Origin of the sequence: Vibrio sinensis (genome assembly GCF_003605645.1) — a bacterium.
Taxonomy (GTDB): Bacteria; Pseudomonadota; Gammaproteobacteria; order Enterobacterales; family Vibrionaceae; genus Vibrio; species Vibrio sinensis.
The window spans coordinates 57,672-170,405 of the sequence record NZ_QVMU01000009.1; the positions used below are offsets into that span (position 1 = coordinate 57,672).

At 42.0% G+C, this 112,734-nt stretch carries 96 protein-coding genes (1 of these 96 cut by a window edge); 37 read left to right on the forward strand and 59 right to left on the reverse strand.

Annotated elements, in window-relative coordinates; genetic code table 11:
• The 3 genes from DZ860_RS11500 to DZ860_RS11510 form a co-directional block, all read left to right on the forward strand.
• Nucleotides 1-372: the 3' portion of a VOC family protein gene (locus DZ860_RS11500; RefSeq protein ID WP_120031387.1), read on the forward strand. It extends 33 nt beyond the left edge of the window; the window shows 372 of its 405 coding nt (coding positions 34-405); its start codon lies off the left edge, out of view; it ends in the stop codon at nt 370-372.
• Nucleotides 373-546: 174 nt separating this feature from the next.
• The gene (locus DZ860_RS11505) at nt 547-858 is read left to right on the forward strand and encodes a cupin domain-containing protein (RefSeq protein WP_207890630.1); all 312 of its coding nucleotides are present in this window, start codon (nt 547-549) and stop codon (nt 856-858) included.
• A gap of 38 nt (nt 859-896) precedes the next feature.
• On the forward strand, nt 897-1,151 hold the full coding sequence (locus tag DZ860_RS11510; RefSeq protein WP_120031391.1) for a Rho-binding antiterminator: 255 nt from the start codon (nt 897-899) through the stop codon (nt 1,149-1,151).
• Nucleotides 1,152-1,316: 165 nt separating this feature from the next.
• On the opposite strand, the gene DZ860_RS11515 is transcribed toward DZ860_RS11510, so the two are convergent.
• Nucleotides 1,317-1,886, reverse strand: a complete 570-nt coding sequence (locus tag DZ860_RS11515; protein WP_120031393.1) for an aldolase/citrate lyase/malate synthase family protein — start codon at nt 1,884-1,886, stop codon at nt 1,317-1,319.
• A 188-nt stretch (nt 1,887-2,074) separates the two neighbouring features.
• Here DZ860_RS11515 and DZ860_RS11520 point away from each other — a divergent pair, with 188 nt between their 5' ends.
• The 7 genes from DZ860_RS11520 (at nt 2,075) to DZ860_RS11550 (ending at nt 8,368) form a co-directional block, all read left to right on the forward strand.
• Nucleotides 2,075-3,592, forward strand: a complete 1,518-nt coding sequence (locus DZ860_RS11520) for a DUF3612 domain-containing protein (protein ID WP_120031395.1) — start codon at nt 2,075-2,077, stop codon at nt 3,590-3,592.
• A 523-nt stretch (nt 3,593-4,115) separates the two neighbouring features.
• Nucleotides 4,116-4,691 (forward strand): alpha-ketoglutarate-dependent dioxygenase AlkB family protein, encoded by a 576-nt coding sequence (locus DZ860_RS11525; protein ID WP_120031564.1) that lies wholly within the window; start codon nt 4,116-4,118, stop codon nt 4,689-4,691.
• Nucleotides 4,692-4,840: 149 nt separating this feature from the next.
• The gene (locus DZ860_RS11530; RefSeq protein WP_120031397.1) at nt 4,841-5,929 is read left to right on the forward strand and encodes a DUF3541 domain-containing protein; all 1,089 of its coding nucleotides are present in this window, start codon (nt 4,841-4,843) and stop codon (nt 5,927-5,929) included.
• Between the two features lie 91 nt (nt 5,930-6,020).
• A complete protein-coding gene (locus DZ860_RS11535; RefSeq protein ID WP_120031399.1) occupies nt 6,021-6,236 on the forward strand; it encodes a DUF4177 domain-containing protein in 216 nt (71 codons plus the stop codon).
• Between the two features lie 2 nt (nt 6,237-6,238).
• Complete coding sequence (yidD, locus tag DZ860_RS11540; RefSeq protein WP_120031401.1) at nt 6,239-6,460, forward strand: membrane protein insertion efficiency factor YidD; 222 nt, start codon at nt 6,239-6,241, stop codon at nt 6,458-6,460.
• A complete protein-coding gene (locus DZ860_RS11545; RefSeq protein WP_120031403.1) occupies nt 6,460-6,858 on the forward strand; it encodes a hypothetical protein in 399 nt (132 codons plus the stop codon). Before yidD ends, DZ860_RS11545 begins: the two co-directional genes overlap by 1 nt.
• 364 nt (nt 6,859-7,222) lie before the next feature.
• On the forward strand, nt 7,223-8,368 hold the full coding sequence (locus DZ860_RS11550; RefSeq protein WP_120031405.1) for a GGDEF domain-containing protein: 1,146 nt from the start codon (nt 7,223-7,225) through the stop codon (nt 8,366-8,368).
• 1 nt (nt 8,369) lies between these two features.
• Here the strand turns inward: DZ860_RS11550 and DZ860_RS11555 are convergent, their stop codons facing one another.
• Nucleotides 8,370-8,645, reverse strand: coding sequence for a hypothetical protein (locus DZ860_RS11555; protein ID WP_120031407.1), 276 nt, complete (start codon nt 8,643-8,645; stop codon nt 8,370-8,372).
• Between the two features lie 176 nt (nt 8,646-8,821).
• Nucleotides 8,822-9,103 (reverse strand): pyrimidine/purine nucleoside phosphorylase, encoded by a 282-nt coding sequence (ppnP, locus tag DZ860_RS11560; RefSeq protein WP_120031409.1) that lies wholly within the window; start codon nt 9,101-9,103, stop codon nt 8,822-8,824.
• A gap of 348 nt (nt 9,104-9,451) precedes the next feature.
• On the opposite strand from ppnP, the gene DZ860_RS11565 reads away from it, so the two are divergent.
• The 3 genes from DZ860_RS11565 (at nt 9,452) to DZ860_RS11575 (ending at nt 12,121) form a co-directional block, all read left to right on the forward strand.
• A complete protein-coding gene (locus DZ860_RS11565) occupies nt 9,452-9,940 on the forward strand; it encodes a DUF2850 domain-containing protein (RefSeq protein WP_243641849.1) in 489 nt (162 codons plus the stop codon).
• A gap of 186 nt (nt 9,941-10,126) precedes the next feature.
• Nucleotides 10,127-11,233 (forward strand): mechanosensitive ion channel family protein, encoded by a 1,107-nt coding sequence (locus DZ860_RS11570; protein ID WP_120031411.1) that lies wholly within the window; start codon nt 10,127-10,129, stop codon nt 11,231-11,233.
• Nucleotides 11,234-11,509: 276 nt separating this feature from the next.
• On the forward strand, nt 11,510-12,121 hold the full coding sequence (locus DZ860_RS11575; RefSeq protein ID WP_120031413.1) for a TetR/AcrR family transcriptional regulator: 612 nt from the start codon (nt 11,510-11,512) through the stop codon (nt 12,119-12,121).
• Between the two features lie 89 nt (nt 12,122-12,210).
• Here the strand turns inward: DZ860_RS11575 and DZ860_RS11580 are convergent, their stop codons facing one another.
• Nucleotides 12,211-25,776: a retention module-containing protein gene (locus DZ860_RS11580; protein ID WP_120031415.1), complete on the reverse strand. Its 13,566-nt coding sequence runs from the start codon at nt 25,774-25,776 to the stop codon at nt 12,211-12,213.
• A 363-nt stretch (nt 25,777-26,139) separates the two neighbouring features.
• Here DZ860_RS11580 and DZ860_RS11585 point away from each other — a divergent pair, with 363 nt between their 5' ends.
• Nucleotides 26,140-27,750: an EAL domain-containing protein gene (locus DZ860_RS11585; RefSeq protein WP_120031417.1), complete on the forward strand. Its 1,611-nt coding sequence runs from the start codon at nt 26,140-26,142 to the stop codon at nt 27,748-27,750.
• 75 nt (nt 27,751-27,825) lie between these two features.
• Here DZ860_RS11585 and DZ860_RS11590 read toward each other — a convergent pair whose 3' ends face one another.
• The 7 genes from DZ860_RS11590 to DZ860_RS11620 all read right to left on the reverse strand — a co-directional run bounded on the left by DZ860_RS11590 (nt 27,826) and on the right by DZ860_RS11620 (nt 34,251).
• Nucleotides 27,826-28,734: an aldo/keto reductase gene (locus DZ860_RS11590; RefSeq protein ID WP_120031419.1), complete on the reverse strand. Its 909-nt coding sequence runs from the start codon at nt 28,732-28,734 to the stop codon at nt 27,826-27,828.
• Nucleotides 28,735-28,979: 245 nt separating this feature from the next.
• Nucleotides 28,980-30,032 carry a 3-deoxy-7-phosphoheptulonate synthase AroG gene (gene aroG / locus DZ860_RS11595; protein WP_120031421.1) on the reverse strand — a complete coding sequence of 351 codons (1,053 nt, stop codon included), beginning with the start codon at nt 30,030-30,032 and terminating at the stop codon, nt 28,980-28,982.
• A 457-nt stretch (nt 30,033-30,489) separates the two neighbouring features.
• The gene (locus DZ860_RS11600; protein ID WP_341537393.1) at nt 30,490-30,813 is read right to left on the reverse strand and encodes a VanZ family protein; all 324 of its coding nucleotides are present in this window, start codon (nt 30,811-30,813) and stop codon (nt 30,490-30,492) included.
• 223 nt (nt 30,814-31,036) lie between these two features.
• On the reverse strand, nt 31,037-31,936 hold the full coding sequence (gene cyoE, locus DZ860_RS11605) for a heme o synthase (RefSeq protein ID WP_120031425.1): 900 nt from the start codon (nt 31,934-31,936) through the stop codon (nt 31,037-31,039).
• Entirely contained in the window at nt 31,933-32,991 is a 1,059-nt protein-coding gene (locus tag DZ860_RS11610; RefSeq protein WP_120031427.1) for a COX15/CtaA family protein, read from the reverse strand. The genes cyoE and DZ860_RS11610 overlap by 4 nt, the downstream gene beginning before the upstream one ends.
• Before the next feature lie 10 nt (nt 32,992-33,001).
• On the reverse strand, nt 33,002-33,547 hold the full coding sequence (locus DZ860_RS11615) for a redox-active disulfide-containing membrane protein (protein ID WP_120031429.1): 546 nt from the start codon (nt 33,545-33,547) through the stop codon (nt 33,002-33,004).
• A complete protein-coding gene (locus DZ860_RS11620) occupies nt 33,544-34,251 on the reverse strand; it encodes an SURF1 family protein (RefSeq protein ID WP_243641850.1) in 708 nt (235 codons plus the stop codon). Before DZ860_RS11620 ends, DZ860_RS11615 begins: the two co-directional genes overlap by 4 nt.
• Before the next feature lie 25 nt (nt 34,252-34,276).
• Between DZ860_RS11620 and DZ860_RS11625 the strand changes: the two genes are divergently transcribed.
• On the forward strand, nt 34,277-34,513 hold the full coding sequence (locus DZ860_RS11625; protein ID WP_120031433.1) for a DUF2909 domain-containing protein: 237 nt from the start codon (nt 34,277-34,279) through the stop codon (nt 34,511-34,513).
• A 122-nt stretch (nt 34,514-34,635) separates the two neighbouring features.
• Here the strand turns inward: DZ860_RS11625 and DZ860_RS11630 are convergent, their stop codons facing one another.
• Genes DZ860_RS11630 through coxB form a run of 4 tightly spaced genes read right to left on the reverse strand, consistent with a single transcriptional unit; the run spans nt 34,636 to nt 38,994 of the window.
• Nucleotides 34,636-35,520: a cytochrome c oxidase subunit 3 gene (locus DZ860_RS11630; RefSeq protein ID WP_120031435.1), complete on the reverse strand. Its 885-nt coding sequence runs from the start codon at nt 35,518-35,520 to the stop codon at nt 34,636-34,638.
• Entirely contained in the window at nt 35,520-36,146 is a 627-nt protein-coding gene (locus DZ860_RS11635; RefSeq protein ID WP_120031437.1) for a cytochrome c oxidase assembly protein, read from the reverse strand. Before DZ860_RS11635 ends, DZ860_RS11630 begins: the two co-directional genes overlap by 1 nt.
• A gap of 26 nt (nt 36,147-36,172) precedes the next feature.
• The gene (ctaD, locus tag DZ860_RS11640; RefSeq protein WP_120031439.1) at nt 36,173-37,858 is read right to left on the reverse strand and encodes a cytochrome c oxidase subunit I; all 1,686 of its coding nucleotides are present in this window, start codon (nt 37,856-37,858) and stop codon (nt 36,173-36,175) included.
• A complete protein-coding gene (coxB, locus tag DZ860_RS11645; RefSeq protein ID WP_279386833.1) occupies nt 37,855-38,994 on the reverse strand; it encodes a cytochrome c oxidase subunit II in 1,140 nt (379 codons plus the stop codon). Before coxB ends, ctaD begins: the two co-directional genes overlap by 4 nt.
• A gap of 450 nt (nt 38,995-39,444) precedes the next feature.
• On the opposite strand from coxB, the gene DZ860_RS11650 reads away from it, so the two are divergent.
• On the forward strand, nt 39,445-41,151 hold the full coding sequence (locus tag DZ860_RS11650; protein ID WP_120031441.1) for a phospho-sugar mutase: 1,707 nt from the start codon (nt 39,445-39,447) through the stop codon (nt 41,149-41,151).
• Nucleotides 41,152-41,304: 153 nt separating this feature from the next.
• Here the strand turns inward: DZ860_RS11650 and DZ860_RS11655 are convergent, their stop codons facing one another.
• Nucleotides 41,305-41,721: a GNAT family N-acetyltransferase gene (locus DZ860_RS11655; RefSeq protein ID WP_120031443.1), complete on the reverse strand. Its 417-nt coding sequence runs from the start codon at nt 41,719-41,721 to the stop codon at nt 41,305-41,307.
• Nucleotides 41,722-41,847: 126 nt separating this feature from the next.
• On the reverse strand, nt 41,848-42,480 hold the full coding sequence (locus DZ860_RS11660; protein ID WP_120031445.1) for a LysE family translocator: 633 nt from the start codon (nt 42,478-42,480) through the stop codon (nt 41,848-41,850).
• Between the two features lie 211 nt (nt 42,481-42,691).
• Here DZ860_RS11660 and DZ860_RS11665 point away from each other — a divergent pair, with 211 nt between their 5' ends.
• Nucleotides 42,692-43,402: an AzlC family ABC transporter permease gene (locus DZ860_RS11665; RefSeq protein WP_120031447.1), complete on the forward strand. Its 711-nt coding sequence runs from the start codon at nt 42,692-42,694 to the stop codon at nt 43,400-43,402.
• Entirely contained in the window at nt 43,399-43,716 is a 318-nt protein-coding gene (locus DZ860_RS11670) for an AzlD domain-containing protein (RefSeq protein ID WP_120031449.1), read from the forward strand. Before DZ860_RS11665 ends, DZ860_RS11670 begins: the two co-directional genes overlap by 4 nt.
• Nucleotides 43,717-43,745: 29 nt before the next feature.
• Here the strand turns inward: DZ860_RS11670 and DZ860_RS11675 are convergent, their stop codons facing one another.
• The 4 genes from DZ860_RS11675 to DZ860_RS11690 all read right to left on the reverse strand — a co-directional run bounded on the left by DZ860_RS11675 (nt 43,746) and on the right by DZ860_RS11690 (nt 47,493).
• Nucleotides 43,746-44,291 carry a hypothetical protein gene (locus DZ860_RS11675; protein ID WP_120031451.1) on the reverse strand — a complete coding sequence of 182 codons (546 nt, stop codon included), beginning with the start codon at nt 44,289-44,291 and terminating at the stop codon, nt 43,746-43,748.
• A gap of 183 nt (nt 44,292-44,474) precedes the next feature.
• Entirely contained in the window at nt 44,475-45,092 is a 618-nt protein-coding gene (locus DZ860_RS11680; protein WP_120031453.1) for a fumarylacetoacetate hydrolase family protein, read from the reverse strand.
• 269 nt (nt 45,093-45,361) lie between these two features.
• Entirely contained in the window at nt 45,362-46,360 is a 999-nt protein-coding gene (locus DZ860_RS11685; RefSeq protein ID WP_120031455.1) for a porin, read from the reverse strand.
• A gap of 479 nt (nt 46,361-46,839) precedes the next feature.
• Complete coding sequence (locus tag DZ860_RS11690) at nt 46,840-47,493, reverse strand: GntR family transcriptional regulator (protein ID WP_120031570.1); 654 nt, start codon at nt 47,491-47,493, stop codon at nt 46,840-46,842.
• A gap of 146 nt (nt 47,494-47,639) precedes the next feature.
• Between DZ860_RS11690 and DZ860_RS11695 the strand changes: the two genes are divergently transcribed.
• From DZ860_RS11695 to DZ860_RS11720, 6 genes are all read left to right on the forward strand, one after another.
• Entirely contained in the window at nt 47,640-48,995 is a 1,356-nt protein-coding gene (locus DZ860_RS11695) for an FAD-dependent oxidoreductase (protein ID WP_120031457.1), read from the forward strand.
• 10 nt (nt 48,996-49,005) lie between these two features.
• Entirely contained in the window at nt 49,006-50,130 is a 1,125-nt protein-coding gene (locus tag DZ860_RS11700; RefSeq protein ID WP_120031459.1) for a mandelate racemase/muconate lactonizing enzyme family protein, read from the forward strand.
• 185 nt (nt 50,131-50,315) lie between these two features.
• Nucleotides 50,316-51,923 carry a BCCT family transporter gene (locus DZ860_RS11705; protein WP_243641851.1) on the forward strand — a complete coding sequence of 536 codons (1,608 nt, stop codon included), beginning with the start codon at nt 50,316-50,318 and terminating at the stop codon, nt 51,921-51,923.
• A 578-nt stretch (nt 51,924-52,501) separates the two neighbouring features.
• Complete coding sequence (locus DZ860_RS11710) at nt 52,502-54,154, forward strand: phosphoethanolamine transferase (RefSeq protein ID WP_120031461.1); 1,653 nt, start codon at nt 52,502-52,504, stop codon at nt 54,152-54,154.
• Between the two features lie 183 nt (nt 54,155-54,337).
• A complete protein-coding gene (locus tag DZ860_RS11715) occupies nt 54,338-54,517 on the forward strand; it encodes a hypothetical protein (protein WP_120031463.1) in 180 nt (59 codons plus the stop codon).
• A gap of 12 nt (nt 54,518-54,529) precedes the next feature.
• Nucleotides 54,530-55,744 carry an MFS transporter gene (locus DZ860_RS11720; protein ID WP_120031465.1) on the forward strand — a complete coding sequence of 405 codons (1,215 nt, stop codon included), beginning with the start codon at nt 54,530-54,532 and terminating at the stop codon, nt 55,742-55,744.
• A gap of 119 nt (nt 55,745-55,863) precedes the next feature.
• Here the strand turns inward: DZ860_RS11720 and uxuA (DZ860_RS11725) are convergent, their stop codons facing one another.
• From uxuA (DZ860_RS11725) to uxuA (DZ860_RS11780), 12 genes are all read right to left on the reverse strand, one after another.
• Entirely contained in the window at nt 55,864-57,045 is a 1,182-nt protein-coding gene (uxuA, locus tag DZ860_RS11725; protein WP_120031467.1) for a mannonate dehydratase, read from the reverse strand.
• A 101-nt stretch (nt 57,046-57,146) separates the two neighbouring features.
• Entirely contained in the window at nt 57,147-57,893 is a 747-nt protein-coding gene (locus tag DZ860_RS11730; RefSeq protein ID WP_120031469.1) for an FCD domain-containing protein, read from the reverse strand.
• 274 nt (nt 57,894-58,167) lie between these two features.
• Nucleotides 58,168-58,935: an FCD domain-containing protein gene (locus DZ860_RS11735; protein ID WP_120031471.1), complete on the reverse strand. Its 768-nt coding sequence runs from the start codon at nt 58,933-58,935 to the stop codon at nt 58,168-58,170.
• 335 nt (nt 58,936-59,270) lie between these two features.
• Nucleotides 59,271-60,626 (reverse strand): MATE family efflux transporter, encoded by a 1,356-nt coding sequence (locus DZ860_RS11740; RefSeq protein ID WP_120031472.1) that lies wholly within the window; start codon nt 60,624-60,626, stop codon nt 59,271-59,273.
• 194 nt (nt 60,627-60,820) lie between these two features.
• Nucleotides 60,821-61,636 carry an outer membrane protein OmpK gene (locus tag DZ860_RS11745; RefSeq protein WP_120031474.1) on the reverse strand — a complete coding sequence of 272 codons (816 nt, stop codon included), beginning with the start codon at nt 61,634-61,636 and terminating at the stop codon, nt 60,821-60,823.
• A 277-nt stretch (nt 61,637-61,913) separates the two neighbouring features.
• Nucleotides 61,914-62,789, reverse strand: a complete 876-nt coding sequence (locus tag DZ860_RS11750; RefSeq protein ID WP_120031476.1) for a sugar phosphate isomerase/epimerase family protein — start codon at nt 62,787-62,789, stop codon at nt 61,914-61,916.
• Nucleotides 62,790-62,791: 2 nt separating this feature from the next.
• A complete protein-coding gene (locus tag DZ860_RS11755) occupies nt 62,792-63,781 on the reverse strand; it encodes a Gfo/Idh/MocA family protein (RefSeq protein ID WP_120031478.1) in 990 nt (329 codons plus the stop codon).
• A 97-nt stretch (nt 63,782-63,878) separates the two neighbouring features.
• Complete coding sequence (locus tag DZ860_RS11760; RefSeq protein ID WP_120031480.1) at nt 63,879-64,745, reverse strand: sugar phosphate isomerase/epimerase family protein; 867 nt, start codon at nt 64,743-64,745, stop codon at nt 63,879-63,881.
• A 2-nt stretch (nt 64,746-64,747) separates the two neighbouring features.
• Nucleotides 64,748-65,926: a Gfo/Idh/MocA family protein gene (locus DZ860_RS11765; protein WP_120031482.1), complete on the reverse strand. Its 1,179-nt coding sequence runs from the start codon at nt 65,924-65,926 to the stop codon at nt 64,748-64,750.
• 318 nt (nt 65,927-66,244) lie between these two features.
• On the reverse strand, nt 66,245-67,573 hold the full coding sequence (locus DZ860_RS11770; protein ID WP_120031484.1) for an OprD family porin: 1,329 nt from the start codon (nt 67,571-67,573) through the stop codon (nt 66,245-66,247).
• Between the two features lie 154 nt (nt 67,574-67,727).
• Nucleotides 67,728-69,179, reverse strand: a complete 1,452-nt coding sequence (locus DZ860_RS11775; protein WP_120031486.1) for an MFS transporter — start codon at nt 69,177-69,179, stop codon at nt 67,728-67,730.
• A gap of 54 nt (nt 69,180-69,233) precedes the next feature.
• Nucleotides 69,234-70,418, reverse strand: coding sequence for a mannonate dehydratase (gene uxuA, locus DZ860_RS11780; protein WP_120031488.1), 1,185 nt, complete (start codon nt 70,416-70,418; stop codon nt 69,234-69,236).
• A gap of 821 nt (nt 70,419-71,239) precedes the next feature.
• Between uxuA (DZ860_RS11780) and DZ860_RS11785 the strand changes: the two genes are divergently transcribed.
• The 6 genes from DZ860_RS11785 (at nt 71,240) to DZ860_RS11810 (ending at nt 77,092) form a co-directional block, all read left to right on the forward strand.
• On the forward strand, nt 71,240-72,703 hold the full coding sequence (locus DZ860_RS11785; RefSeq protein ID WP_120031490.1) for a fructuronate reductase: 1,464 nt from the start codon (nt 71,240-71,242) through the stop codon (nt 72,701-72,703).
• 110 nt (nt 72,704-72,813) lie between these two features.
• Nucleotides 72,814-74,226: a glucuronate isomerase gene (gene uxaC / locus DZ860_RS11790; RefSeq protein WP_120031492.1), complete on the forward strand. Its 1,413-nt coding sequence runs from the start codon at nt 72,814-72,816 to the stop codon at nt 74,224-74,226.
• A gap of 2 nt (nt 74,227-74,228) precedes the next feature.
• Nucleotides 74,229-75,215 (forward strand): sugar kinase, encoded by a 987-nt coding sequence (locus tag DZ860_RS11795; protein ID WP_120031494.1) that lies wholly within the window; start codon nt 74,229-74,231, stop codon nt 75,213-75,215.
• Nucleotides 75,202-75,831 carry a bifunctional 4-hydroxy-2-oxoglutarate aldolase/2-dehydro-3-deoxy-phosphogluconate aldolase gene (locus tag DZ860_RS11800; protein ID WP_120031496.1) on the forward strand — a complete coding sequence of 210 codons (630 nt, stop codon included), beginning with the start codon at nt 75,202-75,204 and terminating at the stop codon, nt 75,829-75,831. The genes DZ860_RS11795 and DZ860_RS11800 overlap by 14 nt, the downstream gene beginning before the upstream one ends.
• A 76-nt stretch (nt 75,832-75,907) precedes the next feature.
• Complete coding sequence (locus tag DZ860_RS11805) at nt 75,908-76,579, forward strand: hypothetical protein (RefSeq protein ID WP_120031498.1); 672 nt, start codon at nt 75,908-75,910, stop codon at nt 76,577-76,579.
• On the forward strand, nt 76,580-77,092 hold the full coding sequence (locus DZ860_RS11810; protein WP_120031500.1) for a YgjV family protein: 513 nt from the start codon (nt 76,580-76,582) through the stop codon (nt 77,090-77,092).
• 81 nt (nt 77,093-77,173) lie between these two features.
• On the opposite strand, the gene DZ860_RS11815 is transcribed toward DZ860_RS11810, so the two are convergent.
• Nucleotides 77,174-78,076, reverse strand: a complete 903-nt coding sequence (locus DZ860_RS11815) for a sensor domain-containing protein (protein WP_120031502.1) — start codon at nt 78,074-78,076, stop codon at nt 77,174-77,176.
• Nucleotides 78,077-78,358: 282 nt separating this feature from the next.
• Between DZ860_RS11815 and DZ860_RS11820 the strand changes: the two genes are divergently transcribed.
• On the forward strand, nt 78,359-78,868 hold the full coding sequence (locus tag DZ860_RS11820; RefSeq protein WP_120031504.1) for a MerR family transcriptional regulator: 510 nt from the start codon (nt 78,359-78,361) through the stop codon (nt 78,866-78,868).
• A gap of 59 nt (nt 78,869-78,927) precedes the next feature.
• Here the strand turns inward: DZ860_RS11820 and DZ860_RS11825 are convergent, their stop codons facing one another.
• From DZ860_RS11825 to DZ860_RS11835, 3 genes are all read right to left on the reverse strand, one after another.
• A complete protein-coding gene (locus DZ860_RS11825) occupies nt 78,928-80,559 on the reverse strand; it encodes a BCCT family transporter (protein WP_120031506.1) in 1,632 nt (543 codons plus the stop codon).
• A gap of 22 nt (nt 80,560-80,581) precedes the next feature.
• Nucleotides 80,582-80,917, reverse strand: coding sequence for a EutQ-related cupin domain-containing protein (locus DZ860_RS11830; RefSeq protein WP_165862895.1), 336 nt, complete (start codon nt 80,915-80,917; stop codon nt 80,582-80,584).
• Between the two features lie 110 nt (nt 80,918-81,027).
• Nucleotides 81,028-82,197, reverse strand: a complete 1,170-nt coding sequence (locus DZ860_RS11835) for a mandelate racemase/muconate lactonizing enzyme family protein (protein ID WP_120031510.1) — start codon at nt 82,195-82,197, stop codon at nt 81,028-81,030.
• 304 nt (nt 82,198-82,501) lie between these two features.
• On the opposite strand from DZ860_RS11835, the gene DZ860_RS11840 reads away from it, so the two are divergent.
• Entirely contained in the window at nt 82,502-83,419 is a 918-nt protein-coding gene (locus DZ860_RS11840; protein ID WP_120031512.1) for a LysR substrate-binding domain-containing protein, read from the forward strand.
• A gap of 1 nt (nt 83,420) precedes the next feature.
• On the opposite strand, the gene DZ860_RS11845 is transcribed toward DZ860_RS11840, so the two are convergent.
• The 4 genes from DZ860_RS11845 to DZ860_RS11855 are packed head-to-tail and all read right to left on the reverse strand — an operon-like array spanning nt 83,421 to nt 87,280.
• On the reverse strand, nt 83,421-84,431 hold the full coding sequence (locus tag DZ860_RS11845; protein ID WP_120031514.1) for a LacI family DNA-binding transcriptional regulator: 1,011 nt from the start codon (nt 84,429-84,431) through the stop codon (nt 83,421-83,423).
• Nucleotides 84,432-84,454: 23 nt separating this feature from the next.
• Nucleotides 84,455-85,897 (reverse strand): glycoside hydrolase family 32 protein, encoded by a 1,443-nt coding sequence (locus DZ860_RS11850; protein ID WP_120031516.1) that lies wholly within the window; start codon nt 85,895-85,897, stop codon nt 84,455-84,457.
• Between the two features lie 38 nt (nt 85,898-85,935).
• The gene (locus tag DZ860_RS24625; RefSeq protein WP_207890624.1) at nt 85,936-86,256 is read right to left on the reverse strand and encodes a hypothetical protein; all 321 of its coding nucleotides are present in this window, start codon (nt 86,254-86,256) and stop codon (nt 85,936-85,938) included.
• A complete protein-coding gene (locus DZ860_RS11855; protein WP_207890625.1) occupies nt 86,240-87,280 on the reverse strand; it encodes a PTS transporter subunit EIIC in 1,041 nt (346 codons plus the stop codon). Before DZ860_RS11855 ends, DZ860_RS24625 begins: the two co-directional genes overlap by 17 nt.
• Before the next feature lie 267 nt (nt 87,281-87,547).
• Here DZ860_RS11855 and DZ860_RS11860 point away from each other — a divergent pair, with 267 nt between their 5' ends.
• Together DZ860_RS11860 and DZ860_RS11865 are read left to right on the forward strand one after the other, a co-directional pair.
• Nucleotides 87,548-88,540 carry a cytochrome-c peroxidase gene (locus tag DZ860_RS11860; protein ID WP_120031518.1) on the forward strand — a complete coding sequence of 331 codons (993 nt, stop codon included), beginning with the start codon at nt 87,548-87,550 and terminating at the stop codon, nt 88,538-88,540.
• Nucleotides 88,533-90,935: an ATP-binding protein gene (locus tag DZ860_RS11865; protein ID WP_120031520.1), complete on the forward strand. Its 2,403-nt coding sequence runs from the start codon at nt 88,533-88,535 to the stop codon at nt 90,933-90,935. The genes DZ860_RS11860 and DZ860_RS11865 overlap by 8 nt, the downstream gene beginning before the upstream one ends.
• Nucleotides 90,936-91,088: 153 nt before the next feature.
• On the opposite strand, the gene DZ860_RS11870 is transcribed toward DZ860_RS11865, so the two are convergent.
• The 5 genes from DZ860_RS11870 to DZ860_RS11895 all read right to left on the reverse strand — a co-directional run bounded on the left by DZ860_RS11870 (nt 91,089) and on the right by DZ860_RS11895 (nt 97,018).
• Nucleotides 91,089-92,246: an amino acid permease gene (locus DZ860_RS11870; protein ID WP_120031522.1), complete on the reverse strand. Its 1,158-nt coding sequence runs from the start codon at nt 92,244-92,246 to the stop codon at nt 91,089-91,091.
• Nucleotides 92,247-93,185: 939 nt separating this feature from the next.
• Nucleotides 93,186-93,824, reverse strand: coding sequence for a bifunctional 4-hydroxy-2-oxoglutarate aldolase/2-dehydro-3-deoxy-phosphogluconate aldolase (locus tag DZ860_RS11880; protein WP_120031525.1), 639 nt, complete (start codon nt 93,822-93,824; stop codon nt 93,186-93,188).
• 216 nt (nt 93,825-94,040) lie between these two features.
• Complete coding sequence (locus tag DZ860_RS11885; protein WP_207890626.1) at nt 94,041-94,979, reverse strand: sugar kinase; 939 nt, start codon at nt 94,977-94,979, stop codon at nt 94,041-94,043.
• 361 nt (nt 94,980-95,340) lie between these two features.
• Nucleotides 95,341-96,360, reverse strand: coding sequence for a LacI family DNA-binding transcriptional regulator (locus DZ860_RS11890; RefSeq protein ID WP_207890627.1), 1,020 nt, complete (start codon nt 96,358-96,360; stop codon nt 95,341-95,343).
• Between the two features lie 70 nt (nt 96,361-96,430).
• Complete coding sequence (locus tag DZ860_RS11895) at nt 96,431-97,018, reverse strand: TetR/AcrR family transcriptional regulator (protein ID WP_120031529.1); 588 nt, start codon at nt 97,016-97,018, stop codon at nt 96,431-96,433.
• 106 nt (nt 97,019-97,124) lie between these two features.
• On the opposite strand from DZ860_RS11895, the gene DZ860_RS11900 reads away from it, so the two are divergent.
• On the forward strand, nt 97,125-97,658 hold the full coding sequence (locus DZ860_RS11900; RefSeq protein ID WP_120031531.1) for a dihydrofolate reductase family protein: 534 nt from the start codon (nt 97,125-97,127) through the stop codon (nt 97,656-97,658).
• A 91-nt stretch (nt 97,659-97,749) separates the two neighbouring features.
• Entirely contained in the window at nt 97,750-97,998 is a 249-nt protein-coding gene (locus DZ860_RS11905) for a hypothetical protein (protein WP_120031533.1), read from the forward strand.
• A gap of 143 nt (nt 97,999-98,141) precedes the next feature.
• Here the strand turns inward: DZ860_RS11905 and DZ860_RS11910 are convergent, their stop codons facing one another.
• The 10 genes from DZ860_RS11910 to DZ860_RS11955 all read right to left on the reverse strand — a co-directional run bounded on the left by DZ860_RS11910 (nt 98,142) and on the right by DZ860_RS11955 (nt 109,214).
• The gene (locus DZ860_RS11910) at nt 98,142-98,723 is read right to left on the reverse strand and encodes a YbhB/YbcL family Raf kinase inhibitor-like protein (RefSeq protein ID WP_120031535.1); all 582 of its coding nucleotides are present in this window, start codon (nt 98,721-98,723) and stop codon (nt 98,142-98,144) included.
• 134 nt (nt 98,724-98,857) lie between these two features.
• Complete coding sequence (choV, locus tag DZ860_RS11915) at nt 98,858-100,045, reverse strand: choline ABC transporter ATP-binding protein (RefSeq protein WP_120031537.1); 1,188 nt, start codon at nt 100,043-100,045, stop codon at nt 98,858-98,860.
• Between the two features lie 2 nt (nt 100,046-100,047).
• On the reverse strand, nt 100,048-100,890 hold the full coding sequence (gene choW, locus DZ860_RS11920; RefSeq protein ID WP_120031539.1) for a choline ABC transporter permease subunit: 843 nt from the start codon (nt 100,888-100,890) through the stop codon (nt 100,048-100,050).
• 69 nt (nt 100,891-100,959) lie between these two features.
• A complete protein-coding gene (locus tag DZ860_RS11925) occupies nt 100,960-101,898 on the reverse strand; it encodes a choline ABC transporter substrate-binding protein (protein ID WP_120031541.1) in 939 nt (312 codons plus the stop codon).
• A gap of 17 nt (nt 101,899-101,915) precedes the next feature.
• The gene (gene betA, locus DZ860_RS11930) at nt 101,916-103,625 is read right to left on the reverse strand and encodes a choline dehydrogenase (protein ID WP_120031543.1); all 1,710 of its coding nucleotides are present in this window, start codon (nt 103,623-103,625) and stop codon (nt 101,916-101,918) included.
• A gap of 106 nt (nt 103,626-103,731) precedes the next feature.
• Nucleotides 103,732-105,192, reverse strand: a complete 1,461-nt coding sequence (gene betB / locus DZ860_RS11935) for a betaine-aldehyde dehydrogenase (protein WP_120031545.1) — start codon at nt 105,190-105,192, stop codon at nt 103,732-103,734.
• Between the two features lie 82 nt (nt 105,193-105,274).
• A complete protein-coding gene (gene betI / locus DZ860_RS11940) occupies nt 105,275-105,889 on the reverse strand; it encodes a transcriptional regulator BetI (RefSeq protein WP_120031547.1) in 615 nt (204 codons plus the stop codon).
• A gap of 497 nt (nt 105,890-106,386) precedes the next feature.
• Nucleotides 106,387-107,229 carry a hypothetical protein gene (locus DZ860_RS11945; RefSeq protein WP_120031549.1) on the reverse strand — a complete coding sequence of 281 codons (843 nt, stop codon included), beginning with the start codon at nt 107,227-107,229 and terminating at the stop codon, nt 106,387-106,389.
• Between the two features lie 134 nt (nt 107,230-107,363).
• Nucleotides 107,364-108,131, reverse strand: a complete 768-nt coding sequence (locus DZ860_RS11950; protein WP_120031550.1) for a DUF2076 domain-containing protein — start codon at nt 108,129-108,131, stop codon at nt 107,364-107,366.
• Between the two features lie 210 nt (nt 108,132-108,341).
• A complete protein-coding gene (locus DZ860_RS11955; protein WP_120031552.1) occupies nt 108,342-109,214 on the reverse strand; it encodes a LysR family transcriptional regulator in 873 nt (290 codons plus the stop codon).
• 125 nt (nt 109,215-109,339) lie between these two features.
• Here DZ860_RS11955 and DZ860_RS11960 point away from each other — a divergent pair, with 125 nt between their 5' ends.
• Complete coding sequence (locus tag DZ860_RS11960; protein ID WP_120031554.1) at nt 109,340-110,713, forward strand: MATE family efflux transporter; 1,374 nt, start codon at nt 109,340-109,342, stop codon at nt 110,711-110,713.
• Between the two features lie 215 nt (nt 110,714-110,928).
• Here DZ860_RS11960 and DZ860_RS11965 read toward each other — a convergent pair whose 3' ends face one another.
• The 3 genes from DZ860_RS11965 to DZ860_RS11975 all read right to left on the reverse strand — a co-directional run bounded on the left by DZ860_RS11965 (nt 110,929) and on the right by DZ860_RS11975 (nt 112,370).
• On the reverse strand, nt 110,929-111,153 hold the full coding sequence (locus DZ860_RS11965; protein ID WP_120031556.1) for a DUF3820 family protein: 225 nt from the start codon (nt 111,151-111,153) through the stop codon (nt 110,929-110,931).
• Between the two features lie 12 nt (nt 111,154-111,165).
• A complete protein-coding gene (locus DZ860_RS11970; protein ID WP_120031558.1) occupies nt 111,166-111,837 on the reverse strand; it encodes a DUF3313 domain-containing protein in 672 nt (223 codons plus the stop codon).
• Nucleotides 111,838-112,013: 176 nt separating this feature from the next.
• A complete protein-coding gene (locus tag DZ860_RS11975; RefSeq protein ID WP_120031574.1) occupies nt 112,014-112,370 on the reverse strand; it encodes a helix-turn-helix domain-containing protein in 357 nt (118 codons plus the stop codon).
• Between the last annotated feature and the right edge of the window lie 364 nt (nt 112,371-112,734).

Here is a 112,734-nt window from a genome sequence, read left to right on the forward strand (position 1 = left end):
CTGCGTACCAACAAATTAGAAGCGATGTTAGTGTTTTATCGTGATGTCCTCCATTGTCCGATAGAGCGCTCGCTCCCCTTACCGATTGGCCTAATTCAACTTCGAGCCGGCAATGCTCTTATTGATATCGTCACGCTGGATGGGGATCTTGGTCGTGACGGAGGAAACCCTCCCCAGCAAAATGGACGCAACGTCGACCATTTTTGCCTTCAAATCGCATCGTTTGATGAGAAAGAATTGCTTCAGTATCTTCAAAGCCACCATATAAAGGTTCAGCCCTTTGCAGAGCGTTATGGAGCCCAAGGCTATGGTCGTTCGATTTATATTCACGACCCTGAGGGGAATATCGTTGAGCTGAAACCGGTCCGTTAAGTTGTGTGCTCGACAATATTTCACAGAACAATATTTCACTCAACAGTGTTTTACTCAGCAGTATTTCACTTAACAATATTTTCAACCGTATGAGTCATTCCACATCTAATTTGCTAACGCTATTAATACTATCACTGCTGCATAATCAAATCGGCTTGAGGATAAAGCACCATGCTGAACTTATTTAATGATCTACCTGCTAACTTCAATGAAGAGCAATTTGACGATCTCCTCGTCCATAAGAATTTGCGTATTGAACGGATTGTTTCTCATGGGCAATCTTCGCCTGATGGATTTTGGTACGATCAACAAGAACACGAATGGGTCACGGTATTGAAAGGGTTTGCACAAATTGAATTTGATGATGGGAAAATCGTTGATCTCAATGTTGGTGACCATTTGAATATTGCCGCACATCAAAAACATCGAGTAAGAAGTACTCAAGCGGAAACAGAAACCATCTGGTTAGCGGTGTTCTATCAATAAATAATCGCGATTTTAAAAGAATAAGAGGGGAGGAAATCATGATTTCATGCCAACTATATGACTACATAGAAATTGCTTGCCTATTTAAATTGCCAGTGACACTCACGTTACTGAATGGTCAGCAACTCAGTGGGCAAGCAGTTGATACCCGTTACAACGCCCAACATCAAGAGTGTATCGTGCTAGTGACTTCAATGGGCGAGCAGTTGATTGCGACAAGCCAGCTGCGATCAATGAAAGCACAGTTTCAAAATCCTCACTTTGACATTATCGAATTTGTTCAATCGAGCTAACCCTATATGAATGGTTAAATGTGGATAGTTAAATATGAATAGTTAAGCTTTGACCAAACGTCTACTGAAAAACATCTGCTACAAAAGGTCAGATTATGCCATTCAAAAACAAAACGGCGCTTCAGTCGGCGCCGCTTTGTTCAAATTATATTTATTCTGATTGAGTTACAGTTTGTAGCTGTAATCTAAGCGGTAATCATCACCATTTTTTGCCGTGTACTCTTTATCTTCGCTGCAAGCACGTGGTTTACCTCGCTCATCACCTTTCACTAGGCTAATCCAATGGCGAATCGCAGCCATATCGGTATCTTGATGTGGGAAAGTGGTGCAAGTTTCCAATTGAATATCATCGATATCAATAAGCTCAACACTGCCTGTTCCTTTATGCTGACCGAACAGCACTTCTACATGGCTGCCATTCCCATCACGTAGCAAGATTGAATGCGGGTCTGCTTTCTCTCCAGTAAACGCAACAAAATGTTTAGGGTGCTTTAGGCCACTGTGGCGACCGCCTTTGAAGTATGCCATCACGTGGCGATAATCGATAACGTATGCCGTAACCTCTTCATGAGAGCCTGACTCTAATGGAAATAGACGGTCCAGTAGTTGTTTAGCTTGCGCTTGCTTTTCCGACGCTTGGCTTGCGTCAATTGTCTCCACGGCAAAGACTGCTTGAGCGATAAATGGCTGTGGTTGATTTTGGATATCGTTCTTGTCGAATGTTAGCATATTCATAGTCTTTCCCTCGCGGATAACTCACATCTAATTTTATGTCCCAGTGCAAAATCACTTTGGTGTTACATCTAAGCACTTCGAAGTTGCTTTCGATTTCGTTTCAATTTTGTGACCTTGCTTACTATCTAGACTAGCGAATTATTAGCTACAATTTCACAACAAAAATTTTACAGTGTGAATTTTACAAAATGTCTCTGTCAAAAAGTCTGATTCGACAATCCCATTTTTTGGGCACAAAAATACGTAACTTACGGAAACGTAACCATTTAACGATGGAAGATCTCTCAGCCCGATGCATTCGGGTTAATCCGGAATATGCTCCATCTGTTTCATACCTATCAATGATTGAACGCGGGAAAAGAGTCCCGAGCATCGACATGCTAGAGGTTATCGCTGAAGTTTTTCAAAAAGATCCTGCTTGGTTTTTAGATGATGAGCCAGCAGATGCCAATATCACACCCGACAAAGGCAATCGCGGTGGGATTAGCGGTATGGCCCTTGAGCCGAGCTTTCTTTTTTCCAATGAAATCTTGCAGATAGCGATCCCGGAAATGCTCTCACAGACAGGGATTACTGGACGTCAATTTGCTCATTTATTGATTCGGGCTCATCAGGAAAAACACCAGAATCACTTCCCTGATCTTGAACGCGCCGCTGAAGAAATTGGCTTGAAACGTCTAAATCTATCAACTCAAGATTTAATGGATATCGCCAGAAGCATGGGGCTAACAATACGTTGGGTGAATCAAGCACCACAAGATGTTGTCGATGAATTAGGCGTCAGTGCAAAACAAGTCGTCACTTCATTTTTTGAACCTCCTGGTAGTATTTATCTTAATGAGGTACTGCGAGATTATCCTACTCGTTTAAAATATGATCTCGCGGTTTATATCGGCCATTGTGCGCTACACAGTAAAGATGGATTGAAAAGCGTCTTGTCCATCGGTCACGCTAATAGTTGGGAAAGTGCCGGACAAGCCCCAGCAACTTCCGTGCTTAATTCACAAGATATTCTCCAAGCATGGCGAGACTTTGAGTCCAGTTTTTTCGCCGGAGCCTTGTTATGCCCCAAAGTCCCTTTTCGCCAATTATTGGATCGCAATGGTTACGAGATTGATGTTCACCAGAAAGCGGGGGTCTCTCCCTCTGTCGCCATGCGCCGCATGACGGTCGTTTCTCCTTACCCACATTGGCACTACTTTGATGCTTATGGACAAAACAAACTCAAAGCTGTTTATCGGGGTAATGGTATTCCACTGCCTTGGGGCAATATGCGAAAAGTGAATGACCCATGCCAGCACTGGGCGGTATTCAGACGTCTTTCTGAACCTAAGACAGGAAGTTCCGCTCAAATATCCATTCTTCACGTCGGTGATGAACCACGCATCTATTGCTGCGAATCCGTCAATATGACCGATCCCGCAGGCAATAATCGAGTGCTGTGTGCTGGTATTGATTTAAATCCAGCTATTGATGCTCAAGGCGGGAATGCTCGTGATATTGCAGAAGAACTCAAAACACTGTGTGTTGGCAACGGCGGAAGTGCCCAGATCCCTCGCTCAATGCAAAAAGAGTTCACAACCATTGCAAAAATTCTCAATATCAATTGGATTGAACGAGGGCTGCAATCGGATGCTAGAGTCATTTGTTCTCGAGGAGCAGTCTGCCCAAGACAACCAAGTTGTTATAATGCTTGTGGTGAGTAATAGTGAGTAATGATGAAGAAAGTAGTGTAAAAGTGAAACGACAGACAAGAAAAAGGCCAATCAAAATAATGCTGATTGGCCATATATGATTGTGAACAAATTTGGGTTCACTAACAACGTCAGTTGGCTAGGTGACCCTCGGCTTAATTAAGGGTCATAACTTATAATGCACTTTGCGTGCCAAGTTTTGATTTTCGAAATATTGCCCAAAAACGAGCAAGAAACCATCAGTTTCATGAAAACTCCATGCATAATACATTTGCAAAATGCAAATGCAGACAAATTGCGAACACTTAATTTGCAAAATGCAAATTAAAGTTCTTTGTGCGTAATACAATGTCGTGCATTTTAGTGGCTATATTCTCGAAGAAATCGTCGTAATATACGCACGATCAATCACGTTTCAGCTATGATTGAACCAAACAAACTCTCATTTACAACCGAGGACTTCTAAAATTAACCTCAACCAAGAGGCCTATTTTTGAAAGAAAGTCTGCAATTACATCTTGAGGTCGGCTCAAAAATGTTACTGAATAGATTGGATTTACCTCAGGCAACTATCTGGTCATCTCATCAATTTATCCCCAGCAGAGATGCCAACAACCTATATCACCAACTCTTGGATTCTACTCCTTGGAAGCAGGAGTCGATTAAGATATTTGGCAAACAAGTCCCACAGCCGAGATTACAAGCATGGTATGGAGAACGTGACTATCAATATTCCGGATTAAAACTGACGCCAATCCCTTTGCCTGATTTTCTGCTCCCTTTAAAACAGCAGTGTGAACTTGCCGTTAATCAAAAATTCAACTCTGTTTTGATTAATTTATACCGTGATGGAGAAGATTCAATGGGGTGGCATCAAGACAATGAGCCGGAACTTGGAGAGCAACCCGTTATTGCATCAATCAGTCTCGGAGCTGAACGTAAATTTTCGATAAAGCATCTTACTACTAACGAAAAACATCACTTTCAACTCTCCCACGGTAGTTTGCTTATCATGGGTGGTAAGATGCAGCATCATTGGAAACATTGTTTACCCAAAACTCGCCGAGCCATCTCTTCACGCATCAATCTCACCTTTAGATATATTTATTAAAAACAATAATTTACTACACAACAAAAGTGTTTAAGATATCGTTTAAATCACAAATAGAGAGCCTTTGACGTCAATATGACAAAGTACATACATTGAAAGGATCAATGTTTGTTAGCTTGCCCTTACCACACATAATATTGGGATAGATTATGCGCGCTTTTATTGCTGCTCTATGTTTGAGTTTAGCTCTCACTCATTCTGCTTTTGCTGATACTTCTTCAACTCAACACTCCCCTACACCGACTTTCCAACAGTCTGCTGACGTACTGCGTCAAACATACGAATCACAACTCTATACACTACCGGCCTTTAAAGAAGGCCATTATGGTTTAAGGATGTATCGTCAAACGCTCGACAAAAAATATGCGTCAGCAATCTGGAGTGATATGGCACGAGTCACCAGCAAGTTAAACCGTTTTAGTGCCGAAGTTCATACGCCAGAGCAAATTCATGAATATGCTCAAAAACGCCTAAAAAGCTATATCGGTGATACCGATGAGCGCAGTCTAAGACGCTATCAAGTGACGCAAAAAATGCCTGAGTATCTTTATCTTGGTGTGGGTTTATTAGGTTCAATGGCTCGTGCGAATGAATATGGACTTAAACACCGTGAAGATCGAAAGTTACGTGAAATCATTCGACGCTACGATTTTGAAACTTATGTCACAGACGAAGAGATGATCAAAGCGTGGGCCGCTCAGTTAGCTAATCAAGTATTCTGGTTGCGACAGTTAGGCGAACGCGACCTTGTTGATACGTTTATTACTCACTTTCAGCAAGCTTACCCCGATAAGCAAGATGCTCAGCTCACTAAGCAGCAATTCGGTAATAAAATTTACGGCATGACCCATATTATTTTTGCCGACTCACAGTACTATCAAACCTTAGTCAATGAGCAAGAACATCAGTGGATCTACGATTACTTTCGAGCCAACATTGATACAATTCTTACCCGAGCAAAAGAAGATGTAATCGCCGAGGTCGGCCTGTCATTTTTACTCGCTGGGTTAGACAATGACCCCGTGGTTCAACAAACACGAAAAGCGATCCAAGCTTCCATCGATCAAACTCAAGGCATGATTCCATCAGTGCGAGGCGATTTTGATCTCACTCATGGTGAACATCGAAATGTGTTAGCAATTATGCTGCTAGATTGGCAAGGTGTTCACCAAGCACCAACGGTAACGGGTGACCCTGCAATATTCAAAAGCATTCCCTATGGCCTTATTATTAAGTAAAAATACTTTTTACTTCGATTATCAAACACGAGATTGATGATACATGGATGATTCGTTAACATCGTGTTTTTAAAATAAAGCATTGAAACCTATGTCTAAATTTAATGAATATAAAGTCGTCCATATTGTTGAGGGTGGTTGCGGAACCATCCTATTTGGAGCCAGTGGTCTTCCTGTACAAAAAATGGAAGCAGAATTAAACCAATATGTGCAAGATGGTTGGCAAGTAGTATTCCAAATCGTAGAGCAGAAACGCTTTATGTTATTTTGGAAACGCGAAGCGATTATTATCACGCTTGGGCGCTAAATTTGAAAACTCTGTCACTTAAATTGATCCACCTATACCAACGTAATGGTGGATCAAAAAAACTACTCAATATCGAATGCAACTATGAACCGACTTGTTCTGAATACACCAAGCAATGCATTATCAAATATGGAGCAATAAAAGGGTGGCGCATGGGATTATCAAGAATTAAGCGCTGTAATCAACCTAATTTGATTGAAAAAATTCACGATGAGGTGCCTTGATGAGCCTATTTGAACCACTTGAAGAACTTGAATGTAGAGAAAATAGTCTGAGAAATAAGGTAAACCAACTTTCGTCAGAGCAAAAGAGACGCTATTACCAAGCCCAGATGAAACAGCTCAAAGATCCTGATACTTATGCCTCGCTCAATTGGTTTTGTTTAGGTGGTTTTCATCATCTCTACCTTGAAAAGAAAATGCTGTTCTTCATCGAAATTAAATTGTTCCTCATTGCAATTACCGCCCTTTATATCGGTCATATTGAAGCTTTATTCATACTGGTTGTGTTAGTGCTCTATGAACTCCCTCATCTTTTTTTCTCACAAAAAATTGTAAGGCAATACAACCAAAAAATATCTAATGACATTTTTCAAGAGATTACAGGAGCCATTATTAAATAACTGGTTTAATCTCTTTCCAAGAGATGTCTTTCGATGTCATTTGTAGCAAAATAGCTATTTATTTAGAGTAATAACTGTTTATTAATTTTTCGATGCGAAGCTAAAATAACCCAATATCCTCTCCATTATTCTCAACGCGCTTATTTATACTGAGCTTTATATAGACTCAATAACCATAAAACGTGATCGATGTAACATAATTATCCTAGCCTCATTTGTTCATGCACGAATGAAATACACTACAAAACAAGTTTCATATAAATAATAGACTTTGCTCACGTCATTTTTCCCAATGTTTATTTTTTAGTACGGTATTTCTTCTAAGCTTTACTGCACAACGTCAAACAAAATAGGGAAACGCTAAATGGGCAACTTTGTAGGCCGACACCTCGAGGAAATGGCGGATATCCGCGCTACTCGTAAGTGTAAAATAGTGTTGTTATGTTCATTATTATCACTGTTCGTGCTTGCTGGTTATAGTTTGGTTCATTTTTCTAATCATGAGTATATATTTGGTTCACTCAATCTTTTCTGTGCAGCAGTCTTAATTTTCAACTTATGGCATTTAAGAGATAACCAATCTCTGAGTTATGCCGATCTCGTCTTAACCGGGGTACTCATGTTTCAAGGGTTAATGTTGATGCTCTACAGTGAGCATGTCTCTGACCGCTTAATGTGGGTTTTTCCTATTGTTGTTGCAGTAATATTCATTAATGAATTTCGTATCGGCTTATTATTTAGCTGTGTATTTTGTGTATTAGCTCTGAGCGCCGCGATCTTTACCGACACCATCTTTGGTACGGACCGATTTCAAGACCGTTTCTTTTTAAGTTTGTTTGTTATCTGCGCAATCTGTAATACCGCATCTTACTACTATTCAAAAATGCTATGTTATGTTCAGTCTCTCTATCGAGAAGGTATTGAAGATCTAGCCTATCTTGATCAATTAACAGGACTAGCCAACCGCTGGAGTTTCGAAAACTGGGCACAGGGCAAATTAAAAGAAGTACACCACCTTTCTTCTACCACTGCTCTTATCTTCCTTGATATTGATAATTTCAAAACAATAAATGACACCTACGGGCACGATGTTGGTGACCGTGTTTTACAGCACTTTTCGCAGCGGCTTAAAAATAATATTCGTAACAAAGACCGCAAAACTAACACACATGATTATTCTATCGCACGATTCGCAGGAGATGAGTTTGTCGTCTTGCTTTACGATGTTCGTAGTAAAAAAGATTTAGACCGAATCTTAGAACGAATCAGTAATTTATTTGAAGATAGCTACAAAAGTACCAAGCACATTAATAACTTAACGATAAGTGTAGGTGTAGCATTGTATCCTGAAGATGCCGAAACATTGCCAGAACTCACTCGATGTGCAGACAAAGCGATGTATGCGGCTAAACATGGAGGGAAGAATCAATACCGCTATTATCATGAAGGTAACTTAAAGCTATCTCCAAAAAACGATACCGCTGAAAACAATATTACATCGATTTATTAAGCTAATTAAACATATACATCATCCACAACAATACCGCTAACAGTACTATAAGCCAAATTGCATTACGAACTGACTTATCGTTGTGTTTACTCGAGGTCAAAACAGATTTCATTGCCGTCTTTTTTGCTTTATGTATCAATGTCTGTTTCACCTGGTCTTCTCGACGTTTATTTGCCTCATTCGCAACTTCACCAAACCGATGTAACTGATCTGCTGTAAAGTCTTGTTTAGGATTATAACGAGAACGGTCGTCTGAACTTGGCCGTGATATTGCCATAAAACCTCCTGATAACTCTATCCCTAATCTCTTAAGTATAGTCAAACGCTGCCAAGGGATTTTTGGTTATTCCTGATCGAACTATCGTTTTTCTCGAAAGACTCAAACGTCAATCACAAAAAAGCCACACAGTTCTGTATGGCTTTCTGGTCGGTGATTCTACGATTCCTGAAGAATTATAGGTATTCACACAAATAAGCGGTCGCTTCTGTCACTTTAAGATCAAATGAAGAGTTTTCTACTACATCAAATGCTTCACCGGCTTGGTAAGTCGTCCAATCAGAATCACCTACTCGTTTGATGGTTAATGCGCCTTTCACAACTGTCATTTTTTCTGCTGCAGCTGTACCGAATGTATACTCACCCGCAGCCATAACACCCACACTCAAATCAGCACCGTTTTGCGCGAAACCCAACGACTTAACGTTACCTTCAAAATACACATTTTCTTTAATCATTTTCTTTCCTTGATATACACGCTCGTATCAACCATTCGGTTAATTCGCAATTCAGGCGTTTGTTGTATCGCAATTCACATATCTCAACAAGTCTGCATTGACTATTCCCCGCCATTTTTTCTATTTCAAATAGTTAACCGATCTTATTCTGTTTCATTTCACTGTTACTTTTGATGTTGGTTCAAACTTTTATGTAAGTATGTTGCGAAATTGTTTAAACTTTAAGAAGCTATGCTTAAGGTTGATTTTTTTAAATCAAGATTATTGACATAGTTGTAAACCCGATCCCCTTGAGCGCTCGAGTATGCCTACCAGTAAAATAGCTACGACCACAATGGAGTTGGACGTTTGAAAAAACCTAAGCGTACAACAAGGAAAGTATTACTACAGCTCAATATCAGACGCTGGACTTGGTTACATTCCTTGTCTATTCTGATATTCATTTCTCTTGCGAGCGGGTTTGCCAGCTTACTCTATTTCAGCTATCAAGATTACGTCCATCCAAGGAACATTTATGGCGATTGGATTGAAATTGGCTCGCCACCATACAAAACTGACACCCTTACCCTCAATGGACAGGGTGTGCTTAAAAATGGACGTTTAGTCGCCACGCAGTTTAAATTCGATGGTAAACGCGTTTTGATCGAAACAGGACGAGGAACGACTATTTATCAGATTAGTGGGACGATATCGTCACCACAACTTAAACGGATACAACCCCTTACTCCTAGTCAGCGCCTAATTAAGAAAGGATTCGAACATACAATTAAGACGGAGACTGTCGGTTTCTCTCAACAACGTCGCTCTGCTCTTTCTGATCATTTCAGCAATAAATAGATCTTAACGATTAGTATTCTCTCTATCTGTTCTTATTAGGTATTCCCCTGGATGCACGTGCTCTCCAAAGTGACTGTTATTCAACTTCTTTAGTTAACTTTCCACTTATTCCTATTTCTAGCGCTAGTTTCATTCGTGGCAAGCTTTTATAATCACGGCTGAAAAATCAATACATAAGACGTCATCATGCTTGAATTAACGAATTACCTCCCTCCAGAGCTATTAATGGCCTTAAAAACCTGGGATACCAATGTCCTCTTCATCACTATCGCGAGCTTTTTTGCTTGGATAATCTGGAAAATTGTTTATCACCGTCTTGAAGTGTTGGTCAGTAAAACACGATTTCATTGGGATGACTTGACGCTTCAAGCCGTAAAAACACCAATTAGTACTTTGATCTGGTGCTGGCCTGCAACGATTTCCTTAGGTTTCGTACTGCAAAATCACATTACTTCCAAGCTAGACTGGCTAAGCACATTAAAGCTCCTATTGATTATCGCGATCTTTATCTGGATCGTTTTGCGGATGATTAATAATGTTGAAGAGTATGTGTTATCACAAAAAACCCGTGATGAAACCACGGTTCAAGCTATTGCAAAAGTCGCTCGCTTATTCTTCTTTGTTATTGCCGCATTATCTGTAATGCAAGCGTTTGGGCTGAGTCTTTCAGGCTTACTGACCTTTGGTGGTGTCGGTGGTCTTGTTGTCGGTTTGGCCGCAAAAGATTTACTGTCTAACTTCTTTGGCGGCATGATGATCTACTTCGACCGCCCATTTAAAGTTGGCGATTGGATCCGCTCTCCAGACCGCCAAATTGAGGGAACGGTTGAACGTATCGGTTGGCGTATGACCATTATTAGAACGTTTGATAAACGTCCTTTATACGTTCCAAACTCTGTGTTTAGCAATATCGTGGTGGAGAACCCATCACGAATGTTAAACCGCCGCATTAAAGAAAATATTGGCATTCGTTATAATGATGCAGCGAAAGTCGCCATCATTGTTGAAGAAATTAAATCCATGCTGGAAAACCACGTTGATATCGATAGCAATCAGACATTGATCGTCAACTTTAATGCTTTTGGTCCGTCATCGTTAGACTTACTCGTCTATACCTTTACCAAAACCGTTAACTGGATTCGTTATCATGAGGTAAAGCAAGATGTGCTTTTGAAAATCATGGCGATTATTCACTCACATGATGCTGATATCGCATTCCCAACTCGCACCTTAGTTTTCGATGCGCCAAATCCCGAGGAGACGGCTCAAACAGCAATCTCTTTAGCACAGTAATTAGGTAGACTACCGACACACCGCACCAATAAAAGCGCCCTCTTTCGAGGGCGTTTTTACTGCAACCCAATGATATTTAAGGCTTACAATAGAAAGGAGCGTTGAATCAACCGCAAGAAAAGGCAGTTCAAACTGCGGCTTCAACGATCCACGCTCAAAGAAAAACTTTTCATGACTGATAGATTACCCAGAAAAGTAAACGTTAGTGTATACTTTAGGTGTTCATCATTAAGAAGTAAACACTGACGTTTACTTTTTTAGTATTGAGATCATGCTATGATTAAGAGAAGCGATATAAAGCAAGAAGATATCATTCGGTCTGCCATCGAAGTTTTTTCACAAAAAGGCTTTGATCAAGCAAGTATGGAGGGCATTTCAAAACACGCTGGTGTGTCCAAACGAACATTGTACAAGTATTACCCAAATAAAGAGGCGTTATTCGATGTCATCGTGGGGAATCTGATGTGTCGTTTCCATGATCAGTGCGATCAACAGTTTGACCCCTCTGTCGATATGGAACAACAACTCACAACTCTCACTCTTCAGCGTATGTGTTACATCACTAAAGATGACTTTCAGATAACTGCGCGTTTGGTAATGACGGAGTGCCTTCGAAGTGAACAAACATCCAAATTACTTATGGAACGATTCTCTGCAATTGATGACTCTTACGGCTTACACCGCTGGGTAAAACAAGGTATTGAAGCTAAGCGATTGAATATTGAAAATATTTCCCTCGCTGTCGAACAGTATATTGGTGGGATTAAGGCTATTATATTCTGGCCTCAGTTGCTCGCGCACTTACCACCAGCGAGTTGTAAAGAGGTCGATACTGCCATCAGAGCTGCCGCAAAATCATTTGTAGCAACGTACGCGATAGCGAATTAAGACCTCCTCATACGAGTGGAAATGAATAAAAAGAGCCCGCTTTTACACGGACTCTTTTTAGTTTCTAGCAACACTGTTCATACTAACGACTAGTTACCGTTGTGAACAAAAGCGTGCTCATCAAACAAAGTCGTAACTATTTGTGATGAATCCAAGTTATCCAATGTGACTTGCTGACCAATATTTTCCAACAAGATATTTTGTTCCATACCAGTCCCCGTTCCAGCAGGACTGATAGTCAGTGTCACATCATCACCACTGACTGCTGCAGTGATATGGCTTAGTAAGTCATCCATATTGACGGTGCTCGAATTCAACTCAGGAAGCAAATCTCGCAAATCTAATTTATCGCCATCAGAGAAGCTAAAGTCAGTGATCGTATCGGTCGCACCTTGAGAGATTTCACGCCACACGAACGTATCCTCTCCCGTACCGCCAGTTAAGATATCTGAACCTAACCCGCCCTCTAAAGTGTCATTACCTGCACCACCATTAAGAACATCATCTGAATCACCACCAACCAATAAATCATTGCCACTACCCGCTGTCAGTTCGATACCAGTGTCGCCACCCAGCAACTCAACATCCTCAGTCGAACTCGATAAGTCAATATCATTACTATCATTGGTGACAGCCACATTAAGTGAAATGGATGCTGATGAAGCGGTGCTGTTGTCATCTTCCTCAGAGACAGCGGTCAAAGTAATGTTATTGCTTCCCTCAGGTAAATTTTTCACCACTAAGGAATCAATCTCAGCCGCTGGAATCGTCCAGACACCATTGTCCGGTGTGATGACTCCATTTGCTGTTTCAACAACAGTACCCGCAGGCAAGTTGGTCAAATCTAAGGTTAATAGTTCATTCACATCCGTTAATGCTGCCATGATCCCCACTAGCGCAATCCCACTATTACTAGCACTTTGGCTCGCTGTGACGTTGCGAATGTAATTAAATTGAGGGTCGATGCTCAGCGTCGGAGCATTCGCAACAGGTGTAACCGTAATATTGGCGGTTTTTTCCGTCGGTAATACAATACCAGATGGATTACCTGAGTCTGTCGCTAAAATGGTGAGTTCAATATCACTATCAGGGGCAAAGCTCGCATCAACAAAGACGCCTGAACCTGCTGATGGTGAATCTAATAAAGCATTCAGTTCACCAATAGTGCCAATAAGGGTGATGCTTGAATCTGTATTTTGCGTCACACTCACCGTTGATCCCGCTGGCAACTGTACGCTTAGAATCCCGTAATCAACACTCAAAGTCATCGACATCGGATCATTCGCGTATTGGTCAACGTAATCAACATCGCTAACTTGGATACCACTGATTAATTGGTTTGCTGCTTCATCAATAGTTGACACTAATCCATCAATATCCAAATCAGGTGCATCATTTTTCCCAACGACATCTAAGCTAATGGTGCCAGTATCTTGCTTAAAGTCATTAGTACCATTGGTCGTTCCGTTATCTTCAATCACATAACTAATTGTCACTTCACCATTGAAGTCCAATTTAGGCTGGAATATCCACGAGCCAGCACCATTAGGAACAATCGTTCCTTGTTCAGCAGGAACGGTAACACTCATAACCGTTAAATCATGACCTTCAATATCACTGCTAGCATTGATCAATTGCGATGCGCTTATGATGACAGAGGTATCTTCCTCTATTGAACCAAAATCGAGATCGGCGGCAACTGGGGCATCATTCACTTCAGTGACATTAATGACAAACTCAGCACTATTGGTGTTGTCTGTATTTGGATTAGCTGGATCAACCGCACCATTATTACCATTATCATTGACAGTCGCAGAGACTTTCACACCATCGGTATCAATCAGATTATTGCTATTCAATGGTGGCGTATACTGCACCAAGTTTTGCTCAAGTGCTTGATTGATATTGGTTACCGTTCCTTGAATCACAATTTGCTGGGTCGATGGGTCAAGACTAACAGTCAGGTTGAACGCGGTTGCAACACTATCAATAAACGTCATTGAACCGCTGTCAACTGACAAGGTCAGCGTGTACGATGCCGCCGGGTTATCGAGACTAGAATCAATATCACTGATGGTAAAACCTTTAATCGCCACCACGGTATCTTCTGAAGTCTCTAGATTTGCAATGTTATTAAATTCCGGACGATCATTAATCGCTTCAACATCTACAGCAACGTCGAAAATTTGGTTTACCGTTGGCCCGAGGTATTCATTACCGTCGCTATCTTTGTCTACCGATTGAACAGTGATCTTAAGGCTATCTTGGCTCCAAGTATCTTTATTCTGCTCACCAGAATTAAAGACAATTTTGTCCAACTCTTGACCATCGACACGTAATTGCCAGACACCACCACCTAAGTTAGTACCCGCTGTTGTTCCATCAGGGAAGAAGATGCTTGCGCCATCAGGCACGTTTTCAACCGTGATCAACAAGGTTTCCGGCTGGTCTTGAGTATTGTCGGCAGGCAACAGATCGACTTTATCGACAATATTGGCATCGATTTTAATATCGATGTTCTCACCCTCTTTACCCGTCACCGCATCCGTCGGATCAACGTCGACGATATCACCGACCGGTTTAACTTCTACGGTAAAGCTACCTTTAAACTCGTCAGGCTGACCCAGTAGTTTTTCTTGAGTGAATACCGTTACACCAATATCGACTTTGCCACTAAAATGTTCTGGTGGACGAATCGTCACATTCGAAAGATCTATGGATGTCACGTTCGGATTAACCAGTTGAATCACCCACTCACCGCCGCCACTGTTTTTAATAACGTAATCATCAGAAGTACTGTTGATTAAGAAATTATCTGGAACACCGGTGAGTTTTGCAGATAAGAACTGCTCAGAACCATCGTTATCAATCAGCGAAATTTTCAGACCAGTTCCATTTTCTTGCAAGGCAATATCGGTATCTTCTTGGCCGACAACCATACCAACCATCGGAATATTTGCATCGTTTGGTGGCACTATTTGATCGCCAATTTGGATAGAGTCCAATACAGGTGTAATCTCAAACGATACTGTTTGAGTTACGGTCTTCTCTACGCCCTCATTGGTTATCTGTGTTGTTCCTGTGGTGTCAAAGTCCGTTTTATCAACGATGGTAGTCGAAACTTCTAATTCAACCTTATTGATATCATTACCCGTTGGATAATTCTCTTTAGGCATAAAGAAAATTTGGTCTAATGCAGCAGCGATAACAGCAGGGTCACTCGATGCAATGGTAAATTCGCTCGAATCTGGAGTAATCGGATTACCGTTAATATCGACAAACTCTCCAAGTGTCGAATCGGCTAACTTAATCACGACTGCCGTAATGGTTTCCTGACCTTGAGTTGGCGTATTGCGAGAGTCAGCAAATGCGACATCCAAATTAATCTTAATTAGGTTGTCTTCTAGTGCCTTATCATCTTCAACTGCACCAGAACCGACAGCAACAGAATCAACACTGACATTAATCTCTGGTGTGACATTGTTATCTTCAGGTTGCGCGACACCGCCATCGCTAGTTGGCACATCCACTAAAGGTGAAACGGCTATTGGCACTTGCATTTCCAATACATTTTCGTCCCCTGACGCGGAGTCAGTAGTGACAAATGTAATCGGTAGAATAAAGTCACCGGCGTAATCTTTCGGCAATATAAACTCTAAGCCATCTGGGATGACAATATTGCCATCACTATCAATGGTGCCTTTGAAAATATACAGATTATTCGCAAAGTCATATTCCGCGCCATTGATGACAAGTCCATTGGCTTCGGCAGGGATTTTAGTTGGGTCAATCACAATCGTCAGTTGATCAGAAACCCCATCAGCACTGCTGCCTGTCCCTGTATCTGGTAGCGCAGATACAGCTATCAATTTGCTGATCTGGCTGCTCACGTCAACGGCATTATCTTCCGTTCCGATCACGATGGCTTCTGGTGTGGTAATTTCTTCTAACTTAGCCGCCACACTGTCGTTGCCAGAAATTGACGATGGGAATTGTAGAGTCAAGTCGGTTGTGACTTTAGTCAGTGGACTGCCCTCATTCTCATCGCCCAAATCTTCCACTTCCGCGACAATTTCAATCTGAATCTGGCTATTCGGACCTGTTTGATTGTCGTATTGAAGTCCGTTAGGCGCCGAAATACTAAAGTTCTGCTCGTCCAAAATTGTCCAAGAACCATCACCATTGTTGACAGCCCCACTAACAAACAGTTGATCGAGCACGGTCTGCGCATCTTCTCCATCTGGAATGATGAAACGAATAACAATTTCTTTCACCTGTTCGACAGAGCTTGGATCAAGATCATCAAATATAATGACGTTCGCATCGCTTTTGCCACCAGTTGCACTATTAATAGAGAAGTTAATAAAGCCATCTGGGTCTTTATTTATATCGCCATCAGTGACTAGAGTAACCGGTTGACCATTGTCTCCAATCACACTCAAGGTGCCATCAGGTTCTACTGTTGGAATAATTTCAACGTTAATCTCACCTGCTACTTTCGCTGTAACAATCAAAGATGGATCATTGTCATCAACTTCTTCGATGGTTAATTCTGATTTAATTGTAAAATCGGTACTCGAGTCTTCTGGCGGTCTAAAGTCCACCACTGGCGTTGGCGTATTAGCCGTCAGGCCATCAATTTCCAGTTTCCCGCCATCAAATTTAACGGTTAAACCATCAATGTCGACTTCACTTGGATCAGCAAGAATTTGACCATTAACTCGCACTGTCGAACCTGTCGGGAACCCTGTCAGCTCAACATTAGTTACGTATTCGAAATCGCGCCCATTGATACTTGGGGTGCTATCTGGCGACTCCGCATTTGGCAAGGTCCAAGGGAGCGTAATATAAACATCATCCCCTTGTGCATTGACTGGGTCTTCGCTGCCCGTGACCGTGCGCTGATAAGCTTTATCATCAAGACCTGCGTCAATAACAGGGACAACATTAACTTTTAGCACGCCCTCAACTTGACGCACGTGGCCATCATTTTCTGTTACGACGACCGTTGCCCCAATTTCCAGATCTTCAGTTGAGTATGCTGGTGGCTTAATGGTGATACCCGCGGGGTATTCAGATTGGGCAATATTGGCTTGGTATATTGGACCAGAGCCATCACTTGCTTCCCCGACATACACTAAGTCGATAGTGCCGCCGTTGGCATCAAATAATTCAACCCCATCTGGGATGTTCGACAACAAAACAGAAACCGTTTCCGAGTTATCGGCTACGCCATCTGATAATTCTCCAGAAAATACTACAAATGAAATATTCGCTTCAGTACTCTCATTAATGGTAATTTGTGCACCAACACGCCCAGTTCCATCATCATACTGATACCAAGTATCCAGTGCTGCACCAGTATCCGGCACATCCGGAACATCTGGGATATAAGGGATGTCAGCAACACCTTTCACTGTCACATTAACTGTTTTTTCGCCTAACGAGACCACATCAGAAATTTCACTACCGCCTTCTATAACGGTTTCGCCTCCCACAATCGCTTTATCTTCAACGAAGCCTTCGACGCTGAAGCTAAAATTGTCATTGCTGTGCAGTGGTGGCTGAATTTCAACAAATTCCAGTGCCTCTTCTGGCACTCGATAAATGGTGTTACCCCCTTCGGTAATCACCTCAATTTGGCTATCTCCAGGTCCAACCCAACGCACTTCAACCCCAGTTGCGGTAAAGTTAGATAGCTCAACATATAGGGACTCTGAGCCATCTAAATCTGGAGACGGTGACATGCTGATCACTTCATTCAGAGTAAACGGATCATGCTCAAGATCTGGGTTCACCGTATCTTGATTCAGTGCGTTGTCTTCAAAGATCGTAATTCGATTGACGCTGAAACGACCCAAATCGCCTTGAGGTTCAACATCAATAATGATCTCTTTTGGCTCAGAACGAGCAACCTCTTTACCTACGAGAGCGTTGTCTTGTTCAGTCGTAATCGCGGTGGCGATAAATTTAATATGGCCAGAGAAATGCTCAATCGGATCAACTTGAATGGTATTAATCTGATCAGCAGAAATGATGTAGATACCTGGAGACGTTTCTGCAATCTCATTTCCATCGGCATCACGCAGCACAAACTGTCCCTCGCCAGACTCAATGGCAAGTTCATAGGTGATCACTTCTGGTGTTGAACCATCTTGCGTAACAGCATCCAAGGTTAAGGTTGCATTATCTGCATCTTCAACAATGGTGTACTGGTAAGTACTTGCATCATCATTCCATGTGGCAATATCTGCGACACTCTCGATTTCAATGCTGAGTGTTCCATCCACGGTATGATCCGCGCTCCCCCCATTGAGAATTTGCACCTCGATATCAGCAGTAATTCCCGCATCGGATGTCGCGGTATTTCTATCAGGCACAAAGAACAAGTTATTAATCGTCGAGATACCACTATCTTCTGGCCCCCCCGCTTCACTTGCATATTTGGCGATGATTTGCTTAACCTGAGCTGCTGATAAAACAAAATTGCCATTGCTGTCCGTAGCCAGAGCGACGTACTCACCGGCATTATTTAAATAATAGAATGTGCCTTGATGATCGCCCGCCTTGATGGTGATATCACCGACCATTTCATCGTTATCTAAATCATAAAGATCAATCTGTAAGTTTACTTGCGTCGGCGTTACTGGCAGTGACGATTGGTTATCTTGAGCATTATTTCTATCAATAGGATCAGCAAACGGAACACTCGGATCACGCCCGGCATCTTCAAATGACGTGACGGTAGACACCTTAATGTCCGCATTTCTATCATGGATTGTAATGGTTAGCTGTTCGGTTGAGGTATCGTCATCTTTATCTTTACCAGTAAAGTTCACCACAAAAGTAAAGCCATCTGACTCTTGTTTAAGATCATCGACTGGGGTGAATCGAACCCGGCCACTACTTTGCACCTGCATGGTACCAAGTTCAATGTAAGCAGTTACTCCGGCGGTAGTTACTGCTTCATAAACCGTAAAGTTAGGCGTGTTACCGCTCATGGCATAAGTATCGGAAAAACTTCCATCAGGCAATTCAAATACAATCTGCCCATTCGCTGTATCGCTACCCTCAAGTTCAACAATACTTGCACCATCAGCACCTTGACGACGGAACATCCCCGTTTGAACTCGGTCTCCATCTTCAGTCACAGTAAAACTACGATCGCGCAATAACGGGATATCATCGACGATATTAATCGGCAAATTAATCGTGGTAGTTTGATCAGAATCGGCATCAACCGCCTTGATGCTAAACGTTAATGTGTCGGTGTTTTCACCTTGAATTGGCAGGTGATCGATCGCTTTTTGTAACTCAAAACGATAAGTGTTGCTGGTTGCATCAAGCGTTAAAGTAAAAACAGAAACCTGATTTGGCCCTGGATTGATGACAGCGGTGTAAATGATTTGTTCACCGTTGACGATAGGATCGGCCCATTCAACGTTTTGTCCACCTGAAGTTAGTCCATCAATCACGGTTAAGGTATTGTCCAGTTCGAACTTAACAATACCATCCGCCCCCTCAACCACATCAAAACTGCCGTTTACGGATGGGAAGACATCTTGATTGGCTCGGATATCATCTTCGTCAACCGTGGTACTTCCAGTGAAACCAGTCAATTTAGGGATATCATCAACAATGGTGAACGGTAGGCGAACTGACGAGGTTTCATCCAAATCGACATCGGTTCCTTTGATATCAAAGTTCAGCGTTTTACTGTTTTCGCCATCCGCTGGCGCATGATCAATAGGACGAACTAAGTCAAAACGATAACTATTGTCTGACGCATTTAACGTCAGTGTAAATACGGTTTCTTGGCCATTACTCGTCACTGCGGTATACACCAATTGTTCACCGTTAACGACTGGACTATCGGTTGTCCAAACCACATCTTGACCCGCAGATGTAAGATTATCTAATGCTGTATCTTGATTAGTTAGCTCAAACTTAACGATGCCATCCGCGCCCTCTACGACGGTAAAGGTGCCAGAGACAAAAGGAACTTGTGTACCATCAGAGCCCTGTGTATCGCCAATCGTAACGATGTCATCTTCGTCGACCTGAGTATTCCCCTGATAACCGCTAAGCACGGGTTTATCATCTGAGATGGTCACAGGTAGATTAATCTTACTGATATCACCGTCTGCATCGGTGGCAACAATGGAGAAAATGAGCTGCTCACTATCACTATTGGATTCGTGATCAATCGGGCCTTTCAATTCAAATGTGTAACTGCCATCAGGACGAACGATTAAAACAAAGACTTCACCAAGAGAGGTCGACGCAGTGTAAGTGTATTCACCGGTATTTGGCCCTTGCGTTTCAACCAATGTGATTGCTTGGCCTTGTGATGTTAAACCATCAATAGGATCGGTACCGCCTTCTAAGCGATAACTCACTACACCATCAGCACCTTGAATGGTGCCAAAGTTGCCATCTTTACTTAATTCTCCCGCTTGAGGAGAAGAACCTAAAGTCAGATCATCTTCATTGAAAGACAAAGGATCTACGGTATTGATCTGCGGAATGTCATCAATCACAGTGATCGGTAAATCAATCGGAGCACTGACATCATTATCCGAATCTGTTGCGGTTACAGTGAAATTAATGAGTTTAGTATTGTCACCTTGAACATCGGCATGATCGATAGGGCGAATTAAATCGAATCGGTAGCTGTTGTCCGTTGCATCAAGTGTTAGCGTAAATACCGTTAGGCCTCCCGGCTGGGTAATAGCGGTATAAACTCGTTGCTCGCCATTGCTCACTGGGCTTTCGTTGGTCCAAACCAGTTGCTGACCACCAGAGGTTAACCCCGTCAATGCGGTTGCCTGATTACCTAGTTCAAAACTAACGATACGGTCTGCGCCCTCTGTCACGGTAAAGTTACCGTTGGCAAAAGGTGATTGCGTCCCATCTGAACCGACAACACCATCAATTAAAACAATGTCATCTTCGTTGACGCTTTGCTGTCCGGTTAAACCGGAAATTAGTGGAACATCGTCAACAATAGAGATTGGTAGATCAATCGTTGGTGTCTCATCCCCATCACCATCTACCGCTTTCACTTCAAAATTGAGGACTTGATTATTCTCACTTTGTGCATCGTCATGGGTAACAGGGCTGACTAATTCAAAGCGATAGCTGTTATCACTGGCATCAAATGTTAGGGTAAAGACAACATCAGCGCTGTTTTCAGTCACCGCTGTGTAAACATACTGCTCCCCAGTAATCACAGGACTCTCTGCGGTCCAAATTACAGATTGCTGATTGGAAACTAAACCATCGAGCACCGAGTCTTGGTTTGCAAGCTCAAAGCGAACAATACCATCTGCGCCTTCAGTGACATTAAAGTTGCCAGTAACAAACGGGTCTTGATTGCCATCTGAACCATCTTGGACAAGATCATCTTCATCAACCACGGTATTGCCACTAAAGCCAGCCAATACCGAGATATCATCGACTACCGTAATAGGTAAGGTAATCACGGAGGTAAGGTCACCATCAGCATCACTGGCTTGTACTTTAAAATCAATCGTAATGCTGTTTTGGTCATTACCTTGTTCGTGATCTAATGGACGAATTAAATCAAAGCGGTAACTGTTGTTGCTCGCATCTAGGGTAATGGTAAAGACACTGTCTTGACCATTACTTGTCACCGCGGTATAGACTAGCTGCTCACCCGTTATGACCGGACTATTACTGCTCCACTCCAACGTTTCATTGGCTGATGTTAATCCCACCAAGGCACTATTCGGATCAACCAAATCAAATTTCACAATACCGTCAGCACCTTCTGTAACCGTAAAGTTACCCTCAGCGAAAGGATCTTGGGTACCGTCCGAGCCAACCGTGTTACCAATTTGAGCAATATCATCTTCATCAACTTGCGTTGCGCCGCTAAAACCAGATAAAACAGGTACATCATCTACAATAGTGATCGGTAAAGTAATGGCTGAAGATTTGTCACCATCCGCATCAGTGGCAACAATACTCATATCAAGAACAATCGTGTTTTGCCCATCGGCTGTTGGGTGATCGACAGGACGAATCAAATCAAATTGATAACTGTTGTCTGTGGCATCTAAGGTGAAAGTAAATACGGTTTCTTGAGTGGTCGCATTAATAGCGGTATACACCAATTGTTCACCATTGATGACGGGGCTGTCTGTTGACCAAACCACATCAGCGCCAGCAGAGGTGAGCCCATCTAGAACTTCCGCTTGATTCTCAAGCTGGTATTCCACAATTCCATCAGCCCCTTCTACGACAGTAAAATTGCCGCCGATCGTTGCTGATTGAGTACCATCAGAACCCTCAGTGCTATTATTACCCTGAGCACTATTAACCTGAGCGATATCATCTTCATCAACTTGATTCTGGCCAGTAAACCCGGAAAGTGTCGGTACGTCATCAACCACCGTGATTGACACTTCTATGGAATTGGAAACATCCTGATCTTTATCTGTCGCTTCGACACTAAATGGAATGGTAATCTCATTTTCGCCATCCGCTTGACCATGATCTAACGGACGAATAAGGTCAAAGCGATAACTGTTATCACTGGCATCCAACGTCAAGGTAAAGACCGTTTCATTACCCGATGTGGTAACAGCGGTATAAACCAATTGCTCACCCGTTTCGACAGGACTATTGGTTGTCCAAATCAAGGCTTCTTTACCTGAACTTAGCCCATCAAGTACAGAATCTTGATTAGATAACGCTAACTTGATGACGCCATCTGCACCCTCTGTCACGACGAAATTACCGCTAGCAAATGATGCCTGGGTTCCATCAGAGCCTACGGTGTTACCTATCTGGGCAATATCATCTTCATCAACCCTTGTTACACCACTGATCCCAGTCAGGGTTGCAACATCATCGACAATGGTAATGGGCAGGCGAATAGAGGAGGTTTGATCTTGATCTTGATCTGTCGCTTTTATTTCAAAATCAATCACCGCTTGGTTTTCATCTTGTCCATCTAGATGGTCAATCGGGCGGATCAGCTCAAAGCGGTAGCTATTGTCATTCGCATCAAGCGTTAACGTAAATACATTTAGCCCGTTAGCAGAGACGGCGGTATAAACCAGTTGCTCACCATTGATCACAGGGCTATCTGATGTCCATGTTACCGCTTGGCCATTGGATGTGATCCCATTCAGCACTGAACTTTCATTCACCACTTCATATTTGACTATCCCATCAGCCCCTTCGGCTACTTCAAACAAGCCTGAAATGACCGCTGGTTGACTACCATCAGAGCCTTGAGTATCCCCAATCTCGACAATATCATCTTCATCAACCACTAGAGTTCCTGATGAGCCCGTCAAGGTGGGTACATCGTCAACAATGCTTAATGGCAGAACTTTTGAAGAGGTATCTCCATCGAAATCGGTCGCAATAATTGTGAAATCAAAAGAGCGACTATCACTGTTTAGCGCGTGATCGATTGGACCTTGTAGGGTAAAGGTATAGCTGCCATCCGGTCGAACTAATAGGTTAAAAATAGCCTCTGAATCAGTTGAAGCCTGATAGCTGTAACTACCGTCTGCTAACTTGGTTTCTATTAAGCTCACCGAGTCCCCTTGAGAGGTCAGAGAGCCTAATGGATTAGTGCTGGTATCTAGTCGGTAACTCACCACACCATCAGCCCCTTGCGTCGTCGCAAAGCTACCACTGATCTGTGTTACACCACTTTGATCCGAACCGATTGGGGCTAAATCATTTTCTTCAAGTGATAACCCCGTTGCAGTATCAATAACGGGCACATCATCTTTGACATCGATAACAATATACGCAGCTTCCGCTTCTCCGGTTCCACCAGCAACCGCTGAGCGATCTCCATCGGTATCTACCGCATAAATAGGTAGTTTGATGGATGCACTTTCAGCTTGGGCACCGAAGTTATCGAGTTGCTCATATAAGTTGAACTGGTATTCACCCTGATTCGGTGTATCCAATGTAATGTCAAAAATAGTTACGCGACTACCGTTGAGTTCAATCACACCCTCATAAAAACGAGAGCCATTGGTGGTGCTGACTAATTCAAGTTGAACAATCTGTCCTTGCGACTGTATAGCCCCATCGGTGTTAAATTCATTAGGTTCTAATTCATAGTGATTGATTGCATCACTACCAACTTGGGTGGTCACCGAACCAGCACCTGATGTTAATGCGATGCCTTGATCGCTACCATCTTGAACGCCGGACTCATCGAGCGACAACCCAGTCACATCGGTAATAACAGGAATGTCTCCGTCACCGACTCGGATATTAATCACATTGGTGATGGTATCTTGGTCAAAATCAGTAATCGTAATCGGTAAAGCCAGCGTAACCGTATCATCACCAGAAGATTGCTCTAGAGGCAATTTCTGCTCAAATTGATAGTTCCCTTCTGTATCTAGGGTGATCCGCATTACTTCTTCGCCAGTTCCCTCAATGGAAACCAATAGCTCTGTGCCATCATTAGATAAAGTGACCGTAATCGGGTTGTTGTTACTTAATAGATTATCGAATTGCGCCAATGCAGCCTGATCAAAGCCGACCGATTGAAGAGCATCACTGCCTATTGTGACAAATGTTCCGTCGATCGTTGCTGTATCCGACTCGACATTAGTAATGGTGACTGGCTGAGCTTCTGGATTAACACCATCTTGCACGATGACATCAACATTAATGGGTAACTGAATTTCATTACCACCTAAATCAAATCCAGTCAGCTCAATATTAATTACAACTTGATCGTTATTTAATGAAACTAATCCGCCATTGATAGCAGCAAGATGATCAACCGGTTCAAACACGGTACTGGTGACTGTCATTTCGACGTCTTTACCGACTAATACGGTATCAATATCGATTCGGATAACTTCGCTACCATCGGCAAGTACACCAATAATGGTATTTTCAGCGCTATCGTAACTAAACGTCACCGTTTGACCACTAGAAGTAATGTCTGTATTTAATTCAGCAAGTAATGCAGTAATACCCGACTCTGTAGGAACAAAAGAGTCAGCATCAAGAGGAAGATCTCCCGCTAAGATAAGTGTGGAGTTTGATACAGTTTGAGGATAGGTATTTTGTGAAAGCGAACCTTCGGTTACGATTTCGCTAAGTGACTCACCACCATCGGCAAATCGGGTATAGCGTTGTTGATTAATAATGGATTGTTCATCGTTATTTTGCAGGCCTTTAGTCTCAAAAAAAGTACTCGCCAATGTTTGAGTATCATTGTATTCAATAGTAACAAAACCAGCATTTGCGGAACCTAAGTTTCCACCCGCTGCGGCCGCTTCTAGAGTTGCCGTAGGGTCGACACCATCTAAAATCGCTTGCTGAATAGCGTCAATGTCTGCTGCATCAAACGCTGCATTTTCAATCGCACTCGGGTCAACGGAAACCTGCCCTGAAAGCTCAGTCACCACGATGGTGTCATCGCCCGATACACAGGCGACACAATTTTCCACGACTTCAGTCACTTTCCCATGCTGCAATATGACAACATACGATTCATTACTGGAAAGCAGTATGTCCCCTTTCTGCAACGTATCTCCCGCAGCAAGCTTACGCGCTACGCCTGCAGGATTAACGGCAATGACATCACCGAAAACGTCCTCAACTTTCGTGGAATAACGTACAACTTCAACTTCCATCTATTCCCACCTTTACTATCAAATACCACAACACAAGCCAATTTTTACTTTTTGATACAAATTATTGTTATTAGAGTGAAAAAGTACCAGATTCCCTAACTTACAACAAAGAATTTACATTTTAAAGTGACAAAAGAATTAGTAATCTAAGTATAGACGTAAATTTGCCTGAACAATAAAACAAGTTTCATATGGTTTTCATACATATTCCACCAACTTTGTCACACTTTCCCCTCTCAAATTAGAGACACTATTTTGCATAGAAATGGCATTTTAGAGACTGAGTTTGAATATCGTGATGAAAGGTAAATATTTTTTCTATTTCGATTTATAGTGTAAAAAAACACCAAAGATCTCGATGTTATGAAATCACTGGAACCAAAAATCAATCGCCTTAATTCAACAACTAAGGAAATGTTTACACATCTACCTAACCTAGTCCCTGTTGTGATTATCTTCTTATTGGTGTTTTGTCTTTCTGCTTTACTGAATTTTTACCACACCCAAATCGCCGTCAAAAAAGATGGCAATGCGTCGATTGCAGAACTAGAAAACTATATAGAGAGTATCGCCTATGAATTGCACGAGTTGAGTCCTTATATCAGCTATCATTGCAATGACAGTGATAAACTCGGATTACGTAGCTATGTTTTTAATTCAGATATGCTTAAGGAAGCGGGGGTTTATTATCAAGGTGTTGTAACTTGTACCAGTAATGAAGGAAAAGCAAATATACCTCTATATCCCCCTCTTCTATCTCGTTTAGCAAACACGTCGAATAAAGTGACGATTTCCTTATCTCAATCGAAAAGCGGCTTTACAGCATTTTTCATATACGCTTCAACTGGTGAACGTTCAGGGTTAAACGCTTTGTTGCCTCCCTCTGATTTTTTAGAAACCGTTATCCCTAAGCTTCAAGAAAGGCGTTATGGCTATAGTTTCAAGGTACTGAGTGAACACATATACAGCGACAATATATACAATGGCAATAATCGTTTAAAAGAGCCAAAGTCAATATTGTATTTTTCATCACAACGCTATCCACTTTCTCTGACTCTTTATATTAACAATGAATCTTACCTGTTCTATTTTGTACAACATATTTGGCAAACGATCTTAATCGCATGTGTACTTTCTGTTTTTTACCTACTCATTCGTTATCAAATGCTCGCCAAACGTTCTATTGAATTTTCTCTGATCAACGCAATTAAACACGATCGAATTGAAATGTATTTACAACCCATTGTGGATATCACCACAGAACGTGTTGTAGGAAGTGAAGCTCTGCTTCGTTGGAATCACCCGAGTCAAGGACAGATTTCTCCAGACATTTTTATTCCATTGGCAGAGAAGCTCGGCGTCATAGGGGATGTCACGAAACAAACATTTTCAACATTGACGCAGTTCCTACATGCTAACCCAACCTACACCGAAAATCATTATATTAGTGTAAACCTAAGCCGCAATTCTATTATTGATGCTAGCTTTATCCGTTATTTATACGACTACGCAGATTCCCACCCAGACATTGTGGGCAGCATATTGTTGGAAGTGACAGAGAATATCGATTTTAGTCAGGTCGAATTAGATTCCGCTTTAGATAACTTAAAACTACTCAAACAACTCGGTTTTCAAATTGCTATCGACGATTTTGGCACTGGGTATTCGGGTCTCAACTTTATTCGCCTTCACTCTTTCCATGTCATGAAGATTGATCGTGTGTTTATTAAAAGCCTTCACTCGGAATCCACCATCACCCCAGTACTCGTTTCAATGATCCACTTGGCTAATGAGTTAAAGATGAAAGTCATTGCCGAGGGCGTTGAAACTCCCCAACAAATCGCGCAACTGCGAAAGCTAGGTGTACGTTATATCCAAGGCTTCTATTATTCACATCCTATCAAGCCAGACGCATTCCTAGCTTATAGTGGGCAAACAAAAAAAGAAAAATCGTCCAAATGCTTATCTACTTAAACTAAAAACAGTTTAAAAAAAGCCAGCAAAGCTGACTTTCTCTCGTTAAATAGGGTTAATTAAATATACCCGTAATTACGCTACGCCATGGCCTTTAGATGCAACCCAAACTCGATACCACTGCTCTCGAGTAAGTTCCAAGCTTAATGCATTAACCGCAGTTTCAACACGTTTAATCTGACCAGAACCGATAATTGGCAGAGGGTTAGATGGGAGACGACGAACCCAAGCATAAATCACTTCATCGATGGTTTTAGCACCAATTTCTTTACGAATTAAATCCAGTTCTGCACGTACACGCTTCGCTTGCTCTGTTGCACCGGAGAAGATACTACCTCCCCCAAGACAAGACCATGCCATTGGGCGAACTCGTTGCATTTGCAATTGATCAAGAGTGCCATCATCCACCACATCAAAGTTCAATGGATTAATTTCGACTTGATTCGTGACTAGTGGTTTAGAGACTCGTGATTGAAGCAAATCAAACTGCCTAGGCGTGAAGTTTGAAACACCAAAGTGCTTCACTTTTCCTACTTTATGCAATTCTGAAAATGCTTCTGCCACTTCATCGGCGTTCATTAGTGCGTCAGGTCGATGAATCAGCAGTACATCAATTTGTTCAACACCTAATCGAGACAAGGAATTGTTCACCGATTCATAGATGTGTGCTGAACTCGTATCGTAATAATTAACTTTGCGTTTCGGGAACTTGTCAGTGCACAAATTGATATCACACTTGGTAACAATCTCAATTTGGCTGCGAATCGACGGATCGAGTTTTAATCCCTCACCAAATAGAGTTTCACACTCATAATTCCCGTATATATCCGCGTGATCGACCGTGGTAATGCCAAGGTCAATATGCTGTTTTAGAAATGTCAGACGTTGCTGTGGCGTCATATTCCATTCAGCCAAACGCCAATACCCTTGAACCAATTCCGACAAGTCCGGTCCTTGCTGGGCTATAGTCACTTTCGACACCATATCCGTCTACCTCTTAAGTTAACTGTCATTAGGCTAATCTTGTTCTTATGATTACTCAATGGAAATTTCATTCCGCATTAAGGAGTGTTACCAAACTCAAATCCTTACAACATGACACCCAAAATTGTGCTTAAAGTAGTGGTAAAAATAGTAATAGGCTGAACGTCATCAATAAAATAACTCGCAATAAAAAAGGCCCCGAGGGACCTTTAGTATGTGTAAATGATGAGCATTAGGATGATTAATTATCGCTGGCGACGAATTTTAACCGCATCGGCTAACTGACGTAAAACTCGCTCAGTATCTTCCCAACCAATACATGCATCTGTAATAGATTGCCCGTAAGTTAGCTCTTCACCCTCAATAAGATCTTGTCGACCTTCCACTAAGTGGGATTCAATCATTACACCAAAAATAGCGTCTTCGCCAGCCGCCATTTGAGCTGAAATATCCTCAGCCACGGTCATTTGACGCTGGTATTGTTTTGAACTGTTCGCATGACTAAAATCAACCATCACCTTTTGAGGTAACTTCGATGCTTCAAGCTGTTGTTTTATATCTGCAACATGGGCTGCACTATAATTTGGCTCTTTGCCACCACGTAAAATAAGGTGACAGTCTGGGTTGCCGCTCGTTTCAATAATAGCCGAATGACCAAACTTGGTTACCGATAAGAAATGGTGAGAAGCACTTGCAGAACGAATAGCATCTGTCGCAATTTTGATATTACCGTCAGTACCATTTTTAAAGCCTACCGGAGATGATAGGCCTGATGCTAATTCACGGTGAACTTGTGATTCTGTGGTACGCGCACCAATGGCTCCCCAACTGATCAAATCAGCGACGTATTGCGGCGTGATCATATCTAAGAATTCACTGGCCGTCGGAACCCCCATATCTGTCAGATCAAGCAATAGCTTACGAGCCATACGTAAACCATCGTTAATTTTAAAGGTGTCATTTAAATAAGGGTCATTAATCAGACCTTTCCAACCGACAGTAGTACGGGGCTTTTCAAAATAGACTCGCATGACAACTTCAAGATCTTCACCGAGTTCATCTCGCAAAACTTTCAATCGTTTTCCATACTCAATCGCCGCTTCAGGATCATGAATAGAGCACGGGCCAATGATGACTAATAGACGATCATCTTTCCCATTCAAAATATTAGAAATCGCTTCTCTTGAACGAAAAGTAGTTGAAGACGCCGTTTCAGTTGCAGGGAACTTCTCCAACACCGCTACAGGTGGGAGCAACTCTTTTACTTTACTAATTCTTACATCATCTGTCTGAAACATCGCTACATCTTCCTATCATTGTATTTGTTATGGATAAGGCTCATCTTCGTGAACTGCTATCCAATTTTTATGTCCTTTCCATGTAACTTATCTATCAACAGGATAACTTGCAAGCACTTATTTTGAGTAAAGGCAATAAACAACACCAAGTTTAAGTAATACCAAGCTGTAAATATTAATTTACATCGTTGCGAATTAGTTACACTCGACACGACATCATTAGTGATGAACACTAATAAATAATTAGTGCGCTTTTTGAACAGTAACATTGCAAAATACAAATCTCAGCGATAAAACCTAGATAAGCACTCAAAAACACAAGCAAAATAATAGCGGAGTGGTGAATTTAACAACAAAAATGATATTTACCCAAGTGACTTCAAGATGCTGGATTCAGAGGTCGAATATAACCCTCTACATGGTATTCAATAATGCACCCGCGATCATCCTACCCACCTTACAAACCTCGTACTTTTAGATATACGTTATAAATTAGAACACCAAGCAAAACACCAATTACATTAATACTTAAATCAACCAAGGAAAACGTACGAGAGGGGCTTATCGCTTGGCAAAACTCATCAGCACAAACGGCAAATAATACGAGCAGCGAAAAAGTGGGGATGAAAAAAGATCTATTGCGAAAGCAGTACTTAGGTGTCGACCAACACGTTGAAAAACCGAGCAATAATGAAATAAGACTATGTAGTACCCAATCTCCCCCCAAGAACAACTCAACATCCCGAATCATACTTGCATGTATAGAAAAGGTTTTCGCCATCGAAGCTAATCCTGCCAATACAATAATAGTAAGTGGTATTAGACTGCGTAGATTTAAAAATAGGGGACGACGTTTCACTACCAGCACTCAAGATCTGACTAAAAAATAGACACAAAAGGATACGTGAGCAGTTCTCTCAATGAAAGAGCAACAAAGTGAATATGTGTAACGAATTTGATACCTAGTCTTCGTTACACACCTTAATTCGTAATTTAACCTCGGATTAAAAAGCGAGATAATGATCGACCAACAACAAGAGGAACAACAGCATCAAATGGTAGATAGAAAACTTAAAGGTTTCCATCGCCGAATTCGGTTGAGGGTGGTATTTCAATTTCCATGCATGAGCAATAAAACCTAAACTCAATAACGAAACGCCTATCGCATAAATAACCCCACTCATCCCTACCAACACGGGCATTAGACACACTAGCGCTAATAAAATGGTATATAACAATACCGAGGTTTTTGTGTACTCGATACCATGCGTCACCGGTAGCATTGGAATATCCGCTTTCGCATAATCATCTTTTCGGTGGATAGCTAACGCCCAAAAATGGGGAGGAGTCCAGATGAAGATAATCATCACCAATAACCATGCATTAGCATGAAGCTCTCCAGTGACCGCTGTCCACCCCAGCAAAGGTGGCATCGCTCCAGCTATTCCCGCGATAACAATATTTTGAGGCGTTGCGCGTTTCAAATATAAAGTATAGATGACGGCATAGCCCAACAGGCTGGCAAACGTTAGCCATGCGGTCAATGGATTCACCCATGCGTAGAGAACAACAAAACCCCCTACTCCCATTGATGCAGCAAACGCCATAACTCGCCACGGTTGAATATCGCCAGAGGGTAATGGACGCTTATAGGTTCTCGCCATAAGGGCATCAATTCGACGGTCAATAAGATGATTAAATGCTGCTGCTGACCCCGCCATCAAACCGATACCAAGTAGTCCCAAAACTGCCGGAATCAGAGGGAGACGACCAGAAACGGCTAAACACATCCCTACCAATGCCGTCAGCAGCATTAAAGCAACGACCTTAGGTTTGGTTAACGTTAAATAAACTTGCCATGTCGGCTTTTCAGTTGGCGCGGAATAACTGATCGATTTACTCATCGTGTGCTCTCCTTGCTCAAGATGTGAGTCGAATCGGTTGGAGATGGCACTGAGCGCCAAATCAACACATTGATATATAAGATCGTGATAAGTAGTAACGCAGCTCCCAGATTATGGGCAACGGCCACCAATAGCGGTAGGCTCAATAGGATATTACTCAACCCAAGCAGAACCTGTGCGCTAAGTAGCCAAGCTAGACGTCTGGCCATTGTTTTATAAACAGAACTTGGATGTCGGTAGAGTTGAACAATCAAGGCTCCAACAACCAACACGGTTAACAAAGCGCCAAGGCGATGAGTCACATGGATTGTCATTCGTGCGCCATAATCCAAGGTACCGAATTCATATGTCGATTTTTCCGGTTGGATCATATCAAACGCTTGACGGAAATCGAGATAACTCATCCAATCCCCTTGGCAAATAGGTAAACTAGTGCACATCAATGCGGCATAATTGGAAGATGTCCATCCACCTAAAGCTATCTGAATAATCACCACAATGAGGCTCAGTAATGCCAGTGACTTCAAGCTGGTGGATATGGATGTCTGTTGAGAGTGGTTTACGTCAAGCTCGTAGGCATCTTTTCCTTTTTGGCTATGCGTGAGCTGCCAATAAACTAAACACAGTGAGCAAAAGAGCGTAAAACCACCTAATAAATGCCCCATAACAATAATAGGCATGAGCATTAACGTCACCGTCCACATTCCAAGTAGAGCTTGAAAAATGACAACGACACTAATTGCAACTGACAAGCTTTTACTGACTTTCTGTGTGCGCCACCCTACGACACTGATACAAAAGACGACTAAACCCAATGAACCGGCAAAATAACGATGGATCATTTCCAACCATGCTTTTTCAGCCTCCACTGTCAGTTGTGGAAAGTGTTCATTAGCTTGCTGTATATCGGCCAGTGTTGAGGGGACACTCAATTGCCCATAGCACCCAGGCCAATCAGGGCACCCCAAACCTGCATCAGCTAAACGAGTATATGCTCCCAGAGCGATCACACAGACGGTCAATAACAGACTAAAACGGACAAGATGTGTCAGCATATGCCTCTCCTTAGCCTACACGAGACAGTTTCAGCAACTTACGAAGATCAGCCAGTACATCTTTACTTTGAGAAACCAGCTCATCTTGGCTGAGAACTTTCGGATAACGCATCACTAACTGGCCAATTGGATCGACAATGATGTAATCAAATTCTTGCGCAACCTGAGTGAATTGATCATTCACTTCAACGACATTCCATCCCTCAACTAACTGAGAGCGATCACTATCAGGGGTAGTAAACACGACTGGCGCGACACGACCTTGATATTTGCCGAGTGCAATATGGCTTTGCCCAAGAAGAAATAGCTGCCTCTGACAAAAATCATCGCAATGTTTAGGAATCACGTAGCCTAACTGCCACTGGTTCTGTTGAAATGGATTAACGATTCCCAATCCACTAAAGCTTACTGCGGGCTCGATTAATGTCCCTTTATTGGTTACCCCGCTTTGATACCAATTTTGAGATAAAAATGTTTTAGCAATAATGGCTGGCAATGCAAACATGACGACCAATCCAACTAATATTATGCGACCTCTTAATTTAGGGTTCATCACTGTGGCCTCCTTGCGCAAAGTGTTTTCTTCAACATCCAACTGCTCAATATGAGTAAAGCGATGGATAAGCCAAACCATTGAACGGCATAACCAATATGTTTTGTTGATGTCATTGGCACTGGTGACCACGGTTGCGGGTAAGGCCAAGGCACCATTGTCGGTTGTACAACATAGGGCTCGATTGAGAGTTGCCATTGCTGGGAGAGTGCATCGATATTGATATTCTGAATCCGAGCAACATCACCTGATTCGAAAAATAGATCGCTACTCATTGGATTGGAACTGCGCTGATATAAACGTCCTTCTACATTCAGATCACTCGATAACCACTCTACCTTAGGCAACTTAGTTCGTTCTAAGGGAGCTTCAACAAAACCGCGTTCAAGCAACACATATTGACCCTGCTGCGTCACCATCAACTGTAAGGCTAAATAACCCACTTTGCCTAAATAGGTTTGATTATCCAGCAGCAAATATTTATCCATTATCGCGGTAAGGTGACCACTCACAAGTAACCCGTTGTAGTTTGTCTCGCCCTGTTTCAGGCTATCAATATCAACCAATGGCTTAATTGCTCGTTGCTGTAATAACTGCTCTATTTGTTGCTTCTCGTCGGCTCTAGATAACTGCCAAAAACCCAATTTGACCAATATGGAAAAGGCAACCACAGTTAATGTGAACACCAACCAAAATGATCGATTCATGATCAATTCATACAAGGACGACGCTATGGTATTTCTCTTCAAACTACTTCTTGTGCTATTGCTGTTATTCATTCTTTTTAACCTCGCAAGAGCTTTGTTTGAAATGGTTCGGGGGGCAGATCCCGATCAACCAACATCAGATAACGATAAACCAATGAGCCACTATTTAACTCGACGGGTAGTCCTTTCTGCTTTAGCCGTCATCTTACTCGTTATGGCCCTATTGACCGGGTTCATTGAACCCAATATCCGACCTTACTAGTGGAATAGCTTGGCGTTAAATTATCGGTATTCTCGCCAAGCCGCTTACACTGACTCCCACCAATTACTACTCAAGCAAGCACACTCACTCACTCACTCACTCACTCACTCACTCACGAAAACTCACAATACGTATACAAAAACAAATAGACACAGCCAAACAACATCAACAAAGTGCCAGTACCAACTTCCTGCTTGGAAAGCAAAATGGTCTTTTGGAGTAAAGTGATCCTTAGCCACCCTGAATAATAAAATGATCAAAAAGATCGTTCCTAAGCAGACATGCAATCCGTGAAAACCTGTCAGCATAAAGAAAGTATTACCGTAAACGCCTGACTGTAAGGTTAATCCTAACTCCTCATACGCATGTCCATATTCCGCCACCTGGAAATATAAGAAAAAGCCCGCGAGAATAATGGTAATTTCAAGCCAAACAATGAGTGCTGTTCGCTTATTTTTCTCCAAACTTATATGTGCCATGTGTAACGTAACGGAAGAAAGCAATAAGATGATCGTGTTCTTTAATGGAATACCTTGCCACCCCATCGCTTGAGTCGTGGTCCCGTCCGGAGTGGTAGTCAGCGGCCATAATGCATCAAATGCGGGCCAAAGAATTTCATTAGTCATCAAGTTATTGCTAGCGCCACCAAGCCAAGGCACTGAAATCATTCGGGCATAAAATAGTGCTCCAAAAAATGCGCCAAAGAACATCACTTCTGAAAAGATAAACCAGCTCATCCCTTGACGAAATGAACGAGACAGCTGATTTGAGTAGAGCCCTCCCATTGACTCAGTGATCACGTTACTAAACCACCCAGCTAGCATATAAAGAAGTACGATGAAGCCGATAAGTAAAATGATTTTACCGAACAGGCCACTTTCATCATTATCCGTTACACTCTGTACCGTTAAACCGGCTCCAACGGCAACCAAAAATAGAGCAATAGCGCCAACAATAGGCCAACTACTCTGAGCGGGAACATAGTATGACGTCGGTTTATCACTCATTATCTTGCTCCTTGCATCGCGACTCTCCAGAAAAAAGTGCCACTATCTAGTTTTGCGACATCCACGACGGGTTCCGGTTGCTCCGGCGTCGTGATGTCATAAAGGGTATAAGAAAGCGTTAAGGTATGAATTGATTCTGGAATATCGGGCTCAATGTAGAAAATGAGCGGCATTTCCGTTTGCTCATTGCTTTCCAAAGGTTGTTGGTTAAAACAAAAACACTCAATCTTATTAAAGAAAGTGGCTCCTTGCCCAGGAGAGACAGATGGCACTGCCTGACCAATGATCGCCCCTGCTGATTGGTTAACGGCAACGTAAGCCGTTTGTATCACTTGTCCTGGATGCACATCCATATATCGTTGCTTAGGAGCAAATGACCAAGGTATTCCCTGATTTAGATGTGCCATAAACTCAACGCGAACAACGCGCGAGGTGTCTGGGATCATGCCTTGTGGCTGTACCGCTGACTCCGTGTTGGTTTTGCCATTGATCCCCAAGGCATCACACATCACATCGTATAAAGGTACAAGGGCAAACCCGAAACCAAACATTAATATTACTGCTCCTAACAACTTCGTCGTAAGTTTTCGGTTCGCTTGATTAGGTCCATTTTTCTGACGTGTCATACTTCTTCCCTCGACTCGTATTTTTTTTAATCTATTTTCGGTGGCTGAGAAAACGTGTGGTGTGGTGCTGGGCTAGGCACTGTCCACTCCAATCCTTCTGCTCGTTCCCATGGTTTCGCAGGCGCTTTCTCCCCACCACGAATACACTTAATCACTACCCACAAGAAAATTAACTGAGACAAACCGAAAGCGAATCCTCCAATTGATACAATTTGATTAATATCCGCAAACTGAATGGCATAATCTGGAATTCTGCGCGGCATCCCCGCCAACCCTAAGAAATGCATCGGGAAAAACAACACGTTCACGGAAATCACCGAGCACCAGAAATGCCACAAGCTCAACTTATGGTCGTACATATGTCCGGTCCATTTCGGCAACCAATAGTAAGCGGCTGCCATAATCGAAAATACGGCACCTGAAACCAGTACGTAATGAAAGTGAGCCACAACAAAGTAGGTGTCATGGTATTGGAAGTCAGCAGGGACAATAGCCAACATCAAGCCTGAAAATCCACCGATGGTAAACAGGATGATAAAGGCAATAGCAAAAAGCATTGGCGTTTCAAATGTGAGGGCACCACGCCACATAGTTGCGACCCAGTTGAAGACTTTTACCCCTGTAGGAACCGCTATTAACATGGTGCAGTACATGAAAAACAACTCCGCAAACACGGGCATCCCTGTGGTGAACATATGGTGTGCCCAAACAAGAAATGACAACAATGCGATACTACACGTGGCATAAACCATTGAGTGGTAGCCAAAGAGTTTTTTGCCGCTGAATGCTGGAATAATGGCAGAAACAATACCGAATGATGGCAAAATCATAATGTAAACTTCAGGGTGCCCAAAGAACCAGAATATATGCTGGAACATCACAGGGTCCCCGCCGCCAGCGGCATCAAAGAATGATGTTCCGAAATACTTGTCGGTCAGTACCATTGTCACGGCGCCCGCTAAAACCGGCATCACCGCAATCAGCAAAAACGCAGTGATCAACCAAGTCCAAACGAACAATGGCATTTTGAACCATGTCATCCCAGGAGCACGCATATTCACGATCGTCACGATGACATTAATAGCCCCCATGATGGAACTAATACCCATAATATGCACAGAAAAGACAAATAACGCCGTACTATCTGGGCCATAAGTGGTCGAAAGTGGCGCGTAAAATGTCCAGCCAAAATCAGGACCGCCCCCCTCAGTAAACAGGGAACCTAACAAAATGAGAAAAGCGAACGGTAGTATCCAGAAACTGAGGTTATTCATACGTGGCAAAGCCATGTCTGGAGCACCGATCATCAGAGGGATCATCCAGTTAGCTAGGCCGGTAAAAGCGGGCATTACTGCGCCAAACACCATAATCAGACCATGAACTGTGGTCATTTGATTGAAAAATTGTGGATTAACTAACTGCAATCCTGGCTGGAATAGCTCGGCGCGAATGACCATTGCCATCGCCCCACCCACTAAAAACATCGTAAAGCTAAACCACAGGTAAAGCGTACCAATATCCTTATGGTTAGTTGAATATACCCACCTAGCCCAACCAGAGGGAGCATGATGATCATCGTCATCAGCGGTTAAAGTACTACCGCCATTCGAAGTGCTTTCATAGGAGCTATTGTCATAAGAACGATTCGCACGAGAAATATCCGCATCCGTCACTGGGGCTGACTTCTCGTTCATTGATTTAGATGGCTTCATTCTCCCTCCTTGGAAGCTTGTTCCTGCACTTTGAACGCATTCACATCCGAGGCTTGCACCAAATCTCCAGTATCATTGCCAAACCCGTTACGTTGATAAGTCGTAACCGCTGCAATTTCTTGATCCGTCAGTTGATTGGCAAAAGCCTGCATTGCCGTGCCCGGTCGACCATTAACGATAATGTTGATGTGTTCGTCCAAATCCCCTGTTACCACTTTACTGCCTTTAATGGCTGGGAATGCCCCCGGGATACCTGCACCATTGGCTTGGTGACAGACAGAACAACGATCTAGGTAAACTTTTTCACCAGAAGCCATCAATTCATCCATGCTGAGAGAAACCGTTAATGATGCAGCTGCGTCCTCTTGTGCCTGTGCCAACTCCACTTTTTTCTCTTCCAACCAAGCGTCATAATCGTCTTCACTCATCGCATGCACGACTATCGGCATAAAGCCATGGGCCTTACCACATAACTCAGCACACTGACCTCGATAAACTCCAGGTTCGTCAATGCGAGTCCACGCTTCATTAATAAAACCAGGAATAGTGTCTTTCTTAACCGCGAAATCAGGCACCCACCATGAGTGAATCACATCATCTGATGTCATCAAAAATCGAACTTTTCTGTTAATAGGCAAAACCAGTGGGTTATCAACTTCTAATAAATAGTGCGCGCCTTTAGGAGCCTCGCCATCAATCTCCTTTTGGCTAGTCGCCAATAAACTGTAGAACTCAACACCTTGGTCGAAATAGCTGTAATGCCACTTCCATTGCGAGCCTGTAATCTTCACTGTTAGATCCGATTGAGTCGTATCTTCCATCGCAATCAAGGTTTTTGTCGCAGGTATCGCCATCAACACCAGAATCACGATAGGGATGATGGTCCATATGATTTCAACCTTGGTGCTTTCATGGAAATGAGCGGCAACAGCGCCTTTTGATTTTCGGTGATTGATGATGGAATAAAACATGGCGCCAAAAACAACCAAAGCAATTGCACAGCAAATGTAGAAAATAAGCATATGTAATTCATACACTTTTCCGCTTATTTCCGTCACGCCCTGCGTCATATTCAGCGCGCTTTCTTCAGCATGTCCCACCGTCGAATACGCTGCGCACAATAACCCCGTCGACAGCCACTGCTTGACCAGTTTTATCTTCAAAAGACCTCTCCTCTGCCTAACGCACCTACCTTGGTGCTCTAACCAGATATCAACTCACTTACTAATAAAACTACCCTCGTAAGCATCTGGTATTGAGAAATTCCTTATATCCGTGTTAACGGCAAATCTGACGTAAAATGTTATAGTTATGTTAATAAAACCTAGTTGGCGTTCTTAGAATGTGCAAGAAAGTGCAGACACAAAAGTGGAACAATTCACACCTTTAACCCCCTAGCACAAAACCTTGGCTTGTCATTTACTATAAAAGGCGTAACTTCAAATAATTAGCTAAAAAATGGGCCTATGCAGAGCAGATTGAGTGGTTGAGGCCATAATAAAAGAAATGATTTTAGCGATTGCGTTATCGCAAATGATAATCACTATCAAATAATATAGGGCGACTGATTGAAAAAGGTAATTGCCATGATGGAACAAGTTTCTCGTTGGTTGGAGCAAGACCCTGACCCACGAACACGTGAAGAACTACTGCAACTCATTGATTCAAATAACTTAGATGAAATAAACGACCGATTCAGCCAGCGACTGGAATTTGGTACGGCGGGTCTGCGCGGCAAAGTGGGCTGTGGTCCGAATAGAATGAATCGCTTTGTTATTCAGCAAACTGCCACCGGCTTAGGTCGTTATCTACTACAACATATTAGTAACGCAGCTCAACGTGGCGTTGTTATCGGCTATGATGGCCGATTAGATTCTCAACAATTTGCTTACGATACCGCAGGCGTACTGACCGCTCTGGGCATCAAAGTTCACCTTACTCATGATGTAGCTGCAACCCCTATCGTTGCGTTTGGCATTAAGTACTTTAACGCTGCGGCAGCCGTTGTCGTGACAGCAAGCCATAATCCACCTGAGTACAATGGCTTCAAAGTTTATTGGGAGAATGGCGCACAAATCATTCCGCCTCATGACTCGGGTATTGCGGCTCAAATTGATATTGCGGCAGGTCAACCCATCACAATGATGGGATTGGAAGAAGCAGAAAGTCTTCAACGCCTAGAATGGTTGCGAGACGATTACTATCAAGCTTATCGCTCCACGATGAACAATAGCCCTCTATTACATAATAACCTTGCAACCGACAACATTGGTATTGCTTATACTGCGATGCATGGCGTAGGGGCTAACATGGCAGAAACTTTACTGAATGATGCCGGTTTTAGCCAAGTTTACAGTGTAAAAGAGCAACGGGAACCCGATGGAACTTTCCCGACCGTTAACTTCCCTAACCCAGAAGAAGCTGGCGCGATGGATATGGTCATTGCACTAGCAAAACAGCACGATGCAGAGATCGCTTGTGCCAATGACCCAGATGCCGACAGATTTGCCGTTGCGGTAAAATGTAACGACGGTTCGTATAAAATGCTAACTGGCGATCAAGTCGGCTGCCTATTTGGTCATTATTTGTTATCTAAAACACAAGCAAACAAGCAATTGGTGGGTAACACGATTGTTTCTTCGTCACTATTGAAAAAAATAGCCCTATCAACAGGGGCTGAATATTTTCAAACACTCACAGGATTCAAATGGCTAACTAATGTCGCGATGACAAAAGAGACCGCAGAGCGTGAATTCCTTTTTGCATATGAAGAAGCACTTGGGTATACCGTTGGTAAGGCCGTTTGGGATAAAGATGGCTTGTCCGCACTGGTTGCATTTTCTCAGCTCACCGCTGAATTAAAGCAGCAAGGAAAAACCATTTGGGATCAACTTGAAACGCTCTATCGAGAACACGGTGTTTACGTCAATGCGCAGCGGAGCATTGCACTTGCACCAAACTCGCCTCCGATTGGTGAACTTCTCAGGGCGAATCCTCCTAGCGAAATAGCCGGAAAGCGCATTGAAGTCATCGAAGACTTAAAGTCACTTGAACGAATCACAACAGGTGGTAATACAGAGAAAATCGACTTACCCGCAAGTGACGTATTAATTTACCATCTTGATGGTGGCGCGCGAGTCATTGTCCGGCCATCAGGTACGGAACCAAAATTAAAATGCTATTATGAAGTCATCGAACCTTTCCCAAGCGATGGCGAGTATAAGCAAGTACAGGCCAACGCCATCTCTGCAATGGATAAACTCGTGATCGAACATCAAGCCTCACTACCATAACTCGCTATTCGCTATCCGGAACAGTAGAAAGGGTATGTTAATTCATACCCTTTATTCATCAACGGTACTGCGATACGAATAACAATTGTCTGAAAGGCTTGAACCTTACTGTTTAAGAGACGAACGGTTTAAGAGACTTGCTGATTAAAGCGTTTAAAGATGCTTTTGCAAAAATATCTTATCGACACCCGCCATAGGGTACCCAGTAAAGCGCCCGACCTCTTCAAACCCCATCTTTAAATAAAACTCTCGAGCTTGAAAAGTGAACGTATCTAAATAGATATCTGTCACACCTCTCTGTTGCACCATTTGTTCTACTTTTTGAATAAGTTGTGTACCCATGCCGCTACCACGTAGCGAATCATCAAGCCAAAAATAATGAATAAATAGAGTATTCATGTAAATCTCACCCGTCAAGCCACCTTTGATCTCACCATCATCATTTTTGGTTACACAAGCGATATCTTCGCTATTGTCATGAGGAAAATGATTGGCATTAAACCCACGTAGACCTTTTAAAACCGTGTCTTTGATTTCAGTGGCTGGATTAAAAATAAACTCGATATTCATGTTCTCTCCTGAACAACTTTTTGGAAAATGACCCCTTAATCTCCTATTGGATATCAAAGTCATAAAAAAGGCCAGCAAATAGCTGACCTTAATCTTGGTATAACACAAATTAAGTGGACACCCAGTTTAACTAAAAAATGAACTCAGCATCCAAATAGCCAATACCACAAAGATAACACCCATAAATTTATGCTGGTATGTCCGGAATGTCGCATTTTCTAATAAAGGTTTACCAAGACTGCCGACCAACGCCACCAGCAACAAATTAAAAATGAGCCCAAGTACATTAAGAAGCAAACCCAAAGCCAACATCTGCTCTCCAGAACTTGCTGGAATATTGCTTGAAACGAACTGAGGTAAAAACATCACAAAGAAAACTAAAGCCTTGGGATTTAGCAGGTTACTCACTAATGCACGTTGATAGAACGTGGTCGCCATTTTGCTTTGACCATCGAGCACTGGAGCATCATCAGCATTAGCGCGAATACAGTCGATACCCATTTTAAGCAAATACGCACCACCTAATAAGTGTAACGCTTTTAGTGCTAACGGGCTCATCGCAATCAACGCAGACACGCCTAACGCTGCAAGTAATGTAAGAATAATACCTGATGTTGCATTGCCTAAACTGGCAAAAATACCAACTCGACGACCGTAACTCATGCTTGAGCTTGCAATCAGCAGCATGTCAGGTCCAGGGAGGAGCAACAACGCGATAACCGCCGTTAAGTAAACAGGGAGGATAGATAAGTCGATCATTATTTATATTCAGGCATTAAAAAAGACGCGGGATTTTATACCACACAACCACAAGATTCCAGCGCCTGACATCAACAGCTAACTAAATATCAATACAATAAATTGTTATAACTTTGTGCAACACAACACCAAAATAGCTGGTAATTTGTACAAAACGTTTAAGCGCGTTAGGCTAGCCAAAACAAAATCCAAACGGAACTTCTATTAAAACATGAATTTAGAATCAACATCCTCTCATCCCTCTCGCAAACTATTCTGGCAAGGCACTGTCGCTATGATGCCGTTAAGCATCGCTGTTATTCCATGGGGAATACTCGCTGGCTCGTACGCAATTGAGTCTGGCTTGACTGTTTTTGAGAGCCAAGCGCTTTCCGCGATTCTTTTTGCTGGTTCTGCACAGTTGGTCGCAACAGGTATGATCAAAGCGGGAGTCGGCATTATGACAATGTTGCTCACGACCTTGTTCATAACTTCGCGCCATTTTCTTTACAGTATTTCAATGCGAGACAAAATCAGCACTATGCCATTGCGTTGGCGTGTGGCATTAGGCTTCTTACTGACTGACGAATTGTTTGCTATTTGTGGACATCAATCCAAAAAGCAGTTTAATCAGTGGTATGCATTAGGTGCAGGGTTGAGTTTCTATCTTATTTGGAATACCGCTACGTTAATCGGTATTGTCGCCGGAACGTACATACCAGCAATAGGAGATCTTGGATTAGAATTTGCCGTTGCGGCGACATTTATTGCTATTGTCATTCCAACAATTAAAACGCGCCCTATCCTACTTGCTGTTTTAGTTTCCCTTGTTAGTTCGGTTTATCTCAATTACGCAGGCATTGACGGTGCATTAATACTTGCCAGCATTAGTGGAATGTTGTCAGGTTATATCGCTGAACGGGTATTAGGAGCAAGACAATGATCTTTCTATCTATCTTAGCCATGACACTATTGGTGTTTATAAGCCGCTATCTATTTCTTGAACCACGATTACCGTTACGCTTGAAGCCTATGTTGCAAAGAATACTGAGCTACTCTTCACCTGCTGTACTAACGGCTATTTGGGCGCCAATTGTATTTATACCGGAGGGGGAATTAGGGCTGTCTTACAACAACCCTTATTTATTGTGCGCGGCACTTGCGGTAGGGTTAATCCTCTGGACCAAAAATGTGTTACTTACCACGGTAGTCAGTATGGGCGTGTTTTTAATTCTGCATAACTTAATTATCTATTAGCAATTAAGTAGCATCTATTTGAGTAGCATTTATTCGAGTGAAAGATCAACATAGTTCGTCATATAAGGCTTAACGGTCAAGGTTCCTGTTACCCATACACCTTTACCAGACCCTTCACTTTCAAGTTTTACGTAATAAGAGCCAGCGGGAATGACAATTTCATTGTTAAAGCGAGTACCGAAATTGATATGATCTTCCTGTAACCATCCTTCAGGCGTAATAGAATAAAGGTACCCTTTACAATTTACATTCCCCACTCCTGGGTGAGAACATGAATTTAAAGCAAGACGGGTTTGCTTTTTTGGGTTAGCGGAGAGACGATTAATGGTGATTGTGCCATAGTCTCGCTTGGTTTTTTTTGGTTGAACTGGATGAAACTGCTCACGCTTCGTTGAATAGCTATCTCGCGCTGGCGTTGTCACACTAGTCCCGCCAGTTTTTACCACACCACCAACACCGCCTAATACACCATCAATTGCACCATTGACACCACCATCAATCACTCGTGAAACATCTTGACTGGTACAGCCTGCGATTAAAAAAAGTGTCGAGGCAATAAGAGTAACTTTCTTCATTTCAAATATCCCTATGATGTATTGGCGTTATATTTCCAGCTCGTTAATACTAGCCACCCATTATTTGTTATAGATATTTAAAAGTCGAGGCACTCTTATTATTGTTATTACATTTGCGTAACCAATCAATATATGCCGATCAGTTCAAGAATTTATTACTTTATTTGCAATACAGCAACCTGATTAATTGGCAAGCCACTCTATCTCAATTAATGTTTGTCCTGCATGTTTTAAACGCGATAAAAACACATCACCAGTGTGTATTTCGCCTACACCTTGCGGGGTACCGGTCATAATAATATCGCCATCACATAAGGTCGTGTATGTTGTCAGTTCTTTTAATATATCATTCGGGGAATACATCATCTGTTTAACGTTTCCGCATTGAACTCTGACACAATTGATGAACAACTCAATTTCTAATTCATCAATCACAATATTATTCAGCGGTAAAAAACGGCTAAACACTGCTGAACCATCAAAGCTTTTTGCTCGCTCCCAAGGTAAACCTTGTTGTTTCAGTTGGCTTTGTAACCCACGCTTAGTTAAATCTAACCCTAGCCCAACAGCACTCAGTTTTCCTTTTGAAACGATAAAGCAAATCTCTCCCTCGTAATGCAACGACTCACCGCCATGTGTCGATGCTAAAGAAGAAGTCACGGATGTGGAGGGTTTATTAAACACCACCATAGACTCAGGTACAGCATTATTCAGCTCTTTAATATGCTCCAAATAATTACGGCCAATACAGACGACTTTCGTTGGGTGAACGAGCTTATCGTCAACTTTTACTGAGTACATGAGTTCATCCTTGAGTTCATCAAAAAGAGAGTAGCAATAGGGCGGCGATTTTAAACTAAGATGATGAGCTGAAAACCAATTTGTTTAATTGCCCCTTCAAAAACAAGAGCTAGTCCCCATTTCATTCACTTTGGTCTCAATCCAAGTAACCTCGCTTAGCAATCGTTATCGATATATCCAATATGGCTACCACAGAAAACAGAAAAACGCCTATTCAAATTGAATAGGCGCTAACACAAGATTGTGTTTAGGCAGTAGATACTAAAAAATTATAGGTAGTATCGAGCACCGATCGTCCATTTATCATCTTCTGGATCGCCGATATCATTCCCTAAGTCAAATTGGAAAGCAGCAAAACCGGTCAGTTTTGGTGCTAACTGGTACTCAGCTTGGATTGCACTCTGGCTATATTGCGTTTTATCGGTGTTATCATCTTCAACCGCTTCATAGTTCACGCTCAGTGTCAGACCATTTCCCAATCCATAAGCCAATAACCCCTCATACTGAGAAGAATCTTTCAATGCACTTAGGCCGGCTCCATAAAAATATTCGTTGCTCGCGTATACCACAGCCGCATACACCCCCTCACCATAGGTACCATAGTTGGCGGAAACCAAATGCGATTGGGAATTCTCTTCAACACCACCAATACCGACATCACCATCACTATAAACGTAGCCTAGCCCAAAACCCATAAACTCGCCGCTAATAGCAATTTGGCCACGAGTATCGTATATATCATGTTTACCTTGCCAACCAAGACCAAGGTTAAGCGCTACGTCATTACTAATGTTCAAAGTGTTGCGGTAGCTCAGCATCTTATCGGCACGAGCAGAGCCGATATTGCCTTGGTTTGAATATAGAAAATCATTAGCGAACGCAATAGGAATATCCGCAACGCCACCCACATCATAATAAGGAGCCCACTGCGTACCCGCAACAAGTCGGCCGGCTTGTTCATGCGTCGCACCGATATAACCTAGGCGAGTTGTAAATGTTTCTTTTCCACCATCTAGAAAATTGATTGCCCACTCGCCTTTTGCATCAACCGTGACACCGTTTCCGGCCTGTTGCGTACCTGATATATTCAAACGGGGTGATACATCATGCACTTCGACTTCTGTACTGTCTCCATATTCGCCAACTCCAACATCGACGTAGCCGCCAATAGAAAGCGTTGAACCTTGGCTGTTATACACTTCTGCTGCTAAAACGTTAGTACCAAATCCTGTTGCTGCCACTGCAATGGCCAGTAGTTTCATTTTCATATTTTAATGTCCGTATAGAGAGTTTTATTCACGTCCGCATGAGTACAAATTACTCAAAACATCACGGTCACTAAAAACTTAGTACGAGATCATTGATTATTAAATGCAACCAAAGGCTTATGAGCACAAGAAAATAGATTTTTTTATAAATTGAACTAATCACAGAAAGGATAAGCATCTGTTTTAATTATGGTTATTGACGTGCTACATAACAAAAAATAACCATGTGACATAGATCAAATTTACGATAAAAACCATAAATCACTCGCAAAAAAAACGACAACAAAGCAAAAATAGTGGCTTATAACCAGAAAAACCTCGCCAAATGAACGCAAGTCAGCGAATCAAAAGGTCGTTTTTGGAGGGGACATAATAAGGAGGGATGATTGAGCTAGGCTTAAAACCAAACTTTCGCTTTCAATTAATTTATGTCACATGCCGCCTTAAAAAATTGCATGTGACACAAGTGAAGCTAACGTTTATTTACGCAAAGAAATAGAACGGTAAGCAACATCAGTAAGATAGTCGTTCAAACGATGGGAAGCGGCAACAGCTTCTTCAGCATCCGTATGACTCACCGCTCTTAGTACCGCGGCATGCAAAGAGGATGCTTCAATCAAATCGGAATCGATATTTTTATAAGCAAACCAAAATCGACGAGAAAGACCTTGCAGTGGAGCCATTGCCAACTGAAGGTATTCATTGCTCGCCGCTTTAACCAATACATTATGAATGTCTTTTAATAAAGAGGCATAAAGTAGATCGTCTTTATTCTCTGCGCACATTTCTAACTGTTCAGCCAGATAGAGCATTTGTTGCTTCTCATCAACACTTGCACGAGATGCTGCATAATTTACACAAAGTGCTTCGATATCTCGACGTACTTCCAAAATTTTCAACTGACTTTCAACCGAAATAACAGGAATCTGAATGCCTCGACGTGGATGGATCTCCACCATACATTCATAAGCTAGCCTTTGAAGCGCTTCGCGAACAGGCGTTCGCCCTAAATCTAACTCTTCTGCTAATTGTTTCTCACTCACCATACTCCCTGGCTCTAGTTCGCGGAATATGATCATTTTCTCGAGCTTGCTGTATGCAACCTCGGTCTTATTGATAGCGGTAGCGCTCATGTACATCCATTTCCTTTTTCAATTTTTTAGTGAGCAATATCACGTTCAGAACTCATGCCATTGTACCAGAAAAGAAATTACGAATATATTAAAAACATACAACTGATATATCAGATGAACATCAGTCATCTATTAGTGAGGTAACAATGAAATCTTGGAACATTATCCGTCGTTATGAATCTCTACCTGAGCTGCCAATCTTGGCAGAAACTGAGGTATTGGTTATTGGCGGTGGCCCTGCTGGCGTAGCCGCAGCGGAAACTGCTGGTCGTATGGGTAAGGACACATGGCTGATTGAAAAATATGGATTTTGCGGTGGTGCTGCAGTAGCAGGCCTATCAGGCACCATTTGTGGCATGTACATGGCAACAGACGAAGAGAACCCTGAACCGGAGCAAGTTGTATTCGGTTTTACAGAGCGTTTCCGTCAAGCATTAGAAAACAAAGGTGGCGTCACTGCTCCACAACTTTACGGAAAAACGTTTACCGTAACGCACGATCCACTAATGTGGCGTGAAGTTGCTGACGATTTTCTAGAACAAGCTGGCGTCACCACTCTATTCCACACGGCTGTTACTGGCGTGATCATGGATGGCGATGCATTTAAAGGTGTTGTGATCGAATCTAACGCTGGCCAAAGCATCATCCTAAGTAAGCAAATCATTGATGCATCAGGTGATGCTGCCGTGGTTGCTCGCGCAGGAATGGATTACTACTTCGGTGATAATGGTCGTATTCAAAACCCAACTATGTTCTTCCGCTACGCAGGCGTGGACATGGAAAAGTACCTAGCGTACTACGGTGAAGATACGATTTGTCCACCAAAAGTGACTGAGAACATTCTCGCGGCTAATGCTACTGGTGAATACGATCTTCCACGTCACAAGATTTGGATCTTCCCAACCACTCGTCCAAGCGAGCTAATGGTTAACGCAACACGTTTGGCTGGCCAAGATGGTCGTATGCTCAATGTTATCGACCCGAAAGACTTCACAGAAGCTGAAGTGTTTGGTCGTCGTCAAGTTCGTGACTACGCACGTTTCTTAAACAAATACGTTCCTGGCTGTGAAAATGCTTACGTTGTTGATACTGGCGTTGAAGTGGGCATTCGTCAAACACGCTCTATCGTTGGCGTTGAAACGCTAACCAATGAAGACGTAGTGAACTGCCGTAAACGTGAAGATGGTATCTGCCGTACACCTTGGCCTATCGAACTGCACTCTGGTGACAAACCAAAACTGCATTGGCTACTAAACGACTACTACGACATCCCGTTCCACACACTTGTGCCAATCGTGGGTGAAAATATCATCGTTGCGGGTCGTTGCCTAAGCGCAGAACACGAAGCCCTAGCATCAGCACGCGTTACTGCGCAGTGTTTTGAACTAGGCCACGCAGCAGGTGTTGCTGCAGTACAAGCAATTAATACAAATACGGCGATTCGCGACCTAAATGTTGCGGATATTCGCGCCACCATGATTGAAAACGGCTCTCGCCTGTAAGGATTATAAAATGTCAGATCTAAAAATTGAACGCGTTGAACTTTACGCAGTTGCTGATCGCCTAGCGGCTCCGGTTCCATGGGCTGATAACCAAGAACCATTGCTTTACACCAACAATATCGTTCGTTTGATTTGTAATGACGGTACTGAAGGTGCTGGCGCGACGATTAGCTACACAGAGAACGACTTTGACCGTTGCATCATTGAATCACAACGTACTATCGTTCCTGGTTTAATTGGTAAAAACCCACTAGCAACGCAAGAACTGTACAACTGGCTACAATCTCGCTGCACATGGGGTGGTCTACCTGCAAAATCGCCAATCGACATCGCAGCTTGGGATATCAAAGGTAAAAAAGCTGGCATGCCTCTATATATGCTTTTGGGTGGCGCTCGCTCAAAAATGCTTTCTTACGCTTCAACGCCAATGTTTGACACCGTAGAAGAATACTTCCCGTACCTAGACGACTGTATCGAGCACGGCTTCACTGCTATCAAACTACACTGCTACTGTGTGTATGCAAAAGACGTTGCTCTTGTTGATGCAGTGCAAGCACGTTATGGCAAAACTGGCATTCGTTTCATGCTAGATACCGCAACGTTCTACACACCAGAACAAGCGATGGCTATGGCAAAACGCCTAGAGAGCTACAACTGGGAATGGTTTGAAGCTCCTGTTTCTGACTACGACTACAACACATACAAGCGTTTGGTTGATCAAACTAACCTAGAAATTTCTAGCCACGGTAACTGCTTACTGACACTTCAAGAAGTAACGTACGCACTATCACAAAATATGTGGTCTGATATTCGTCAAGACGCAACCGTATGTGGTGGTATTACTCCACTGAACAAATGTTTCCACATCGCGGAAGGTTTCTCTAAGAACCTAGAAATTCAATCTATGGGTTACACGCTAACTCAAGCTGCGAACCTACACGTAGCACTAGCGCATAACAACTGTAAGTACTTCGAGCAGTTCTACCCATACGATGACTTCGAACTAGCATCAATTAACACAATCCGTACTGACAAAGAGGGCTTTGTTCACGCACCAGCTGGCAACGGTCTAGGTATCGAAATGGATTGGGATAAAGTGAAAGAGATGTCTGTAGCATCTTACGTGTTCGAATAATTGCTTGTTAATAATGAAAAACAACTAATACAAAGACAGCAATAACTGACACGCCTCTACCTACATTGTTTGCCCTTCAAGTCACACGTTTTGGGAACGGTTGAAGGGCAAACATACCTGATGTCAGTCATGATGAACTCGCCGTCCGAGTATTCTCAAATTTAGACAATATTGGAAAGTCACAAATGAAATTGAATACTTCAGAAATCGACTGGAAACTTACCTTTGGCAGCTTTGGATTTGTTCTGCTACTAGGTATTCTCGCTGTGGTTTACCCTGAGGCTGTAAAAAGCTCAATGGGCAGCATGCTAGACTTTACCGTAATTAACTTCGGTTCAGGTTTCCTTTGGTACACAATCTTTGCAACAGGCGCACTTTTATTCCTAGCTTTCTCTAAATACGGTGATATCCGTATGGGTGATAGCAAACCGAAATTTACTAAATTCCAACTATTCGCAATGGCACTGTCAGCGGGTATGGGTGCAAGTACTATGTACTGGGGCTTTATTGAAGCAGTTTACTACTTCATGGACCCTCAATTTGGCATAACTGACAAAGCAATGGCAATGGAATACGCTACGGCGTACAACATGTTCCACTGGGGTGCTGCAGGCTGGTTTATTTACCTAATCGTTGCAATTCCATTTGCTGTCGTGTTCTACCTAAAAGGCAGCCGTCGCATGAGCTTAAGTGGTGTTATCAACGCACTATTTAATGATCGTCTACCTGGTTGGGCACAAAAGTTCATCGATCTACTGTTCATTATCACGACACTAGCAGCAACTGCGCTTACTCTAGGTCTTGGTATTCCAATGATTTCTTCAAACCTAGCAAGCTTAACTGGTATTCCAGATAACTTGATGTTGGGTATTGGCGTCATCCTAGGTCTTTCAGTTATCTTCTCGATGAGTTCATACATCGGTATCGAAAAAGGTATGGCTCGCCTATCAAGTGCAACTATCTACATCTGTGCGGCGTTTGTAGGCATCATCTTCATCATCGGTCCATCAGCGCTGATCATGAATAACCTAACTAACGGTATTGGTGTGATGCTTTCGGAATACATCCGTATGAGCACTAACACTGACCCATACGGTACAACACTGTTCCCACAATACTGGACTGTGTTCTTCCTAGCGAACTGGATCTCTTACTCTCCTGGTGTAGGCGTATTCATCACTAAGATTATCCAAGGTCAAAAACTACGTGACGTTATCCTTATCCTAGTAATCGGCGGCACAATGGGTTCTGCGGTTATCTTTGGTGTATGTGGTACGTTCTCTATGGACTTGATCAACACTGGCGTTATCGATGGCGTTAAACTGATTGGTGAGGGTCAACCGACTGAGCTTGTAAAACAGATCTTTAACTCAACATCGATTCCAATGATTCTAACGGCGCTTTACCTTGTAACAATGATTCTGTTCACGGTAACAACTCTAGATGGTACGTCTTACTCTCTAGCGGGTATCGCAACGAAGAAACTTGATGATGAAGCAAACGTAAACCCAATGTTCCGTTTGTTCTGGTGTCTACTACTGACTGCTCTGCCAATCATCTTCCTATTGATTAATGCAGACCTGAACATCCTGAAAGCGTTCCCTGTACTTATCATTGTACTGATTGTGCCTGTGTTCTTTGTTGCAGCGGTTAAAACGCTTCAATACTTGAAAGACAACTACAGCACAATCATGGCTCACCAAGCTGAACAAGATATCATCTTAGGTATCACTTCAGACGAGCAAGGCGCTGAAAAAGAAACACCAGCACAAGTTGCAACACAACTTAGCTAAGTTTAATGTTTAACGTTTCATGTTTAACTTAGATTCGATCTAAATTGAGATACGATTTAAGTGAGCTGAATTCCCCCTAATCCAAAGCCCTACGATTTACATCGTGGGGCTTTTTCTATTTCTGTGTCGCAAAGCTGAGCGTCTCGAAACTAATCACCTAAACCAAACATCAAAAACTCGACTTCTAAAAACTAAACCTTTAAGAACTAGACCTTTAAGAACTAGGCATCGAAAAATCATAATGTCCCAAACCTCAATCGACTGACGAAAAATGAAATCTTATCTTCACAGACACCTATCACATATAAGCGTAATATTACGCTCAAAATAAGTGTGCTATATCTTATAGATAGGTTTATAGATACCCAATTTATAAAAGCAAAGTTAATAGACGCACGACGAAACAAAGAGGAACACAACATCCTGTTTGTTGATGCATAAGAAGCCGAACTTTTTCACTGATTTATTTCTTATGTATTACGCTTTAATGGTTATGTGTTGAGAAAGATCTTTCGTTATCTTTTTAAAATACATTTTGATTTTTGCTCTTTTTGAGCCTTGTCGCTACCGTGGTTATTATGATTCATTCTAGAACTAGAACTCATCGTACGATTTCATACGTAACATTTACGTTTTTACTGGCGCTGTACTTTGCGCTAATCGTCAACATCCCAATTTACAAAGAACTCTATTCGATATTTAACCAACTTGATGGTGTTAAGATCGGTTTTGTCCTATCCATCCCTATTTTTTTCTTGGCTGCACTCAATTTTCTCTTCAACTTATTTAGTTGGCCTGGGATCAGTAAACCGTTTTTTATCATTTTATTGTTCATGTCGAGTGTGGTGAGTTATGCGGCTTATAACTATGGCACATTTTTCGACTATGGCATGATCACCAATATCGTTGAAACCGATACGAGTGAAGCAAGCTCTTACCTAAGTGCTTACTCACTAACTTGGATACTCTTAATGGGGGGCTTACCTGCTTTATGGGTGTTTTTTATGCGCCTCTCCAACCAAGGTAGTTGGTTAAAATTCACCTTAATGAAATTAGCATCGATGATCGTTTCAGTACTCATCGTTATTGCCATTGCCGCTCTCTATTATCAAGATTACGCTTCTGTCGGTCGAAACCACAGCTACTTAAAAAAAATGATCATACCTACTGAGTTTGTTAGTAGCGCTGTCAAGTATGTCAATAAGAACTACCTCACGACACCAGAGCCCTACCGCACCGTAGGATCAGACGCGAAGCAATCACAACAGGCCTTGCAGGCAGCTAAAACAAAACCAACATTATTATTCGTGGTAGTCGGTGAAACTGCTCGTACACAAAACTACCAACTCAATAACTATTCGCGAGCAACCAATCAATACACGATTGCGCAGAATGTTATTTCATTCCAAGACGTCAGCTCTTGTGGTACCGCCACCGCAGTGTCGCTCCCGTGTATGTTTTCAGAACTGACCCATAATACCTACGATCATGCGCATGCTATGAACCAAGATAATGTTCTCGATATATTAAGACATGCTGGTATTAATATTATGTGGAAAGATAACGATGGTGGTGACAAAGGCGTTGCTCGAAATGTACTTTATAAAGCGGTCGACCGAACTCAAAAAAACACCCTGTGTGATGGCTCAACCTGTTACGATATGTCACTGTTAGAAGGACTTGACCAAGACATCTCTAACTTAAAGGGAAATCGCATTATTGCCCTTCACTTAATGGGAAGTCACGGCCCAACCTATTACAAACGCTATCCTAAAAACCACGCTAAGTTTCTACCCGATTGTGAGCGAGCCGATATTGAGAACTGTAGTATCGAGCAAATCGTGAATACTTATGACAATACTATTCTCTATACCGATTACGTTTTAAATCAGCTTATCAACAAACTGAAAGCTCTCGAAACGCAGTACAACACTGCGCTGATCTATGTTTCTGATCACGGAGAATCTTTAGGTGAAAATGGCCTATTTTTACACGGCATGCCTTATAGCCTAGCCCCGGACTTTCAGAAAAAAGTACCGTTTATCTTGTGGATGTCACCAGGCTTTGAAAAAGAGAAGCAAATCGATACCGCTTGCCTGAAACAAGAAGCTCAGCAAAAAGGGAAGTTTTCTCATGACAACTTATTCCATTCATTACTGGGCATTATGGACGTAAAAACAACAGCTTATCAACCAGCCTTGGACCTATTCCAAACCTGTCGTCAACCATAACCGCAGACCTAGTCGTTACCAAAGCTAATCGATATGGGCCTCACTATTTTTTTGTGAGGCCCATCAAATTTTTTTAGCCTCCATGTTATGCATAGTATGCATACTCGACTTCACAAATTTTCATTTGTGTCATTTCATATAAATCACTACACTTCGCGCTCTTTTTTCAACAGAGCGCAATACATGCTTTTTTCACAAACCATTTTCGCTCAAGTGTTGAGAATGACTCTGCTATTAGTCGTAACATTAACCGTGGTTCATCACTCTCCCCGATTGCTAGAACTATTGGCACAACAAGCAATCAATAGCGGTTGTCATCAACAATCTGAAGAGATCTCCTCTCAGCACCACCATCATCATTAAAATGAGCACATTATGAGTATTTTCCGTTTTCCTATTCTTGTTTGGTTAGGAATAGGGATTTTGATTATTAGTCTAGGGATAAGACAATCTTTTGGTATTTTTATGATGCCAATTTCCGACCACTTCCAGACTGGTCGTGAATTTTTTAGCTTTGCTATCGCACTACAAAACTTATTATTTGGTGTATTTCAGCCTTTCGTAGGGATGGCATCGGATCGATGGGGATCAAAACGCATTTTGATCATCGGTTCGATCTCTTATGCATTGGGCTTATACCTAACTTCAATCGCCGTTGAGCCTAGCTTACTTTATCTTTCTCTTGGTGCCCTTGTTGGTCTTGGTTTGAGCGCAACTAGCTACGTCATTATTCTTGGTGTTGTCGCAAAGGTTGTCCCTGCACAGCACGCAGCAAAAGCATTTGGCTTAACTACGGCGGCCGGTTCTTTTGGTATGTTCGCGATGATCCCTGGCGCTCAAACGCTACTCAGCGACTTTGGTTGGCAACAAGCTTTACAAGTATTTGCTATGCTATGTAGCCTGATTGTTGTGTTTGCATTGTTTATGCGAACCGCGAATAAAAACTCAAGTACCGCGGCAGCAACCAACGCAGCAACTGAAAATCAAACACTGAAAGAAGCACTAAAAGAAGCATTTTCTAATAAAAGTTATTGGTTGATTCATGCTGGATTTTTTGTCTGTGGCTTCCACGTTATGTTTATTGCTACCCACTTACCCAGCTATTTGGCAGACAAACATTTACCCGCATCAAGTGCAGCAATGGCCCTCGCCTATGTGGGTATTTTCAACATCTTCGGTTCTTATTTTTGGGGTGTGATGGCTGACAAATACAGTAAACGTCACGTGATGTCGGCATTGTATCTGATGAGAACTGTCGTTATTGCCGGATTCGTTTCGTTACCTGTCACTGAACACACTGCAGCAATATTTGGTGGTGCTATTGGTTTCTGCTGGTTAGGTACGGTTCCACTCACATCGGGTTTAGTGCGCCAAATGTTTGGTGCCCGTTACCTATCCACCTTATATGGATTGGTATTTTTTACACACCAAGTGGGCAGCTTCCTTGGCGCATGGGCAGGTGGTCGCATCTATGACTACTACGGTTCATACGAGCCAATTTGGTGGTCAACGGTTGTAATGGCTTTCATTGCGGCGTTAATTCACCTACCAATCAACGATAAACCGGTGCCTCGATTGGCGATGGCATAAATAACCGGAACTCAGATTAAATAAATATAAAAAACCCTTAGCGGATGCTAAGGGTTTTTGCTTTTACCTATTAACAGAATGACTGAATCAAAGACGCTCTGATTAATCTTTTATGGTTCTTACTGATAGAACGCTCGCTTAAGTGCTAATTCTACGCCGCGGATTTCCGCTAAACCTTTCAAACGACCAATACAAGAGTAACCTGGGTTGGTTTTCTTTTTCAGGTCATCAATCATTTGGTGACCGTGGTCTGGACGCATTGGGATCATGCGAGTTTCACCCGCATCACTACGACGTTTCTCTTCTTTCAACAACGCATTAACCACGTTGTACATGTCCACATCACCCTCAAGGTGCGCAGCTTCATGGAAACTCATTGGGTTTTCTTCACGTTGCGTTGAACGTAAATGAGTAAAGTAAACGCGATCGCCGTACGTTTCGATCATTTTAACAAGATCGTTGTCACCACGAACACCGTAAGAACCGGTACACATGGTAATTCCGTTCATCATGCTAGGTACTGCTGTGGTTAGCGCTTCAATATCTTCAATCGTTGATACGATACGAGGCAAACCTAGAATTGGACGCGGTGGATCGTCCGGGTGAACCGCCATCTTCAAACCATGGCCCTCACAAATTGGCATCAGCTCTTCTAAGAATAGAACCATGTGTTCACGCAGTTTCGCTTTATCAATACCATTGTAAGTATCTAGACGCGCTTGGAACTCTTCTAGAGTATAACCCTCTTCTGAGCCCGGTAAGCCAGCGATGATGTTTGCTGTCAGTTTGGCAATTTCCGCTTCGCTCATTTCTTCGAAACGTGCTTGCGCTTGAGCTTGCTCAGCTTCAGTGTAATCCGCATTTGCCCCTGGACGTTTTAGGATACAAAGTTCAAAAGCTGCAAATTCAATTTGGTCAAAACGAAGTGCTTTCGAACCGTCTGCCAATTCATATTCTAAATCGGTACGAGTCCAGTCCAAGACAGGCATGAAGTTATAACAAACCGTATCGATTCCGCATTCAGCTAAATTAGTTAAAGACTGCTTGTAGTTATCAATCCATAATTGATAGTTACCAGTACGAGTTTTAATTTCCTCGTGTACTGGAACACTTTCAACTACAGACCAAGTAAATCCTTTTTCTTCAATAATCGCTTTACGCTTTAATATTTCTTCTTTAGTCCAAACCTCACCGTTTGGAATATGATGAAGAGCATTAACAATACCCGTTGCGCCTGCTTGTTTAATATCATCGAGAGAAACTAGGTCATTAGGACCGTACCAACGCCACGTCTGTTCCATATTATCTTACCTTTATTTAGACAATACTAGTGAGTGGAGAGTTGTTACCAACTCACCAGTATTTTATATATTTAATTGTTTTTTATAACGAGTAATTAAAACTATCTAAATAAGAACCCGTCAAACCGTGGGTCATCTACATCAGATAATTCAAATAGTGTTTGCTTTACATTTTCGATATGGTGCCACATCGCTTCTCGCGCCCCATCTGGATCACGGCGTTGCAGCGCCTTTAAAATTTGTTCATGATCATCAAGCCACGCAATGCGATAGCCAGTATCAGTAAATCGGGCATGGAGTTGTCGCCACATGCAACTCGCATCTCGGCGGAACCAAAGATCTTTTACAATATCCGCAAGTACGCTGTTTTGTGATGCTTCAGCAATCGTCAGATGAAACATTTCATCTCCATCGTAATCACCGTGACCAGTTTCTAGCTGTTGACGTTCTGTATCTAGAGCTTCACGTAGCTTTGATATGTCATTTTTTGTCACATGTTTTGCTGCAAAGCCTGCGATTTGACTTTCCAGTACTTGCCGAGCTTGCAGCAATTCAAATGGACCAATGTCAGAATTAGAGCGAGAAGAAACTGGTGCTTGCTGAGAATCATTGCTAGGAACATTTGATACGTAAACACCGGAACCTTTGCGCACTTCAACTAAGCCCTGAAGCTCTAGCATAATAATAGCTTCACGGACAACCGAACGACTTACTTGCATCTCTTCCGCGATATCACGCTCTGGCGGTAAGCGATCACCGACCTTAAACTCATCTAAGCGGATTCGCTCTTGCAGAGTAAGGCCAATTTCTTGATACAAACGTTTTGGTTCTGTAATTGCGATGTTCATAGGAAAATCATATCTAATATTTTGACTATTATGATATCACCCAAAACAAATTGGTCAACCAATTGGTCGACCAATTTTGTCTACTGCTCCACAGATCCAGATTGAAACCGAGCGAGTTCGCTTTTCTAGCCACTTATGCAGCATTATGGCCATCAGAAATACACATACCAAAAAGATAAAATGAACAAAAAAGTCGATGTTCAACATCGACTTATATACTCTTAAGATAAAATTCACGATAGGTAATTACGAAGCATTACCAAGAGGGAACAGGCTAAACATCGACTTTATAAGAGTCAAAAAGATAACCATCGAAATCATCAGAATTGGTGTCTGATAGCGATAGAAGTGCCTCTTTTACATTTTCCATGTGTTGCCACATCGCTTCTTTTGCTTGAGCAGGATTTTTCTTCTGCAGTGCGGAAAGAATCTTGGCATGGTCTTCAATAAATTGGGTTCGATATTCCGTATCATCAATGTGAGTATGTAATTGAGCCCACATTTTACTACTGGTACGACGATCCCATGCCGCTTGAGCAACTTCTATCAAATAGTTGTTCTGCGTTGCTTCTGCAATGAGAATATGAAAATCTTTGTCATGATTATATTCTTGAGTCCCGAGCTCTACCGCTATTCGCTCGGCATCGAGTATCTGTTTCATGCGGTTGACTTGAACACCAGTCACGTTAGTCGCTGCGAATTCAGCGATATTACTTTCAAGCAATTGACGAGCTTGCAGCATCTCAAACGTACCAATATCGTTGTTGTCATAATTTGAATGTTCATCATGACGAGATAGGTGCGGGTAACTTATATCATCGGGTAGCGAAATGACGTATACGCCAGAGCCTTTACGAACTTCCACTAACCCCTGTAACTCAAGCATGATAATTGCATCTCGAATTGTAGTGCGACTGACACCAAATTGCTCCGCAATATCCCTTTCGGTAGGTAATCTGTCCCCTACTTGATATCGGCTTGTTTTCAATTGCTCAATCAGCTCTCTGCCTATTGATACATATCGTCTAGTTATATTTTCCATAAGTACCTTATTTTTGATGACTTATCGTTATGTACAGTCTACCAAAAAATGTGCTCTAATTATAATTAAGTTGCTCTACCTATCACGCTTTATTAAAACGTAACCCTTGGATAATCCACGACAAAACGCTATCTACATACTAATAAAAATGTCTACAGCTTAATGGCATATACTTCACTTTTTTGCGATCAGAAGTCGCCAAAAACTCTTTTTTGATCATTCTGAAAACGGTCATGATGCCAAGAATCAACAGTAGGGACTCGATAGCAATACCACCAATATATTTATATTTAAGACATACGTTCGCCTAATTTCCTATAGAGACGTAGTCGGTATCATGATTCAAATTGCAATTGACTATCGTATCCTGCGAGTTTATGTCGTAATTTTAGTACCATCATTGATGAAGCAACCAATGGGATAGAAAGTAAGCCAACCCATAGGCCATAAATTCCCATTGCATCAACAATCAAATTTGTATTTGCAAGTACATAACCTAGCGGTAAGCCGACCAACCAACTACTTAAAATAGAAGTTTTCATAATAACTTTGGTTTCACCAAATCCTTGCAATGCCCCACGTAACGCGTGATTAAGCGCCGAAAATAATTGATACAATGCCCCCAATATCAATAGAAAAGATGATGTTTTTAGAACTGTTGAATCGTTACTGTAAATCAGGCCAATATGCTCTCTGAATATTACCGTTAGGCCAGATGTCACAATGATTAATAGCAGAGTGGTCACTAAACCGACTTTAATCGACTCCTTAGCTCCAGCAAAGTCATCCACACCCACGCAGCCCCCAACCAGAATGCTTGTTGCATTGCCTAACGCCATTGGCACCATACATATTAGCATTGCAGAGTTCAAAGCGACCTGGTGGGCGGCAAGTGATACTGCACCATAACCCGCGGCCAATATAGAAATAACACCAAATGCTAGTAAGTCTAGAAATAACGCGATTGATATTGGCATACCTAGATTGAAGGCAAACTTCATTCCTTCTATATTTGGCGGCGTTACTTTAAATACGTTAATGTCTTTAAATTTTTTTGAGGTCATTATGTACAAAGCGATAATCATAGAAATAGCCCAGTACAAAATAGCGGTCGCTAAGCCACAGCCCGCTCCACCCATCGCAGGTAGGCCAAACTCTCCATTCACGAATGCATAATTCAACGGCACATTGATGATTACGCCAATATAACCCACTATCATGCCAATTTTCGTTAATGATAGGGAGTCACATAATATTTTCAGTATGCCCCAACATAGATAAGCTGGAATAGCAAAAATCATATAAAACAAATATTCAGCGGTTTTTGAGGCCACTTCTCGTTCCACATTTGCTGCAATTAGAATCGATTCAATATTGAGATATAAAATCACAATCGGGATGGCATTTAATATCGAAACATAAATGCTATTATGAATTTTAGGGGCAATTTGATTCCGTTGATTCGATTTATTTAACCCTGAAATGACTGGTGACAATGGAATAAAAACCCCATAGCACAGCATCATTATTGAAAACCAAAGACTCCCAGCTAACGAAACGGCGGCAAGATCAACCGCACTGACATTGCCTGCCATAGTTGCATCAATAAATCCCATACTATTGGCGGCCAAAGAACCTAAAGCAAGAGGAATAGCCAATCCTTGTAATTCATAAAATTTATTTTTAGACATATTTTTTACCTAATGACTATCTAGACATGCAAAGGAGTGACGACTAAATACAACACTGATATCTACCAAATTACACGATTTGGTGATTCTGATTCTTGCGCAAACGCTTATCCGTAGATAACCGATCAGCGTTGTGTAATAAGCCCCTAGTGATATGAATTTACGGGACTTAATACACTGGCATGGTTTTATCGTTAAAAGCTATACCCGACCCCAACGGCCAAACCACCTGCATTGCCATTCATTGCAACTGAGTAATTGTTCATGTATCGATATTCAATAAACGCATTGAGGTTTTGAGAAATGCTCCAATCTAAGTTGATAATGGCTGCATAACCTGCATCGCGATCTACCATGACAAACTCTTTGTAATCATCAGGGCGGGCAAATTGATAGTCCAAACCAGCATTAAATAAAACCGCTTGGTCAAAGACAGTAAAAGGATATTGAGCAGTAATAACAGCCGTCATCCCAGCTAAACCAGAATGATCGGTATGCATCGCTAATTCCATTCCTGGATTTGGCTGAGTAGGTAAAGGAATACTCGCCATGCCAAAGTTATGATGAAGACCAATCGCTGGTTTTAATTGCAGTGAACCTATATTCCAATCGTAACTAATACCGACATACAAATCATTTGCTGTCATAACGGTACTGGTTGCCAACGTGTTTTGCGCCCAGGCATTAAAGTTAGTGTCACCTAAGTTTTTATGCGTCATGGTACGAACGGTAATAGATTCCATATCGTCATAGTCATTTTTCGACAATTTGGAAAAGTTTGAGGCATCAATAATGGCAACCCATTCCCCCCAATTTTTGATAGCAGCATGGCTGTATTGAATAACACCGGTATCGAAAGCAAAACCTTGCGATTGTTCGGTCGCACCTTCTGACCAGTCCATATAATAAACAGATACACGATCGAGGGTTTTTGCATCATTGGGTAGAATAAGTGCGTTTGCTGATGCTGAACAAAATAAAGCTAGAGCGGAAATATGTTTTAATTTCATTTTAAATCTATAGTACAGGTGAGTATGTGCAGATTAATATATATTAACTGCTGTTTTAATTTGAATAACTTAACGTTATTTTATGTGTTTAATAAATTTGCAAAATTTATAATTGTAACTGGTAGGTATTTAACGCCTAAATATTACGTGTGGTTTTATAACAAGTAATAAATAAGCGGCCGTAAGACCGCTTATTTACTTAAAATAATCTCAGATTATTTTTTATTGAAGTCTTTCACTTCATCCCAACGTTTACGCTTGTTGGGTGATACGCATCTTATGCGTGAGCAATATTCTGGCTAGCAAGAATAGTCTTTAATGCATCAACAGCGATACCAAACTTACCTGCATCACTTTGTTCTAATTCTTCCACTTCACCTTCTTCAATGTTTTCAAGCGCAGCGAAGCCAGCAAAGTTACCTAGATGAGGTTCTAGAGATAAGAATCCGTGGTAGTCTCGCTCAGTCGTCAGTTCTTTGATGATTTGACTAATCTGCCCATCACCTTCACCAGCAGGTACGACAACGCTATCGGACGAACGCGCATCTTTGATGTGGTAGTAAGCCACATGGTCCTTTAGTAGTGAGTAAGTAACGAAAGGATTTTCACCACACTGCACAAAGTTAGCAGGGTCAAAAACAAGCTTAAAGTTGTCGCAATTCACTTTTTCAGCAAGATTCAGACAACGTGCAGATGTATCACCGTAAATGTCTTTTTCATTTTCATGAAGTAGAGTGATATCGTATGACGATGCGATTGCTGATAGCTCTTTCAAACGACTGATTACATCATCAGCATAATCGTCATGATTCGTCTCTTTTTCCATAAAGAAACTAAAAATACGCATGTACTTAGATTCAAGGATTTTCGCTACTTCTAATAGCTGAACGAACATCGTTTTGTGAGCTTCAAAATCATCTTTCAGATAAATCTTACCAACAGGCGATCCGAGAGATGAAATTTTAAATCCACGTGCATCAAGCTGTTTTTTTATTTCAACAGCTTCTTCCACAGTGACTTCACTAATGTTTTTGCCATTAACACCACGCATTTCGATATGCTTGATACCATGTGTGTCAAGAACATCCATTTGTGTGGTTAAATCCATATCAATTTCATCTGCAAAAGCAGATAGCAATACGTGCTTGCTCATTATTAATCCTTGTTTCTCAATTGGTCAAGAATAGCGATTGTTTTAAGTCCTTCATCGAGATTGATGTAGTCACTTGTATTATCAATGATTGCTTTGTAGAAAGCGTTAATGGTCTTTTGATGACTCGCGCCCCAATAACTCATGCCTCGTTGACCAGGTGCGAAGTCTTCTTCTAAAAATACAAAGTCTTTATTTTCATCTTCGATGTAAAGTTTGCCATTCATGTATTTTAGTAAGCCATTCTGGAACATAAGTTCCATCTCAACAGGGGTATTAGTTGAGTAAGCATTAGTGCCGTAGAATAATCCCTTAGCGCCATTCTTAAACTCAATATATATTTCTGCTGTATCTTCAACTTCGATATATTGTTGGAATGCCTTTGTGGAATAACTTCCGTTTAAAGTACTGATCTCTCCACCTAGCCATTGAATAAGGTCAAGTGTATGAATGCCTTGATTGATAAGGAAACCACCACCTTCAGTTGCGTACTGACCACGCCAATCACTTTCGGCGTAGTATTGAATCGGCTCACGACACCAAGTAACAAAACCTTTAATACCGATCAAGTCACCTAAGAGACCTTCGTCAACATAGCGGCGCATAACCAAAGACGTTGGATTTAATCGGTTCTGGAATGTCACTGCTAGCTTAGCTTTTGATTGCGAAAGGGCAGCTTTGACAGCTTTCGACTCTTCGATGTTCATGACGACAGGCTTTTCAGTAACAACATGAATGTTGAGTGACAAAGCTTTTACAATCATTTCTTTGTGGAGATAGTGAGGTGTACAAATATGAACGACGTCTAAATCTTCATGTTCCAACATCTCAGCATAATCTGTGTATGCCTTACAGTTCATTTCGTTGGATACTTTAGAAACAATATCGCTCTTTATGTCACATACACTTACCAAAAGTGCATCTTCGTTTTTATTAATCGCTTCCAGGTGGATAACTGAGATGTTACCACATCCAATAAGACCTACTTTTAACATGGCTGATATCTCTGATAGGAAAAAGGGGTAAAAAAAGGAACAGAGAGTGATTTAGTAGTGGTGCTAGTTCTAACACCACTACTACTTAGATTAGGACTTAAAAGTACTCAGAGAAACCAAGTGCTTTTAGGTTGTCCATACTGATTTGTAGCGATTCGAATGGGTCACGACCATAAGTATCATCTTGTTCGATTGGCAGGTATTTAACACCAGTGCGCTCACAAGCTTCAATGATTGCTTTAAAGTCAAGGTTACCCTCACCAATTTCAGCAAACTGGATAGCATTAAAGAACACTGACATATCACCCTTTGCAAGAGCGCCCATCATTGCTTCTGGATCCGGAGTTGCGATACGGAAGTCTTTAAGGTGAACTAATTCAGCTCGTCCTTGCAGATTCTCAATCACAGTAACAGGATTTAAACCTGAACGTTGGATCCAGTGAACATCAATTTCAAAACCGATGTTTTCAGGGTTCGTATTTTCAAGCAGCATATCAAAGTATGATTTACCATCTACTTTATCGAACTCTAAATGGTGATTGTGGTAGAAAAGCTTAATGCCTTCAGCGCTTAGCTTCTCGCCCCACTTGTCCATTTCTTTAGCAAACTGAACAACTTTATCTGCATCACCAAACATTGAGAATGGAAGCATACCGATACGTAGGTATTCAACGTTCAAACGTTTCGCATCAGAGACAATCTTGTCGTAGTGCAGGTCAAAAGAGTCAACAGGGAAGCTTGGATGAATCTGTTGCGTGTAAGCACTTAAAGAACAGATATTGATATCGAAGTCTTGAATCGCTTTTTCCATTGCAACTACGTTTTCTTCGGTCATATCAAGCTGTGAAATCTCAACGGCTTTAAATCCCATACCAGACAAAGTTTTTAGAGTTTCGTAGATACCATTCTCTGCAACTTTGTCTTTTAGCATCATCATCTGAACAGCAATTTGTGGCTGAGTCATAATTAGTTCGCCTTCTTAGCTGCTTCTTCGTCAATCTTCTCTTGAAGTTTTGCGAAGTATAGGTCTTCATCGATTGGTAGTGAAACTTCTTCACCCAACCAGCTAGATAGGTGCATAGCATTTGTGATGCTCAATGCATTGATACCTTCAGAGCCATGAGCAACTAGTTCAGCACCATTGGTGATAGCATCTGCAAAGTTACGCATTACATCTTTGTGTTGGATGCCCCATTGATCAGCAAATTCAAATGTCGTCTCAGTAACACGGTCACCAATGCCACCGCCCATGAACAACTGCTTCATGTCATCAAATGATAGGTTTTTGCTGATTTCTTTCTCAGATTCGTTAAGCACTTTAAGCGTAATTTTCTTGCTGCCATCAACAACAATCTTGCCCTTGTCACCAAGAATTTCAAAGCGGTCAGTACCCATAAGGTCGTGAACACAAGTGATGAATGAACCTGTTGCGCCGTTCGCGTATTCAACAAGTGCAGTTACATCATCTTCTACCGCGATGTTACGTTGACTTCCGTAAGATGCTTTCGCTAGTACTTTGGTAGGCATACCACATAGCCACTGCCACAAATCGATTTGGTGTGGTGCTTGGTTAATAAGAACGCCGCCGCCCTCGCCACCCCAAGTTGCACGCCATTCGCTCATTTGGTAGTAACCTTCTGGACGCCACCAAGTCGTGATCATCCAGTTAGTGCGACGGATTTCACCGATAACACCTGAATCCATGATCTCTTTAAGTTTGATGTAAAGAGGGTTCATACGTTGGTTGAACATCATTGCAAACTTAAGCTCAGGCTTAGTAGCAGCAAATTCATTCATTTCTTTAACTTGTTTGGTGTAAACACCTGCTGGTTTGTCGCAAAGAACGTGAAGATCGCGCTTCATTGCTTCGATTGACATTTCAGGGTGCAGGTAGTGAGGTACGACTACAAGAACAGCATCAACTAGACCACTGTCCATCATTTCGATGTAATCAGTGAAAAAAGGAACATTAGGAATATTTTCTTCAGCCCATGTTTTACGCTCAAGGCTAATATCACATACCGCGCCTAATTCCATGCCCTCAACAGTGCCGATGTCATTACCCATTAGCTTACCGTGAGCGACAACAGAAGAATACATCGAACCTTGTTGCCCAATTCCAATAATACCTATGCGAACAGTCATATATACCTCAGTAATTTATTTTGATATTTTATAATTAAATTTATAAAACAGATGGTAATTCAATTATTATTATTAAACAGTGAAGTTAATCACTATTTTATCAATTATGAGACGTTGTTTTAAAATATAAATACAACATCTCATAATTGGGGTTTTAAATTGTCCGTTGAATGCATTAATGCAGACAATTTTTATTTTATCGATTTTTTATCTTTAAATAAAATGGATATTTTAAGTTTAAAAAGTGTTTTTGGTTACTGCTTTGTAAAAAAATGGAAACTAATTACATTAAGTTAAACTAATGCCCATTTTATGTTATTACATCAGGTTAAATGTGTACTTAATATCCAAGTTAATATCGTAGTAATCAAGATCTTCATTAACAACGCCTGTGCGTTTTTCCATAGCTTTGTTAACAATTAACTGAGTAGATACGCCTTTCAGGCTACCTTGTGTAAACTTGTGCTGGATAACTAAGTTTGCACCAACACCATCAACTTCAGTTGTTTCGTGATAATTTAGGTCGCCGTCGGTCTTAACTAGAGATAGCATAGCCATCCAGTTTTCATTGAAGCTGTAACCTGCGCCAGTCGAGAACGATGTGGTATTTTGGTAGTTGCGAGAGATTGACATATCGAACGGGAAACCGATATCAGTGTCGATACCGCCTGCATCTATACGAGAACCAACTTGACCAAAACCAGCATTAGCAAACATTTTTCCTTTTGCGTAGGTAATTTGACCAGAAACTACATAAGTAGAATCGTCCTTACCTGTCGGTTGAGCGTCTTTGGTATATCCTAATAGACTACCGTAGAACGCACGACCATCGAGCTTAATAAAGGATTTGTCATCATTTACCCACGCGTAATCGGTATTCATTTGTGCCTGAACAGAAACATCACCTTGATAGCTCATACCAAGACCAAAGTGTTTCATCGGATCGTCATACACGTATGCAGAAAAGTATCTCTCGCTTTTATCACCGTTAGCAACACTTTCATCAACCATTTCAGTGTAGTAACCACCACCGAACTTGTTAGTAATCGCACCATAGAAGTGTGAATTCTCAGTTGGTGAATAACGAAGCATCGCACCTTCACGCATGTAAGGCATGGTACGAATTGAACTGTACTCTAATAGTGGCACTGCATGATCGATAGTACCGTGTCCCATATCAACACCAAAGCGACCCAATTTCAACTCAACGTTATCTGTTGGTTTGAAGTTCAAAGAACCTCCAAACAATGCGAACGATTCAGCACTGCCGCTACTTTCATCTAAGTAAAAACGACTAGTTGCGCTAGATGGTGACCATAGTTTCTGCACTGTATATCCGAATGCTTGTACATCTAACCATGAAAGTAAATTATCAGTTTCGTAGTCAAGCATCGCGCCTTGCACCCATGCTTTAACATTTCCAGATTTGCAGTCGCGATCAATTGGCGTGGTATTTGGGTTGCCATTTTTGTCATAATCACCATCACCACAAGCACTAGGGCGATCCGCTATACGTAATTCGTTATGTAGTTTTAGTTTCAAAGATTGATCAAATTCATTGACAGATTCAGAAGCAATAGCGCTATTTGATAACGCAAGGGCAATAGCTGTTGCTAATATTCCTTTAGTAGTAATGATGCTTTTCAATTTTATTAACCTTTTGTTTATTTCTAATTAATAGGGGGTTGGTTTTAATTAGTGTTTAGCAGCCAAACTCGACCGCTAAACAGGTCACGATTATTGTTTTATAATTATTTTGATTATTTTTATTGTTGAGCTTTTATTATTCAGATTATTTAAATTAGCCTTTGTCACCTAATTTCATCATTGCTTGGTTATGTTTAACCATTTCTTCACGTTTTTCAGGAGTTAGGTTCCAAATGAACTTGAAGATTAACCACATCAAACCTGCTGCAACTGCTGGCATCAAGAACACGATAGCGTGTAAACCTTGTTGCGTTTCAAGCGTTTGCGTCGCTAGAGTAGCGTTGTAACCTACTAGAGTCACACCAACACCACCAACTAGGCCAGCTAGAGCACCTGCTAGTTTACGAGACAGAGAGTAAGCAGAGTAGATAACACCAGCTTCACGCTTACCTGTTTTGTAATGGTTGTATTCGATACAGTCAGCAACTAATGCCCACATAACACCGACACTGAACATGCTGAACACTTTTTCTATACAGTAGAACGTTAGATATTGCATTGGTGTAGATACTAAGAAGTAACCAGCTGTACAGAAAACTAGAGAACCAGCACAACACCATAGAATAAGCAGACGGTTACCGAACTTATCAACGAGCTTAGGGCTGAATTTCATAATCAATGCCATTACTGTTAAGTCAATAAAACCAGTGTAAGCAAGGATTTCCATCGCGTTATCTAGGTTACTACGGATGTAGAACAGTAGAACACCACCAATACCGTAAAGTGCAGTAAGAGAAACAAGACCAGCCATCGCCGCTGCAATTAAAAGACGATTAGTAAAGATAGAGCGAATCTGCTCTTTAAACGGGGTCATTGGTTGTGGTTCTGGCTTGATATTCTCTTTAGTGTTCAAGAATGCGAGCGTGTGAGATGTAATACCTAGAATACTACAAGCAACCGCACCAACTAGGTATGCTGTTTTCATGTCGTCAGCAAAGATAACGAAAGCAATAGGTAATGCAGTTTTGATGATCGTACCCGCTAGAATCGCACCAAATACACGGAAGTTAGAAAGTGCTAGACCCTCCGCCGCATCTTGTGTCATTGAAGAGGCAAGTGAACCATAAGGAATGTTAACAAAGGTGTAACACATACCCCAGATGATGTATGTAGCTGACATCCAAGCAATCTTAGCGTTCATTGATTCTAGTGAATCTGGAACCAAGAACATTAATACTGCTGCTGCTGCAAGCATGAACGTACCTTTTAATAGGTAAGGTCGATACTTATCTGCTTTTGGATCGTTTTTCTTGATGTATGCGCGCTCTGAGATTGTACCCATGATTGGATCATTACAACCATCCCAGATACGAGCAACAAGGAATAAAACACCCACTGCGGCTGCGGATACGCCGATAACATCTACATAAAACGCCATGAAAAATGTAGAAGATAAAGCAAATGACATGTTATTGCCGATGTCACCGAACATATATCCAATTTTATTTCTTAAACATAATTTCTTATTCGGGTTACTCGTATCAACCTTATTAAAAAAGTTCCAGAGCCATGACCTTTGTTGCGGTGTAGCTGTTATTGTACTCATAATTAAACTTCCAAATTTAGGTGGTCAGACCAATTCCGACCACCTTTAATCTATTTAACTAAATTCAGTGCGTTTGAGTGCGAACTCGACGCCTCGAACTTCCGCTAGACCTTTCAAGCGTCCGATAGCCGAGTAGCCGTTCATGTTTTTCTTTTTCAGGTCATCTAACATTTGATGACCGTGGTCTGGACGCATTGGGATTAAACGGATGTCGCCTTTCTCCGAGCGTCTTTTTTCTTCGCTAAGTAGGGCATGGACAACATTAAACATGTCCACATCACCTTCTAAGTGAGCTGCTTCATGGAATGAAAGTGGGTTAGCTTCATCACGTTGCGTTGAACGTAAGTGAGCAAAATAAATTCGAGAAGAGTGCTTGTTGATCATGCAAACAAGGTCGTTGTCAGCTCGCACACCGTAAGAACCAGTACACATAGTGAAACCGTTCATCTTGCTTGGTACGTTTTCAACTAACCAATCCATATCTTCGATCGTTGAAACAATGCGAGGTAGACCAAATAGAGGACGCGGTGGATCGTCAGGGTGTACTGCTAGTCTTAAACCATGTAATTCACAAACAGGGATAAGTTCGCCCAAGAAAAGTGCCATATGTTCACGCAGCTTATCTTTGTTGATCTCTGCATAACGGGCAAGTTGATCTTTAAAGTTGTCAAGTGTGTAAGACTCTTCTGAACCTGCTAAACCTGCGATAATATTGCTTGTTAGCTTATCAATTTCAGCAGCCGTCATTGACTCGAAGCAAGAACGTGCTTCTTCTTGTTCTGCCTGTGAATATTCTTCTTTTGCTTCTTCACGACAAAGAATAAATAGATCGAATGCAGCAAATTGAACTTGATCAAAACGTAGAGCACGAGAACCATCTGGTAATTCAAACGCTAAATCAGTACGAGTCCAATCCAAAACTGGCATAAAGTTGTAGCAAACCGTATCAATGCCACATTCAGCAAGATTTATGATGCTTTGCTTGTAGTTTTCAATCCATTGCGCGTAATTACCAGTACGAGTTTTGATCTCTTCATGAACTGGAATACTCTCAACGACAGACCAATTCATACCCATCATTTCGATGGTTTCTTTGCGCTTCAAAATTTCAGCAACGGGCCATACCTGACCATTAGGAATATGATGAAGAGCAGTAACTATGCCAGTTGCACCTGCTTGTTTAATATCTGATAGAGAGACTGCATCTGAGTCACCGTACCATCTCCACGTTTGTTCCATAAATTCCTCGGTTTATATCTTTTTCGTTTATGGGCCTATTTTTATTCAATCAACCAATAAGAAGCAATTGAAAGAGTTCAATTGGTTGACCTATGTGGCAATAAAACTTAATTTTGGTACACCAGAAGCAGAATTGTGACCAACATCTTAGACTAAGGGGGGACTTTCCATTACGACACATCCCCTTTGCAAGTTAGTTATGAACCAATTCTTCTTATTAAAGCACTAGGAGCAACATAGAGAACCAAAATAATTAACTTGCTGTTTTTAAATGAAATTAAATTAACAAATCACATAAAAAACTGACTGTAGGCAGAGAAAACTTTAGCTATGATTGATAAGTTCACACCAATTATTAGGATACGAAGCAGTCGCTATTTCTATTGATTTAGACCCACTTTTATTGATATTAGCTAAAGAATAGCCAGCATAATCACCACGCATCTCCTATCACTCAAAGCCAAATAAGTGAGGGTAATGGTAATTGGTTGATCAAAGACACACTTGCGAGCAATTAATTGGTCAACCAATTCAACTGTGAAGTGAATCACAGACTAGAGGTGGTAACTGCATATAATGCGCTTCAGAGAAGAAATATTGTTGAACAAGGCATAAACAGATCGTTTTATGTGGTCGACCAATTAAAAGATATTTCCATCAAAGCGACCTTTTTGCGGTATTAACGACAACCTCGTTTATTCCACAAATCAATCAGCTGATATTGGGTCACGAATTCTCGCTACATGTAATTTGATTCTCAGATTTGGGTCCATAAATTCGCTTCGTTGTATCTAGTGAGTAACGAAGCCAAGGAAAAAATAATGAAAACAATCGCAAATACCAACTTGAATGAACAAGTCATTCGTCCAACTTTCGCTCGCTCAAACCTGAATACTCGTATTGTTCACCTTGGTTTCGGTGCTTTCCACCGTGCTCACCAAGCGCTATTCACCAATGAAATGCTAGAGAAGACCAACAGTGATTGGGGCATTTGCGAAGTAAACCTATTTGGCGGCGAAGACCTGATTGAGCAGCTGCGCGCACAAGACCACCTATACACAGTGGCAGAAAAGGGCGCAGAATCGACCGACGTTAAGTTGATTGCATCAGTAACGGAATCGCTACACCCAACATTAGATGGTAAAGCGGCTGTATTAGCTAAGATGACCGAAGAGCAAGTGGCTATCGTTTCGATGACCATTACTGAAAAAGGTTACTGCGCAGATCCAGCGACAGGTCGCCTAGACAAAAACAACGGCTTAATCATTGCTGATTTGGCTAATCCGCAAGACCCTAGCTCTGCGATCGGTTATATCGTTGAAGCACTTCGTCAACGTCGTGAGAAAGGTATTCAACCATTTACCGTTATGTCTTGCGATAACGTACAAGAGAACGGTCACGTAGCACGCGCTGCTGTACTGGATTTTGCTAACCTAGTTGATACCGATTTAGCCGCTTGGATTGAAGCGAATGTGACGTTCCCATGCACCATGGTTGACCGCATCGTACCAGCAGCAACTGAAGAAACATTAACTGAAATCGCAACACTTGTAGGCGTAGAAGACCTATGCGGTATTGCGTGTGAACCATTCCGCCAATGGGTTATTGAAGATAACTTTGTTGCAGGCCGCCCAGATTGGAATGTTGCAGGCGCTGAATTCGTTAGCGACGTTGTACCATTTGAAGAAATGAAACTGCGTATGCTAAACGGCAGTCACTCATTCCTAGCTTACTTAGGTTACCTAGGTGGCTACGCACACATTTCAGACACAATGACGAATGATGATTATCGCAAAGCGGCATTCGACATGATGATGAAAGCACAAGCTCCAACACTAAACATGCCTGAGGGTACAAATTTAGAAGCGTACGCAACACTACTGATTGAACGCTTCACGAACCCAAGTCTAAAACACCAAACATGGCAAATTGCGATGGATGGTAGCCAGAAGATCCCTCAACGTATGGGCGGTTCACTACGTCACCACCTTGCACAAGGTAGTGATTTCAAATGGTTAGCTTTAGGTATCGCTGGTTGGATGCGTTACGTTGCTGGTGTTAACGAGAGTGGTGAAGCAATTGATGTTCGCGACCCTATGGTTGAACAATTCCAGGCAATTTACGCAGAACATGGTCTAAATGTGTCTGCAGTAAAAGCATTGCTATCGATTGAAGCAATTTTCGGTACTGACCTTATCGCAAACGACACGTTTGTTTCTGCGGTCACTGACGCTTATCAGCTTATCCTTGACCAAGGTGCTCGCGCAGCTGTCGCTTCGCTATAACATTCTATTCAATGCTCTCCACCTTTTACTATGTGTGAGAGCATTGTCGTTAATACGAATTTTGGTGTTGGCTATGAATATTTCTATCGCGAGCACCGTTGGAGTAAAAAATGAAAAATTTCTTGTGTGATGATTTCCTACTGAGCAACGAAACCGCTCGTCGTCTTTACCATGAGCATGCTGCTGGTCAACCAATTTATGACTACCACTGTCACCTCAATTCCGCTGAAGTCGCGCAAGACCGTCGCTTTGACAACCTAGCTCAAATCTGGCTAGCGGGTGATCACTACAAATGGCGTGGTATGCGCTCTGCTGGTATCAATGAACAACTAATTACTGGCGATGCTTCTGACTACGACAAATTCCAAGCATGGGCAAAAACCGTTCCTCAGACATTAGGCAACCCGCTTTACCACTGGACACACCTAGAATTACGCCGTCCATTTGGCATCACTGGTAAACTGCTTAGCCCAACCACAGCCGACAGCATTTGGCACGAGTGTAATGAATTGCTACAAACGCCTGAGTTCTCAGCACGTGGCATCATGAAGCAAATGAACGTGGTTATGGCTGGCACTACTGATGACCCTATTGATTCCCTTGAGCACCATCAAACCATCGCGAACGATAACCAATTTGATGTTGAAGTACTACCAAGCTGGCGTCCTGACCGTGCATTCAAAATTGAACTTGCTGGCTTTGCAGAATATATGCAGCTTCTCGGACAAGCAGCAGATATCGAGATCACCAACTTTGCAACACTACTTGATGCACTAGACAAGCGCTTAGCGCACTTTGATGCTCACGGTTGTCGTGCTGCTGACCATGGTATTGAAGTGGTACGTTACGCTGAGATCCCATCTGAAGCTGAACTAAGTTCATTATTGGTGCGTCGTGTTAATGGTGAAACGCTTTCTGAACTCGAGTGCGCTCAATTTTCAACCGCAGTTCAAGTTTGGCTCGGAAAACGTTACGCGAAGTTAGGTTGGGTAATGCAATTGCATATCGGTGCACAGCGTAATAACAACACGCGCATGTTCAAACTGCTTGGTGCAGATGCGGGATTTGATTCTATTGGCGATAAAACTTTTGCCTTTGAATTAGCGCACCTATTAGACGACATGGATCAAAGCAACGAGTTACCTAAAACCATCCTTTACTGCCTAAACCCTCGTGATAACGAGATGATGGCGACCATGATTGGTAACTTCCAAGGTGGCGGCATTGCTGGCAAAGTACAGTTCGGTTCTGGATGGTGGTTTAACGACCAAAAAGACGGCATGCAACGTCAAATGGAGCAATTGGCTCAGCTTGGCCTATTAAGCCAGTTTGTTGGTATGTTGACCGACTCTCGCAGCTTCTTGTCTTACACTCGCCACGAATATTTCCGCCGCATTCTTTGTGACATGATTGGTCGCTGGGCTGAAAATGGCGAAGTGCCAAACGATATGTCAATGCTTGGCGGGCTCGTGGAAGACATCAGTTTTAACAACGCAAAACGCTACTTTGCTAAGGAAGCGTAAGCATGAAACAGATCGCTATCATCGGTGAATGCATGATTGAGTTGAACGGGAAACCGTTTGGCGAAATGCATCAAACCTTTGGTGGGGACTCACTTAATGCTGCGGTTTATCTAAGCCGCAGCTGTGAACTCAACGCCAACCCAAATGACATCAAAATTTCCTACGTTTCAGCACTAGGTACTGACGCAATCAGCAATGGCATGCTGACACGCTGGCAAGATGAAGGGGTTAACACTGATCTTGTTCTACGTGACGAGCAGCGTACACCCGGCCTTTACCTTATTCAGTTAGATGACCAAGGTGAACGTACATTCCTTTATTGGCGCAATCAGTCCCCTGCTCGCTATTTATTACAGCATCCGCAGTTTGACGATATTGCCCAAGCACTACAAAGTGTTGATCTCGTTTTCTTAAGTGGTATTAGCCTGGCTATTTTACCAGAAGAAGACCGTTTCACTCTATTAGCTCTACTTACTGAGTTACGACAACAAGGTGTTGAGATTGCCTTTGATAGCAACTTCCGCCCTGCTTTGTGGCCTCAAAACGAGGCGCTTGCGACCGTAAAAGAAATCTATACCGCGATGTACCAAACGACAGACCTCGCGTTAGTGACCTTTGATGATGAGCAGTTAATTTGGGGTGATGCCACACCGCAAGACACCCTTGTGCGCATGCAAAAGCAAGGCGTGAAACGCGCGATAGTAAAGTTAGGATCTGATGGCTGTCTTGTGGGCGATTTTGAATCAAACGCAGAGTATGCAGTCCCAACAACGCCCGTAGAAACGGTCGTTGATACTACTTCAGCGGGTGACTCATTTAACGGTGGCTTCTTGTCATGCTACCTTGCTGGCGGTTCACTAACTGAATCTTGCCAACGCGGAAACGCCATTGCTGGTGTGGTAATTCAACATCGTGGCGCTATCATCCCAAAATCTGCCACTGATACTGTGACAAAAAAAAGACTAAGGAACTGTCATGTCTACGATTAGAGACCAACTTAAAGCATTAAAAGTGATTCCGGTGATTGCAATTGATAACGCCGAAGACATCATCCCGTTAGGAAAAGTATTAGTAGAAAATGGTTTACCAGCTGCTGAAATTACTTTTCGTTCAGACGCCGCAGTAGAAGCCATTCGCCTACTACGTCAATCTCAACCAGATATGTTGATTGGTGCGGGCACGGTTCTAAATCGTGAACAAGCTATCGCTGCAAAAGAAGCTGGTGCGACATTTGTGGTATCACCGGGTTTTAATCCAAATACGGTTAGAGCTTGCCAAGATATCGGTATTGATATCGTCCCTGGAGTTAACAACCCAAGTACCGTTGAAGCGGCACTTGAAATGGGCTTGACCACGTTAAAATTCTTCCCTGCGGAAGCGTCTGGTGGCATCAATATGCTGAAATCTCTGTTAGCACCTTACGTTGATGTTGAAATTATGCCTACTGGAGGCGTGAGCCCAAGCAACATCAAAGACTACCTAGCGATCCCTCGTGTACTTGCTTGTGGTGGTACTTGGATGGTTGATAAAAAATTGATTGAAGCTGGTGAATGGGATGAACTAGCTCGTCTAACAAGAGAAGCCGTTGAACTAGTAAACGCTTAATTTTTATAAGAATATATAAGGTCCCTTACTCATTAATTGAGTATGGGGCCTTTTTAGCATTCACTTAAGGAGTGATATGGACATCTTATTTCTTCACACTCTCAGCAGCAATACCGAATTATTTGCACCGCTGGTCTCAAAAGCACTACCTCACCACCAGTTGCATCACGATGTACAAGAACATTTTCTTTCCACCATTCGTGAACATGGGCCAACAGTAGATATTACCCGAGAAATACACACTTACTTAAAAGACAAACTCAATCGTGGACACGATTATATCGTTTGCACCTGTTCTACACTTGGTCCTATTGTCGATAGCTACCCAGATCAAAATGTATTTAGAGTTGATAGACCCATGGCACAAGAATGTGCCAACTACCAGCGCGCATTGGTTGCCGTCACACTAGAAAGTACTGTAGAACCAACGAAAGCACTATTGCAGCACTTTGCACCCAATACTCAACTGAGTTTTTTGTTCATAGATGGCGCGTGGGATCACTATACCAATCTAGATACCACAGCATTTAATCAGTGTATCACTGATGCGATAGCGCAACATTTCACCGATTCTGAAGTCGCTTTCGATGCTGTTGTGTTAGCTCAAGCTTCTATGTCGACAGCGTCGACAATGGTGTCTAATACCATAAATTCTATTGCCACCAATCAGCATATCAAGAAAGTAACCGTGCTAAACAGTCCAAATTCATGTCTACATTTTATAGTCTCTCTTTTGGAGCATGAATAAATGTTGTTGGCACAAGTTATCGGTGGTATTGCGTTTATCTTCGGTATTCTCGCGTTTTTACAAAAAGAAGATATTCGCTTTAGATACTGCATGGTGGTGTTCTGCTTCACCATGGCATTTCATTTTATTATGATGGGGGCTGTTGTTGGCGCAATTGGTGTGACCATAAATGGTTTTCGAGCTTTTGCATCAATAAAGACGCAATCGAAAAAAGCGATGTGGTTCTTCATTTTTTTACTGGCAGTCTCCACGCTTCCCTATGTAGTATCACCCATCGAAGTTCTACCCATCATCGGTTCTGCGATTGGGACATGGGCGCTATTCTCAGCGTCCGGAATTAAAATGCGTAGCTTGATCTTGTTTAACTCATGTTGTTGGTTCACGCACAACTTATGGGTAGGATCAATTGGTGGCACGTTAGTTGAAGCGACGTTTATTGTAGCCAATAGCATCACAATCTATCGCTTATACAGGGCAACACAAACACTCGTTAAACAAGCGCCAACTCATTAAGATATATAACGTTTGTTTGTAAATAGCGCATTGAAATAATAGCCCCCAAGCAATATCAAGATGTTTGGGGATAGCTCTTTATTATGATAACTGGCGATGTTTCCGCTTATACATTTCTTGATCAGCGGTACTAATAATATGAGAGGTAGAATGGGCCTCACCATAGAACAAACTGGATCCTATACTGGCCGTAATTTCTAGACGGACGTCACTTAGCTCATAAACTTCACTCAAACGTTCTGACATACGATCTGTTATTTCTTCTGCAAAATTTCCAGCAGACTGAATATCATGACCGATACCCTCTAGTAAGACGATATATTCATCCCCACCAACACGAGCCACCGTATCGGTTTTTCTTACCTGCAATTTCAATCGATGTGCGACTTCCATCAACAATTGGTCGCCAACATCATGACCGTGAATATCATTCACCAACTTAAATTTGTCTAAATCAACAAACAACACGGCACAATACGTTCCTTGTCGCTGACTGCGATTTTGTGCTTCTTCAATACGTTCAATTAAATAACGTCGATTAGGTAGATTGGTTAAAGGATCGGTTAACGCTAAGCTTCGTACTTCATTTTCAATTTTCTTCTGATAAGAGATGTCCGTTGAAATACCAAACATTGCAACAATACGCTGTTTATCTTGAGTGTCATAAATTGGTGTTTGAACTTCTAAATAAACTTGTTCGCATCCATCCAACTCACCAACTATGATTTCTTCTTGAGTACTTTCTCCCTGTAATACCCTTTCATCGATACTACGAAGATAGACAGCAACATCAGCGGGGAAAAAGTCTTTATCAGTGCGACCTATTAACTCATCAATAGTGCACTCGAATAGATTCAATGTTTTTTTATTCGCATAAATATAGCGTGACTGAGTATCTTTTATGTAGATAAATACCGGACAATTGTTTAGCGCGACTTTCAGTTGCTCAATATCATCCATTACATAAAAATCGTCTTTGTTCATTTCACTATCCGTGCTTTATATTTCATTATTTAAGAGTACTGGAGCCAGTTTCGAAAGAAAAAAGCTGTCGCCCATAGTGTGCCCAAGTCTATATTCCCGCACGTAATCCAGTTCAATTCTGTGAGCTGTCTATGCTAAAGATCACGATCTTGTTGCCTATACCTACTTTCTAATACGGATAAAACACCATAACAAAAATATAACTCATACCCGTATAATTAATATTTGACCTGTCTATAAGTGTAGGGCTGAACATCGTCTTGTCGAAATAAAGGGGACATTATGCTTACCGTAACTCAACTCGCTAGAGAGTGCGATCTCTCACGCACTACCGTTCTTTACTATGAGCGTGAGCACTTACTTACTCCAGCATACCGTTCTGATAATGGTTACCGATGGTATGGCGAAAAAGAGATAGAACGATTGAAAGCAATCACGGCTTATCGTTCTTATGGGTTACCTATTTCAACCATAAAAACCCTGCTCGAACAACAAGCGCAGTCTCAAGCTCAAATTCTAAAAGATCACTTTAATGAGCTAGAACTTGAGATCCAAAACTTACGTTCGCAACAAAAAGCGATTGTCGCATTGCTGCAAGAACCTAACTTATTAGAGGAAAATATTGTGAATAAACAACGCTGGGTCGCCATTATGCAAGCATCAGGTTTTACCGAAAATGACATGATCAAATGGCATCAAAAATTTGAAGAGATGGAACCACAAGAGCACCAGAAGTTTCTTGAGTCATTAGGAATTGAAGAGCAAGAGATCCAACAGATCCGTCAGCTTTAGCTCCAATAAAAAACACCGCGTAATACGTGGTGTTTTTTATTATATAGAGCCAAACTAGCCTAGTTTACAATTTTAGCTTGTAAGCACTCTGTTTCTACTAATGAACTCAACTTTTCAGTTGGTTGTTCCACTGGAATCGAGCGTACCGAGCCGTTCTCATAAACCAACACTGCACTATCAGTTAGAGGGCCAAAATCTTTCTTCATCGCTTTAACCATCGAATAAAGCATAAGAACCGAAATTGGCATCAGAGGTATCGTTGTACCCACAGCTAAAGCTTGTATAACGTCCATACCTCCTACGAGCAATATACCAAATACTAATAAAACGATCATACCGCACCAAATTAAGCGAGAAACAGGAGAGGCTTCCTCCCCATCTTCAAGATCTGTCGATGTCATCCCCGCTAATACTCGCGTTGCAGCATCTATTGTTGTAGCTAAAAATACACCTGCAAGTAAGAGGAACACTCCCATCAGCACTTTGCTCATTGGCATATGCGAAAGCACAGTCACAACAGCCTTTGGCAAACTATTTGTGGTATAAACCGTATATACATCCACGATTTCATTGTATTGTAGGTGTAGTGCGAATCCGCCCATAATCATAAAGAATAAAAATGCACTGACGGAACCCCAGAACATACAGCCTACAATGACTTGTTTAAGCGTACGACCATAAGAGATTGATGTAATAAATAGTCCCATCATCGGCCCATAAGCAATAATCCAAGCACCATAGAAAATGGTCCATTTAGCAGGAAAGCCACCACCGGTAACAGGATCAGTCCATGTCATTATTCTAGGGAAGTATTGCAACAACATTCCAATCGTATTTGATGATAAATTAAGTAAATAAGCTGTAGGGCCACCAACTAGGACCAAGAGTAAAATGGCAAGGGCAAGAATACCATTTACGTCTGATAAGATTTTCATCCCCTTATCCATTGAGCGAAATACACTCACGGCTATAACTGCAGCAAACATCATTAACACTGCCAATTTAAGTGTTAATGTATCCTGAACGCCGGTGACTTCACTAAATAACCCAGCAACTAATGGCACTGCAGAACCAAGTGTAACGCCAATACCACCAATCAAGCCAAAAATAACAAAGATATCAATCCATTTACCAACTTTTCCCCTAGCATTTTTCTCACCAACTAAAGGGATAAAACATTCACTTACACGTTTGCGTTTTGCGCGACGAACACCTACAAAATAAGCAATAGGTAAAGTGGATATTAAATATAGTGCCCAATAAAAAGGTCCCCAATGGAAAACACCGTATACTGCGGCAACTTCAAGTGCTTCTGCAGACATTGACTCAATCCCTAACGGAGGATCGACTAACAACGCGACAGGCTCAACCATTGACCAGTTAACTATGCCGATACCAAAACCAGAAGCAATAATCATCGCAGCCCAAGAAACATTACTAAACTTTGGTTTTTCGTCTGCTCCACCAATTTTAATATTACCGTAACGACCAAATGCAACCCAACCAAATAGAAACATCGAGAAAAATACAGTAACTAAGTATGTCCAACCGAAACTGTCCGTTAAGAATGTATACAGCTCTTGAATAACACCTTGTAGAGAATCAGAAAAATAAATCATGGGTGCTGTTATTGCTAGCACCGCCATGATGGAGGGGAAGAATAATCCCGTATCAATTTTGTACTTTATCATTATCAGACCTTCACATTTTAAATTATTTGAAATCTAAAAAACTCACAAATTTAGATGCTTCTTTCCAATTTGCTGGCGCTAACGCGTAGAAAACAGTGCAATTTTTTCCTTTATATTTAAGTAGGGTATTTTCAGGAATAAAAACCACATCACCACGCTGTGCTATAAGTTTTCTGCTTTCTTTATCACAATCAAACTCGAGAATAAATTCACCATCTAGTACAAAAATGAATTCATCATATTTCACTCTCCATGCGATGTTACACTCATGAAAAAAAGCCCAACCACCAGTCATTGACTGTGCATTTTCGGAACAAGCGGCTTCAGCAACTCGACACTCTCCGGGGGGGGGCTCCATCTCGATCTCCCCAAACCGCATCACTAAACTTAATCAGCTCGACTGACATCAAACTCTTCCTTTGAAACGGCTCACATCTCATATGAGCCGTGATTTAAATCCACTAAAAACTAGAATCTTGGACAGCGATTATAAGGTTGATTGTCATCAAGACGCTTAAACTCATCACATGGGCCATTATCCAAATAGTGTTGGTGGGCTGCTTTCAATAGCTCATCATTCAGCGTGACCCCTAAACCATGTCCCTCTGGAACCTGTATGATATTATTTGTCGCCTTGAACACCCCTTCTTCAATCACATCCATCGTTTGCCAGCGAGACAACAATTGATGTGGTTCAGTCATTCCTGGCATTGCTGCCGTAATATGCATGTACGCGGCAGTCATGATTCCGCCATCTCCAGAATAGAACCAGAAATTGCGCCCCATAGCTTCACAGGCTGCGGCAAAACGAACCGTTGCAGCGACACCACCAAGTGTTGCGATATTTCCGACGAAAGCATCCGGAGCACCACTTGCAACAGACTGTGGAAGATCCATTTCATGAGTCGAAAATGGAATAGACGTATGCTGTCTTAATCGTGCCATATTCTGAAGTCCAATCACTGGATCTTCGATATTGCGAATATTCAAAGACTCTAACTCGCGAACCATCTTACGGGCCGTAGGCAGGCTCCAACCATAATTCGCATCAATTCGAAGCTCAGCAGCATCACCTAGACTTTCGCGTAGTCGCCGGTAAAGCTTAAGCTCATTTTCGGCGTCACTAAACCCTGCTTTTCCTTCAAACCACATTGAACCATGTTCTTCTTTCATACGAACACAGTAATCAACCACCTCTTCGACAGACTGCTCTTTTCCAAGACGATAGGTAAAATACTCAGTAAACTTAATGTCTTTACGATATGCTCCACCTAATAGTTGATATAGTGGTTGTTCCCAATATTTCCCGCGAAGATCCCAAAGAGCAATATCAATTGCCCCCCATGCTCGTGCCATATTTGGGTCACATATATTCATCGCACTGCGCCATTCTGGAATGACCCCAGCTTCAAGATCTGTAATCTGTAGTGGGTCTTTACCTATTAGGTATGGCCCAATCACATCATTAATTATATTTGCTTGTGCATCTGATGGCCCTTCACCTATTCCGATTAAGCCCTCATCAGTGAATACTTGCACCACTGTTTTTGGCATACCAGTCAGCATACCAACAGACCAAACGTACGGTGCTTCCATTGGAACGTTAATCGGGGTAGCAACAACCTTCGTAATTTTCATGTTTCAAATACTCTCGTGTGTAATGTTGTTGCTAATATATTCCTTGTTTCGGAACTCTACTATTGCCCCATATTTATGACTCTTATAAATGAAATTTATACTTAATGAATATTTCTTTTTTAGAATGGAGAGTGACTTAATTATTAAGCCAATAAATTTTTTATTATTCATAACGTTATGATGATAAGCAGGTTAACTCCCGTTCTGTATCACTATTTCGTTTTACCGTTAATAATATTGCTTGAATATTTGGAATAAATCACATAAATAATAAAAGTAATTATATATACAAAGATATTCCACCATGTATGAAGAAAAGGGCTCTCAAAACCAAATGCTTAGGCATATTCGTCTGCTCACCTTTTTTGATGTAGTCGTCAAACACATGAGTTTTTCAAAGGCTGCCGATGAATTAAATTTAAGCCAACCCGCAGTCAGCACAGCGATAAAATCGTTAGAGCAAGAACTCGGAGTTCACCTTTTTCATCGTCAAGGTCGAAAAATCAGCTTAACTACGGCTGGATTTAGCTTACATAAAAACACCAGCGTCACCTTACATGAAACACAGAAACATATTGATTACTCACTCGACCAACTTGGAAAAGAGAGAGAACTCTGCATCACTACTAGCCCTGCTTTTATGCGCTATTTCCTACTGCCTAAAATGAACCAATTGCTCGAGCAAATCCCTGATATAAGGCTGCGTTTCAAGAGCTTACCCGAGCGAGAGATAATAGTTGAACAGAACACAGACTGTGCAATTGCTAAAATAGGTAGCTACTGGCCAAACTGTAAAGCAGATCACCTGTTTGATGAAGCCATAATGGCAGTATGTAGTCCGGAATATCTAGATAAATACAAGCCAACACTACGAAATTTATCAAAACAAAGCCTGATTCATTTTAGTAGTACGGATTACGATAGAATTGAGTGGCAACACTGGTTATTAGCATCCGGAGGACCAGTTAACCATATAAAATCGGGTCACATATTCAGTGATTATTCGCTCTGTTTGCAGGCAGCAGAGCTTAGTCTAGGTGTCACACTAGGTTGGCGGCATCTAATCCAAGATTATCTAAAAAGTGGACGTCTAATCCCTATTGGTAAGTTCACAATGCAAACCAACAATAGTTTCTATTTCTTAAAGCCAAATAGCAGGGAAAGTCATCCACATATAGAAAAGCTTGAACATTGGCTAAATCAACAATTTATCGATCTCTAACTCATAGCTTTACAGCCGTACTCTCTCGCACTGCTAGAGAATACGGTACAAAGCTAACGTGATTTTCGAGCGCCACTTGTGATTTATCAATCAAACTATGCAGCAACTCTGCAGCCATGCGGCCTGATTCATGGAAATCGTAGACGAGGGATGTAATTTTAGGATTGTAATAAGCAGACATCGCGCCACCACCGACACCGCATACGCTAATATCTTGCGGAACTTGGTAACCGTGTCCCAATAGGTAGTTAATTGCGCCAATCGCCATTTTGTCGTTCACCGCAAAAATGCTATCCGGCTTAAGCGTGCTGTTTTCAAATATTTCTCGACAAGCATCATAACCACTGGTCACGGAGAAATCCCCTTTCGCCATCCATTCATCATGTTGAGGTAAGCCATACTGCACCAGACTATTGAGGTAGCCTTGCTTACGCTTTTGTCCAACAGAAATATCCGCTTCCGACACACCAATATAAGCAATACGTTGATGATTCAACGCGACTAAGTGCGCCATCATATCTTCAACAGCAGAAACTTCGTCAAATAGGACACTAGGTGAACCATCCGTCGCGGTTTGTCCCATCACAACAAGCGGTTTATGGATTTTCCTAATTTTTTCTTCATGTTCAGGTGTAATAGTCGTAGCAATTAAGATGATGCCATCCACTTGTTTTTCAGCAAACAAGTCTAAGAATTCAAGTTCTTTGGCTATCGAATGGTTAGTATTACCCAATATGATGGAATAGCCCTTATCAGAGTAATACTGGTCAATACCTGCGATATTTTCACCAGAGGAGGTTGCGTTGATTTTCGGTAGGATAACACCAATGGTTTGACTGCGTTTTGAGTGAAGCGCTTTCGCCAGTGCATTTGGTCGATAGCCAGTATCGTCCAACACTTTTTGGATACGCTTACGCGCTTCCTCACCAACATAACCCGAGCTATTAATAACCCGAGACACGCTTGATATCGAAGTTTCCGCTAATTGAGCAATTTCTTTGATGGTTGGCATGTCCCGTGTCCTTTATTTTAGGGCTAATAATCGTAGCGAATAAGCTCCTTGATTATACACGAGTTACTGATTGAGACAGTGGAGTTTGAAACCAGTTGCTGAGGAAACACGCGACCAGTGAATACTTCTTCACCATTGTTAACAAAAACTTCCAAAATTGAGCAGTCAAAGAAGATTTGCAGTTCCAAACGGTCGGTATAGGCTAAGGTACTCTCTCGACTTCCATCTTGGTGAAGTGCGTGGCTACGATCCAGCTTGAAAATGCCTGTCGCAGAATCAAAGCTTATCTCCACAAAGTGGTCACCGGCTTCGGCTAAGCGCAGTGAAAACAAACCGTTAATCTCTTCGGCTTTCAGTGATAGCTCAAAACAGTTTTCGCTACTAAAGGTTAGTGCTTGTTCCGAACTCAATATTTGAGCTGCCCATTCAGACTTAGCGCCACGCAGTGCCTTATGCTCTTCAACAGGACGTTGATGAACCCTACCATCCACAAGATGCAAACTACGAACCAGTGACAACGCATGAATCCAATCATGTTCTACTGTTGGCTGTTCATCCTCATCAGGAATACCAATCCAAGCACTGAGTAAACGTCGACCATCTTTGCCCAATGTGGTTTGAGGCGCATAGAATTCAAAGCCTCGGTCCAAAGGGTGGAACTCACCATGACTATACTGGGACAAGTTGTAATCTAACTCCCCGACAAAATAGCCATTGTTGTGACGATTATGGAAGTCGAAACCATCCGGTTTAATGCCTTGTGGGCACCCAATCAAGACATCTTGTCCATCGAGAGGAAACAAATCAGGGCACTCAAACATATAACCAAAATCGGTTAACCCATTGATTCCCTCACCCGCTATTGGTCCATGGTAATTCCACTGATACGCATCAGATGATGAGTACAGCAATACTTGCCCGGTTAATGCTTCAGTTTGTGCACCCAACACACAATACCAACGCCCATCGTGTTGCCAAATTTTCGGATCACGAAAGTGTGCGGTGTAACCTTGTGGCTGGCTATGAATTACCGGCCCGATTTTGCTATAAATCTCAAGTTCAGCATCTACCGATTTTGCCAAGCACTGGGTTGAAACTCGCTCTCCAGCTTCATCTTTCAAATTACCGGTATAGAAAAGATGTAGTTCGTCACCTAAAACAAATGCACTGCCCGAATAACACCCATTTTTATCATAACTTGCGTCAGGGGCTAATGCGGTTGGCTTAAAGTCCCAGTTGACTAGGTCTTGGCTAGTGCAATGAGCCCAAAATTTAGAACCGTGTGTACAGGCAAATGGGTGCCATTGAAAGAACAGGTGATATTGACCATCGAACTCAATAAACCCATTCGGGTCATTGAGTAAACCAGAGGGTGGCGTAATGTGAAATTTCGGACGTAAATGATCAGTTGAAGATGCATTAACTTGGTTTAAAATTTCGTTTGCTTGATTTAAAAGTGAATTCATACGATTGAAGAGAGCCCATTGCTGGGCTCTCACTTTATTTATGCTTTAGACGTTTTAAGAAGAATTTTGGTAACAACCATTGCAGAACCCATGCCGATGGCAATCATAGCAATGTACATCATTAACCCGTTACCTAGGTAAGCTGGAATAGCTGGCAGGTAAGTCACACCCATCACTGATGGTGCAATATGCATCATAGTTGCGAACGCACCCGCAATCGCACCGCCAACCATACCTGCACCAAATACTTTGCTATTGGTTAAAGTGATACCAAACAATAGTGGCTCAGTGATACCAAAGAAACATGGCACGATAGATGAGTAGTTGAGTGCTTTCTGCTCTTTATCTTTCAGAGACATGGTGTAAGCAATTGCAGCCCCCCGCTTGACCCGCCATTGAAGCGGTAATCAATGCGTTTAAAGGGTTTACTTTTAACGTTGATAAGAAGTTCAGTTCAACCACCATCAAACTGTGGTGTAAACCTGTAACAGTGAGCACTTGTTGGAATGCACCGAAGATTGCACCGCCGATACCAAATGGTAAATTCACAATCGTTTCAGATGAAACCATCACGCCATGTTCAACAACGTTGAAGATTGGACCGATGATCAGTAGACCGGCTAACATGCCTATCGTAATGGTCAGAAATGGCGTGAATACCAGCGCGACCACTGATGGCATCCAAGATTTAATCCAACGCTCTAAGCTCGCACCAAAAATACCCACGATTAATGCTGGGATGATAGTGCCCTGGAAACCTTGAACTTGGAATATGCCAAATGACAATCTTTGCGCATCACCAGAAGCTACCGCCCAGGCATTTGGTAACATCGGTGCAATCAGCATCAAACCCAAAACCATACCTACAACAGGTGTACCACCAAAACGTTGGAAAGCAGACCAAACAACCAAAGCAGGCAAAAAGATAAAGACGGTATCAGTCACAACTTGCGTCATGGTCAAAACGTCTGGAGAGAATGTCACACCTAACTGCTGTGCAAAGCCACGTAACCCCATGAAAAGACCAGTTGCAACAAGGACAGGGATCAATGGAATAAACACATCCGCCAATGCTCGAAGGCCTTTTTGGAACGGACTTAAGTTTTCATAAGCTGCGCCTTTGGTACTTTCAAGTTCACCATCAACCAACTTGGTCATTTCAGTATGTACTGCGTTAACAAGCCCAGTCCCAAGAATGACTTGATGTTGGCCTGACTGAAGAAAGTAACCCGCCACTTTATTGGTTTTTTTAATCGCTTCAGCGTCAACTTTTTCATTGTCTTTAACCACAACGCGCAAACGTGTTGCGCAATGTTCTAGCGCTCGAATGTTCTCTTTACCACCGAGAGCATCAAGTAAACTCACTGCAATTTTATTGTTCATGTGTTCCACCCGGAAAATGTGAAAAGGTTTTCATGTTTCATTGTGGTAAGGTTTTCACATTCACATTATTTCAGCAAGGATATATACATTAGAAGCTTGTTTTTTATGTTGTAGCTCACACTTACTTTATATTTGCACCACTTCTCACTCAATTTCATGGCGTTGCCCTCATGAAAACGTCAGCGATAAAAACACGTCAATTATTGTAAATTCTCACTATAAAACTATGCTCATACTAAGGTTTATATACAACAGGTTGCCTTATAAATGCTCGGTATTCGTCAATTCTTCTTTATTTGCTTACTTTTGGTAGGGCATCCTCCTGCATACTCAGCAATACCCATCAATCAACACGAGCAAAATACGTTTCGAGATAATGATTATGGACTCATTACCCCCATTTCGGACGTAGATAACTATGATTACAACCTCGTAAAACTAGGGTGGTTACTCTTTAAAGACCCTAACTTATCCTCTAACGGTTTAGTTAGTTGTGAAACATGCCATTCACTTCAATCCAATGGCGCAGAACAAACGGCAACCTCCAAAGGCGTTAATGGTCAAGGCATAAGAAATTCAATTACAGTATTCAATACGTCTCTCAACTATCGTTTTTTCTGGGATGGAAGAGCAAACTCTCTAAGTGAACAAATTGATGGCCCAATTACCAATCCACTAGAGATGGATTCCAACTGGCAAGATATCGAAGCCTATGTCGCTAAATCAAGTTTCTACCGCGAGCACTTCCAAGCCATAGACGATTCGAATATCTCAGAAAGCAACATAAAAAGAGCTCTTATCGCGTTCATGAATACTCTACTAACGCCTAACGCTAAATTTGATCAATATTTGAAAGGAAATAAAAATATTCTTTCTGATTCAGCGAAAAGAGGCTGGTTACAATTTCAAAAACTGGGCTGTATACAATGCCATCAAGGAGCCAATATTGGTGGGGGGATGATTCAAAAATTTGGATATTTTGGGACAAATCCTAATCAAGAAGATACTGGACGACATATAAATATGGGCAAAAGACAAGACAAATTCTACTTTCGCGTCGCCAGTTTACGAAATGTGGCAAACACTGCACCCTATTTTCATGATGGGAGAACTCAAGATCTAAAGGATGCTATAAGTATCATGGCTCAACGCCAACTCGGTATTAATATCGAAGATGAAACTCTTTCTGACATAGAATCTTTTTTACACTCGTTAAGTGCACCTAGGCCAAAAATTCTGGAGGTTCTCGAAAATGAGTAAAATAACGTTCATTACTATAGTGTCCCTCATATCCTCAATTTGTTTATTTGCTTACTCATACCAGAGTTTCCAAAACAGTCGTTCAATTGACACCTACTACAGCGATATATCTTTTCTAGGGCACGATTTAATTGAACACCGAGATATTATTCTCAATTATCAACAAAACAGTAATCGCAAACACTTTATCCTGACAAAAGAAATTGTCGACATAGAAAAACTGGCTGCCAAATATTTACTTGAGCTTGAAGCCAGACCTGAACTTTTATTTACCATAAATACTTACGACCAAGAAAAACGCATCCTTAGTGATTTCTATACGATGCTACTGCGTGCTACCGAAAAGATGGATATTCTCGTGGGGATTCAAGTCGCCAGAAAATATGCCCAAATCACGTTTATTTCTTTGCTGAATCAGCGAACAGATACTCAACATATAAATGGTAATGATGCGTGGTATTTCTTTGACTTACTGACGGAAGAGTCTTCTCAAGAATGGCTTATTGACTCTAATGCCAAACAGTTTGCATCACAACTTAGAGAGCTAGAAGAACAACGTACGAGCATCATTTCAGACCTCCTAGAACCTCATAGTTTTGAATTTGTAGAGCAAACTGAACGAGAACTACTCCAATTATCTAACCAAGAGGCCTATAACAGTTGGCTATTTATGTTAGCTGGCATTGTGATCCTATTACTGCTTGCCAGCTACCATGGCTACCAACGTTATCTCAGTTTAAAACGCCTAAATCGGAAGTTGGAACAAACTACCGAAAAAGCCCAGCGGGCGGCAAAAGCAAAATCTCGCTTTCTAGCAACAATGAGTCACGAGTTAAGAACGCCAATGAATGGCGTCCTTGGAATCGCACAAATCATTTCAACAGAGAGTCAGGAAGCGAAAACTCTCAATAATATCAATATCATTTTAGATTCTGGTCAGCATCTAATGACTATCCTTAATGATATCCTTGATTTTTCTAAGGTGGAGGAAAATAAGCTCAAGCTTGAATGTACTTCGTTTCAAATCGACCAAATCCTAACCCCTGTCAAAAGTGCCATCTTTCCTCTCACTGAAGAAAAAAACCTAGACTTTGATGTAATCAATAGCATACCACCACAAACTGAATTCCAAGGTGACAGTGCAAGGCTAAGGCAGATAGTCTACAACCTTGCAGGTAACGCCGTTAAATTCACGAAAAAAGGAAAGGTGACGATTCACACAAGTCTTACTGATGATCAACCTGCAAAACTCAAACTAGTCGTTTCAGATACGGGAATTGGTATTCCAAAAGAAAAACATAACAAAATTTTTCATCCATTTGAGCAAGCCGATACATCAACTACTCGCCAGTTTGGTGGTTCTGGATTGGGTCTAGCTATTGTAAAAAAACTCACTGACCTTATGCAGGGAGATCTTTATTTAGAGAGTGAACGAGATAAGGGTACTACTTTCACTCTTACATTTTCTCTTCCTTATGCATCTTCCCACCAAGCAGTCATCGCTACTCAAACGGAGCAATCCACAAAAAGCCTACCATCACTAACGATTTTGTTAGCGGAAGATAACCGAGTAAACGCCATAGTTGCTAAGAGTTTTTGTAATAAATTGGGTCACCATGTTGATTTAGCAGAAAACGGTCTCGTAGCGACGAAAATGGTCCAAGAGAAAAAGTATGACCTGATTTTAATGGATAATCATATGCCAAAGATGAATGGTATCGAAGCAACCTATTACATTCGCCAGACATTAAAACTCCCAATACTAATTTTTGCTTACACTGCCGATGTATTTCGTGAAGCCCACGATGACTTCATTAATGCTGGGGCAAATCATGTTCTAACTAAACCACTACAAAAAGAGAGTTTTAACGATGCGATGCGTACATTCTCTAATCGATTGATCGCTTCATCAATTACATGCGTCCAAACTGGTAATGTCTATGATGAGGAAAGCAATATTGTAAGTCTGCACCGACAACCCATTTCACGCTTACATCTAACTGAGGAAGAATTATCTAATAGCCGATTACTTCTTAGTTTACAGAGTTATCCAGAACAATATTTTTCAATCATTACTTCTGTTATCAATGAGTTTGAACAATATATAGAGCGACTGATATCAGCATTTGCTGATACAGATAAAGGCAAGTTAAAGCACGTCATTCACAATGTAAAACAAAGCGCACTAACCTTAGATCTCACGAACATTTACAAACTGAGTAAAAAAATCGAGATCGAGTTGCATCGAAATTCAACTCTGCCTACGGAAGATTTCCAAAAGATCATTAATCGTTTATCCGTCAATATTCATCAAGGAAATCGTGTCCTTGATACAAGAAAGGAAAGAGAAGAAGTGAAGACAAGCAACTCGAGAGCCTCGAATCCCCGTGCTTAAAATAACCTTATACCCACCAAGATAAGTAAACGTTCAGAATTTGCGAACGAATAATCTCTGATAATTAGTATTAGAGTCCTTAGCGATATTTTCACTGGGAAACACAAGCGTAAAAAAGGAGATAACTATCTCCTTTTTTATTATCTAATCTGACTAAATCACTTGCGCAAAAAGTAAGAAGCACCCAAACAAAAAGATAGTGCCCATTGCAATACTGCCACCACCGGCTTGGTATACTTGCGTCAAGTCGAACTCAAGTTTACGAACCTTAAGTGTCATCGCCATAGGTACGAAGATCGCAAGAAAAACAAGAATGATGCCTGCATAACCCAATATCGCAAGGAAGTGTTCCGGAGCAACAATCGCACCAATTAACGGCAATACAAATGTAATACCGAAAATACCTAAGCGATTACATTTAAAGATATCGGCATTTTGGTCAAATAGCGCCATTGCCACACCAAGGAAAGAGGTTAGTAGCGCCAAACCAGTAAATACTGAAAGCACAAATTCTAAGCCTGCATATTGCTTACCTAGTGCCGCAATAAGATCTGACACACTTGCAAATTGAACCAGCTCTGAAGAAGACAAGTTACCCACTGCCGCAAATAACCATAATAGGTAGCTCACCAATGGAATAGCTGAACCCAAAATAATCATATTACGTAGTTGCTCTTTGGTCGCATCTTTGTTGTAAGTTACCAATGATGGGATAACAACCAAGAAGCCAAAACTGGTAAACAGAACTGAACTGGTCTTAATTAATGCGACTTTGTCATTGCTTGCATAATCCAACAAGCTCGCCATATTGATACCCGGAACAAGGGCAATAAGCGTAAACAACAAGGCTAGGATCATACCTAGGAATAGTACGCGGTTAAGCTTATCCACGACATGGGTACCTGAAGAAACCACAGCACCCGCCACAAGAGTGAATCCAATCTGAGACATCATAGATGATGGTTCAAAACCAATATTGCGAACAACTTGTTGAACAAGATCACCAGCACCAATGATGTAAGCCATTAGCAAGCAGATAAGGAGAGCGTAAAGCAAAGCATTAGTGACAAACTGTCCGGATTTACCCAACGTTTGACGAGCGATAGCATTCATACTTGCGCCACCACCCACTTTACAGCTTGCTTCTAGGAGAAGTAACGCAGCGTACGTAGTACCACTCCAAATAAACAGCATCAACAATGTGCCCCATAACAGGCCAAATTGTGCAAGTACCATAGGGATAGCGAGCATACCCGCCCCCAAAGCAGTCCCTGCAACGATCAGGGCGCTTCCGACAAGTTTTTGATTCACGGTAATTACCTCTTAATATTATCCGTTTTAATTCAATACCACCTTGCCTAAACGCTGAGTGCTATAGATAAAGCATTCTGTAGGCAAAGCGTTCCCTAAACAACGCGATCAAAAAGCCGTCCCCAAATGTATGGTTGTACATCGGGGTCACACAAATTCCGTTGCATAGGGTAGTTAGGTCAATCTATCGACCGTTATAGATTTCTGGCATCCAACAGCACAAAAAACTTGGGTTCGAAGCAAGTTAAGGCCGACTCGTAAGATGCCCCATTTCTACAAATGGTGTTTTTGGTTCGAGATCATTGTAAATGACGAATTTATAGATTGAAACGAAAAATGTACGCCGTAAGGAAAAAGATAAGTGCAATTAAATAGAACGACTCTAAACAAGGGCATATTCATGAATAACTTTACGTAAGACTGAGAGTGATAAGAGATGAGGTGTAAGAAAACGGCCTATCTGTATAAAATAATTTACAGATGTATTGAGAGTCACCGTCTCCCACAAGATAGCCGCCAAAATAAAATACCGTTATCATTCATCATGTAGCGACAAGTTACGATTCAATACCTCTTCACATGCTCAATGGTTCGAACTTTGTGAGTTTGTGATCTTTGCTGGGGTTGGTTCCCCCAGCAATCCATCCCTAAGTATTTCATGCTATCTAAGCGATTCCACAGCGCTAAATATAAACTTCAAGAAACACATACCTATGATGATTTCATCAAAGACTTTCGTATACCTGTAAACAAAAAAACTCAGGCCTTTATAGAACCTGAGCTTTTAGATTTACATTCATCAATTGTCGAATCAATCATGTTCAATAAACACAATTACCCTGAATTGATTTAGCCAACTATTTTCGTTTTAGTGATTTTTTCATCAATCGTTACCTGAATAAACAATTGATTTATTGATGTTTTTTAGCGATAACGCCTCTATACAACTAAAGCAACGGCTTGTTTGGTTTTTTCCGTCACATCAGCCCAATTGATATTGGTTTCGCCTGCTTTTGGTAGCATCCAAGTACCACCTACCGTCGCAACACAGTTTAGTGCCACATAATCTTTAACGTTTGCAGGAGAAATACCGCCAGTTGGACAGAAACGGACTTGAGGTAGCGGGGCTGAAATTGCAGCCAAAGATTTCACGCCACCATTTGCTTCAGCAGGGAAGAATTTAAGGTGAGTATAACCTTGCGCAATGGCCGACATCACTTCTGATGGAGTTGCAACACCTGGGATTAGAGCAACGCTATTCTGTTTAGCATGAGCAAGCAATTCCGGCGTCATTCCCGGAGAAATGATGAATTGTGAACCCGCTTCAACTGCTGCATCGTATTGCTCTGGACAGATAACAGTACCAGCACCAACATAGGCTTGTGGGAATGTTTGAGCAATTTGACGGATAGCTTCTAATGCTACATCGGTACGAAGTGTAATTTCAAAAACAGAAATACCGCCATCAAGTAGTGCTTGTGCCATTGGAATTGCATCTTCTAGCCGCTCAATCACCATAACCGGTACGATTGGTGATGCTGCAAAGACTTGTTCTGGGCTCAGTGTCCAATTGTTCATTTAAATTCCTTGGTTAAATTCTTATTGTGTTTAATCGTTGTTAGCTCGATGACTGGAGGTCATAAGAGCTGTCACTACTGTTGTAACATCAGGGGGCAACTTCAAGACTCTCATATAGAAGCTATCCCTTACGAAGTTATCCCTTATATAGCGCGAGTATCTGCAAATTTTCCCGTATTAACGCATAACATGCGATGAAAGGAAAACTCAATCTACTTAACACATAGCGTCAAGAGCAGCGCGAGTCGGTAAGCCTTCACTATCACCGAGAACCTGAACAGCCAAAGCGCCAAATAAGTTACCACGAGCAACGGCCTCTGTTACCGATAAGTTTTCCAGCCAAGCGGAAACAACACCAACAGCAAAACTGTCGCCTGCGCCAACGGTATCAACAACCACTTCCACTTTTTGACCAGGTACGACACTTGACTCACCAGTTGCTAGTTTGAAATATGCGCCGTCGCCACCGAGTTTAACCACGACCAATTTTGCGCCGTGATTTAGGTAAAAATCTGCGATTTCTTCAGGCACTTCAGAACCTGTCAAAATCTTACCCTCAGCAATACCAGGTAAAACGATATCGGATTTAAATGCCAATGCATTCACTTCTTCGACCATTTCCGCTTCACTTGCCCATAACGTTGGGCGTAAGTTGGTATCAAATGAAACACTATTTCCGTTAGCTTTCGCAGTATCAAGGGCCTTGTGACAAAGGGCACGTAAGCTAGGTGATACCGCAGCAGCCACCCCAGTCAAATGAAGATGAGTATCAGAGGTAAACAGATCTGCATTTAAATCGTCGACACACAAAGTGCTTGCCGCTGAGTTTTTACGGAAATATTCGACTTTCGGATCATCACCATGCAGTTCACGTGATTTGATATAAAATCCCGTTGCGCGATCAGACGAGTAGCTAAATTGAGAGGTATCGACACCCTCTTCACGCACTGCTTGTTCGATATAACGGCCGAAGCTGTCTGAGCCCAATTTGGTAATGTAGGTAGAGTGAAAGCCTAATCGCGCCATGCCAATAGCAACGTTTAACTCAGCACCGGCAAGTCGTTTAGTAAAGTGAGTTGCAAGGGCAAGATCACCAGCCTCATCTGCGGTAAACATAGCCATTGGCTCACCAATTGTCACAAACTTCTTCATCATCTCTGTCACCCTAACCCATTTTTAACCACTTACCTGATAAGCGACCCGCTCAGTAAGTGGAGCATCATAAATAAAAAAGAAAATGATTATGGAGTCATTCAACTTGAACCATTCAGCTTGAAGCATTCAATTTGACACACCAATGGAACCGATTCCATAATCTTTTAAAATATAGGGCTATTGAATAGCCACAATTGAACCGTTTGCTTTCTGGCCACGAATTTAATGTTCTAACCAAAATCACATTTTACATGAGAATACTATGGAATCGGTTCCAAGAGCAATACTCAAAAACAATTTTTGATCGAATTGACGATCAATCTAACCAATCAAAGCTTAATAGAAACTTAGTGGAAAATGTCTAAGCTGTTGTGGAGTGTCGTACAATCAATTCCGCTTGCAGCTTTTTCTGTTGGGGAGAAGATTCATCACCATTGATCCTATCGATCAAAAGCTGACAAGCCTGCTTACCAATTTCTTTCGTCGGCTGCCTTAGGGCCGTAATCCCACCATCAACCAACTCCACCCAATCCGGGTCATCAACACTTAAAAAGCCTATTTGAGAACCTAACGATATATTCAGCTGTTTTAGTGCTTTTGCCGCGAGCATACTCGTAACACCATTGATGGATACTATCGCGGTTTTTAACCCTTGATGTTGTTGTATGAATGCCATCAAAGATGCATTTAACATTTGCTCGCTTCGATTAAGCTCAAAGACATCGCACTGCATACCTTGATTGTGCGCCACAAACTCTCTAAGTGCATCGACGCGCTCTATTCGAGGGGCTATTGTAAGAGGTGGTGTTACCACAAATAACGCTTGGTAATGTTGTTCAAGTAAGTGTTGGCAACCCTGCTGCATCGCTTGTTCGTTATTTAAGCTGACACTATCAACTTGAAGAGAATCGCTAGTGCGATCAACTAAAACAAATGGGCAACCAATTTTGGAAAATTCCGCCATTTCTTCATCAATCATATCGAATGTGTTGATCACAATCCCATCCACGCGATGCGCTTCTAGCAATGCAAGATATTGGCTTTGTTGCTTCATTTGATTATCGGTATTGCACACCATTAGCATGTAACCTGCTTTCTTACATACCGACTCAATGCCTTGCATTACGCCTATTGAATATGGATTTGTAATGTCAGCAAGTAATAAACCAATCAGCTTTGATTGCCCTGCTTTCAACATTCGTGCTGACTGATTAGGACGGTAATTCAGTGTTTCGACGGCATGGCCAATACGAGCAATTAAATCATCTGACAGTTTCCCTTTTTCTCCATTAAGAAAACGAGAAACACTGGTTTTGCCTACACCAGCCATTTTTGCTACATCTGAAATGGTCGCAAAACCACTTTTATTTGTACGAGTCAAAATTACGTCCCAAATACCAATTTGTTGTCTGGAGGCATACTAACATTTCTTTCTCTTGATATTCATCAATTTAACTGTCTGTGATTTTGCACGAGCACATGCCAGGCAATAGTCCTTGGCAATAAAGTATTAACGGCCCGCGCAATCTGCTGACATCTAATAATTGACGTTCATCTTGGTAATTCATTGCCAATGCAAAGCCATGTAAATAGTCCACCAGCAAATCTAACCCATCGCTCATCTTCGCTTCATCAAGTTCAAACACACTCATTATTCGTTGAAAACGTTCGATAAAAACATTTGCCGGACTTAATGATGTCATACCAAGTAAGATTTCTAATAAGCCGGGATATTGATGTAACAAAGAAACATAGCTGGTCGATAATTCAACCAACTCTTGCTGCCAATCATCGCTTTCAATCGGTTGGTATATATCATTGACTAAAGAGGTAGCAACGGCTTCCAACAGAGCATTCTTATTTTTGAAATAGTGGTAAATCGCCATCGGATCCACACTCAAAGCCGTTGATAGTTGACGAATGCTCGGGATCTTGCCCTCTTCTCTCATCATTACTTTAGCTTGCTCTAAGATGATGACATCGCTAAGAGGGCGATGGAGTGACTTAGGCCGCCCCCTTTTTTTTTCCTTGACGGACATTTCACCACCTCGTTAAAATGGATTAAATCTACACTGTAGAATTAATTCTAACTCACACTTTAAAAGATGCCAAGCATCTAGTCGCAACCATTGGGGAGCAAACAACGTGGCTAATGTCGTTTTCATAGCAACCAGTTTAGATGGGTATATCGCAGATAAGAACGGTGGACTCGAGTGGCTCAATACAGTACCTAATCCAACTCAAGATGATATGGGATTTAACGCTCATATGGAGCGAATAGACGCGCTAGTGATGGGGAGAAACACATTCGAAATGGTTCTCAGCTTTGGCGTCGATTGGCCCTATAGTAAACCTGTATATGTGCTTAGTAACACACTAACCAGTGTGCCTGCAGGCTATGAAGATAAAGTATCGCTCATCAAAGGCGAGCTTGATGGCGTTATTGCGACCCTAAACCAACAGGGCTATCACAACTTATACATTGATGGCGGAGTCACAGTGCAACAGTTCTTAGAGCAGGATCTGATCGACGAAATGATCATTTCCACGATTCCTGTCTTGCTGGGCGGTGGAGTTTCTCTATTTGGTTCATTGCCTGAATACGTTAATTTTACATTGAAAAGCAGCACTATTTTGTTAGATGAGATTGTCCAAAGCCATTATCTACGTCGTCGCTAATACAAGCCAATATCGACGACGGTTTCAATTAGCGGTAAAGTACCCGGTAATAACGTACAACTGTACAGATAAACGAAAAGAGTAAAGAACAATGATAAACGATCAAGAGATGATCACGACCCTAGACGAACTTCAACAATTTCTGCTGGCAATTGAGAATGGCGGTTTCGGTCTAGATGGTGTTGCTGGCGTGGCGTTAGCAACCAGCAATAAAGATGGCCGTCGATTTGTAGCGGCACTTGATGATAACCATCAACTAGTTTTAGCTCGTTGGGTCACTGAAGAAGTATTCCAAACTGGCCAAGAGATGGTGCGTAACGGCATCAATAAGTCTCACTAATTGCCGGACGTGCGTTAAGTAAAATGTTCGCCTAAAACAAAGCCCAGACATCGAATGTCTGGGCTTTATTCTATATTACAATCTTTGCTCAAAGAGCCATTTCAAAATACGGTAGGCATTGCCTCACACAGTACCTACAAGCACTATCTTAGAGAGCTTGGCGCAACAAGTTCAGCTTCTGCTAACACATGTTGGTGAATATAGTAACCGCCTAGGGCTGGCATCGCATTAGCAGGAAGATCTAATTTATCAACATCTAATGCATACACTGTAATCGTGTAGTTATGTGGTTTTGCGCCCTCAGGAGGACATGCACCACCAAACGCTTTTACGCCAAAATCATTCGTAACTTGCATTGCCCCTTCCGGCAAAAACTCATTACTAACATTGCCCGCATGGGCAGCAAGTGAAGTGACCTTAGCTGGGATATTGACCACCATCCAGTGCCACCAACCACTGCCTGTTGGCGCATCAGGATCATACATGGTCACAGCAAAACTTTTGGTCCCCTCAGGAGCACCAGACCACATGAGTTTCGGTGATATATTCTCGCCCGTACACCCCCAACTATTAAAGACTTGTGCTTTCGTTAGTGAATCACCATTAGTTACCGAAGGACTGGTCAATGTCATTGCAGCTGAATCAGCAGAATAGGCATAACTAGCCCCTAAAAAAGGAAAGCTCATCAATAGTGCTGCCATCGACAATCTTTTCATCATTCTCATCTCAAATCCCTCATCATTTACCTAATAGCTAGTGCTAAGCGTAGGATTACTATAGTCCATTAGCTAGGAGATAAAAAGTGAGTGGATGACTCACGTTCCATGTCACCTCCCCTATAAGCGATTTATTATCAGGGTTAAGCAGCCTCTTTTAATCGAAACTTACCTAGTAGTGCGTTGTAAAACTGACCATCATCGAGAACGCCAACTAATTCCCCACCCTCTACAAGTAGAATAGGTCGCTGGCTTAGCTGCTTCAATTGAATCGCTTCACGCATCCCAATATCTGGGTTAGCAAGAACTAGTGTCTTATCATCAATTTGATCAAAGTCCGAACTGTTGCTTTCCCACTCAACCAACGACAGCCCCTCTTCATCAACCAATGACAGAGCCCCATTGGCCTGCTCTACCCATAGCTCACTACTTTCACAAACTTGCCAGCGTTGCGCTTTGCTCTTGAGCGAGGTGACTGGCTGCATTAATGAACGACCTTTAAGCACATTGAGTGGATTGGTATGAGCAACAAAATCTTTAACGTACTCTGTTTTTGGATTAAGTACGATATCTTCTGGTTTACCATGTTGAATCAGTTTTCCTGATTCCATTATTGCAATGTTATTACCTATTTTTAATGCTTCATCTAAATCATGACTGACAAACAAAATGGTCTTATTGAGCTTAGCTTGGAGGGTCAATAGCTCATCTTGTAACTGAGCTCGAATTAAAGGGTCAAGTGCAGAAAACGGTTCATCCATTAATAATATGTCCGTATCCATGGCAAAGGCTCTCGCCAATCCAACACGCTGCTGCATTCCCCCTGATAACTCATGAGGGTATTTCTTTTCCCATTCAGATAAGCCAACCATCTCTAACTGTTTTCGTGCGACTTCACGACGCTCTTTTTTTGCCACACCCTGCATTTCTAAACCAAATGCCACGTTATCCAGTACCGATAACCAAGGCATCAAGGCAAACTTTTGAAACACCATCGACACTCTATGGGTTCTTAAGTGGCGAAGTGTTGCTTCATCACAGTTAATTAGATCAACGTGTTGGTCACCATCTTTGACTTGCAAACTGCCCCGAGAAATTGCATTCAAGCCGTTCACTGCGCGCAATAAGCTCGATTTTCCTGAACCAGAAAGGCCCATCAGAACACAGATTTCTCCCTCTTTAACGCTCAGTGAAACGCCATCGACACCCACAACCTGGCCTGTTTGTTCAATGATTTCTTGGCGCGTTTTACCCGCATCGAGCAGCGCTAATGCCTGTTTGGCATTATCACCAAAAACAACATCGAGGTTTTTAATCGTTATAGCATCCATGATTACGCTTCCTTTTGACCCGGTGTTTTACATAAACGGTCGAGAATAATTGCCACTAAAACGATGGCTAAACCCGCTTCAAAACCCTGTGAAATGTTGACCGTATTTAAGGCTCGTACAACTGGCTTACCAAGCCCATCTGCACCCACCAATGCGGCGATCACCACCATAGATAGTGACAGCATGATGCACTGAGTCACACCCGCCATAATACTTGGTAAAGCTGCTGGTAACTCAACCTTAAACAGCAATTTCATTCTACTCGCGCCAAATGCTTTACCCGCTTCTAGCAATTCTTCAGGCACCTTGGTGACACCCAAATAAGTAAGGCGAATTGGCGCAGCAATCGCAAAGATAATGGTTGAAATTAATCCCGGCACAATGCCTAGACCAAATAGCACTAAGGTTGGAATCAGATAAACAAAAGTCGGTACTGTCTGCATAAGGTCGAGAATTGGACGTAACAGTGTGTATAACCAAGGCCTATGCGCCGCCATAATGCCTATTGGAACGCCAATTAATACGGAAATCGTTGTCGCTGCAAAAACGAGAACAAAGGTTTCCAGCATTTCTTGCCAATAGCCGAGGTTCAATATTGTCAGTAATGCCCCAACCACAAATAACACCAGTGGGATGCTTCGGTGCAAATACCAAGCAATCACCGCGGTTAGCACGATAGGGCCAGCCGGAGGCATCCACTTAAAAATATCGACGAGGAAAAGAATAATCGTTTCTAATAAAATCGAAACGGTATCGAAAAACCCAGCGGCGTTGATTGTTAACCAGTCAACCCCAGCTTCCATCCATTGACCCAAAGGGATTTTGTTATCCGTAATAAAATTCACACTATTACCTTTATTCGATTAGGTGGACTTACGCCCACCTATTTAACCTAAGATCGAGACAACGTAAGATTACGCGTTTGATTTCAGGTATTGAGAGACGGCATCTGCTGCTGGCTGACCATCGATGGTTTTAATGCCTTTTAGCCAAGCTTCAACCTGCTGAGGATGAGCATTCAACCATTGCTGCGCTGCTTTTTCTGGTTGCGCTTTTTGGTTCAAGATCGCTTCCATTAGTTGATTTTCCATCTCTAGACTGAACTCAAGATTTTTTAATAACTGACCGACGTTTTTACACTCAGATAAGTAGTTGCTACGTACGTTGGTATAGACGTTTGCCCCGCCAAAGTTTGGCCCAAAGAAATCATCACCACCCTCTAGATATTCCATTTCAACATTACTATTCATTGGATGTGGGGCCCAACCTAAGTAGACAATCCACTGGTCACGACGCACTGAACGTGCAACTTGTGAAACCATGCCTGCTTCACTCGATTCAACAAGACTAAAATCTTTTAAATCAAATGCGTTTGAATCAATCATTGATTGGATTAAGCGATTACCATCGTTACCCGGCTCGATACCGTAGATGCGGTCTTTAAACTTATCCGCATGTTTAGCCAAATCAGCAAAGCTCCTCACCCCGGCGTCATAAACATATTTAGGAACCGCTAGAGTATATTTCGCCCCTTCAAGGTTAGCGCGAACCGTTTCTACCGTACCGGCTTCACGATATTTTGCGATATCGCCTTCCATCGTCGGCATCCAGTTGCCTAGGAACACATCAATGTCGCCGTTCGCCATTGAAGAATAAGTCACTGGAACAGAAAGTAGATCGGTTTTCGTTTTGTAACCCATTCCCTTTAGTAACTCAGAGGTTACGGCTGTCGTTGCAGTGATATCCGTCCAACCAACGTCGGCAAAACGTACGGTTTCACACTGATTTGCATACGCATTAAATGCCAAACTACTAATCGCTAAAGTTGAAAGAGTCTTTGTCGTAAGAGACATAATATTTCCTTGTATGATTACTGACTTTTAAGAGTGGTATCCAACACTCTTTTGGGATAATTAATTCGTTGTGTTTCCTGCCAATTCGGCGCGATCCAAACTGGGACATTCTCCACTGCCAGCAGTGGTTTCTCGAGGATATAGTCGGCGGCACGCTCAGCGACCATAATCGTAGGAGCATTCAAATTGCCATTCGGGATAGTAGGAAAAATGGATGAATCGACCACGCGAAGGTTTTCAATTCCTTTAACTCGGCATGCTTCATCAAGTACAGCCATTGGGTCGTCTTCTGAACCCATTTTACAAGTACATGATGGGTGATAGGCGCTCTCTACGTTCTCTTTCACCCATTGATCAATGGCATTGTCGTCGTTGATCTCCTTACCGGGCTGAATCTCCTCACCACGAAATGCGTCCATCGCCGGCTGAGACAAGATCTCACGCGTTAAGCGAATACAATCACGCCAATCTTGGCGATCCTGCTCGGTAGAGATGTAGTTAAATACGATATTTGGCTTCGCATGGGGATCACTTGAAATGATGCTCACACAACCACGACTTTCTGGCTTATTCGGTCCAACATGGACTTGAAATCCATGTCCATCAAACGCCACACGCCCATCGTAACGCATCGCTGCAGGTAGAAAATGGTACTGAATGTTTGGGGATTTCAGCCCTTTACGTGAACGGATAAAAGCACAAGATTCAAAATGATTGGTGGCGCCAAGGCCTTTGCGCGTCAAAATCCATTCAGCGCCAATCATTCCCTTGCTGACCAAACCCAGTTTGCTGTTTAGCGTAATTGGCTGTTTGCAGTGGTATTGGAAATACACTTCCAGGTGATCTTGGAGGTTCTCACCAACGCCGGGAAGATCGTGTACAACCTCAACGCCTGCATCTTTTAATACCGCTTCAGGACCAATACCTGAAAGCTGCAATAGTTGAACCGAACCAATCGAACCCGCGCTCGAAATCACTTCTTTATTGGCTCGCACCTCGATGACGTTACCCGATTTTTCAAACTCAATACCAATGGCTGATTTGCCCTCAAGTAAAACCTTACGTGCAACAATGCCTTTCATTAATGTCAGGTTGTCGCGTTTTAATGCTCGACGTAAATATGCATTTGAAGTGGATGCTCGAACCCCTTTATCAACCGTCATATGCATAGGACCAAAGCCCTCTTGTTGATAGGCATTATAATCCTCGGTTTCTGGGTAACCCGCTTCTTTGCCTGCATCGATAAACGCTTGATAAAGTGGATTCAGTTGCATCTCATTACCGTTGCAGGTGCCAAGAGGCCCATCTTCACCACGGTACTGGTTAGCGCCGTAAATCCAATTTTCTGCTCGTCGAAAGTAAGGCAAGCAAGTTTGATAGTTCCACCCTTTCGCACCTTGTTCTTCCCACTCATCAAAATCACAAGCATGACCTCGAACATAAACCATACCGTTGATTGATGAGCTTCCGCCTAGCACCTTACCTCTTGGGCAATGTAGCTGACGACCGTCCAACCCCGCTTCTTTTTGGGTTTCAAATTGCCACGCGTACTTTTCAGTATTCATTGGATAAGAAAGCGCGGTGGGCATTTGGATAAAAATACTTTTATCTGAACCTCCCGCTTCCAATAATAAAACACTGTGATTACCGCATTCGGTTAGTCGATCCGCTAATACGCAGCCAGCCGACCCCGCACCAACGATGATATAATCGTAGCGTTGTTGCATTCTTGTCTCTCCATGACGATGAGCTTACGCTCTGTTCGTTAACTCATCTCGTTAATCTAATAATGTGGAATAAATAGTGCGAGAAGCCGTCGCTATAAATACGGCTTTATTGATAAGGACTGGCAAAGTCCCCCAACTCAATCAAAATGCTCTTGGTTTGGGTATAATGAAGTAGCGTTTCTGCCCCATTTTCACGCCCAATGCCGGAGTGCTTATAGCCCCCAACTGGCATCTCTGCCGGTGAATCACCCCAAGTATTCACCCAGCAAATACCCGCTTGTAACTGATGGATAACGCGATGAGCACGAGCTAGATTCTGTGTGAAAACTCCAGCAGCAAGACCGTAATCTGTATGGTTCGCGCGAGCGATAACCTCTTGCTCATCACTAAACTTAAGTACTGACATGACAGGGCCGAAAATTTCCTGCTGCACATGATCCATGCTGTCATCACAATCGACAAAAACCGTCGGTGCCACAAAATAGCCATTCTCCAAACCATTTTCAGTTACTTGATAACCGCCTGTTAGTAGCGTGGCGCCACTATTTTTAGCCAGCTCAATCGCATCCAACACTTTAGCTAAATGTGACTTAGAGATAAGAGCACCAATTTGCGTCTCCATATCCATTGGGTCACCAACCACCAGCTTTTCAGTACGGCGCTTCAATTGAGCAATAAATTCATCATGAATGCTTTCATGTACGAAGACTCGCGTACCATGAGTGCACACTTCGCCTTGGGTATAAAAATTAGCGACCATCGCAGCCGAAACTGCATCATCAATCTTGGCATCATCAAAAATCATCATTGGCGATTTCCCACCAAGCTCCATGGTGACGGACTTTAATGTTTTAGCACTATCCGCCATAACCGCTTTCCCTGTTCCAGACTCACCAGTAAAAGATACTTTGGCAATATCAGGATGGGCAGTGAGCATCTGACCAACACGATAATCACCCTGAACAACATTGAATACGCCATCAGGGAGACCTGCTTGGGTGAATATCTCAGCCAACTTTAGAGCCGTAAGTGGCGTTTCTTCAGAGGGTTTGAAAACCATCACGTTGCCTGCGGCTAAAGCAGGTGCTGATTTCCACATCGCAATTTGAATTGGATAGTTCCAAGCGCCAATACCAGCGCAAATGCCCAGCGGTTCACGGCGTGTATAAAAAAACTGGCTATCGCTCAATGGCTGCTGCGATCCTTGCATTGATGGTGCAAGATTGGCGAAATACTCAATAACATCAGCCCCACTTGCCACATCAACGGCGATAGCTTCTTGCAATGGTTTCCCTGTATCGACAACTTCTAGCTTCGCCAATTCATCATTTTGAGCTCTAAGCAATTCCACCGCTTTAAGAAGTATTCGGCTGCGCTCAAGTGGTGTCATTGCTGACCAAATTTCAAACCCTCGTTTAGCTGATTCAACAGCCAGTTCTACATCGCAATCAGAAGCTTGACCAACCACAGCAATCGGTTCGCCGTTGGCTGGATTAAAAGAAGTAAATGTTTCGCCTGATGTCGCGGCTAGTAAGTTTCCATCAATATAAAGTGAATTCATTTCCATTTGAGAGCCTGCCGTTATCTGTCTTTTTAAATGGTTTAAAAAGGGCTTAAAGAATGTCGTAAATCGTGTTTTGAACGTTAAATTAAATGCCCTGAAATCTAGATACTTTTGCGTAAAATGTCAGTTGTTTATCTAGGTAGTCATTGATAATGAGTCGCGCTTTATTGGCATCAATACCCTCTGGATTGAGCGTGCCACGTAACCAAATACCGTCAATCAGCGAAGCAATACCGTGAGCAACCACTTCTGCCTGCTCTTTTGGCAGCAGTGCTTTTAGCTCGATTTTTAAATGGGAAAGTAATCGTTTTTCATTCACACGTTGCAAGCGATTTAGATCAACGTCGTGCATAGAATAAGACCAAAATGCCAGCCAGGTTTTTGCGACCTTACTTTCTGCCTGAAAGCCCTCAAAGTTCGCATTAATAATTGCGTTAATTCTTTGTTGATGGGCATCCACAGGAATAGGTTTAAGCTGTGAGATGATAGTTGAAGAGAGCTGACGCAAAATTTCGCGCATCGTCTCTTCGAGTAAACCATGCTTACCACCAAAATAGTGATTAATGATCCCCGTAGAAACCCCGGCTTCCTTGCTGATCAATGAGATGCTCGCCGCATGTAAACCGACGCGATTGATCACCGCCATGGTGGCATTCACGAGCTGTGGTTTTCTAATATCTGGCATCCCGACCTTGGGCATTTTTCTTCCTTGATTATTTTTTATTGAACGTTCAATTAAGTATAGATTGCCTGAAATTTAGTTAGACCTCAAACCATTTCCAATGAGAGCTAGCAACACGCTGGCAACAAAAATAACAAATTATTCTTTATATTCAGATAAATACAAAAGAATGACATTGTTGTAAATAAATTTAAATACTTTGATGTCACACCAACAAAAACAGCACTAGGTTGCTAAAACGCAGCGCTTGGATTCATCTGATAGGAATCGATGACCACTGCCGCAATGGAATTAATGAGACTATTTTTCAAGGAAAATAACGCTGATTTAAGTGGCTTTAATTAGCTAAGGTAATTGAGAAATAGACTATAGGTAGCTGTCTGTATAGATAGGTAGGTAGGTAGGTAGGTAGGTAGGTAGGTAGGATAAACAGCAGGGATACAAACCCTAGATATTAAGCTCAGACGCAAAATATCGTAGACTTCGTACCCCTAAAAATGTTTTGATGCTAAACGCTACTTAGGTGCAGTTTCACAGTGTTCAAGAGCAGTGTTAACACGCCCGATAAATTTCCCTAGGTCAAAATATTTAGTGAAAACCCAATATTCATCACCAATATAAAATTCTAACGCTGAACCTGATATATTTAAATTTAAGTCACTGTTTAGTGATGCATCCATCAGCACACCATAAAGAACCGTTGAGGGTGTCATATTCAACAGATTATTGGGCTTTTCTGGATTGAGCGCATTTTCATAAGCCAATTGGATCGGAGCGGCATCAATAGCTTTATCAAGGTAAATCACTCTCCAGCCATTTTTATCCTTAAGAACAAAAGAGGGTGCACCAAAGCGATCTTTTATCGATGCTAAAACTTGCTCATGACTAACCTTGTCGATGTTCTCTAATGCAGAGAAATTCATCACTGTGTCGTCGTTATACAAACGAAAACCGACACGACTAATCTTACCATCGTCAGTAGATGGCGCTTTCTTATCATAAGAAGACAAACCAAAAACAGGGAATGGGTTATCCCCTGTTGGAAGTTGAGTAAAATCAGCTAGTGACGTAATTTTTACGATAGGATTTGAACAAGAAATAATACCATTTGATTGAAAATAGCCGGCTGGACCGACATAACCATCATCGTAGCCTCGATCAAACTTGAACATGCCTTGACTCATTGATTCCACTCTACCTTGCTTGTCCGAGCTAGAGGTGAAATCGGCCATCTTGAATTCGAGTCCCTGGATTGTCGCGGTGGAAATGGAATCCCCAGTTAAACTCATATTTTGCGCAAAAACCTGACCAGAAAGCAGGCCTGCTATCAGACCAACTGTAACCGTTAATCGCTTCATCGACTCAATCCTTAATATATAAGTAAAACAATAGAAAGATAGTGACTAAATTCGTTTCTCGCCACATCACAGTACAAGGCAAATCAATCTGCTTAGATTTAATCTGCCTAGTTTAGATATAACGGAAGAAAGAATTAGAACAAACTGTCATCATCGTCAAAGCCACCAAAGTCAAAGTCATCGCCGTTCAAAAAACCATTCCCGCCATCAACGCTATCGGTATCATTACTCGCAAATGAATCATCATTCAGGGTATTGCTATCATCAGAACCCGACGTTTGAAAACCAGAATCATCAAAACCTGAGTTTTGGCTCCAACCGCCACCAGTATAATCCTGCGTATAATCATTGGTACCATCAAGAAAACTACCGCTGTTATCGGTGCTATCTGCTGGTAGATCATTGGCATCCTGCGCAGGATCTTGTTGGCTATCCGCACCCTCTTCAGGCTGTTCAATAATGGTATTATTGGTGACATCTTCAGACATCGGTGAATTATGTTCTCCACCAAAGAAAAGGTGACTTAAGGCGCTTCCTGCTACCATACCTGCCGCAACACCCGCTGCTGTTTGCATAAAGCCACCAAATGCACTTGGACGGTAACTAGGCTGAGGAGGCGTCGGAGGGGTTTTATCCCCGCCAAACATGCGATTTAGGCTGCCTCTGTTTGATTCTTGTTTATAAAATTCAGCATTGCGTTGCAAATACTCGTTACGCTCTTTTAACTCTTTGAGTGCCACTTCCTGAGCAAGAGCAACTTGAGTGAGGCGATAAACAATGTCAGATTGAGATTCGATCTGTTCTTGGATTAGCTGTGCAGCTGCGGCATCTTTTGCGTTGTTTTGATTAACACGCATTTTATCCGCTAATTTCTGAATAAGTTCTTGTTCTTGTGGGGTCATAAATATCCTCGCTTAATGACGAGAAATAGAAATCGGATAGCCGCACAATACGCCGATTACCCAATGCTGATAGCAAGACAAACTTATGTTGCAAATTTATGTCATCGAGTTTCGGCCTAGCAGCGGACAAGCTAACTTCTATCCCAAGACAAAAAGACATGCACTGTAAATACAGATAAGCAAACCAGCGTTCACTAGAAAACCACTCGGCTAAAAGATTTTTTCTAGCTCGCTGTACATCCATTCCATCACAGGTCCTATACCTTTGTCCCTCCGTTTTACAATACCGATTTCAACCATTAATGGATCTGGAATAGATTCACTGGACAACTCGACTAAATCGTTCGCAAACCATTGCTCTTTCGCCACATGCTCAGGCACCAACGCCCAACCCAAACCACGTATTACCATGGAGGAAATCATGTAATAGCTATCAATATGCCAATAGTTAGACGCTAAAGGTTTAGCTTGCCCTAACCCCATACGATCACGGATTACCAATTGACGATATCGAGTGAGGTCCTGTATCTGAGGTACAGAAATAGCAGAAAGCGGATGATCACGAGAAACAATTAATGAGTGTTTAAACTGACCAACAGAAGTAAACTCAAGGTTTTCGGGTAAACTGTGTTGATAAAAAAGTATACCAATATCGGCTTTACCACTGGCAGCATACTGTGCAATATCCTGCTGTGAGCCATTAATGATAGTGAGTTTCAACAGCGGAAACTCCCGAGCGACAGCTTCAAATAGTATTTCAAAAGCCGTCACTGGCACAGCTTCATCAATCGCGACGGTAAACATGGTTTCCTCACCAGTCGAGACTGTCATCGCCCGTGAACTCATACGTTGACATTGTGCTAATACGGCCTGTGCTTCAATGTACATATCTTCTCCTTCGGGAGTCAGCACCGGCAATCGCGCACTACGATCAAATAATTCAAAACCTAAATCCACTTCTAAATTGCCAATTGCGGTGCTCACCCGTGACTGGGCTTTACCCAATTGTCTGGCTGCCGCAGAAAATGACCCTTGCTGTACCGCAGTCACAAAGGCTTCTAGTTGATCTATCGTCCAATGCATATTGTTTCGCCTATTCAATAAGATAAAACTCACTCCAATCATCCGAAAATCGGATGGATACCAACTTCAATCAATCTCATTTATAGGGATAATACCTATATCTCTCACAAAGTAGAATAATAACAATGCAAGAAATATCCTCCAGCAGCATAGATACCAACAGCATCAGTAAAACGTTCTGGCGTTTTGCTATCCCGTCTATTGCCGCCATGCTCGTTAACGGTCTCTACCAAGTTATCGATGGTATCTTCGTTGGTCATTACGTAGGCTATGAAGGTCTAGCAGGGATCAACCTAGCTTGGCCTGTGATTGGCGTTTTGGCTGGATTAGGCATGCTCGTTGGCATGGGAGCTGGTAGCTTAATCTCAATTTTCCGTGGAGAAAACAACACCCGGAAAGCACAGCACACTCTTTACACCGCATTGGGCCTAATCGGCCTTGGTGGCTTAATTTTAATGGTATTACTTAATACGCATGCCTCTACTCTATTAATTGCACAAGGGGCTACTGGTAATGTCCTAGCAATGGGTAGTGCGTATATCGAAGTATTCAGTTGGGGAGCCATTTTTACCATTGCATCCGGTGCCTTACCGATGTTGATACGTAACGATGAAAGCCCAAATTTTGCGACTGGATTAATGATTAGCGGTGCGGTGATCAACATTGTATTGGATTACCTGTTCATCGGACATTTAGGTTGGGCACTACAAGGGGCGGCTATTGCGACTATTATTGCGCAAATTAGCATTACAGTGGTGGCAATTCTGTATTTCTTTTCGCGCTTTTCTCAACTGCGATTAACGCTTCATAACTTATATTTTAATATGGCGATTGCCATCAAGATCATTGTATTAGGTGCATCAAGTCTATTTATGTACGCCTATTTAAGCCTTATGGTTGCCCTGCATAATAAATTATTTATGAGCTATGGCAGTTCAGTCCATGTCGGGGCGTATGCCATTGTGGGTTATTTAGTCACCATGTATTACTTACTAGCCGAAGGGTTATCGAGTGGTATGCAGCCGCCAGTCAGTTACTATTACGGGGCAAAGCAAGGCGAAAAAATTCGAGCTACTTTAGAGATTGCCGCCAAAGCCGTTATCCTAACGGGTATTACAGCAATTGCTCTACTGAATATTTTCCCGAACACTCTTGTGAGTATGTTTAGCCAGAACGAGCCGATGCTTACATTGGAAACGGTCAACGGTATTCGCTTGCACCTGTTTGGCATGTTTCTAGATGGTTTCTTTGCGTTAGCTTCCGTGTACTTTATGGCAATAGATAAGGGTGGAAAAGCACTGATGATCTCAATGGGCAACATGCTGATTCAGCTACCGTTCCTATACGTTATGCCAAAACTAATGGGAGTAGATGGTATCTGGCTTGCCGTTCCGCTTTCTAATCTTGCACTGGCAGTTATCGTTATTCCTATGGTCTGGACAGACGTCAATCGCCGCGCCAACATGAAGTCTGAAAACAACATGGTATTAACTAGTTAACCGCGAAAAACCGCCATTCATTCGATTCAAAGAAAGCGCCTATCTAGCGCTTTCTTTTTATCTAAAGGTTTTATCTTTTTGCCAACTCCCCACCAAAAAGACAAACCACTCTTCCGATAGGTATTGCAATACTAATCTCCAAGTTTACAAAAGAGAGTATTCAAATCACAGTTAATACAGAATAGCGGTTAGAGATATAAGAACCTATATAGATTTTAAGGGTAGTTATCATACTTAAGTGGTTTCACTACAGAATCCAATCCCTCAACTTTCAAGGCTAGACATAACTGCATCAGCGATCCCAATTCACCATCCGGATAGCCTTTTTTTTCAAACCACAGTAAATATTCTTCAGGTAAATCAATCAACACGCGTCCTGCATATTTACCAAATGGCATTTGAATTCGTGCCAGTTTCAGTAAATTCGCTTTCTCCAACATATCTTGCACCTATTATGGTTGCTGCCAACCAGCAAGAGTAACACTTAGTCGCTCAGTCCAGTAGTTAATCGCATCTTTAGCGTCATCTAATGAATCAATCATAGTTGAAAAGTCTTTGTTACCGCTTTCTCTATCTATTGCAGCAAAAAGGGCTTTACCGTTTTGAGCATCACTTACTAAAAGTTCAATGCTAGCACTGCCAACATTGGTATGTTTGCCTGTCGTTACTTTCGAAATCGTCGAAATCGCAAGACCCACAGGCAACACACTGCTAGTAACAGCCAAAATCGGATTCGGCGTTTCCACATTACTTAACGCAATACTAAGACGTAGCGATTGCCCTGTTGGTTGAGTGACAATCTCCTTGTAAGGCGAGATCTCTTGCTTCAAACGAGTAATGGCAAAATCACTTAATTCTCTGATCTGCGTATCGTCGAGAGCATCTCCATTTGTAACCACAAAAACTTGATCAATAATGACAGAATCATATTGGCTGATCCGATTGCGTAAACGATCCGCATCTCGCAGACCAATCCGAGCCCAAACTAAATCGACTCCTCCCGCTGGACCTTTGGCAAAATCATCGTAGGAGGTAAATTTTGTCGCTCGCTGTTCAAGCCCTGCAGCACAACCAAACAGCGTCATACTGACTAAAATAAGGAGCCATGGTTTCCAAAACTTCATCTCGTTGCATTCCCTTCTGAACTATCAAAAAAGAATGCTATACCATAAGATGGTAGCATGTCGACCTAATGGACAAAAAAACACCACTTTTTTAGACCAGTCAGCCAGTAGTAATTCATTCGTATTCTATCGATTCTCTATTTCCATTGAATAGCTAGACTCTCATAAAAACCGATCTAGGATGGCATTTTAACGATGTGGCTGTACTCAACTATCACTTGATTGCCCTCAATATAAGCATTTTGTATTTCACCATCGACTGTCATACGGCTTTGCAAATACACCACTTTAGGCCCAGTATCAATCGTGGCTCTTAAAGAGGGAATAATCTGCATAGGATCCAGTTTAAGCACACGACAAAAGTGACTAATGAAGCTCATCGTCAATGGTGTTTCACCACGAAAAACGCGGGAAAATGAAATTTGGCTCATGCCGATTTTCTTCACAAATTCCATTTGTGTTAAACGCATTTTTGATTTCTTTGACATCCAGACTTGATAAAGTGCTTCTCTATCTTGATCGGTAAATTCCATGGTTTCCATTGTTGTTCCTTGCCCTGACGTTGTTAATGGCACGCATTGTCGCGGTTTTGGGCATAGCAATGTCAATGAAACGTAAAGCGACGTTTAGTTTTCTGGCAGAAAGGTACAAGTTGGGAGGGCATTTGAACTCTCGCTGAAAAATCATACAGCATTTACATAATGAGATAAGAATTCAAGGGCCTTAGATCAAAAAAGCGGATGCAATGCACTAATGCCACTCGCTTAAGAGCGAGTGGCATTTTTATCTCTAGAGCGTGAGGGGTATTTTTGCGCTTTTTTTAGCACAGCTCTGGGGTAAGGCTTTCTTTTTCTCTTTTTAGGAAGTATTAGCCGTTTGCCATTGTCCCTCAACTCT

Bases quoted from the DNA above. Each gene is read 5' to 3' on its own strand.
- DZ860_RS11510 (WP_120031391.1), top strand. From the start codon at position 897: ATGATTTCATGCCAACTATATGACTACATAGAAATTGCTTGCCTATTT.
- DZ860_RS11515 (WP_120031393.1), bottom strand. From the start codon at position 1,886: ATGAATATGCTAACATTCGACAAGAACGATATCCAAAATCAACCACAG.
- DZ860_RS11520 (WP_120031395.1), top strand. From the start codon at position 2,075: ATGTCTCTGTCAAAAAGTCTGATTCGACAATCCCATTTTTTGGGCACA.
- DZ860_RS11525 (WP_120031564.1), top strand. From the start codon at position 4,116: ATGTTACTGAATAGATTGGATTTACCTCAGGCAACTATCTGGTCATCT.
- DZ860_RS11530 (WP_120031397.1), top strand. From the start codon at position 4,841: ATGCGCGCTTTTATTGCTGCTCTATGTTTGAGTTTAGCTCTCACTCAT.
- DZ860_RS11535 (WP_120031399.1), top strand. From the start codon at position 6,021: ATGTCTAAATTTAATGAATATAAAGTCGTCCATATTGTTGAGGGTGGT.
- DZ860_RS11545 (WP_120031403.1), top strand. From the start codon at position 6,460: ATGAGCCTATTTGAACCACTTGAAGAACTTGAATGTAGAGAAAATAGT.
- DZ860_RS11550 (WP_120031405.1), top strand. From the start codon at position 7,223: ATGGGCAACTTTGTAGGCCGACACCTCGAGGAAATGGCGGATATCCGC.
- DZ860_RS11555 (WP_120031407.1), bottom strand. From the start codon at position 8,645: ATGGCAATATCACGGCCAAGTTCAGACGACCGTTCTCGTTATAATCCT.
- ppnP (WP_120031409.1), bottom strand. From the start codon at position 9,103: ATGATTAAAGAAAATGTGTATTTTGAAGGTAACGTTAAGTCGTTGGGT.
- DZ860_RS11570 (WP_120031411.1), top strand. From the start codon at position 10,127: ATGCTTGAATTAACGAATTACCTCCCTCCAGAGCTATTAATGGCCTTA.
- DZ860_RS11575 (WP_120031413.1), top strand. From the start codon at position 11,510: ATGATTAAGAGAAGCGATATAAAGCAAGAAGATATCATTCGGTCTGCC.
- DZ860_RS11580 (WP_120031415.1), bottom strand. From the start codon at position 25,776: ATGGAAGTTGAAGTTGTACGTTATTCCACGAAAGTTGAGGACGTTTTC.
- DZ860_RS11585 (WP_120031417.1), top strand. From the start codon at position 26,140: ATGAAATCACTGGAACCAAAAATCAATCGCCTTAATTCAACAACTAAG.
- DZ860_RS11590 (WP_120031419.1), bottom strand. From the start codon at position 28,734: ATGGTGTCGAAAGTGACTATAGCCCAGCAAGGACCGGACTTGTCGGAA.
- aroG (WP_120031421.1), bottom strand. From the start codon at position 30,032: ATGTTTCAGACAGATGATGTAAGAATTAGTAAAGTAAAAGAGTTGCTC.
- DZ860_RS11600 (WP_341537393.1), bottom strand. From the start codon at position 30,813: ATGGCGAAAACCTTTTCTATACATGCAAGTATGATTCGGGATGTTGAG.
- cyoE (WP_120031425.1), bottom strand. From the start codon at position 31,936: ATGAGTAAATCGATCAGTTATTCCGCGCCAACTGAAAAGCCGACATGG.
- DZ860_RS11610 (WP_120031427.1), bottom strand. From the start codon at position 32,991: ATGCTGACACATCTTGTCCGTTTTAGTCTGTTATTGACCGTCTGTGTG.
- DZ860_RS11620 (WP_243641850.1), bottom strand. From the start codon at position 34,251: ATGAATCGATCATTTTGGTTGGTGTTCACATTAACTGTGGTTGCCTTT.
- DZ860_RS11625 (WP_120031433.1), top strand. From the start codon at position 34,277: ATGGTATTTCTCTTCAAACTACTTCTTGTGCTATTGCTGTTATTCATT.
- DZ860_RS11630 (WP_120031435.1), bottom strand. From the start codon at position 35,520: ATGAGTGATAAACCGACGTCATACTATGTTCCCGCTCAGAGTAGTTGG.
- DZ860_RS11635 (WP_120031437.1), bottom strand. From the start codon at position 36,146: ATGACACGTCAGAAAAATGGACCTAATCAAGCGAACCGAAAACTTACG.
- ctaD (WP_120031439.1), bottom strand. From the start codon at position 37,858: ATGAAGCCATCTAAATCAATGAACGAGAAGTCAGCCCCAGTGACGGAT.
- DZ860_RS11650 (WP_120031441.1), top strand. From the start codon at position 39,445: ATGATGGAACAAGTTTCTCGTTGGTTGGAGCAAGACCCTGACCCACGA.
- DZ860_RS11655 (WP_120031443.1), bottom strand. From the start codon at position 41,721: ATGAATATCGAGTTTATTTTTAATCCAGCCACTGAAATCAAAGACACG.
- DZ860_RS11660 (WP_120031445.1), bottom strand. From the start codon at position 42,480: ATGATCGACTTATCTATCCTCCCTGTTTACTTAACGGCGGTTATCGCG.
- DZ860_RS11665 (WP_120031447.1), top strand. From the start codon at position 42,692: ATGAATTTAGAATCAACATCCTCTCATCCCTCTCGCAAACTATTCTGG.
- DZ860_RS11670 (WP_120031449.1), top strand. From the start codon at position 43,399: ATGATCTTTCTATCTATCTTAGCCATGACACTATTGGTGTTTATAAGC.
- DZ860_RS11675 (WP_120031451.1), bottom strand. From the start codon at position 44,291: ATGAAGAAAGTTACTCTTATTGCCTCGACACTTTTTTTAATCGCAGGC.
- DZ860_RS11680 (WP_120031453.1), bottom strand. From the start codon at position 45,092: ATGTACTCAGTAAAAGTTGACGATAAGCTCGTTCACCCAACGAAAGTC.
- DZ860_RS11685 (WP_120031455.1), bottom strand. From the start codon at position 46,360: ATGAAAATGAAACTACTGGCCATTGCAGTGGCAGCAACAGGATTTGGT.
- DZ860_RS11690 (WP_120031570.1), bottom strand. From the start codon at position 47,493: ATGAGCGCTACCGCTATCAATAAGACCGAGGTTGCATACAGCAAGCTC.
- DZ860_RS11695 (WP_120031457.1), top strand. From the start codon at position 47,640: ATGAAATCTTGGAACATTATCCGTCGTTATGAATCTCTACCTGAGCTG.
- DZ860_RS11700 (WP_120031459.1), top strand. From the start codon at position 49,006: ATGTCAGATCTAAAAATTGAACGCGTTGAACTTTACGCAGTTGCTGAT.
- DZ860_RS11705 (WP_243641851.1), top strand. From the start codon at position 50,316: ATGAAATTGAATACTTCAGAAATCGACTGGAAACTTACCTTTGGCAGC.
- DZ860_RS11710 (WP_120031461.1), top strand. From the start codon at position 52,502: ATGATTCATTCTAGAACTAGAACTCATCGTACGATTTCATACGTAACA.
- DZ860_RS11715 (WP_120031463.1), top strand. From the start codon at position 54,338: ATGCTTTTTTCACAAACCATTTTCGCTCAAGTGTTGAGAATGACTCTG.
- DZ860_RS11720 (WP_120031465.1), top strand. From the start codon at position 54,530: ATGAGTATTTTCCGTTTTCCTATTCTTGTTTGGTTAGGAATAGGGATT.
- uxuA (WP_120031467.1), bottom strand. From the start codon at position 57,045: ATGGAACAGACGTGGCGTTGGTACGGTCCTAATGACCTAGTTTCTCTC.
- DZ860_RS11730 (WP_120031469.1), bottom strand. From the start codon at position 57,893: ATGAACATCGCAATTACAGAACCAAAACGTTTGTATCAAGAAATTGGC.
- DZ860_RS11735 (WP_120031471.1), bottom strand. From the start codon at position 58,935: ATGGAAAATATAACTAGACGATATGTATCAATAGGCAGAGAGCTGATT.
- DZ860_RS11740 (WP_120031472.1), bottom strand. From the start codon at position 60,626: ATGTCTAAAAATAAATTTTATGAATTACAAGGATTGGCTATTCCTCTT.
- DZ860_RS11745 (WP_120031474.1), bottom strand. From the start codon at position 61,636: ATGAAATTAAAACATATTTCCGCTCTAGCTTTATTTTGTTCAGCATCA.
- DZ860_RS11750 (WP_120031476.1), bottom strand. From the start codon at position 62,789: ATGAGCAAGCACGTATTGCTATCTGCTTTTGCAGATGAAATTGATATG.
- DZ860_RS11755 (WP_120031478.1), bottom strand. From the start codon at position 63,781: ATGTTAAAAGTAGGTCTTATTGGATGTGGTAACATCTCAGTTATCCAC.
- DZ860_RS11760 (WP_120031480.1), bottom strand. From the start codon at position 64,745: ATGACTCAGCCACAAATTGCTGTTCAGATGATGATGCTAAAAGACAAA.
- DZ860_RS11765 (WP_120031482.1), bottom strand. From the start codon at position 65,926: ATGACTGTTCGCATAGGTATTATTGGAATTGGGCAACAAGGTTCGATG.
- DZ860_RS11775 (WP_120031486.1), bottom strand. From the start codon at position 69,179: ATGAGTACAATAACAGCTACACCGCAACAAAGGTCATGGCTCTGGAAC.
- uxuA (WP_120031488.1), bottom strand. From the start codon at position 70,418: ATGGAACAAACGTGGAGATGGTACGGTGACTCAGATGCAGTCTCTCTA.
- DZ860_RS11785 (WP_120031490.1), top strand. From the start codon at position 71,240: ATGAAAACAATCGCAAATACCAACTTGAATGAACAAGTCATTCGTCCA.
- uxaC (WP_120031492.1), top strand. From the start codon at position 72,814: ATGAAAAATTTCTTGTGTGATGATTTCCTACTGAGCAACGAAACCGCT.
- DZ860_RS11795 (WP_120031494.1), top strand. From the start codon at position 74,229: ATGAAACAGATCGCTATCATCGGTGAATGCATGATTGAGTTGAACGGG.
- DZ860_RS11800 (WP_120031496.1), top strand. From the start codon at position 75,202: ATGTCTACGATTAGAGACCAACTTAAAGCATTAAAAGTGATTCCGGTG.
- DZ860_RS11805 (WP_120031498.1), top strand. From the start codon at position 75,908: ATGGACATCTTATTTCTTCACACTCTCAGCAGCAATACCGAATTATTT.
- DZ860_RS11810 (WP_120031500.1), top strand. From the start codon at position 76,580: ATGTTGTTGGCACAAGTTATCGGTGGTATTGCGTTTATCTTCGGTATT.
- DZ860_RS11815 (WP_120031502.1), bottom strand. From the start codon at position 78,076: ATGAACAAAGACGATTTTTATGTAATGGATGATATTGAGCAACTGAAA.
- DZ860_RS11820 (WP_120031504.1), top strand. From the start codon at position 78,359: ATGCTTACCGTAACTCAACTCGCTAGAGAGTGCGATCTCTCACGCACT.
- DZ860_RS11825 (WP_120031506.1), bottom strand. From the start codon at position 80,559: ATGATAAAGTACAAAATTGATACGGGATTATTCTTCCCCTCCATCATG.
- DZ860_RS11830 (WP_165862895.1), bottom strand. From the start codon at position 80,917: ATGGAGCCCCCCCCCGGAGAGTGTCGAGTTGCTGAAGCCGCTTGTTCC.
- DZ860_RS11835 (WP_120031510.1), bottom strand. From the start codon at position 82,197: ATGAAAATTACGAAGGTTGTTGCTACCCCGATTAACGTTCCAATGGAA.
- DZ860_RS11840 (WP_120031512.1), top strand. From the start codon at position 82,502: ATGTATGAAGAAAAGGGCTCTCAAAACCAAATGCTTAGGCATATTCGT.
- DZ860_RS11845 (WP_120031514.1), bottom strand. From the start codon at position 84,431: ATGCCAACCATCAAAGAAATTGCTCAATTAGCGGAAACTTCGATATCA.
- DZ860_RS11850 (WP_120031516.1), bottom strand. From the start codon at position 85,897: ATGAATTCACTTTTAAATCAAGCAAACGAAATTTTAAACCAAGTTAAT.
- DZ860_RS24625 (WP_207890624.1), bottom strand. From the start codon at position 86,256: ATGTCTCTGAAAGATAAAGAGCAGAAAGCACTCAACTACTCATCTATC.
- DZ860_RS11855 (WP_207890625.1), bottom strand. From the start codon at position 87,280: ATGAACAATAAAATTGCAGTGAGTTTACTTGATGCTCTCGGTGGTAAA.
- DZ860_RS11860 (WP_120031518.1), top strand. From the start codon at position 87,548: ATGCTCGGTATTCGTCAATTCTTCTTTATTTGCTTACTTTTGGTAGGG.
- DZ860_RS11865 (WP_120031520.1), top strand. From the start codon at position 88,533: ATGAGTAAAATAACGTTCATTACTATAGTGTCCCTCATATCCTCAATT.
- DZ860_RS11880 (WP_120031525.1), bottom strand. From the start codon at position 93,824: ATGAACAATTGGACACTGAGCCCAGAACAAGTCTTTGCAGCATCACCA.
- DZ860_RS11885 (WP_207890626.1), bottom strand. From the start codon at position 94,979: ATGATGAAGAAGTTTGTGACAATTGGTGAGCCAATGGCTATGTTTACC.
- DZ860_RS11895 (WP_120031529.1), bottom strand. From the start codon at position 97,018: ATGTCCGTCAAGGAAAAAAAAAGGGGGCGGCCTAAGTCACTCCATCGC.
- DZ860_RS11905 (WP_120031533.1), top strand. From the start codon at position 97,750: ATGATAAACGATCAAGAGATGATCACGACCCTAGACGAACTTCAACAA.
- DZ860_RS11910 (WP_120031535.1), bottom strand. From the start codon at position 98,723: ATGAGAATGATGAAAAGATTGTCGATGGCAGCACTATTGATGAGCTTT.
- choV (WP_120031537.1), bottom strand. From the start codon at position 100,045: ATGGATGCTATAACGATTAAAAACCTCGATGTTGTTTTTGGTGATAAT.
- DZ860_RS11925 (WP_120031541.1), bottom strand. From the start codon at position 101,898: ATGTCTCTTACGACAAAGACTCTTTCAACTTTAGCGATTAGTAGTTTG.
- betA (WP_120031543.1), bottom strand. From the start codon at position 103,625: ATGCAACAACGCTACGATTATATCATCGTTGGTGCGGGGTCGGCTGGC.
- betB (WP_120031545.1), bottom strand. From the start codon at position 105,192: ATGGAAATGAATTCACTTTATATTGATGGAAACTTACTAGCCGCGACA.
- betI (WP_120031547.1), bottom strand. From the start codon at position 105,889: ATGCCCAAGGTCGGGATGCCAGATATTAGAAAACCACAGCTCGTGAAT.
- DZ860_RS11945 (WP_120031549.1), bottom strand. From the start codon at position 107,229: ATGAAGCGATTAACGGTTACAGTTGGTCTGATAGCAGGCCTGCTTTCT.
- DZ860_RS11950 (WP_120031550.1), bottom strand. From the start codon at position 108,131: ATGACCCCACAAGAACAAGAACTTATTCAGAAATTAGCGGATAAAATG.
- DZ860_RS11955 (WP_120031552.1), bottom strand. From the start codon at position 109,214: ATGCATTGGACGATAGATCAACTAGAAGCCTTTGTGACTGCGGTACAG.
- DZ860_RS11960 (WP_120031554.1), top strand. From the start codon at position 109,340: ATGCAAGAAATATCCTCCAGCAGCATAGATACCAACAGCATCAGTAAA.
- DZ860_RS11965 (WP_120031556.1), bottom strand. From the start codon at position 111,153: ATGTTGGAGAAAGCGAATTTACTGAAACTGGCACGAATTCAAATGCCA.
- DZ860_RS11970 (WP_120031558.1), bottom strand. From the start codon at position 111,837: ATGAAGTTTTGGAAACCATGGCTCCTTATTTTAGTCAGTATGACGCTG.
- DZ860_RS11975 (WP_120031574.1), bottom strand. From the start codon at position 112,370: ATGGAATTTACCGATCAAGATAGAGAAGCACTTTATCAAGTCTGGATG.